We start from the raw sequence: 115343 nt of genomic DNA, 5'->3' as shown, positions 1-115343 counted from the left end.
CGACGAGCCGTTCGAGGATCGCGTGGCGCAGCCGGCGCGCGCCCGCATGCAGCAGCACGCCGGTGCCGAGCCGCGCGAGGCGTGGGCCGATCGCATACGCGTTCTTGCGGCCCGGCTCGCGGATCACGAGGCCGCCGGCTTCGAGCGACGCGAGCATCCGGTGCAGCGACGCCTTCGGGAGATCGACTTCACGCACGAGATCGGCGAGCGACACGGCATCGCCGGCCTGGACGAGATGTTCGAGCAGCGCGAAGGCGCGCAGCGTGGGCGTATCCGCGGGCAGCATGGCAGGCATTCCGGAAACTGGATGGCGGCCATTGTACCGAACGGCCCGGCAGGCCGGCCGCGTCGGACGGTGGGCGCGGCAACCCGGCACGCATTTTCAGCGATGGAACGATTCGTTCAGTAAACAAGACCGGCGCCGGCGCGAAGATCGACGCCCGCGCGGACAGCAACGACAGCAACGACAGGAGCGCAACGCAATGGATGGGGTGGCGAACAAGCCGGACTGCATGGTGTCGGTCCGCGAACGGTTCGGGTTCGATTCGGACCTGATGGTGCCCGCGTTCAGCGCGCGCGACGATCACGTACCCGATATCGACGACGCATACCGCTTCAACTCGGACGTCACGCTCGCGATCCTCGCGGGCTTCGCGCGCAACCGCCGCGTGCTCGTGCAGGGGATGCACGGCACCGGCAAGTCGACGCATATCGAGCAGGTCGCGGCGCGGCTGAACTGGCCGTGCGTGCGCGTGAACCTCGACGGCCACATCAGCCGGCTCGATCTGGTGGGCAAGGATGCGATCGTCGTGCGCGACGACGTGCAGGTGACCGAATTCCAGGAAGGGATCGTGCCGTGGGCATTGCAGCGGCCGGTCGCGCTGATTTTCGATGAATACGACGCGGGGCGGCCCGACGTGATGTTCGTGATCCAGCGGATTCTGGAGCGCGACGGCAAGTTCACGCTGCTCGACCAGAACCGCGTGATTCATCCGCATCCGTCGTTCAGGCTGTTCGCGACCGCGAACACGGTCGGGCTCGGCAACCTGAACGGGCTCTACCACGGCACGCAGATGCTCAACCACGCGCAGATGGACCGCTGGAACGTGGTCGCGACGCTCGACTACCTGCCGCGCGACGAGGAGATCGGCATCGTGCGGGCGCGCGTGCCGGAACTCGCGGACGAAGCCGGCCGCCCGCTGCTCGAATCGATGGTGAGCCTCGCGGAGCTGACGCGCAACGGCTTCGCGACCGGCGACCTGTCGACGCTGATGTCGCCGCGCACGGTGATCAACTGGGCCGAGAACTGCCAGATCTTCCGCGATCCGGCGCTCGCGTTCCGGCTCACGTTCCTGAACAAGTGCGACGACGCGGAGCGGCCGGTCGTCGCCGAGTATTACCAGCGCTGTTTCGGCGAGGAACTGGCGGTTGCGTCGCGTGCCGGCGGCGGCGAGCCGGGAGCCGGGCGGTGAGCGCCGATCGCGATGCCGCGCGCCGCGCGTCGGCGCGCGAAGCGCTGGGTGCGTCGACGGTACGCGCGCTGACGCGTGACGCGGCGCTGCATTACCGGGCGGGCCGCGTGTGCCGCGACCTGCGGCCGTTGCCGATCCATGCGCCGCACCTGCGCGCGCAGGCCGCCGACGACGATCTCGCGTCATGGCGCGGCGCGGCCGACGGCGCCGCATTGCGCATCCTGCATTCCGATGCGGACCTGCATCGCGCGCTGTCCGGCGACGATCCGGTCGAACGCGTGCTGTTCGACATGCTCGAGCAACTGCGCTGCGAGTCGCTCGCGCCGCCTGCCATGCGGGGTGTCGTGCAGAACCTGCGTCATCGCTTCGAGACCTGGTCGCGTGCGTTTCACCGGTCGGGGCAGGCCGATACGCATGTCGGGATTCTCGTGTACACCGTCGCGCAGATCGCATGGTCGCGGCTGACGGGCTGGCCCGTGCTCGAAGAGACGGAAGACCTGATCGAAGCGTCGCGCGCGGCGATCGTGCCCGAGATCGGCGTGCAGCTTGCCGGGCTCAAGCGGTGCCGGCACGATCAGCGCGCCTTCGCGGAACACGCGCTGGCGCTCGCGAAATGCATTGCGGCGATGATCCGCGATGCGCGTGCAGCCGTCGTGGAAACGGAGACGGAAGACGCACGCGAGCAGGACGACGCACTGACGAATTTCTCGCTGTGGGTCGATTTCGACGAGACGGGCATCGATATGCCGGCGCTCGTGGAGACGGGCGACAGCGTCGTGCTGCAGGGCGGCGACGCCGTCTATCGTGCGTACACGACACGCTACGACCGCGAGCTTCGACCGGCCGCGCAGATCCGCACGGCACTGCTGCGCGAGTATCGCGACCGGCTCGACGGCCAGGTCGCCGCGCAGCGGATCAACGTCACGCGGCTCGCCCGCGTGCTGCGCGCGGCGCTCGTCGTGCCGCAGGCCGACGGCTGGTCGTTCGGCGAGGAGCACGGCCGGCTCGACGGCCGCCGGCTCGCGCAACTCGTCAGCTCGCCGGCCGAACGTCGGTTGTTCCGGCTCGAACGCGTGCGGCCGCATGCCGACTGCGCGCTCGCGTTCCTGATCGACTGCTCGGGGTCGATGAAGACGTGGATCGACGGCGTCGCGCTGATGGTCGACACGCTGGCCCGCGCGGGCGATGCCGCCGGTCTGGCAACCGAAGTGCTGGGCTTCACGACGCTCGCCTGGAACGGCGGGCGCGCGCGGCAGGACTGGCTCGCGCGCGGCAAGCCGCGTCATCCGGGCCGGCTCAACGAAACCGGCCACCTGGTGTTCAAGGACGCGGATACCCGCTGGCGGCATGCGCGCACGGGCATTGCCGCGTTGTTCAAGGCCGATCTGTTCCGCGAAGGTGTGGACGGCGAAGCGGTCGAATGGGCATGCGCGCGGCTCGCGGCGCGGCCGGAAGCACGCAAGATCCTCGTCGTGATCTCCGACGGCAGCCCGATGGACGGCGCAACGGCGCTCGCGAACGATCCGTTCTACCTCGACAACCATCTGAAGCAGGTCGTTGCGCGCCAGGAGTCGGCGGGCCGCGTCGAAGTGCTCGGATTGGGCGTCGGGCTCGATCTTGGCCCGTACTACCGGCACCGGCTGGCGATCGATCTTGCGTCGGCGCCCGACATGAAGCGGCTCGTCGAAATCGCCGGATGGATCGGCGCGCGGCGGTGACGCGGGTGACTGTATTCGATGCGGACGCGGCAACTGAGTACGCGTCGTGTCCGAATCGATCGCCGGGAACCGGGCGGTTCGACGTGGCACACGCCGCGCGACATCAAGCGCGATGCAGCAGCGGCGGCAGCGACGTCGCGATCAGCCCGATACCGATCGCCATCAGCACGCCGAACGCAAGGCGGCGCAGCGCGACCGGCGACAGCGGCGGCGGGTACTGGCGGGCGGCCACCGTCGTCAGCATCACGACCGGCGTCGCGATCGCGGCCAGCAGCCAGATGTCGCGATCGAGCTGGCCTTCGCATGCGCTGTACAGCACGCGCGTGGCCGAAGTCGTCGTGAACAGCACGATCAGCGCGCAGCGGATCTGCACGAGCGTCAGCGGCTGCCGGTAGAACTGGAAGATCAGCGGCGGCCCCGACACGCCGAACATCCCGCTCAGCAGCCCGCCGAACAGGCCGCTGACGAAGAAGCTGCGGTTGTCCGAGCGCTCGGTGAGCGGCGTCGGCCGCAGCGCGGCGCTCAGGCCGCCATACAGCACGACCGCGCCGAGGATCAGTTGCAGCAGGTCGGCCGCCGATCGGCTCAGGCATTCGAGCAGCAGCACGCCCGCGACGACCGACGGCAGGATGCCGAGCGTCGCCGCGCCGACCGCGCGCCAGTCGATGTGATGCAGCCGGCCGGGCAGCGCGGTCGCGCCGTTCGCGAGCGATACGACGCTCATCAGCGTCGCCACGGTTGCAAGCGGTGCGAGCCCGAAGCCGCTCGTCGCGCCCATCACGATCATCCCGAGCCCGAAGCCGGTGACGGTCTGGAAATAGCTGCCGGCGCCGATCACCGCGATCAGGATCGCCAGTTTGTCGGCGGTCATGCGTGCGCAGCCTCGCCGGTTGCGGCGCGCTGCGCGGCCGCCTGCGCCTGCACGGTGGTCGCCGCGATCACGTGGTACACGTCGTCGGCGCTGCAGCCGCGCGACAGGTCGTTCGCGGGCCGGCGCAGCCCCTGCAGCAGCGGGCCGACGGCCTTCGCGCGGCCGATCCGCTCGGCGAGCTTGTAGCCGATGTTGCCGGCTTCGAGGCTCGGGAACACGAGCACGTTCGCGTGGCCGCCCACCTGCGAATGCGCGATCTTGCGCTCGGCGATTTCCGCGACGATCGCCGCGTCGAGCTGCACGTCGCCGTCGATCGCGAGAGTGGGGCGCAGTGCGCGTACGTGCGCGGTCGCGGCCGTCACCTTGTCGACCGCCGCGTGATGCGCGCTGCCGCTCGTCGAGAACGACAGCATCGCCACGCGCGGCTCTTCGCCGAGCAGTGCGTGCGCGCTGTCGGCGGCGGCCATCGCGATCTCGGCGAGCTGACTGGCGTCCGGATCGACGACCAGCGCGCAGTCGGAGAAGATCAGCCCGCCCTTGATCGTGTGGAATGGTTCGCACAGCATCATCAGGAAGAAGCTCGACACGATCCGGAACGCCGGATCGACGCCGATCAGTTGGATTGCCGCGCGCACGACGTCGGCCGTCGCATGCACGGCGCCCGCGACCGAGCCGTCCGCGTCGCCGAGCCGCACCATCAGATTCGCGTGGCAGAGCGGGTCGAGCACCGCGTCGCGTGCGGCATCGGCCGTCATGCCCTTGCTCTTGCGCAGCGCGTGCAGCGTGTCGGCATAGGCATCGCGCTGCGTGACGGTGGCCGGATCGACGAGCGTCATGCCGTCGAGATCGATCGCGTCGCGTGCAGCCGCCGCGTGGATCGCCGCGCGGTTGCCGACGAGCACGATGCGGGCGATACCGTCGCGCGTCGCGCGCGCGGCGGCCTGCAGCACGCGCGGATCGTCGGCTTCGCACAGTGCGATGCGCATCGGCTGGCGGCGCGCGGCGTCGAGAATGCGGTCGAGAGCTTTCATCGTTCGCTCGGAGAAAAAGAAAAAACGGCCGGATGCGGCGGCCCGCACGGGGCACGGCGTCCGGCCGGAGGGCCGGCCGCGCGAGAGGGGCGCGCGGCCGGCAACGGGTTGCGTCGGCGACGCGGCGTTACACGTAGTCCTTGTACTTGTCGAGCATGCGCACCGGCTTCGACAGCGCGTCGCGACGGAACGGATCGCCGAGTTCGCGCGTGCACATGATCTCGATGATCGTCGTCTTGCCTTGGTTCATCTGCATGTCGATCGCGCGCTTGAGCGCCGGGCCGACATCCTCGAGGCGGTCGACCGTGATCCCTTCGGCGCCCATCGCCCGCGCGATCGCCGCGAAGCTCTGGTTGTCGAGTTCACCGGCGACGAAGCGGCGGTTGTAGAAGTCGACCTGGTTCTTCTTTTCCGCGCCCCACTGGCGGTTGTGGAACACGACGGCCGTCACCGGGATGTTGTGGCGCACGCAGGTCATCGTCTCCATCAGGCTCATGCCCCATGCGCCGTCGCCCGCATACGACACGGCCGGGCGGTGCGGCGCGGCGACCTTCGCGCCGATGATCGTCGGGAACGCATAGCCGCAGTTGCCCCAGCTCATCGCCGCGAAGAAGCTGCGCGGCTTGTTGAAGCGCAGGTAGCTGTTCGCGACCGAGTTGATGTTGCCGATGTCGGTCGACACCATCACGTCCTCGGGCATCGCCTTCTCGAGCTCGCGCAGCACCTGGCGCGGATGCAGGTACTGGCCGCCGCTGAACGGCTTCTCGTGCTTCTGCTCCTCGATCATGTCGAGGCTGTACGCGTCGCGCTCGTGCGTCCAGTCGTCGAGTTCCTTTTCCCACGCGGCCTTCTCGGTCGCGATCTGGTCGGCGCGATCGCCGCGCGAGCCGTCGCACGCGAGCGTGCGGCCTTCGAGGCGTTGCGTGAGCGCGACCGCCGCGGCTTTCGCGTCGCCGCAGATGCCGACCGAGATCTTCTTCACGAGGCCGAGCATCTTGTGATCGGCGTCGATCTGGATGATCTTCGCGTCCTTCGGCCAGTAGTCCATCCCGTGCTGCGGCAGCGTGCCGAACGGCCCGAGGCGCGAGCCGAGCGCGATCACGACGTCCGCGCGCGACAGCAGCTTCATCGCCGCCTTCGAGCCCTGGTAGCCGAGCGGGCCGCACCACAGCGGGTGGTTCGCCGGGAACGAGTCGTTGTGCAGGTAGCTGTTGACGACCGGTGCGCCGAGCCGTTCGGCGAGCGCCTTGCATTCCTCGATCGCATCGGCCATCACGACGCCGCCGCCCGAGATGATCACCGGGAACTTCGCCTGCGCGATCAGTGCCGCTGCGTCGTCCAGGCTCTGTTCGCCGCCGGCGCCGCGATCGAGCCGGCGCGGTTGCGGAATCTCGACCTTGACCTTGCCGTAGAAGTAGTCGCGCGGGATGTTCAGCTGGGTCGGGCCCATCTCGGCCTGCGCGCGGTCGAAGCAGCGCGCGGTGAATTCGGCCATCCGCGCCGGGTGCGTGACGTGGCCCTGGTATTTCGTGAACTCCTGGAACATCGGCAACTGGTTCGCTTCCTGGAAGCCGCCGAGGCCGATCCCCATCGTGCCGGCTTCCGGCGTGACGATCACGACCGGGCTATGCGCCCAGTACGCGGCCGCGATCGCCGTCACGCAGTTGCTGATGCCGGGGCCGTTCTGGCCGATCACGACGCCGTGGCGGCCCGATACGCGCGCATAGCCGTCGGCCATGTGGCCCGCGCCCTGTTCGTGCACGACCGGGATCAGGCGGATGCCGGCCGGCGCGAAGATGTCCATCGCATCCATGAACGCGGAGCCCATGATGCCGAACATGTCGGTCACGCCGTTGGCCGCGAGGGTCTCGACGAAGGCTTCGGACGGCGTCATGTCCTGCGGACCGTTCGCCGATGCACGCAGGGAAGTGGATTGTTCGCTCATGGGTTGTCTCCGATTGTTCAATTAACGGAACGTCTTGTTCCAGATGCTATTTGCCGGGGAAGGCCGGTCAAGTCATTCCGCCCGCTGCCGGGGAATGTGGAATGAAATGAATCGATTCGTTTCAAAATGCACGTGGGGCACGGTGGTCCGGCCGCTGCGCTCAGGCCGGCTGCTTCGGCCGTTCCTTGCGGAAGGCGCGCTTGACGGCGATCAGTCCGTCGCGGAATTCGAACAGGTCGCAGCCTTCGGCCTCGATACGCCAGCCTTCGGCGTGCGTGCCCGTGAACACCCATTCGGAGACGCCGCGCTCGCCGGCGACGGTGTGGCGGCCGTGACCCCAGTGCGCGTCGGGGAAGGTCTTGAACACGGCTTCGAACGCGGCGCGTACCGCGTCACGGCCGACGAAGCGCGTGCCGTGGATGTCGGGGCCGCCGGCCGCGTCGAACACGCAGTCCTCGGTCATGAAGCCCATCAACGCATTGGCGTCGTGCCGGTTGAAGGCGTCGGAAAATGCCGCGAGCGTGGCGGCCGTGACGGGGGCGGTGAGCGTATCTGCCATAACGTGTCTCCTGTCGAATGGTGAGCGGTGCGCAAGGCGCTGGCGCGCATGCGGCACGCGGTATCGACACGTTAGTGAGCGCTTGTTATTGGCGGTAGCGCCAGTGGGGGTGATTCGCTTGGGCCAGCGGGAGAAGCCGGGCCGGTGCGCCCGGCTACCGGCGCCCGGTGGCTGCCCGACGGCGGGTTCGTTGACGCGCATCGACAGAAATCACCGGTGCGGATCAATGGGCAAAAAGATCGGCCGCAGGGGAGTGTCACGAATCCGTCGCTGTTGCGCGATGAGTCACGGCGGGCGGGAACCGCACGGCAACAGCGCCGGCCGGCGAGGGATACATCGGAGGTCCGATGTATCCCCGTTGGTCAAGCGGGCATCAGGAAGCCGCCATCCCGATCCCGAACACATGCATCTTGCCGGCGCTCACCTGCCGCGGCAGCACGATGCTCGTCACCACCTTGCCAGGCGGTACCGGAATCTTCTGCGCGAAGATATAGGTCTTGACGTTGTCCTGCTGGCCGCTGCCCGAATTGCGGTAAGCCATCGTGACGGCGATCGCCGCGCTGGCGTGCGCGCTGCCGCCATTCAGCGTCCAGTCGTCGAACGCCAGCGTCACAGCCTGACTCGATCCATCCGCAAAATTCAGCTGCGCCGTGCCGCTGCTCGGGCCATTGTTGGCCGAGCCGAGCACCACCACGCCGGTGCCGGCCGATCCCGGGGGCAGCATCACGGTCTGGCCGACGGTCACAGTGTTGTCGAGCGAGAGCGGTCCGCCCGCCACCGCGACGCTCGCGCCGGCCACTGCGAACGGCTTGCCGGGCTGCACGCCCGCCGCTGCCAGCGCATTCAGCGAGTAGCTGAACAGGCTGCCGTCGAAGTCCGCGCCCTGGCCGTCGGCATTGGTCGCGCCGTCCGCGCTGAAGCCGCGATTGTTGTAGCTGTCGACCGCGTTGATCGCCACCGGCACGCCGAACGACGGCGGCTGCTTCCGGCTGCCCCATTGCGACGGCGCGCTGCCCATCGCGAAGTGCAGCGTCGCGCCGTTCGCGATGTCGTCGTAGGCGACCCACGGCACATCGTGCGCGCGACCGTTGATCGACAGCGACTGCACATAGCTGGACGCGGGCGCGCCCTCGGCGCGAATCCGCCACGTGCGGCCGTTGCCGAGCCGCACATCGATCTGCGGGAACTGCGGACTGCCGATCGCTAGGCCCGCGACGCCGGGGATCTGCGGATACAGGCCCAGCGCGCCCCACACATACCAGCCCGACACGGCGCCGAGGTCGTCGTTGCCCGGCAAGCCGTCGGGGCCGGTGCCGAACGCGCTGGCGAGGATCTGCTGCACCACGCGCTGCGTGCCCGACGGCTGTCCGGCCCAGTTGTAGAGCCACGGCACCTCGAAGGTCGGCTCGTTGCCCATGTAGAAGTTGGGCAGGCTCAGGCCCGCATTGAGCACCGTGAAGAACTGGTCGAGCCGCGACGTCACTGCCGCATTGCCGCCCAGCTGCGCGAACAGGCCGGCGCCGTTGTACGGCACCATCCACGTGTACTGCTCGGCATTGCCTTCCACATAGTTGTCGCCGCTGCTCGGCGTCTCGGGAATCCACGTGCCGTTCGACTGGCGCGCCGCGATCAGCGGCGGCGTCAGCGTGGTGTCGAGCAGGTTCTGCCAGTAAGCGGAGCGGCTCAGCAGCATGCGCTGCGTGGCGGTATCGCCGAGCGCGCCGGCGAAGCGCGAGATCGCGAAATCGCTGCTCGTGTATTCGAGCGTGGACGAAGCCTGTCCCCACTCGCCGCTGGTGATGTAGCCGGTCTGCAGGTAGCTCGCGCGACCGCCGTTGGTGGTCACGTTGTTGCAGGCCGTGCCGGGGATGTTCGCCATCTTCACCATGTGCTGCAGCGCGGACCGCGTATCGAAGCGCCGCGCGCCGAACGCATAGGCGTTCGAGACGATCAGCGAACCGGCGTCGCCCGGCATCACGCCGTCCTCGACGTTGTCGTTGACCCAGTGCGGAATCGCGCCGCATTGATCCGCGTCGTTGATCAGCGACTGGATCATGTCGCTGGTCTCGGACGGGTTGAGGATCGACTTCAGCTGGATCAGCGAGCGGTAGATGTCCCAACCCGAGAACGACGAATACTGGGCCTGCTGGCCCTTGGCGACCTGATGCACGGTGTTGTCGAAGCCGATGTACTGGCCGTTCACGTCACTGAAGATGCTCGGTGCCCAGAGCGCGTGATAGAGCGCCGTGTAGAACTTCTTCTTCGCGTCGAGCGTGCCGCCCGCCACGCGGATGCTATTGAGGCGGTCGTTCCAGATACGGTCGGCCTGTGTGCGGACACCCGCGAAGTCCCAGCCGCGATTTTCCGCGTCGAGGTTGGCTTTCGCGTTGGCGACGCTGACGTAGGACAGGCCGATCTTCATCCTGACCGTCTGGCCCGGGCGGAAACCCAGTTGGGCCACGCCGTGCGTAATCGACGCCGACGTAAAAGCCTGGTCGAAGGCGGCGTAGAAGTAGACGGGAACCGGCACCGAGTTGCCGCAGAAGCCACCGCCGATCGTGCTGCCGGAGATGGCGCTGTCGGAAACCTGCGTAACGGAGCCGGTGGTCGAGGTCTTGGTGTTGGTGCGGGTCGCGTCGAGTACCAGCAGCGCGGGTTTGCCGGCCGGGTACGCGAATTGGCCGAAGCCGGTGCGCAGCGTAGCGGTCAACTCCACCTTGATCTGCGAGTCGAGCAGCACGGAATAGTAGCCGGGCCTGGCCGTTTCGTTCGCATGACTGAAGGTTGGCGCGAGCTGCGTCGGGTCGGTGGTCGGCATGACCGGAAATTCGCCGTTGTTGCCGCTGCAGCCGGCGCCCGGCATGTGCGTCAGGCTGAAACCCTGGATCGAATGGATGTCGTAGTAGTAGCCGGCGGGCGAGTTCGGCTCCTGGCTGTTGCTCGGCGCCGGCGTGGTGTTGGTGTCGGGCGCCCACTGCACCATGCCCGACGGCAGGCCGGCGGCCGGTTCGACGCTGCCGGCCTGTCCCGCCGGCACCGGGTTCGGCGAATTGCTCGCGAGCGTGCCGATCAGCGGATCGACGTACTGCGTCAACGACAGGTTGCGGTTGTCATCGAGATTGGTCGTATCGGCCGCGGCATCCGACGGGCGTGCCGCCAATACCGACGCCGCGGTTCCGTCGCTGCCGTCACCGCCACCGCACCCGCTCAACGTGCACGCCGCGGCCAGGATTGCCGCGAGCGTCGTGAATCGAATCATGATCGCCCCTCCGGTTGTCCACGCACTTTTTTCTTTGGCAATCCAATCGATCGAACCGTTGCTGCGTCGTCGCTTGTTGCCGTCTTTCAGCGTCGTAACACTAGGATTTGGACGAATCCGTTGTCAATCGGATTTGGAGAGTTGTAATGTTTTTATTGGATTTACTAAACGAATCGAAACGCAATGAATTCAGGCGACGTCGTGTTGAAGTCGCACTGTATCGGCGTGTGGGAGCGAGTGGCGTAGGCGGAGTTCGATGAGGCAGCGGAACATCACCTGTTGGTCGACGCGATGCGTCTTGTGTTCACGTCTGCGGTTCATCGATACCCGACGAGGCGGTCAGCACGCATGTGGCCGTGAGTCACGCTGCAGGATGACTCACGGCCGACCGTTGAAGCGGTTTTTCGAGCTGCAGCGCGCGAAACATGCGGGCTTCGAGGTGACTCCGCCGCACCGGCGCACGACGCCTTTTCGCCGCCGGTCAGGCCCCCGGTCGTTGCGAACGCACGCATTGCGCGAGCGCCCGCACACCCGGCTCGATCCGCTCGAGCGGGATCGCGGAGAACCCCATCCGGAAGCAGCGCCGCGCGTCGCCTTCATCGTTCATGAAGAACACGCTGCCCGGCTCGATCAGGATGCGGGCTTCCTGTGCATCGGCGGCGAGGCGCGTCGCATCGAGCCACGGCGGCCCCTCGACCCAGCACGACGCGCCGCCCGTCACCGGCACGTAGCGCGCTTCCGGCAAGTGCGCATCGAGCGCGGCCATCAGCGCCTGCGAGCGCTCGCTGTACGCATGCGCGAGCCGGCGCAGCAGCGCGTCGTGATGGCCGAGCGCGAGAAAGGTCGCGAACGCGCGCTGGATATACGCAACCGGGTGGCGCACCATCAGCCGCCGCAGCGCGCGCAGTTCGCGGATCAGCTCGCGCGGCCCGACCACGTAGCCGAGCCGCAGCCCCGGCGCGAACGTCTTCGACAGGCTGCCGACGTAGATCACGCGGTCGGCCGTATCGAGGCTCTTCAGCGCCGGATGCGGCGTGCCGGAGAACGTGTTCTCGCTCTCGTAGTCGTCCTCGATGATCACGAAGTCATGCTGCTGCGCGCAATCGAGCAGTGCGCGGCGGCGTTCGACCGGCATCGTTGCAGTGGTCGGGCACTGGTGGCTCGGCGTCACGTACACGTAGTCGCAGCGCGAGAGCGTCGCGCCGAGCGCGTCGGGTGCGATCCCGTGGCCGTCGACGGGCAGCGGCAAGAGCCGTGCGTTGCGGTTCTCGAAGATGTTGCGCGCATCCGGATAGCCGGGGTTCTCGAAACCGACCGTCGTGTGCTTGCCGCACAGCAGGTCCGCGATCAGGTACAGCGCCTGCTGGCAGCCGTTCGTGACGACGATCTCGTCGGGCATCGCGAACACGCCGCGCCGCGGCAGCACGCGCGTGCGGATCTGCTGGATCAGCGATTCGTCGTCGCGTTCGATCAGGTCGGGCGCCCAGTTGCGGATCTCCATCACCGACAGCGCCTTCAGGCAGCATTCGCGCCAGTCGTTGGTCGGAAACAGCGACTGGTCGAACTGCCCGTAGATGAACGGATATTCGTAATGCTGCCAGTTCGCGGGTTTCACGATGTTGCGCTGCCTCGACGGCGGATACGCGATGCGCTTGTCCCATGCGGGGCGGCCGGTTGTTGCTTCGCTGCCGCCCGGCTGCTCAGTGGGCTTGGCGGCCGAGAAGCCGGGCACGCCCTCGAGCATCTTCGGGTTCACGAAGTGCCCGCTGCGTTCGCGCGAGATCAGGTAGCCCTCTTCGACGAGCATCTGGTACGCGAGCACGACGGTGTTGCGCGCGACGCCGAGCTGGTCGGCGAGCTCGCGGCTCGACGGCAGCGCGGCATCGGGCGCGAGCTGGCCGTCGAGGATCGCGGCCACGAGCATCCGCCGGATCTGGTCCTGCAGGCTCGACGCCGACGACCGCCGGAACTGCTGGGCCCATAAGGCGGTCGGGGTACGACTCGGCATGCTTCCTCCTGTGATCGGTACGGGAAACGCGAGGCGGTGCGCGTGGCGTGCGTGCGGCCCGCGAGGGGCGCGATGTCGCGAGAATACGCGCGCCGCGCCGCGGATGTGGACTCAATGAAAGGTGCCGTCTGGCACTACTGCGCGCCGACGTGGCAAGACGATACTCAAACCGTCGCCGCTGGACGATCCGGATTAGTCCCCGGTTCGCGGGCGCAGGGAGGCGTGCGCGCATCGCGTTCGCCTGCAACGTGATGCCAAGGAGAGGCGCGCCATGCACGTCGTCGTGTTCAGGGATCGCTGCGAGCGCGTGATCCGCATCGTGTTCGACGACGCACGCGCGACGGCGGTCGCGTATCGCGACGACGAGGCGATCGGCGAACTCGGCATCGACGACGACAGTGGCGGTGCGGTGCGATCGCCGTCGCTCACGCGGCTGTATGTCGAACCCGCGTATCGGCGCAGCGGCATCGCGCACACGCTGCTGGCGTGCGCGTCGCGCGAATTCGGGCGGCCGATCCGCATCGATGCCCACGCTCGGGAATGGCCCGGTACGCCGGCCTGGGCGACGCTGTGCCGCTGCCTCGAATACGAAGGGCTGGTGGTGGTGCGCTAACCGGAAGCGTGACCAAGATCACGCTTCACGAAGACGGAGACGACATGAGCACGGTCCTGAAGCCGATTCCCGCATCCGACGTGCGGCACGAAGCGCTGCGCATCGACGGGCAGCGCGTGTGGCGCGACGCGGTCATCGACGTGCGCAACCCGTACGACGGCGCGCTGGTCGGCACCGTGCCGAAGGCGACACTGGACGATGTGCGGCGCGCCTTCGCGGTCGCACACGCTTACCGGCCGACGCTCACACGTTACGATCGCGCGGCGATCCTGCGCCGCGCGGCCGACATCGTGCGTTCGCGCACCGCCGAGATTGCAGCGCTAATTACGGCCGAGTCCGGCTTGTGCATCAAGGATTCCACATACGAAGCCGGCCGCGTGGCCGACGTGCTGACGTTCGGCGCCGGTGAAGTGCTGAAGGACGACGGGCAGATCTTCTCGTGCGACCTGACTCCGCACGGCAAGAAGCGCCGCGTGTACACGCAGCGCGATCCGCTGCTCGGCGTGATCTCGGCGATCACGCCGTTCAATCATCCGATGAACCAGGTCGCGCACAAGATCGTGCCGTCGGTCGCGACCAACAACCGGATCGTGGTGAAGCCGTCGGAGAAGGTGCCGCTGTCGTGCTACCTGTTCGCGGACATCCTGTACGAAGCCGGTTTGCCGCCACAGATGCTGCAAGTGCTCACCGGCGACCCGGAGGAGATTGCCGACGAGCTGATCACGAACCCGGCGATCGATCTCATTACGTTCACGGGCGGTGTGTCGATCGGCAAGTCGATTGCGTCGCGCATGGGCTACCGACGTGCGGTGCTCGAACTCGGCGGCAACGATCCGATCATCGTGATGGAAGACGCCGATCTCGATGAAGCGAGCACGCTCGCGGTGTCGGGTTCGTATAAAAACTCGGGGCAGCGCTGTACCGCGATCAAGCGGATGCTCGTGCACGAGGCGGTGGCCGATCGCTTCACGGAACTGGTGGTCGAGAAAACGCGTGCGTGGTCGTACGGCAATCCGTCCGATCCGTCGGTCGACATGGGCACGGTGATCGACGAAGCGGCCGCGAAGTTCTGCGAGCAGCAGGTGAATGACGCAATCGCACGCGGGGCGCGGCTGCTGGTCGGCAACGTGCGGAGCGGCGCGCTGTATTCGCCGACGGTGATCGATCGCGTGACGCCCGACATGCCGCTCGTGAAGTACGAAACCTTCGGCCCCGTGTCGCCGATCATGCGCTTCCGCGACATCGACGACGCGATCCGGATGTCGAACAGCACCGACTATGCGCTGTCGTCGTCGGTCTGCACGAACCGCTTCGACTACATCACGCGCTTCATCACCGAGCTGGAAGTCGGCAGCGTGAACGTGCGCGAAGTGCCGGGCTATCGGCTCGAAGTGACGCCGTTCGGCGGCGTGAAGGATTCGGGGCTCGGTTACAAGGAAGGCGTGCAGGAAGCGATGAAGAGCTTCACGAACGTGAAGACGTATTCGCTGCCGTGGTGAGCGCGGCGGGGAAGGGTGCATCGCGCCCGCCCGCCGCCAACGGCGTTACTGATAGAAGTTGAGCGTGACCATCGCCGAACGGCCCGGCGCCCACGTCGCGTAGATCGGATACGCGCTCGAGTAATACTTTTTGTCGAACAGGTTCTGCACGTTGAGCTGCACGTCCATCGTCTTGTTCACGCGCCACGTCGCGGCCGCGTCGAAGCGTGCGTAGCCGGGCGTCCATTTCTTCGTCGTCGCCGATACCGACGCATAGGTCTGGCTCATCACCGTCGCACCCGCGCCGAGCGTGAGCTTCGGCATCACGTCGTAGCTCGTCCACAGCGTGAAGTTGTGCTTCGGCACCATCACCATCGGCAGGCCCGATGCGCCCGGGCTGCCGGGGCCGGCATCGGTCGTGATCGCGTTCAGGTACGAGTAGCCGCCGAACACGTGCCACTTCGGCGTCAAGTTGCCCGCGAAGCCGAATTCGACGCCGCGCACGCGCTGCTTGCCCGCGTTGACAGTGTGACCGAGGCCGTCGCTCACGCGCGCGTTGGTCTTCTCGGTCTGGAACAGCGCCGACGTCAGCGACAGCTGATCCTGCAGCACGTCCCACTTCGCGCCGATCTCGATGTTGCGCGAGCGTTCCGGCGCGAGATCCTGGTTCGTCGCGGTGATCTGGTCGGTGCCGCCGCCGAGGCCGCCGTTCGAACCCGGCGGGTTCGACGACGTGCCGTACGACGCATACAGGCTCACGTTGCTCACCGGCTTGAACACGAGGCCGAACTGGTAGCTGAACAGGTTCGACGTGTTCGACAGGTCGGCCACGCCGGCCTGCTTGCCGGTCGTGTCGTAGCGGTCGAAGCGAAGCCCCGTGTTGAACTGCCAGCGCTCGGACAGCTTCACGGTATCGAAGAGGTACGCGGAAACCGTGTCGGTGCGCGTGTTCGTCGTCGCGCCGGGGAAGCCCTTGTCGCCGTTCAGCACGATGCTGCCGGTCCACGGCATGTTCGGGTTCCAGCCGCCCGCGAGCGGCGTGCAGTTGCCGGCCACCGAGCAGGGGCCGCCCGAGCGGATGTTGTTGCCGGCCGCATCCGACACGAGGTAGCCCTCGTAGCGTGCCTGCTCATGGCTGAACTCGACGCCGGCCGTCATCGTGTGCTTCATGCCGAACAGGCTTGCGCTGCCGGTCACTTCGGTCTGGTTCGAGAAGCCGTTGAGCGCGTACTTGCCGCTCTTCGCCTGCAGGCTCAGCATGGTCGGATTCGACGCGAGGATCTGCGGGTTCGTCGCCACGTAATCGAGCGTCGAGCGGCCGAACATCGTCGTGTTCTTCAGTTTCCAGTCGTCGTTGAGCTTGTGCTCGACGCGCACCTGGGCGGTGTCGGTCTGCCCGTAGCGGTAGTCGCGCGTGTTCAGCCCGAAGAACTGGCCGCGATCGGTCGGCACCGGCGCACCGCCCGACGCGCGGAACGGCACGCTGAAGTCCGGCATGTCGTACGAGTTCATGTGGTAGTAGCTGACCGTGACCGTGGTCGGCGTATTCAGCCCGAACACGATCGACGGCGCGACGCCCCAGCGCTTGTTGTACACGTCGTTGCGGCCGGCCTGGTTCGCGTCGTGACCCATCACGTTCAGGCGCACGGCCGTCGTGTCGTTGATCTTGTGGTTCGCGTCGACCGTCGCGCGCTTGTAGCCGTCGGTGCCGAAGCCGATGCTGCTGTTGATGAAGTTGTCGTTCTTCGGCGTCTTCGTGACGATGTCGATGCTGCCGCCCACCGAGCCGCGGCCCGCGTAGACCGAATCGGGGCCCTTGATCACGCTGATCTGCTCGACCGCGAACGTTTCGCGGTTCTGCAGCCCCGAGTCGCGCATCCCGTCGACGAAGATCGAGTTGCGCGATTCGAAGCCGCGGATCACCGGGCGATCGGCCGACGGGTTCGCGGCCGCGTCGCCGCCGAGGAACGTGATGCCCGGCACCGAGCGCAGCGCGTCCGCGAACGACGTGACGTTCTTTTCCTTGATGAGTTGCTCGGGGATCACCGTGACCGAGCGCGGCGTGTCGAGCAGCGGTGCGGTGAACTTGTACGACGGCGAACGTTTCACCTGCATGTCCGACGGCGCGGTCGACTGGACGTGGATCGTCGGCAGCGTCGCCTGCACGTCGGCGGCCGGGGCGGGCTGGCCGGCGGCGGGTGCGGGAGCAGGGGCGGTTTCGGCGGAAGCGAGCAGCGGGGTCAGGAACACGGAGCAGGTCAGCGCCGACACGAGGGCGCGAGGCCTCGTCTTGAACTGGGCGGGCATATCGAGAGGCAGCAGAAGGTTCGGTGAGCAGGTGCGTCTTCTCGATGCCGGGCGGGCCGCACGGAACATCGGAAAACGTCAATGTAAATGCGTATGATTCGCGTTTGCGGTCGCAATTGTACGGATTGGTACTAATTCTGTAAACGATCGAATGGTTTTTGTACTAATTCGGTCAGGCTTTCGTGGGGGGCGGATTGCCTTTGCGTGGCGTGCAACACCACTTTCCATCACCCGGCCGTGCGCGGCGGCGACGACTCGATACACTGCCGTACCGGTTGGACGGGCCCCGGCGAGCAGGCCCCGAGCATGGAGACAACACAAGATGGACACCCAACGCGCAGCAGTCGTCACGTACCGAGGCGATGCGATCGAGAACACGCACGTCGCCCATGTGGCGGTGGTCGATGCACGCGGCCGGCTGCTGGCCCGGTTCGGCGATCCGTTCCGGATGACGCTCGCGCGCTCGGCGGCCAAGCCGGCGCAGGCGCTGTCGGTGCTCGAGACGGGCGCGCCCGAGCGTTTCGGCTTCGACGATGCGGATATCGCGCTGATGTGCGCGTCGCACAGCAGCGAGGACCGGCACATCGAACGCACGCGCGCGATGCTCGCCAAGGTCGCCGCGCACGAATCGGACTTGCGTTGCGGCGGCCATCCGCCGTTGTCGGACGCGGTGTACCGCGCGTGGATCAAGCGCGACTACACGCCAACCGGCGTGTGCAGCAACTGTTCGGGCAAGCACGTCGGGATGCTGGCCGGCGCGCAGGCGATCGGCGCCGCAATCGCCGATTACCATCTGCCCGAACATCCGATGCAGGTGCGCGTGAAGCACGTGGTGGCCGACGCGTGCGGGCTGCGCGACGACGAGGTCGAGTGGGGCATCGACGGGTGCAACCTGCCGACGCCGGCGTTTTCGCTGGACCGGCTCGCGCGGCTTTACGCATCGCTGGCCGACGGGGCGGATACGGTGGAAGCGGGCGGTGACGCAATCACCGATCGCGTCCGCGCGCTGGCGCGCATTCATCATGCGATGACCGCGTATCCGGAGCTGGTTGCCGGCGAAGGGCGCTACTGCACGGTGCTGATGAACGCGTTTGGCGGGCAGGTGGTCGGCAAGCTCGGCGCCGATGCGTGCTACGGGATCGGCGTGCGGGCGTCCGAGCGCACGCGGGCGCTGGGCGCCGATGGCGCGCTCGGCATCTCGGTGAAGATCGAGGACGGCAATCTCGACGTGCTCTACATGGTCGTCAGCGAGCTGCTCGAGCGGCTGCAGATCGGCACGGCCGAGCAGCGCGCGCCGCTGGCCGGCTTCCATCGGCCGCGGATGCTCAACACGCAGGGTGTCGAGATCGGGCACGCCACGTTCCCGTTCGAATTGCAGGCGGCTTGATCGGCCTGAACGGCGCGGATGCGCTGCTGCCGGTGGTCCGCGACGCGGGCCGTGCGCAGCGGCGCGAACCCGACCCAGGGCGCGTGCGCTACACGCTCGCGCCGCGAATCTTCGTCAGCTCCAGCGCCGACAACTCGCCGATATGCGCGAGGTGTTCCGCGAGAAAGTCCTTCAGCACGCGCAGCTTCGCCGAGCTGCGCCGGTTCGCCAGGTACGCGATGTAGATGTATTCGCCCGTCAGCCGGTTCTGCAGCCGGTAGCGCGGCAGCACGGCTTCGAGCCGGCCGCTCGCGAGCAGGTCGCGCACCAGCCAGATCTCGAACTCCGCGATGCCGAGCCCGGCGCAGGTCGCTTCGAGCAGCAGCTCCGAATGGTCGGTGACGAGGTTGCCGGCCGGCAGCACGCTGTGATGCGCGTCGCCGTTCACGAGATCCCAGCGCGGATCGCCTTCCGGATGCACGTAGCGCAGGCAGTTGTGTTGCTTGAGGTCGTCCGGCGTGACCGGGCGCCCGCAGCGGTCGAGATAGCCGGGCGTCGCGCACAGGATGCTGTCGTTGCGCGACAGACGGTGGACGACGAGATTGTCCAGGTAGTTCTCGCCTTCGTGAATGTCGAGATCGAAGCCGCCGGCCACGAGGTCGTTGTGGTTATCGGTGAGCCGCACGTCGAGCTGGATCGTCGGGTAGCGCGCGAGGAACGGCGCGACCAGCGGCGCGAGATGGCGGCGGCCGAACGCCACCGGCGCGGTGAGCTTCAGCGGGCCGCTCGGCTGCGCATTCAGCTCGGCGACCACGCGCAAGGTGTCGTCGAGATCGGCGATCAGCGTGACGGCGCGTTCCAGGTAGATATGGCCGGCTTCGGTGAGCGTCACGCTATGCGTGGAGCGGTGCAGCAGCGCGACGCCGAGCGCCTCCTCGATCGCGGTGACCTTGCGTGCGACGGTGGACGTCGACACGTGCATCTCCTTGGCGACCGCCGAAAAACTCCCCGTTTCGACCACCCTGACGAACGCGCGCATCGCGCCCATGTGATCGATACCGGTTTCCCTCGCGCCTTTTTTCATCCGATTCTCATTGTTGCGTGCCACGCAAAACCGCTTTCGATAATACAGAAGTGAGCTTGTTTTTGCAAAGGCATAGAATGCGAACCCGTCGCGTCGGGAAGCGGCGCACGACGAGCGGCACGAGACATCCAGGAGGGGCACGATGACAGAAAACGGCTTCCGCGTCGAAGCGGATCTTTTAGGTAAGCGAAGCATCCCGAATGAGGCCTACTACGGCGTCCATACGCTGCGCGCGAAGGAGAATTTCGACATTTCGGGCCGCACCATCGCGTCGCTGCCGTACTTCGTGATGGCGCTCGCTGCAGTGAAGGAGGCCGCGGCCGACGCGAACTGCGAACTCGGGCTGCTGCCGCGGCCGTACCGCGATGCGATCGCCGCCGCGTGCGTCGAGATCCGCGAAGGGCGCCTGCACGACCAGTTCGTCGTCGACATCATCCAGGGCGGGGCCGGCACGTCGACCAACATGAACGCGAACGAGGTGATCTGCAACCGCGCGCTCGAACTCATGGGGCACGCGCGCGGGCAGTACGAATACCTGCATCCGAACGAGCACGTGAACCTCGCGCAGAGCACCAACGACGTTTATCCGACCGCGATCCGCGTGGCGACCTGCTTCGCGGTCGAGCACCTGCTCGAGGCGATGGCGCGCCTGCGCGATGCGTTCGCGGAGCGCGCCGACGCGTTCGCCGGCTTGCTGAAGCTCGGCCGCACGCAGCTGCAGGACGCGGTGCCGATGACGCTCGGCCAGGAATTCTCGACCTACGCGGTGATGCTGACGGAAGACATCGCGCGCCTGCAGGAAGCCGGCTGGCTGATTCGCGAGATCAATCTCGGCGCGACCGCGATCGGCACGGGGATCACCGCGCATCCGCAGTACGCGGAGAAGGCGCTCGCGGCGCTGCGGCGCATTACCGGGCTCGACCTGAGCACCGCCCCGAACCTGATCGAAGCGACCCAGGATTGCGGCGCGTTCGTGCAGGTGTCGGGCGTGCTTAAGCGGATCGCGGTGAAGCTGTCGAAGATCTGCAACGACCTGCGGCTGCTGTCGAGCGGCCCGCGCGCGGGGTTCGGCGAGATCAACCTGCCGCCCGTGCAGGCCGGCTCGTCGATCATGCCCGGCAAGGTCAATCCGGTGATCCCGGAAGTCGTCAACCAGGTCGCCTTCGAGGTGTTCGGCAACGACCTGACCGTGACCTTCGCGGCCGAGGCCGGGCAGCTTCAGTTGAACGCGTTCGAGCCGGTGATCGCCAGCGCGCTGTTCCGCAGCTTCAGCCACCTGACGGCCGCCTGCACGACGCTCGCGCAGCGATGCGTGAGCGGGATCACCGCGAATCCCGAGCGGCTGCGCGAAACGATGGAGCGCTCGGTCGCGCTCGCGACCGCGCTGAACCCGTACATCGGCTACAAGCGCGCGACCGCCGTGGCAGCCGAAGCGCACGCGACCGGCAAGTCGATCCGCGAGGTCGTGCTGGAGCGCGAGTGGATGACCGCCGCGCAGGTCGAGGAAGCGCTGCAACCCGAAGCACTGATCCGGCCGCGCGTGCTTTGACGCCGGCTGCGCGGGCCGTCGGTGCGTGACGCCGGCGGCTTGCATGCGACTGCATCCGACGCGCCCCCGCGCGGGGCGCGACACATCAAGAAACAACGGAGACACACGATGACCCACAGCAGCGAGCGCCTGGCCGATTCGGCCGGTGGCGCGGATTCCCGACATGCCGACCCGGATGCGATGTTCGCGTCGCACGAAGCCGGCTATGCGAAGCAGTTGAAGCCCCGGCACGTGCAGATGATCGCGATGGGCGGCGCGATCGGCACGGGCCTCTTTCTCGGTGCGGGCGGGCGCCTGCAGCACGCTGGGCCGGCGCTCGCGCTCGTGTACCTCGTCTGCGGCGTGTTCGCGTTCCTGATCATGCGCGCGCTCGGCGAGCTCGTGATGCACCGGCCGACCAGCGGCAGCTTCGTGTCGTATGCACGGGAGTTCATGGGCGAACGCGCCTCGTTCGTCGCGGGCTGGATGTACTACCTGAACTGGGCGACCACCGGCATCGTCGACATCACCGCGGTCGCGATCTACATGAAGTACTGGGCCGTGTTCACGGACGTGCCGCAGTGGGTGTTCGCGCTCGGCGCGCTCGGGATCGTGTCGGTGATGAACATGATCGGCGTGAAGGTGTTCGGCGAGATGGAGTTCTGGTTCTCGCTCGTCAAGGTGGGGACGCTCGCGGTGTTCCTCGCGGTCGGCGCCGTGTTTCTCGCGAGCGGCCATCCGGTCGCCGGGCAGATGCCGGGGCTTCACCTGGTCGCGGATCACGGCGGGATCTTCCCGCACGGCATCCTGCCGGCCGTGCTGATCGTGCAGGGCGTCGTTTTTGCGTACGCGAGCATCGAGCTCGTCGGCGTCGCGGCGGGCGAGACGGCCGATGCGCGCAAGGTCTTGCCTAAAGCCATCAACAGCGTGATGTGGCGGATTGCGCTGTTCTACGTCGGCTCGGTCGTGCTGTTGACGATGCTGCTGCCGTGGACGGCGTATAGCGCGCACGAAAGCCCGTTCGTGACGTTCTTCAGCAAGCTCGGCGTGCCGTACGTCGGCACCGTGATGAACGTCGTGGTGCTGACCGCCGCGCTGTCGAGCCTGAACTCCGGCCTCTATTCGACCGGGCGCGTGCTGCGCTCGCTCGCGATGGGCGGATCGGCGCCGCGCTTCGTGTCGCGGATGAACGCACGCGGCGTGCCGTACGGCGGGATCCTGATCACGGTCGCGATCAATGCGATCGGCGTGCCGCTGAACTACATCGTGCCGGCGCAGGCGTTCGAGATCGTGCTGAACATGGCGTCGCTCGGGATCATCACGACGTGGGGCTTCATCGTCATGTGCCAGATCCTGTTCCGTCGTGCGGTCGATCGCGGCGAGCTGAAGGCCGTGTCGTTCCGGATGCCCGGCGCGCCGTTCACGTCGTGGCTCACGCTGGCCTTCCTCGTCGGCGTGCTGGTGCTGATGGCATTCGACTATCCGGGCGGCACGTGGACCATCGCGACGATTCCGGTTGTCGTGCTCGCGCTGGTGGTCGGCTGGAAGCTGGCGAAGCGTGGTGCGGCGCGCGAGCAGGCGGCGGATGCGCTTGCATCTTCGGCCACGCGCGCCGTTGCCGATCCGGTGCGGGGCGCCTGAAGACGGTATGCGCCGGGCGCGCCGGGTCGTTCGCGGCCGGCGCCCCGGCGTGCCGCCAAGGTCAGTTCAAACCGGCTCGTTCGCCGACCCATCGGGCGAACGAGCCGGCCATTTCCGCGGTCAGCTCGTGGCCGGCCGCATACAGCCGCGTTTCGTGCGCGACGCCGAGCGCGGTGAGCTTCGCGTCGGCAGTGTCGGCCCACGCGACGGGCAGCTTGTCGTCGGCGCGGCCGTGCACGATCAGCGCATGGAGCGGGCGAAGGGCATCGCGCGGCGCGATCAGCGGATCGATTTCGGGCAGGATGCGCCCGCACAGCACTGCGAATGCGGTGACGTCCTGCGGCGACGTGAGGCCGACGCTCGCGCTCATGATGCCGCCCTGGCTGAAGCCGGCAATCACCGTCGGCAACGCGGCGCCCGCGTCATCGTTGCCACGGAAGCTGCGGAGCAGCGTGATCAGCTTGAGTCGGCTCGCGTCCGCGCGGGCCGCGTCGATTTCGGGGCCGTTCGGGCCGAAGCGCACCGGAAACCACGCATGCTGGTCGGGCCCGAACGCGAGCGGCGCGCGCAGGAAGGCGATCTCGATGCGCGGATCGATGACGTCGGCCAGGTTCAGCAGGTTGGTTTCGTTGCCGCCGACGCCATGCAGCAGCAACAGGCGGGCTGCGGGGCGGCCAGTGGCCGGGCGCAGCCGGTACTGGAGGCCCGACTCGGGATCGGTGGTCAGCGGCAGGACGTCGGTCATTGCGTGGGGTCCGGGAAGGGGAGCGATGCGACAGTCTAGGGCGGGCGGCGACGTGAATCGCCGCCGTGCGATTGATTGTTTCCTTGCGGGAATGAATCGGGTGTCCCGCGATGCCCCGTTGCTCGTTGTTCATATACCGATCGGGTGACTCGTCATCAGCGCGCGGAATGGTTAAAATAGATACATTTCGTAGATACACGAGGGGCGAGGATGGAGACTGCCAAGATTTTCAAGCATGGCGGATCGCAGGCTGTCCGTCTGCCGAAGGATTTCCGCTTCGACACGACCGAGGTCCGGATTCGTCGCCACGGTTCATCCGTGATTCTCGAGCCGGTGCCGCAAGACTGGGCCTGGCTCACGCCGCTGATCGGCCCGGTGGACGCCGATTTCAAAGCCGCCGCCACGACCGAGCCTGGTGCTCAGGAGCGACCGGATCTGGACGTATTCGAATGAAATTTCTGCTGGATACCAACGCGGTAATCGCCATCCTGAAAGGCGAGCCGGCCATGCTGGCACGGCTGCGCACGTATCAGCCAGCCGATTTCGGCATGCCGGCGATCGTCGCGCATGAACTCTATTACGGTGCCTACAAGAGCCAGAGAGCGGCTGCGAACGTGGCACGTGTCGAGGCACTTCAGTTCGAGGGGGTGGCGTTCGATGTCGAAGATGCTCAGCACGCCGGCGAGATTCGTGCGCATCTGACCGCGGCGGGCACCCCGATCGGTCCGTACGATGCGTTGATCGCCGGGCAGGCACGCGCGCGGCGTCTGGTGCTCGTCACCCATAACGTGCGCGAGTTTGCGCGAGTTCCGGGGCTACAGGTCGAGGATTGGCTCGCCGACGCGCGTGAAAACTGATCGCATGGCGGTCAGGTTGCAACGGGAGTGGAATCGTCCGGCGCGCGGGTGCCCGTTTCGCGTCACCGCAACCGAATCACCGTCGACTTCAACTCCGTATTTTTCTCCAGCGCGTGCAGCGGGGGATGCGCTGGCGGCGCAGCGAATCCGCCATCTCGTGGAAACCCCTCGCAAGCAATTCGATTCGCGGACGACGAATAAGAGCATGAAGATCCGCGATTCGATCTTGTCGACCACTACGCAAGCGCGGCCGGCGGGGGCGGGATGTCAACGGGCCGACGGCAAAAAAAGGCTTCAGATTCTTCACGCCGCACGGACGGCATGCTCCGTCGACACTCCTGTCCCCACCGTCGCTCGATCGATGTGAGTGACGCCTGCCGCGCGCGAATATCCATTGATTGACGACTGTCGAGAAATTGCGTCTCGACCAACCCGCATCGCGACGCCGAAATGGCATCGCCATTGAGGCGTGCCCGATGTACGGTGGAGAACACGTGATAAGCAGCTCGCGTGCGACAGCGCCACAGCGCCCGTACCGCTAGGGAAAACCATAGTCCTCGCGGTGCCACTCGCGAAAGACCGAGTAAGCCCGCAGTCAGCTTCGCTCTTCAGAATCGCCACACTCATTCAAAAGGCAAACCAGGAGACAGGCGATGCATGATGGGTTGGTGAAAAAAATCGAAGCGCATCCGAAGTATGCGCAGCTCAAGCGGCGGCGCAACACGCTCGGCATCTGCCTGACCGTGCTGATGCTGATCGTGTACTACGGCTACATCGCACTGATCGCATTCGACAAGTCGTTCCTCGCGAAGCCGGTGAGCACCGGCGTGACGAGCGTCGGCGTACCGGTGGGCATGGCGGTGATCGTGTTCACCGTCGTCATCACCGGCATCTACGTGCGCCGCGCGAACAACGAATACGATCAACTGACGCAGGACATCCTGCAGGACGTCGCCCAATGAAGAAGACACTTTCGATGACGCTGGTCGCGCTGCTGGCTGCGGGCGTATGCGGCGCGGCTGTCGCCGGCGGCGGCGATGTCGGGCAGACCGCCAAGCAGGCCACCAACACCACGGCCATCGTCCTGTTCGCGCTGTTCGTGGCCGGGACGTTGTGGATCACCAAGTGGGCGGCGTCGCGCACGCGTTCCGCGGCGGATTTCTACACGGCCGGCGGCGGCATTACCGGGTTCCAGAACGGCCTGGCGATCTCGGGCGACTACATGTCGGCGGCATCCTTCCTCGGCATTTCCGCGGCGGTGATGACGTCGGGCTACGACGGCCTGATCTACTCGATCGGCTTCCTGGTCGGCTGGCCGATCATCACGTTCCTGATGGCCGAGCGGCTGCGCAACCTCGGCAAGTTCACCTTCGCCGACGTCGCGGGCTATCGCTTCGAGCAGGGGCCGATCCGCAGCTTCGCCGCGATCGGCACGCTGGTGGTGGTGGCGTTCTACCTGATCGCGCAGATGGTGGGCGCGGGGCAGCTCATCAAGCTGCTGTTCGGTCTCGACTACTGGGTGGCGGTCGTCATCGTCGGCGCGCTGATGATGGTCTACGTGCTGTTCGGCGGCATGACGGCCACCACCTGGGTGCAGATCATCAAGGCGTGCATGCTGCTCGCGGGCGTGACCTTCATGGCGATCATGGTGCTCGCGCAGTACGGCTTCAGCCCGGAGGCGCTGTTCGCCCATGCCGTCGAAGTCAAGACCGCGATCGCCGCGAATGCCGGCAAGTCGCCGGACGACGCGACCCGCATCGGGCTGTCGGTGATGTCGCCGGGCGGGTTCATCAAGGATCCGATCTCGGCCATCTCGTTCGGCATGGCGCTGATGTTCGGCACCGCCGGCCTGCCGCACATCCTGATGCGCTTCTTCACGGTGCCGGATGCGAAGGAAGCGCGTAAATCCGTGTTCTGGGCCACCACGTGGATCGGCTACTTCTACGTGCTGATCTTCATCATCGGTTTCGGTGCGATCACGCTGGTGCTGACCAATCCGGAACTGGCCGACGTGGCCAAGGGCGCGATCAAGGGCGGCGCGGGCACGGCCAACATGGCCGCGGTGCTGGTGGCCAAGACGGTGGGCGGCGACGTGTTCTACGGCTTCATCTCGGCCGTGGCGTTCGCGACGATCCTGGCGGTGGTGGCCGGGCTCACGCTGTCGGGTGCGTCCGCGGTGTCGCACGATCTCTACGCCACCGTCTTCAAGAACGGCAAGGCCAACAGTGCCGACGAGCTGAAGGTGTCGCGCATCACGACGCTGGTGCTCGGCGTGATCGCCGTGCTGCTGGGCATCGCGTTCGAGAAGCAGAACGTCGCGTTCATGGTGTCGCTGGCGTTCGCCGTGGCGGCATCGGCCAATTTCCCGGTGCTGTTCCTGTCGATGATGTGGAAGGGCTGCACCACGCGTGGCGCGGTCATCGGCGGCTTCCTCGGGCTGGTCTCGTCGGTGGGGCTGACGATCGTGTCGCCGTCGGTGTGGGAGGCGACGCTCGGTTATCCGAAGGGTTCGGCATGGTTCCCGTACACGTCGCCCGCGTTGTTCTCGATGACGATCGGCTTCGTCGGCGTGTGGCTGTTCTCGGTGCTCGACACGAGCCTGCGCGCGAAGGCGGAGAAGGGCGCGTTCGCCGCGCAGCAGGTGCGTTCGGAAACGGGGCTGGGGGCGACGCGCGCCAGCAGCCACTGACCGGTCGTTAGCCGCTCAAGCCCGCACCGGGGCCGACGATGCAGTCCATGTATCGTCGCTCCGGGGCGGGCGGAATCGTTTTCATCCGTCCGTAGAATCACGCCCGGCAATAAAAAATCGCGAACTCGACTGAATTCGCCGATAATGCGCAAACGTTTTACGAAAGCCCGATTGCGGCTAATTCGCGGATTAAATAAATAAAAATAAAATATCCGAACCTGGAATTCAAAGGCCGCGCAGGATCGCCGATCGAAGCCTTGTGGCATGAGGTTAACGGCAGATCCCGGCAAACCTTTAGGGCGCTTTCGTCGCAATTATTCATTTCATTTTTATCAATGAATGAATGATTTTCGGTCATCGGAGCGTCATACACCATCCCCGATAATTCGGCGCTCACATTCTTTCAATAGACCAAACGGCGGTCGAAGCCGGATCGCTGCGGGGAGCTGTACTCATGACCATCCGTCATCGCATTACGCTGCTAGTCGTCCTGACGTTCTTCGCGCTGTCCGCGATCGGCATCTATGCCGTGTACCAGACCCGCAAGAGCGCGTCCGAGGTACGCCAGGTCACCCAGGGAATCGTGCCGAGCGCGCTCGCGTCGGCGGATCTCGTCGCCGATGTGAAGAACATCCAGATCGCGACGATGACGCTCGTCTATGCGCCCGACGCGAACACCGCCGCGCAGGCGCGCGACGAGCTGAAGGCGAAGCAGGGCGCGCTGCGCGCCGCGCTCGACGTGCAGGCGAAGTCGGCGGTCGGCCAGGCGCAGGTCGGGCTCGTCTCGCAGGCGAAGGAGAGCGCGACGAACTACTTCGCGGCGATCGACGACACCGTGAAGATGAAGGCCGACGGCAAGCCCGAGATGGCGCAGGCGTACCTGTTCGCGAACGTCGCGCAGTATCGCGACGAACTCGAAAGCATCGTCGACACGCTGCGCGTCGAGAAGAACCGCCAGAAGGACGACGCGATCAGCGCGCTGAACGGGATGCTGTCGACCACGGCGACGGCGATCGCGGGCGTCGCCGGCACGGTGATCGTGCTGCTGACCGCACTCGGCCTGCTGCTGTATCGCCAGATCACGCGCCCGCTGATCGGGATGCAGACGGCGATGAGCGAGATCGCGACGAGCCAGGATTTCACGCGCCGCGTGCCGGTGGGCCGGATGGACGAAATCGGCCATTCGATCGTCGCGTTCAACGGGATGATCGAGAAGATCCAGGAGAACTCGGCGCAGCTCAAGCAGAAGACGGCCGACATCCAGGCGATGCTGCAGAACATGCAGCAGGGGATCCTGACCGTCGTCGAAGGCGGCGTCGTGCATGCGGAGTATTCGGCGTACCTCGAAACCATCTTCGAGACGAACGATATCGCCGGCCGCGATCTGATGGCGCTCGTGTTCGACGATTCGAACATCGGTTCCGACGCGCGCTCGCAGGTCGATGCGGCCGTGCACGCATGCCTCGGCGAGGACAGCATGAACTTCGCGTTCAACGAGCACCTGCTCGTGAACGAAGTCGCGAAGCGGATGCCGGACGGCCGCGACAAGTGGCTCGACCTGAGCTGGTCGGCGATCACCGACGAGACCGACACGGTCGTGCGCCTGATGCTGTGCGTGCGCGACGTGACCGAGATTCGCGAGCTGACCGCGCAGGCCGGCGAGCAGCAGCGCCGCCTCGAAATGATCGGCGAGATTTTGTCGATCAGCCAGGACAAGTTCCACGACTTCGTGCACAGCGCGAAGGGCTTCCTCAGCGAGAACGAGCGGATGATCCGCCAGCACGAGCGCGCCGATCACTCGATCGTCGCGGCGCTGTTCCGCAACATGCACACGATCAAGGGCAATGCGCGCACGTACAGCCTCCAGCACCTGACCAACATCGTCCATGAAGCGGAGCAGGCGTACGACTCGCTGCGCCGCGCGGACGGCGGCCCGGAGTGGAACCGCGACGCGCTGATGGACGACCTGGCCCGCGTGCGCGACGCGGTCGAGCACTACGCGACGATCAACGCGGTCACGCTCGGCCGCAGCGGCGAAGCGGTCCAGGGCGCCGACTTCCTGATGGTCGAACGCGCGCACATCAGCGAGAGCCTGCGCGTGCTCGACGGCGCCGATCCGGCGAACGCGTCCGACTGGCACGCGGCGCGCGACGCCGTGCGCCGCATGCTGAGCCAGCTCGGCACGCAGGGCATCGGTGATGCGCTCGGCGGCGTGATCGAGTCGCTGCCGTCGCTCGCGGCCGAACTCGGCAAGCCGGCACCGGTCGTGCATATCGACAGCCACGGCCACCGCGTGCGCAGCGAAATCGCCGCGACGCTGAAGAACGTGTTCATGCACCTGCTGCGCAATTCGATGGACCACGGGATCGAATCGTCCGACGAGCGGCGCGCGGCCGGCAAGGCGGCGTCCGGCACGATCGACATCGCGGTCGGCGTGGGCGGCGGCGAGCTGTGGTTCGTGCTGAGCGACGACGGCCGCGGCCTCGCGCTCGACCGGATTCGTAGCATCGCGCGCGAGCGCGGCTGGATCGATGCCGACCACGACGCGGGGCTGTCCGACGAGGATGTGGCCGAGCTGATCTTCCGGCCGGGTTTCTCGACCGCGAGCACGGTGACCGAAGTGTCGGGGCGCGGCGTCGGCATGGACGCGGTGCGCAACTTCCTGAAGCGCGACGGCGGCGATATCGCGCTGCGCTTCACCGACGATCGCGTCGGCGCGCCGTATCGCGCGTTCGAGACGATCGTGACGCTGCCGGCCCGCTTCGCGGCCGACGGCGCCGCCCAGGGCGTCGCGCACGAGCGTGCACGCAGCGCGGACATCGACGCGGCGGAGTGACGACGTGATCGGGCAGGCGTGGATGATCCAGATGGCCGCCGCACTGGCGGGCGGTGCCGTCGTCGCCATCGTGGCGGCGGTGGTGTTTCGCGTGACGCGCATGCGGCTCGTCGCGGCGCTCGAGCGCGATGCGGCGCAGTTGCGCGGCGCGCTCGACGCAGCCGACGCGCGCGTCGCCGACGCCGCGTCGGCGCATGCGGAGGCGGCCGACGCATGGGCGCAGCGCGAGGCGCAGCTCGAGGATGCGCTGGCGCGCGAGACGTCCGCCGCCGGCTCGCAGCGCGACGCGATGCAGGCGCTGTCGGCCGATCGCGCGGCGCTCGCGCAGCACGCGATGAAGATCGCCGACGAAGCGGCGCGCCTGCGCGGGCTCGCCGGCACCTTCGAGCGCTGGCACGAGCAGATGATCTCGCTGACCACGCAGAACCAGGACATGCGCACGAAGAACCAGGAGCTGTCGGCCATCGTCGCGCACGTGTCGATCGTGTCGCTGAACGCGTCGATCGAGGCCGCGCGCGCCGGCACGGCCGGGCGCGGCTTCTCGATCGTCGCGAGCGAGGTGCGCGGGCTGGCCGCGCGCTCGCAGCAGCTGTCGAACAGCTATCGCGACAGCCTGAACCGCAACGATCTCGTGACGGCCGCGACGTTCCAGGACATCCAGGCCGGCGGCAAGATGATCACGGCCGCGCTCGCGACCGTCGAGACGCTGGCCGGGCAGTTGCACGCGCGGATCGAGGGAGAAGCCGCGTGATCAGTGCGCAGGCGAGGGCCGGGTTCGAACGGATCTTTTTCGATGCCGCGCGCACGCGGCTCGCGGCAGGCGGCGCGTGCGACATCCGGCCGCGAGCCGGGCACGAACACGACGCGCCGGATCGCGCGCACGTGAAGTCGCGATCGAAGCAGCAGGCGCCCGAACATGTGGTCGTACTGACGATCTCCGCACTGCATTTCCGCCTGCTGCTCGCGCTGCGCTTCAGCGACGACGACGCGACGCGCCGCCATTTCGCCGGCGCGACAGCGGGCACGAACAGCCAGCGACCATTGACCGACGCGTTCATGGAAGTCGCGAACCTGTGTTGCGGCGCGATCAACCAGGCGCTGACCGCGTCGTTTCCCGACCTCGGGATGTCGACGCCTTACCTGCTGAGCGGCGCGAGCATCGACTTCATGCACGCGCTCTCGCCCGATTACGTGGCCGCCTACGACCTGACGCTCGATGGCGACGTGCGGGTCGGCGCGACGTTGTGCGTGTGCGCGAACGCGCCGGTCGATTTCCATGTGCCGGCAACGGCCACGGTGGATACCGGCGGCGAGCTCGAACTGTTCTGACCGACCCTGACCGACCATGAGGAAACCTTGAGATGACCCTGGACAAACCCGTCAGCAAGGTGCTCGTACTCGACGACAGTCGCGCGCACGCCGACGCGATCAAGCGCTTCTGCGACGAGCACAACCTGGTCGGCCTGACCGTGCGGCGCAGCCGGTTGCTGAAGGTGCTGCGCTCGAACATCGACCTGGGCGCGATCCTGCTGGCCGAGGATTACGGCGGTTCGCCGGCCGAGAGCGCGATTATCGCGACGCAGATCGATGCGCTGCGCCCCGAGCTGCCGATCATCCTGCGCCGCGAATCGCTCGCGTCGCGCGACGGGTTGCCGGAGGCGCTCGCGCGCGTCGCGTGCGCGGCCTACGTCGCGGACGACATGACGCCGCTCAAGCGCGCGATCGACGAATACCTGTTCGGCCGCGACTACCCGAACGCGCTCGTGCGCGGCATCTCGGAGATCACCGAGGCGCGCATCGACAGCCTGTTCCCGGGCATGACGATCGAGCACGAAACGCCGTGCATCGTGCGCGACCAGATCATCTTCGGCGAAGTGTTCAGCCTGATCGCGCTCGAAAGCGCGTGGTGCCGCGGCTACATGCTGCTGCAGACGAGCGAGCAGCCGCTGCTCGACATGATTGGCGGCACGCGCGAAGACGGCCGCGCGCCGGATTTCCGCGACGTGAACAGCGTGCTCGGCGAGCTGACCAACCTCGTATGGGGCGCGTTCAAGAACCGCTATCTCGGCGACGCCGAGGCGCTGGCGCGCCATCCGGTGCAGGTGCCGCTCGTCGTCAATCACAAGCAGAAGTTCATCTCGTTCGGCGGCGATTGCCCGCAGCTCTGCTTCAAGTACCGGATGACCGATCCGGCCTCGGGGCGCTCCGTGTGCCTCGACCAGCGCTTCGTGTTCAGCCTGAGCTGGTCGCCGGAGGATTTCCGCGAATCGGTGCAGGACGTGGGGCCGATGGTCGAATCGGGCGAACTCGAACTGTTTTGAAGACTGAAGTCAGCAACAAGGAAAGGGGAAGACGACATGGCAAAGATTCTGGTGGTCGACGATTCGGGCACGGTGCGCGACGAAGTCGCGGGCTTCCTGCGCAATCACGGGCTCGACGTCGCGACGGCCGTCGACGGCAAGGACGGGCTCGCGAAGCTCAAGGCGACGCCCGGCGTGCGCCTCGTGATCAGCGACGTGAACATGCCGAACATGGACGGCCTGACGATGGTCGAGAAGATCCGTGGCGAACTGGCGAACGCGACGGTCAACGTCGTGATGCTGACGACCGAAAGCAGCCCGGCGATGAAGGAGCGCGGCAAGGCCGCCGGCGTGAAGGGCTGGATCGTGAAGCCGTTCAAGGGCGATGCGGTGCTCGACGCGCTGAAGAAGCTCGCGGGCTGACGCACTCCGGGCTTTAGCGCGGCCGCTGCCGCCCGCGCATTCAGCGCTGCGGTTCCGGTTGCGCGGCCGCCGCGTCGCCGGTCGCGGCCGGCACGTGTGGCGCGGGCATCTGCCATTGCACGACGATCATCCCCGCGAAGATCAGCGCGACGCCCGCGATGCGGCCGGGGGGCGCGAGCCGCTGCGCGAGCCCCATCAGCCCGTAGTGGTCGATCAGCAGCGACGCGAGCGTTTGCCCGGCGACGACGCAGACGATCGCGCGCGCAATTTACAGCGCACCGCGATCTCCGTATCCTGCCGGATGCCGAGGGCGGCGTGTCTGCGCGACCTGCGCAGCACGCACGGCATCCACGACAATCAGGAACGGGACACCTTCCCATGACAATCAGGATCGATCGGGCGGCGCACGTGCGCGGCGCATGCAACGGCCCGTATGAACGCATGACCGACGAAACGGGGCGCGGCGTGATGTGCCGCCGCAACACGCAGTCGAAGATCGACGTGTCGTTCCATCAGTCGCGATCTTGAGGTGAGCGCAATGGTGTCCGGATCCGGCCGCACCGACGCGCAGCAGACGGAAACGCTGATCGCGAAGGGCATCGTCTTTACCATCGTCGGTACGTGCCTGCTGATCGGCACTGCCCTGTACGCGCAGTCGACGCGCGAATTCCTGCGGACATCGGTCGTCGTGCCGGGGCGCGTCATCAAGCTGAACGCGGGCCCGCATCATCCGGAGATCGCGTTCACGACGCTCGCGGGCGAGCACGTCGAATACCCGCAGGGCGGCGACGTCAGCGTGGAGGAGGGCGCGACGGTCGAGGTGCGCTACGCACCCGACGCGCCCCATATGACGGCGCGGATGAATACGTTCGGTGCGATCTGGGGTGGCGTACTGACCTTCGGCGGGATGGGCGCGGTCTTTTTCCTCGCTGGCGTCAGTCAACTACGCTCGGGCGTGCGCGCATGGCGCCGCGGACGCAAGCGGTCGTAACCATGTGAGCCTGCTGCGCCACGACTGGACGTCGCACGGAATGTGGAGGAGCATTTCATCATCACGGCGCCGTGAACGTGCACGCATCATCGCCACGTATTCGCGCCGCATCGAATCCTGCCGAACCCCATCGAGCGGAACATCATGAAACCCGATCAAGACACGGCCGAGCCGATCCTGTTGCGCGACGCGCACGACGGCGTCGTCACGCTGCGGCTGAACCGTCCGCAGCAATTCAATGCACTGTCCGAGGCGATGCTCGCGAGCCTGCACGACGCGTTCGAGTCGCTGGCGGCCGATCCGCACGTGCGCTGCGTCGTGCTGGCCGCGGAAGGCAAGGCGTTCTGCGCGGGCCACGACCTGCGGCAGATGCGCGGCCAGCCCGAACTCGATTACTACCGCACGCTGTTCGCGCAGTGCAGCCGCGTGATGCTCGCGATGCGCGCGTTACCAGTGCCGGTGATCGCGCGCGTGCAGGGCATCGCGACGGCCGCCGGCTGCCAGCTCGTCGCCGCGTGCGACCTGGCGATCGCGGCCGACACGGCGCGCTTCGCGGTATCGGGCATCAACGTCGGGCTGTTCTGTTCGACGCCGGCCGTTGCGTTGAGCCGCAACGTCACGGCGAAGCGCGCGTTCGACATGCTCGTGACCGGGCGCTTCGTCGATGCGGCAACGGCCGCCGCATGGGGCCTCGTCAACGAGGCCGTGCCCGAGGATGCGCTCGACGCGGCCCTCGCGCGCAAGGTCGCGGAGATCGTCGCGAAGAGCCCGGCCGCGGTGCGGTATGGCAAGCAGATGTTCTATCGCCAGCGCGAGTTGCCGCTCGACGAAGCCTATGCGTATGCGGGCGACGTGATGGCGCGCAACATGATGGAGGAGGATGCCGGCGAAGGGATCGACGCGTTCCTCGAGAAGCGCAAACCGACGTGGCGTTCGTAGTGCGTTACTAGCGGAGCGCGGCGAGCGAAGCGGAAGGGCCGTCACCCACGCCTTGCGCTCGCACGGAAAAGCAAACGGGCCGCCCGAGGCGACCCGCAACCGAAGCGCACGTCAGGCGACGCAACGGCGCGTGCGCCGCATCCAAGCCGGTCAGCGCCCGTAGCTTCCGGTCCGCAGCGTCGGCTGTCCGCTCGACGCGCCCGGCGGCACGATCACGACCGGCACGCGGCGCGCGAGCGCGCACATCAGCTCGTAGCCGATCGTGCCGCTGGCTTCCGCCACGTCATCCACCTTCACCTGGTCGCCCCACAGCTCGACGCTCGACCCGATGCCCGCGTTCGGGCACGGCGTCAGGTCGACGGTCAGCATGTCCATCGATACGCGCCCGACGACGCGCGTCATCACGCCGTCCACCGCGATCGGCGTGCCGGTCGGTGCGTGGCGCGGATAGCCGTCCGCATAGCCGCACGCGACGACGCCGATCCGCATCGGCCGGTCGGCCGTGAAGCGGCGGCCGTAGCCGACGGTCTCTTCCGGCGACAGCGTCTGCACACCGATGAGCTTGCTCGTCAGCGTCATCGCGGGCATCAGCGGCGTGTCGGCGATACCCCGCGCCGCACCCGTCGGCGAGGCACCGTACAGGATCGTGCCGGGCCGCACCCAGTCGCGGTGCGCGCGCGGATGCCACAGCACGGCGGCCGAATTCGACGTCGAGCGCTCGCCCGGAATCCCCGCGGTGGTCGCATCGAACTGGTCGAGCTGCCAGTCGACTTCGCCTTCGTCGGCGTTCGCGAAATGCATCATCAGCGTGATCTTGCCGATCGACGGCGCGCTCGCCGCGCGCTCCCACGCGGCGCGGAACACGGCGGGGCGGTAGCCGAGCCGGTTCATCCCGGAGTTCATCTTGAGCTGGATGTCGATCGGCTGCTGCGGCTTCGCCGCGATCAGCAGGTCGAGCTGCTCGTCGCAGTGCACGGCCACCGTCAGGCGGTGGCGATCGGCCAGCTCGACGTCGGCCGGCTCGAAGATCCCTTCGAGCAGCAGCACCGGCTTGTCCCAGCCGAGTTCGCGCACGCGCACGGCTTCGTCGAGATCGAGCAGTGCGATGCCGTCGGCGGCGGCGAGGCCCGGGTAGATCCGCTCGATGCCGTGACCGTACGCATTGGCCTTGATCACGGCCCACACGCGCGATTGCGCGGCGGTGCGGCGGATGAAGTCGAGGTTGTGGCGGACGGCGTCAGGGCGGATATGGGCGACGATGGGACGGGGCATGGCGATGTCTCGGATCGGATGTCGTTCGGCGCGCGCGGCGGCGCGGGTTCGGCGGCCTGGCGCGACAATGCGTCGGGCCAGTGTTGAACGCTATCTTATTGGTGTTCGACCAGTTTTAATTAACGTTTTTGGCGACGATTTGGTGGAAATTTTGGTGTCGAACCAGGCGCGTCGCGGCTGCTGGCGGGCCGCGCAGCCGAGTCTCCCGTCTAGAAAACCGGTGCGCGAACAGCACGACGCAATGCTAAGCTCTCGGCGATCTTGTCATTGATCAATGTAATCATAAAGGAGGAGACTTTTGATGACGCCGTCCCAGCTGTGCCTGTTCATCGTGGCGCTGTTGCCGTTCTCGATGACGTTTCTCGCGAAGGCCCGCAAGGGCTACGACAACCGCACGCCGCGCGACTACCTGGCGAAACTCGAAGGCTGGCGCGCCCGCGCGCAGGCCGCGCACCAGAACGGGTGGGAAGCGCTTGCGCTGTTCACCGCCGCGCTGGTGGTGGCATGGCACAACGGCGCGAACGTGCATCGCGTCGACCAGCTTGCGATGGCGTTCGTCGCGATCCGCGTCGTCTACATGCTGATGTACCTGCTGAACTGGGCGTCGCTGCGTTCGCTCGTGTGGTTCGGCGGGATGGCGTGCGTGGTCGCGTTGTTCTTCGCTGCGCCGTAAGCGGCGCATGCGGGCGAGGCCGGCGCGTTATTTGCCGGTCGCGCCGCCGGTGCCGCGCACGCGGCTGTCGTTGGATGCGGGCGCAACGATCGGGCCCGCGATCGGCGGGGCTTCCGCTTCCGCGTCGGCTTCCGCTTCGCGGCGCAGGAACGCGATCAGGGGATCGAGCAGCCGGTGCCGCGTCGACGGGTTGCGGCGCAGCACGAAGCGCCACGACGCGGCGCGTTCGAGGCCCGGCCGCAGTGGCACGAGGCGCCCGCTGCGCAGCTCGGGCTCGATCAGCGGCGCGCGGCCGAGCGCGATGCCCGCGCCGCCGACCGCCGCGCCAATGACCTGGCTGAAACTGCTGTAGCGGACGATCTTCGTCTCGAAGTCGCCCGGCAGGCCGAACTCCGTGGACCAGTTGCGCCAGTCGATCTCGGGGCTGTGCTCGTGCATCTCCTGCAGCAGCCGCGAGCGGCACACGTTCACGGAGGCAAACGGATGCAGTTCGGGGCTGCATACCGGGAACACCGTTTCCTGCAGCAGGATGTCGTCGTCGGCCTGCAGCCGGTGCGCGGGCACGTGCACGATCGCCAGATCGACGCCGCTGCGCGCGAAATCCGGTTCGTCGTCGAGCACGACGGCATGCAGCGGCGTGTCGGGATGAAGCGACGAGAATTCCGCGAGGCGGCGGGCGAGCCACATCGCCGAAAACGGCGCATTGGCGGATACGGTGAGCCGTTGCGCGGTGCCGCGAATGTCGGCACAGGCGTCGGTGAGTCGCGACAGCGCATCGCTGACGGCCGGCAGCAGGCGTGCGCCGGCCGGCGTGAGGCTGATGCCGCCGAGCCCCGTGCTGCGTTCGAGCAGCCGCGCGCCGAGCGATTCCTCGAGCGCGCGAATCTGGTGACTGACCGCACTCGTCGACACGTTCAGCTCCGCCGCCGCGCGCGCGAATCCGCCGAGGCGGACGGCCGCCTCGAAAGCTCGCAATGCACTGAGGGGAGGGAGGTGCGACATGCGGGGTATTGTAGTTGACTCAACACCCGTTGAAAAATCATCTTTTGCCGCGCGCGGGCCGCGCGGGTAGCCTCGATCCGGTCAAGAAAAAACATCATCGGATACCACCGGAGGGCTTCATGTATTTCGACCGACGACTATGGGCAATGATGGCGGGGCTGCGCTGGCGGGTGGCCGCGGCCGTCGCGCTCGGCCTGCTCGCGATGGGTGTCGGGATCCTGCGTTTCGTCTTTCTCGGCCGCGTGCTGGCGCTAGTCTTTGCCGGTGCGCCGGCACGCAGCATCGGCGAAGCCGTCGTTGCAACGGCGGGCTGCGTGCTGCTGCGCGCGTGGCTCGACCATCGCCGCACGGTGCTCGCGCAGCACACGGCCGGGCGCGTGCAGGCCACGCTGCGCGCGCGGCTGTTCGACCGGATCGCCGCACTCGGCCCCGCGTGGTTCAGCGGCGAACGCACGGGCGGCGTGATGCTGGCCGTCGTCGACGGCGTCGAGCAACTGCAGACCTTTTTCGGCACCTATTTGCCGCAGCTCGTGATCGCCGCGTGCGCGCCGGTGATGATCTTCGCGGTGCTCGCGTGGTGGGACGTGCCGACGGCCGCGATCCTGCTGGTCGCGGCACTCGTCACGCTCGCGCTGCCGCAACTCGTGCATCGCGCCGACAAGCGTGCGGCGCTCGCGCGCTCGGCCGCCTTCAAGGCGTTCGGCGAGGAGTTCCTCGACGCGGTGCAAGGCCTGCCGACGCTGAAGGCGTTCGGGCAAAGCACGGCATTCGGCGCGAAGCTGGCCGCGAAGGCGCGCGCACTGTCCGACAGCACGTTCTGGGTGCTCGCGCTCGGCCTGCTGACGCGGCTCTTCACCGATCTCGGCACGGGCCTCGGCGCGGCCGCCGCGATCGCGGTCGGCGCGTGGCGCGTGCGGCACGGCGACATGAGCCTCGAGGCGCTGCTGATCGTGCTGATGGCCGGCAGCGAGATCTTCCGGCCGCTACGCGACCTGCGTTCCGTGCTGCACCAGGGGATGATCGGCCAGTCGGCGGCGAATGCGATCCACGCGCTGCTCGACGCGCAGCGTCATGCACCGGCCACCGACGCGCCGCGCGTCGCGGGCCTGCGGCCCGAGATCGCGTTCGACGCCGTCAGCTTCGCGTATCCGGGGCGCCGCGCGGACGCGCATGCGGCGCTGAGCTTCTCGGTGCGCGAAGGCGAGACGGTGGCGATCGTCGGGCCGAGCGGCGCGGGCAAGTCGACCATCGTGCGCCTGCTGTTGCGCCAGCACGATGCGCAGGGCGGCGCGATCCGCATCGGCGGCCACGACGTGCGCACGCTCGATGCCGGCCAGGTGCGCGAGATGATCGCGGTCGTCGCGCAGGATGCGATGCTGTTCGACGGCAGCGTGGCCGACAACCTGCGGCTCGGCCGCCCCGACGCGAGCGACGCGGACATGATCGCCGCCGCGCGCGCGGCCAACGCGCACGATTTCATCTCGGCGCTGCCCGACGGCTATGCGACGCGCATCGGTGAACGCGGGCTGATGTTGTCGGGCGGCCAGCGCCAGCGTCTAGCGATTGCCCGCGCGCTGCTGCGCGATGCGCCGATCCTGCTGCTCGACGAGGCGCTGTCGTCGGTCGATGCGGAGAACGAAGCGCTGATCCAGCAGGCGCTCGACCGGCTCACGCGCGGGCGGACCACGCTCGTGCTCGCGCACCGGCTGTCGAGCGTGATCGGCGCCGACCGCATCCTGGTGCTCGACCAGGGGCAGGTGGTCGACGAAGGGACGCACGCGGCGCTGATCGCGCGTGACGGACCGTATCGCCGGCTGATGGGGCCGCAACTGGAAGCGGTGGCCGAATCGGTCGGCGTGGCAGCAACGGCCGGCGCGACCGCGCGCGCGTCATCGGGCCCGCAGGTGCGGCCGTTGAACGACGATGCGGCCGAGATCGGCTGGCCGGAAACCCTGCGGACGCTGCTGCGCTTCGTGCGCCCGTGGACGGGCAAGGTCGTGCTGACGGTGCTGTTCGGGATCGGCCGCGTGCTCGCCTTTATCGGCGTCGGCGTGATCGGCGCGCTGGTGGTCGGTGCGGTACCGAGTGGCCACGTGAGCCCGGCGCTCGTCACCGCGCTGCTCGTGATCGCGCCCGTGGCGGCCGTGCTGCACTGGCTCGAATCGTGGCTCGCGCACGACATGGCGTACCGGCTGCTCGCGGAAATGCGCATCGCGCTGTTCGCGACGCTCGAACGTCTCGCGCCGGCCGGGCTGCTGCGTCGCCGTTCGGGCGATCTCGTGTCGCTCGCGACGCAGGACGTCGAGACCGTCGAGTATTTCTATGCGCACACGCTGGCGCCCGCGTTCGTCGCGGTGCTCGTGCCGGCCGCCGTGCTGGTGCTGCTCGCGTCGGTCGCGTGGCCGCTCGCGCTCGTGCTGCTGCCGTTCCTGTTGTGGGCCGGGCTCGCGCCGGTGCTGGCGCGGCGCGACGTCGACCGGCTCGGCACCGGCGCGCGCGAAGCGCTCGGCCAGCTCGGCGCGCACCTGACCGAAACGATCCAGGGGCTCGCGGAACTCACCGCGTTCCAGGCCGTCGCGCGCCGGCGCGCGGCGTTCGTGGCCGAAGTCGATGCGTACCGCAAGCAGCGCGCGAAGCTGCTCGACGATCTGTCGGCGCAAAGTGCCGCGCTGGAAATCGCGAGCGGGCTCGGCGGGCTGGTCGTCGCGGCGCTCGGCGCGCTGCTGTGCGCACGCGGCTGGTTTCCGCGCGAGTCGTTGCCGCTGCTGGTGCTGGTGGCCGTGGCCGCTTTCATGCCGGTGGCCGAAATCGGCCAGGTCGCGCGCCAGCTCGCCGACACGATCGCGTCGACGCGACGCTTGCGCGCACTGGAGAAGGAGCCGGTGCCGGTGACGGACGGCACGCATGCGATGCCGGCCGATCCGGCGGTGCGGTTCGAGGCCGCGTCCTTCACGTACCCAGGCCGCAGCGTGCCCGCGATCGACCGCGTGAGCTTCGACGTGCCGCCCGGCAGCACGGTCGCGCTGGTCGGGGCGTCGGGCGCCGGCAAGTCGACGGTCGCGAGCCTGCTGCTGCGCTTCTGGGATCCGCAGCAGGGCCGCGTGACGCTCGGCGGCGTCGACCTGCGCGACTTGCGGCTCGACGACCTGCGGCAGCACATCGCGCTGGTTGCGCAGGATACCTATCTGTTCAACGACACGCTCGAGGCGAACATCCGGCTCGCCGCGAGCGATGCGTCCGACGCGGACGTGCAGCGCGCGATCGACCATGCGGCGCTCGGCGACTTCGTCGCGCGGCTGCCGGACGGGCTCGCGACGCGCGTCGGCGAGCGCGGCGTGCAGCTGTCGGGCGGCCAGCGCCAGCGTGTCGCGATTGCGCGCGCGTTCCTCAAGGATGCGCCGGTGCTGATCCTCGACGAAGCGACGTCCCATCTGGACACGATCAGCGAGCAGCAGATCCGCGCGGCGCTGGAAGACCTGATGACGCAGCGCACGTCGATCATCATCGCGCACCGGCTGTCGACCGTGCGCAACGCCGACCTGATCCTCGTGATGGAGCACGGCAGCGTGATCGAGGCCGGACGGCATGCGGACCTGATGGCGCGGCAGGGCGCGTATGCGCGGCTCGTGTCGCATCAGGCGAGCGGGGTGGCGGCGTAAGCGACGCGGCATCGGCGCGCGGCCGGCCGGCGGGCCGCGCGCTTTCCGCAACATGCGTTGAACCGCGCCGGCGATTGCCGGCGTCGCGGGGGCGGCCCCGGCGGCGCGCCGCGCGTCGAAGCGCCGATGATCCGCACTGACAAACGGGCTGGCCAATGGGCTGACAAGCGCACGGGCGGCAGCGGTCGGCGCCGATCGGCTGCACCACCATCTTCCTCTCGCGCGTGATGCCCGGGACGGCAAACCCTCCCGGCCAGTCCACCGCCACCGCCCACTGCGCGTCAGACGCCGCCTTCGGCCGGCGCACCACGATCCGGCCCGACCGCTTCCCCCGCCGGGCCACACCCCTTTTCCTCCGAATTTATCCGCCCCGCGCGCCGCGGGTTTGTCTCGATGCATTTCCCCGTTGCGGTTTTTTTTGTTGTCGTAGTATCGCCATTGACAACACTTGTTGCACTAAGGTCTAATTCGACATCGCATGTTGCGGTGCGGCTTGATGTCGTCGTTCCGCCGGCCCGCTGGCCGGTCACATCGCTCAATCATGCGGAGAGAAACCATGAGTCGCCGTTCCTTCCTGAAAGCCGTCGCGGTCGTTGCCGCGCTCGGCGCCAGCCTCGCGCACGCGGATACCAAGACGCTCGTCGTCGGCACCGATACGTCGTTCATGCCGTTCGAGTTCAAGCAGGGCGACAAGTACGTCGGCTTCGATCTCGACCTGTGGGCGGAGATCGCGAAGGACCAGGGCTGGAAATACACGATCCAGCCGATGGATTTCGCGGGCCTGATCCCGGCGCTGCAGACGCAGAACATCGACGTCGCGCTGTCGGGGATGACGATCAAGGAGGAGCGCAAGAAGGCGATCGACTTCTCCGCGCCGTACTACGACAGCGGCCTCGCGGCGATGGTGCAGACGGGCAACACGACGATCAAGTCGATCGACGACCTGAACGGCAAGGTGATCGCCGCGAAAACGGGTACCGCCACGATCGACTGGATCAAGGCGCACCTGAAGCCGAAGGAGATCCGCCAGTTCCCGAACATCGACCAGGCGTACCTCGCGCTCGAAGCCGGCCGCGTCGACGCGGCGATGCACGACACGCCGAACGTGCTGTTCTTCGTGAACAACGAAGGCAAGGGCAAGGTGAAGGTCGCGGGCCAGCCGGTCAGCGGCGACAAGTACGGCATGGGTTTCCCGAAGGGCAGCCCGCTCGTGCCGAAGGTCAACGCATCGCTCGTGAAGATCCGGGCCGATGGCCGCTACGCGCAGATCTACAAGAAGTGGTTCGGGGCCGAACCGCCGAAGATGTGAGCGTGACGCCGCAACGGTGCGCGGCCGGATGGCCGCGCCGGTCTTGAATCGAACGGGGAGCGACAAGTGAATTTCGATTGGTCGGCGATCTGGGCGGCGTTGCCGGACCTGATGGACGGGGTCCGGTTGACGGTGTTCATCGCATTTTTCGGGCTGGTGGGCGGCTTCGTCGTCGGGATGGTCGCGGGCATGTTCCGCGCATACGGGCCGAAGGCGATGAACGTGCTCGCCCAGGTTTATATTGAATTGATCCGCGGCACGCCGATCGTCGTGCAGGTGATGTTCCTGTATTTCGCGCTGCCGCTGCTCGCGCATATCCGCATCGACGGCCTGACGGCCGCGATCATCGCGATCACGGTGAATTCCGGCGCGTATCTCGCGGAAGTGGTGCGCGGCGCGCTGCTGTCGATCCCGAAGGGGCTGACGGAAGCGGGGCTCGCGATGGGCCTGTCGATGCCGCGCGTGCTGTTGAAGGTGGTCGGGCCGCTCGCGTTCCGGCGGCTGATTCCGCCGCTCGGCAACCAGTGCATCGTGAGCCTGAAGGACACGTCGCTGTTCATCGTGATCGGCGTCGGCGAGCTGACGCGCAAGGGGCAGGAAATCATCGCGGGCAATTTCCAGGCGGTCGAGATCTGGAGTGCGGTGGCCGTCATCTACCTGTTGCTGACCGGCGCCATGACGTTGACGCTGCGGCTCGTCGAAAAGCGCATGAGGATTCTATGAGCATGATCGAATTCCAGAACGTGTCGAAGAGCTTCGGCCACGTGCCGGTGCTGAAGAACATCGACCTGAAGATCGACGCGGGCGAGGTGGTCGTCGTGGTCGGCCCGTCCGGCTCGGGCAAGTCGACGATGTTGCGCTGTATCAACGCGCTCGAGAAAATCACCGGCGGCGAGCTACTGGTCGACGGCCAGAGCGTGCGCGGCAACGCGACGACGATCCGCAACATCCGGCTCGAAGCCGGCATGGTGTTCCAGCAGTTCAACCTGTTCCCGCAAATGACCGCGCTCGAGAACGTGATGTTCGGGCCGATGCAGGTGCGCGGCGCGTCACGCGCCGACGCGCGCGACCAGGCGATGGCGCTGCTCGACAAGGTCGGCCTCGAATCGCGCGCGAATCATTACCCGTCGGAGCTGTCGGGCGGCCAGCAGCAGCGCGTCGCGATTGCGCGTGCGCTCGCGATCCGGCCGCGGCTGATGCTGTTCGACGAGCCGACGTCGGCGCTCGATCCGGAATTGCGCCACGAAGTGCTGAAAGTGATGCAGGATCTCGCGACCGAAGGAATGACGATGATCGTCGTCACGCACGAGATCGGCTTCGCGAAACGGGTCGGCACGCGGCTGTTGTTCATGGATCAGGGCGGGATCGCGGAAGACGGCCATCCGGTCGAGCTGATCGACCGGCCGCCGACCCCGCGCCTGAAGGAATTCCTGAAACACGTGTCCTGAACGAAACCGAACCCTCCGACATGCCGCTTTCCCTTTCCCCCGTCATCGCCGGCGCGCCGTTCGACATCGGCGTGCGCCTCGGCGAGCTTGCCCGCCCCGTATTCGATGAATACATGCAGCAGAGCAGCGCGTGGCAGGCCGTGCGCCGCTGGCGCGGCCATCCGTACGTTGCCGCGCTGCGGCAGGCTGCGCTGGCCGCGTATCCGGAGCTCGTCGCGGAGCTGGACGGGATCGCGGCGGGTGTCGGCTGGCCGGCCGAGGACATCTTCTTGTGGAACTGCCGCGGCGAGCTGATCCACAACGCGCCGGACGGCTGCACGACGCTTGCCGCGCGCGACGCGGCCGGCACGCGCTGGATCGCGCACAACGAGGACGGCGACCCGTACCTGCGCGAGCGCTGCCTGCTCGTCGACGTGCAGCCGGCGGGCAAGCCCGGCTTCATCAGCTTCTATTACCCGGGTTCGCTGCCCGGCCATACCTTTGCGGCGAACCGCGCGGGCATCGCGCAGGCGATCAACAACCTGCGGATCCGCGCGCCGGCAGCGGGCGTGCCGCGCATGATCCTCGCGCGTGCCGTGCTCGATGCGACATCGCTCGACGCGGCGGCCGACGTGCTGCGTAGCCATGCGCGTGCAAGCGGCTTTCATCACACGCTGGGCGCGACCGGCGATGCGCGGCTGCTGAGCATCGAGGCAAGCGTCGCGCGCTGTTCGGTGATCGACGTCACGCGGCTCGCGGGGCATGCGAACCATCTCGTGCATCCCGGCTGCGACGCGGAAGCGCAGATCGTCACGCAATCGTCGGCCGACCGCCAGCGCCGTGTCGACGCGTTGACGCCCGCCATCGACGCGATCGACGAAGTCGCGCTGCGGCGCGTGCTCGGCGATCGCGCGCCGCAAGGGCTGCCGATCTACCGCGACGATCCGGCCGACCCCGACGACGAGAACACGCTGGCCACCGCCGTGTTCGCGATCGGCGCGGCATCGATCGATTTCACTCTTCACCAACACGGCACGCAGCGTTTCGCGACGCGCATCGTGCCGTCCGGGCGCGCGCACGACGCGCCCTGATCCATGAGGCAACGCATGACGACCGTTTTCCATCGCGCTCCGCGCGCCACCTTGCCCGTTGCCGTCGCAGGCGACGGCATCGAGATCATCGATTCGACCGGCAAACGCTATATCGACGCGTGCGGCGGCGCGGCCGTTTCGTGTCTCGGCCACAGCAACCCGCGCGTGATCGACGCGATCAAGCGGCAGGCGCAGCAACTGGCGTACGCGCATACGTCGTTCTTCACGACCGACGTGGCCGAGGAACTGGCCGACCGGCTCGTCGACGCCGCGCCGGCCGGCCTCGAACACGTGTATTTCGTGTCGGGCGGTTCCGAGGCGGTCGAGGCCGCGCTGAAGCTTGCGCGCCAGTATTTCGTCGAGAAGGGCGAGCCGCAGCGCCGCCATTTCATCGCGCGACGCCAGAGCTATCACGGCAATACGCTCGGCGCGCTCGCGATCGGCGGCAATGCGTGGCGGCGCGAGCCGTTCCTGCCGCTGCTGATCGAGGCGCACCACGTGAGCCCGTGTTATGCGTATCGCGACCAGCAGGCGGGTGAAACCGACGACGCGTATGCGCAACGCCTCGCGGACGAACTCGAACGGAAGATCGTCGAACTCGGCGCGGACAACGTCGCGGCGTTCGTCGCGGAAACGGTGGTGGGCGCAACGGCCGGCGCGGTGCCGCCGGTACGCACGTACCTGAAGAAGATTCGCGCGGTGTGCGACAAGTACGGCGTGCTGCTGATCCTCGACGAGATCATGTCGGGGATGGGCCGCACCGGCTACCTGTACGCGTGCGACGAAGACGGCGTCGCGCCCGATCTGCTGACGATCGCGAAAGGGCTCGGCGCGGGCTACCAGCCGATCGGCGCGACGCTCGTCAGTGATCGCATCTACCGGACGATCGTCGACGGCTCGGGTTTCTTCCAGCACGGCCACACGTACCTCGGCCACGCAACCGCATGCGCGGCCGCGCTCGAAGTGCAGCGCGTGATCGCCGAGGAGAAGCTGCTCGACAACGTGAAGGCACGCGGCGAGCAACTGCGCGCATCGTTGCGCGAGCATTACGGCCCGCATCCGCATATCGGCGACGTGCGCGGCCGCGGGCTGTTCGTCGGCGTCGAGCTCGTGCGCGATCGCGACAGCAAGGCGACGTTCGATCCGGCGCTGAAGCTGCATGCGGCGGTCAAGCGCGAGGCGATGCAGCGCGGCCTGATGGTGTATCCGATGGGCGGGACGATCGACGGCGTGCGCGGCGATCACATCCTGGTCGCGCCGCCGTTCATTTGCACCGCGCAGCAGATCGATACGATCGTCGAGCGGCTGTCGGGCGCGATCGGCGCGGCGCTCGCGTCGGCCGGCGCGTGACCGTATTCGTCGAACCTTGTCAGGACTTCGCCATGACCAACAGATTGCCTCCGTTCGATCCCGCATCGGCCACCGATGAACAGAAGGCCGTGCTGGCCGACATTCTCAGCGGCCCGCGCGGCAACCTGAACGGGCCGTTTCTCGGCTGGATCGCGAGCCCCGAGCTGGCGCAGCACGCACAGAAACTCGGCGCGTTCTGCCGCTATCGCACGGGCCTGCCGCTGCGCCTGTCGGAACTCGCGATTCTCGTGACGGCCGCGCGCTGGCGCTCGCAGGCCGAGTGGCACATCCACCATCCGATCGCACTGGAGGCGGGCGTGCCGGCCGCGACGGCCGACGCGATCCGGCGCGGCGTCGCGCCCGCATTCGAGTCGGACGACGATGCGCTGATTCATGCATTCGCGAGCGAGCTGTACGACACGCGGCGCGTGAGCGACGCGACGTTCGCACGGGCGCAAGCGCGCTTCGGCCACGAAACCGTCGTCAATCTCGTTGCATTGCTCGGCTACTACGCGCTCGTCGCGATGACGCTGAACACGTTCGGCATGCGCGCGCAAGGGCAGACCGAATTGCCGTTTCCGGAGTGATGCCCGTGCGTTGATCGTGCCGGAACAACGGAAGCGATACGTCTGACGAACGTGTTGCCGACCTGTTCCGGCACAATGCAACCAAATGTATTCGTGCGGGATCGACGGCCCATCGCCGCGTATGATGGCTTGTTCACGTCGATATGAGCGGTGAGCAAGCATGACGAGTACCCGCAAGACCTTGATGATCGCCGGTGGGCTCCTGGTAGCCGCCGCCGGCACTGCCTACGTGATGCTCCTGCGTGCGGATCACCGCGCGATCGAGGATGCCGGCATCGGCGATTCGGCCGCGCCCGTTGCCGCGGCGCCGGCGGGCAACGATCACGCGGTGCAGGGCACCATCGCGCCGCCGGCCCCGGCCGCCGCGATGGCATCGAAACAGGCGGCTGTCGCGCCGCCGCCCCCCGCACCGGCGCCTGCTGCGCCGGCCGAAACCGCGCGCGTCAGCGCAGCGCCGGCCGTGCCGGTTGTCAGCGACAAACCGCAGCCGGTGACGAAGCCGAACGCGCCGCCGCCGAAGGTCAACGTCGTGACCGTCGATGCGCAGGATTCGACCCCATCGGCACCGCCGCCATCCGCCAAACCTATGCAGCAGGCCGCACCGGCACCGGCGCCCGCGCAGGTCACGCAGCGCGCGCCGCGCAAGCGCGACGGCCTCGAACGCCACGCGGGCGCAGCACCCTCCGCAACGAAATCCGAAACGCCGGAGACGGCCGCGCTCGTCAGGGAATCGGCGAAGCTCGACCCGTCGTTGCCGCCGCCGTCGATGTCATCGGTGTCGTCGATGCCGGCGAACACCGGTTCGACCCGGCAGGGCGGTTCGTCGTCCGGCGCGAATCCGGTGGCGGCCGCGATGACCGAGCAACTGGTCAGGCAGTCGAGCAGCTTCAAGTCGACGGCGCCTGCGCCCGCGGACGGTGGCCCGACCGCGACCAAGTGACCGCGAACGGCTTCGGCATAAAAAGGACCCCGCATGCCGACCAAAGCATGCGGGGCCAAGAGAGACAAACTGTTGTGCCGACGGGCTGACGCGCGTTACGCGGCGACCGCTTCCTCGGCTTGCGGCTGCGCGGCGGCCACCGGTGCCACGTCCTGGCGGATCAGGTGGTCGAACGCGCCGAGCGATGCCTTCGCGCCTTCACCCACGGCGATCACGATCTGCTTGAACGGCACCGTCGTCACGTCGCCGGCCGCGAACACGCCCGGAACCGACGTCGCGCCGCGCGCATCGACGACGATCTCGCCGTGCTTCGACAGTTCGACCGTACCCTTCAGCCATTCGGTGTTCGGCACGAGGCCGATCTGCACGAACACGCCTTCCAGGTCGATGCGCTGCGTATCACCCGAACGCAGATCCTTGTAGACGAGCCCGTTCAGCTTGCTGCCGTCGCCGGTCAGCTCGGTCGTTTGCGCCTGCGTGACGATCGTCACGTTCGGCAGGCTGCGCAGCTTGCGCTGCAGCACTTCGTCCGCGCGCAGTTGCGCGCCGTATTCGATCAGCGTGACTTCCTTCACGATGCCGGCGAGGTCGATCGCGGCCTCGACACCCGAGTTGCCGCCGCCGACCACCGCGACACGCTTGCCCTTGAACAGCGGGCCGTCGCAGTGCGGGCAGTACGCGACACCGCGGTTGCGGTATTCGCGCTCGCCCGGCACGTTGATTTCGCGCCAGCGCGCGCCGGTCGCGAGGACGATCGTCTTCGCCTTCAGCACCACGCCGTTCGCGAGGCGAATCTGGTGCACGTCGCCCGGAATCAGCGCATCGGCGCGCTGCACGTCCATGATGTCGACGTCGTACTGCTTCACGTGCTGTTCGAGCGCGGTGGCGAACTTCGGCCCTTCGGTTTCCTGCACCGACACGAAATTCTCGATCGCCATCGTGTCGAGCACCTGGCCGCCGAAACGCTCGGCCACGACGCCCGTCGCGATGCCCTTGCGCGCCGAGTAGATCGCAGCCGCCGCGCCTGCCGGGCCGCCGCCGACGATCAGCGTATCGAACACCGGCTTGGTCTCGAGCGACTTCGCGGCACGTGCGCTGGCGCCCGTATCGAGCTTCGCGAGGATTTCCTTCACGCTGCTGCGGCCCTGGCCGAACGAGGCGCCGTTCAGGAACATCGTCGGCACGGCCATGATCTGGCGCGACTCGACTTCGCCCTGGAACAGCGCGCCGTCGATCGCGACGTGACGGATGCGCGGGTTGATCAGCGACATCACGTTCAGCGCCTGCACGACTTCCGGGCAGTTCTGGCACGACAGCGAGAAATACGTCTCGAACGCGTAGTCGCCGTCGAGCGCGCGGATCTGTTCGATCACGTCGTCGTCGAGCTTGATCGGATGGCCGCCCGTCTGCAGCAGCGCGAGCACGAGCGACGTGAATTCATGGCCCATCGGGATGCCGGCGAAGCGGATGCCGGACGGCTTGCCGGGCTCGCCGATCGAGAACGACGGCTTGCGCTCGGCGTCGTCGCGGCGTTCGGTTACGGTCACGCGATCCGTCAGCGACGCAATCTCGCTCAGCAGCGCCAGCAGTTCCTGCGATTTCGCGCTGTCGTCGAGCGAGGCGACGAGTTCGATCGGGCGCGTGATCTTTTCGAGGTACGCTTTGAGATGGTTCTTGAGATTGGCGTCGAGCATGGCGTTTCGGATTCCGTATTAATGATTCTGGTCGGGCACGTCGTGCCGGAGGAGGGCGCGGGCCGCATGCCGCGGCGGCCCGTCATCGGGAGGCTCGCGCGCCTCGTGCGAGGCGCGCGGCGCGATCGTCAGATCTTGCCGATCAGGTCGAGCGACGGGGTCAGCGTTTCCGCACCCGGCGTCCACTTGGCCGGGCACACTTCACCCGGGTGCGCCGCGATGTATTGCGCCGCCTGCACCTTGCGCAGCAGTTCGCCTGCGTCGCGGCCGATGCCGTTGTCGTGGATTTCGCACAGCTTGATCTCGCCTTCCGGGTTGATCACGAACGTGCCGCGCAGGGCCATCCCTTCTTCCTCGATCAGCACGTCGAAGTTGCGCGACAGCGTGAGCGTCGGGTCGCCGATCATCGGGTACTTGATCTTGCCGATCGTGTCCGACGTGTCGTGCCAGGCCTTGTGCGTGAAGTGCGTGTCGGTCGACACGCCGTAGATTTCGACACCCAGCTTCTGGAATTCCGCGTAACGGTCGGCGAGGTCGCCCAGCTCGGTCGGGCAGACGAACGTGAAGTCGGCCGGGTAGAACACGACGACGGACCACTTGCCCTTGAAGTTCTCTTCCGAGACGGGCACGAAATCGCCATTGTGGTAAGCGGTTGCCTTGAACGGCTTGATTTGGGTGTTGATGATCGGCATCTTGCGAGTTCCTTTGCGGTGGTGTTGATGAAGTGTTCCCAGTATCCGGGTTCACCCTGAGCTTGTGAAATTGCTTGTTTCAATCCGGGGCATCGGGAATTTCTATCTGCTTCCGGCCCTTGATTGGGTGGGGTGGGCGGGGAGGTCATCGACGCGCGGGTGCGTGGACGAGCGGCAGCCGGGCGGAAATGCGGCGAGCGGGAATGCGCAGAAAGTCAAAAGCCGCGGTGGATCGACTCCAGGCGGCAGCGATGGGCGTTCGGGGGCGCGTTCACCACTCCGAGCGCAAGTCTTCCTGGGCGACGGCATTGCACCCCTTCCAGAGGCCGAACACATTGTCAGCAAGTGTCCGGTTCCGTAGCGCGATGTAGGCGTCGATCGCGTCCCGGACGACCTCGGCCGAGGATCTGTTCTGGTGCGTGGCGATGCGGGTCAACGCGGCATGCTGGTCATCCGATAGATCGACTGGAATTCTGCTCATCTCAACCTCCGTGACGGGACACGACCATCGTGGCGATCCGGTCGGCCAAGTGCAAGTGCGCGGCACGTCCCATGCGAATGCGGCTTCCCGATTCGCCGGTTGTCGGAGCGGCGTCTTCGCGCTCCGCTCAAATCCCCGCCATCTTCCTCAACCACGCCGCCAGCCGCCTGGCGCCGTCCGGCATGTCCGCGTCCTCGCGGGTGCACAGGTAGTAATCGCGGCCGTCGTCGAGCACGTGATCGAACAGCTTCACGAGCTCGCCATTCGCCAGTTCACGCTCGACCAGCGGCGCGCGCAGCAACGCCGCGCCGAGATCCGCGCGCGCGGCGCTCAGCGTGAGCTGGCCGTCCTCGAACATCGGCCCGACCGCATGCGACACATGCTTGACGCCCGCGCCCTGCAGCCAGTTGACCCACGTGCTGCGATCCTCGTCGTGCACGAGCGGGGCGCGCGCGAGATCGGCCGGCGTGCGGAACGGCCCGTGGCGCTTCAGGAAAGACGGGCTGCACATCGGCACCATCGCGCCCGGCAGCAGCCGTTCGCAGCGGTAGCCGGGCCAGTCGCCGGTGCCGAAGCGGATCGACAGGTCCGATGCATCGCTGCGGTAGTTGCGGTGATGCGCGTACAGCACGGTCACGTCGACGTCCGTGTTGTCGGCCAGGAACGCGTGCAGCCGCGGAATGAACCAGCCGATGCCGAGCAGCGGAATCAGGCTGACGGTGATCTGCCGCAGCGACGAGCGGTCGCGCACGAAGCGCGTCGCGCTGCGCAGCACCGAGAACGCGGCGCTGATCGAGCGGTAGTAGTCGCGACCTTCGTCCGTGAGCGCGAGCAGCCGGCCCTCGCGCACCGTCAGCGGCGTCTGGATGAACGCTTCGAGCAGTTGCAGCTGATGGCTGACCGCCGACGGCGTGATGTCGAGCTCGCCCGCCGCCGCGGTGACCGACCCGAGACGCGCGAAAGCTTCGAACGCACGCACCGCGCGCAGCGGCGGATCGTGCGGCAATTGTTCGATATTTTTCATGTATCGAATTTTATCGAAAAGTCAGGGTAAGCGACAACACAAAAATATCCCGTGTTTACAGTGGTGTGCGTTAATGTGGCGGGAACGGCATAAGCATCCAACAATTGGATATTTGGGGTTTGGGTGCTGAATATTTAATATTTTTCATGTTTTGATTCAATTCACCGATCCCCCCGCACATGAAAATCGCCTTTCTCCCCGCCAGCCTCGCATTCTCGGCGGCCGCCCTGGTCGCCTCCGTTCCCGCGTTCGCGCAATCCGCGCCGCAGACCGTCCTGATTGGTCTCGCCGCGCCGCTCACCGGCCCGTCCGCGCGGATCGGCAAGGATCTGCAGAACGGCGCGCAACTCGCGATCGACGACGCGAACGCGAAGCATCCGACCATCGGCGGCAAGCCGGTCGTCTACAAGCTCGTCGCGGCTGATGATCAATCCGATCCGCGCACGGCCGTCGCGGTTGCGCAGCAGCTCGTCGACCAGCACGTGATCGGCGTCGTCGGCCACTGGAACACGGGCTGCAGCGTGCCGGCGTCGCGCGTCTACCGCGATGCGGGCATCCCGGAGATCGCGCCGGCGTCCACCGGCCATCAATACACGCAGCAGGGCTACGCGACGGCCTTCCGCATCATGGGGCACGACGATGCGGGCGGCAATTTCACCGGCGCGTATGCGGTGAAGACACTGAAGGCGAAGCGCATCGCGGTGATCGACGATCGCACGTCGTTCGGCTCGGGCCTGGCCGACCAGTTCATCAAGGGCGTGCAGGCGAACGGCGGCACGATCGTCGATCGCCAGTACGTGAACGACAAGACGACCGACTTCAGCGGCGTGCTGACCGCGATCAAGGGCAAGCGCGCGGATCTCGTGTTCTTCGGCGGCCTCGATGCGCAGGCCGCGCCGATCTCGCGCCGGATGCGTCAGCTCGGCGTGAACGCGCCGCTGCTCGGCGCGGGCGGCTTCGTGAGCCAGACCTTCCTGTCGCTGGCCGGCAAGGACGGCGACGGCGTGACGGCGCTCGAACCGGGCCTGCCGCTCGACCGGATGCCGGGCGGCAAGGCGTTCGACACACAATACCAGGCGCGCTTCCGCGCCCCGATCGAGCTGCATGCGCCGTTCGCGTACGACGCGGCCGCCACGCTGATCGCGGCCGCGCAGAAGGCCGGCACGACGCAGCCGGCGAAACTGGTCGCGGCGGTGCGTGCGATCGACCGGCCCGGCGTGACGGGGCGGATCGCGTTCGACAACGCAGGCAACCTGAAGGATCCGGCCTTCACGATCTACCAGGTGCGCGGCGGCAAGTGGACCGTCGTCGACGTGCTCGGCGGCTCGCGCACCGCGACCAAGTAAACGACCCAGCACGACTCAGTGATAAAACAACCAAGACGATCCCCATGACCGAAGCCACCCAGACATCCGCCGCCGCACCCGAGGACACGCGCCTCGGGATCCTCGCGCGGCGCCGCATCGAAGCGGAAATCATCAAGCCGATCTACGAGATCATGAAGCGCGAGTTCGGCGCCGAGCGCGCGCAGGCCGTGATCGCGGAAGCCGTGCGCGGCGCGGCAGTGGACGCCGGCCGCACGTTCGCCGCGCAGGAACCGGGTGGCACGAGCGTGAAGTCGTTCATCGCGCTGCAGGTGCTGTGGGAGAAGGACGACGCGCTCGACGTCGAGGTGCGGCGCGCGGACGACGCGCATTACGACTACGACGTGCACCGCTGCAGCTACGCGGAGATGTATCACGCGATGGGGCTCGGCGAGATCGGCCACCTGCTGAGCTGCGCGCGCGACAGCTATTTCATCCAGGGCTATGCGCCGGACATCGCGCTCACGCGGACGAGCACGATCATGCAGGGCGGCAAGCGCTGCGATTTCCGTTACGCGCTGCGGGCCGCGCCGGAGAACGGCGATGCGTGACGACAACACGATTGCCGAAAGCGTGAGCGCGCCGCGCGTCGACGGCGACCGCCTGTGGGCGTCGCTCGACCGGATGGCGCAGATCGGTGCAACGCCGAAGGGCGGCGTCTGCCGCCTCGCGCTGACCGATCTCGATCGCGAGTCGCGCGACCTGTTCGTGCAATGGGCGCAAGACGCCGGCTGCACGGTGCGCGTGGACCGGATGGGCAACGTGTTCGCGCGCCGCGCGGGGCGCAACCCCGACGCCGCGCCCGTCATGACCGGCTCGCACGCCGATTCGCAGCCGACGGGCGGCCGCTACGACGGCATCTACGGCGTGCTCGGCGGGCTCGAGGTCGTGCGCGCGCTGAACGATGCGGGCATCGAGACCGAGCGCCCGATCGACGTCGTGATCTGGACCAACGAGGAAGGCTCGCGCTTCGCGCCGGCGATGGTGTCGGCCGGCGTGTTCTCGGGCGTCTATACGCTCGAATACGGGCTGTCGCGCACCGATGGCGCAGGCAGGACGATCGGCGAGGAACTGGCGCGGATCGGCTACGCGGGCGCCGAGCCCGTCGGCGGCTATCCGGTGCATGCGGCGTACGAGCTGCATATCGAACAGGGCGCGATTCTCGAACGGGCCGGCAAGACGATCGGCGTCGTGACGGCCGGGCAGGGGCAGCGCTGGTACGAGGTGACGCTCACCGGTGTCGACGCGCATGCGGGCACGACGCCGATGGAATTCCGCCGCGATGCGCTGGTAGGCGCCGCACGGATGATCTCGTTCGTCGAAGTGCTCGGCCGCCGTTACGCGCCGTACGCGCGGGCGACCGTCGGGATGATCGAGGCGCGGCCGAACTCGCGGAATACCGTGCCGGGCGGCTGCTTCTTCACGATCGAATTCCGTCATCCCGATGACGCGGTGCTCGACGAGCTCGACGCGACGCTGCGCGCGGAACTCGCACGGGTGGCCGACGAAACGGGCCTCGGTGCGCAGATCGAGCAGATCTTCACGTATGCGCCGATTCCGTTCGCGCCGCGTTGCATCGATACGGTGCGTGAGGCGGCGCAGGCGCTCGGGTTGTCGCACATGGATATCGTGTCCGGCGCGGGGCATGACGCGTGCTATGTGGCGCGCGTCGCGCCGACGGGGATGATCTTCGTCCCGTGCGTCGATGGGCTGAGCCACAACGAAGCCGAAGCGATTACGCCCGAGTGGGCGGCGGCGGGTGCCGACGTGCTGTTGCGGGCGGTGCTGCGGAGCGCGCAGGAAAGCTGAACCGGAGTGTGACGGTAGTGGTCCGGCGGGAGAATCTGCGCCAGGCTACGCGGGTCAATGCCTGACGATGCGAACGCGTGGGTTGCGTCGTCAGGCGCCCGGCGAATGCCGATCGATGTACCGCCGCATCACATGGAACGCGAGATCGGTGCGCTCCGGAATCGTGATCGTCGCGTCATCGGCTGCGAAGCCGAGTTTTTCATAGAACCGGTACGCGGATTCGCGTGCCGTACACCACACGAGTGCGGCCCCGTGTGCTTCCGCGTGCCGTACGCAGACCTGCACCAGCACACGCCCGAAGCCCATGCCACGGACGGCAGGGTGGACGGCCATCCCGCGAAGCCGCCACGCCGGTCGCGCGGGATCGTCTTCGCGCACCTCCTCGCAGATTGACGCAACCGCGACGATGCCCGACGAATCACGTACGCCGACGTGCAGCGTCGTCGGCGCAAGGTCGCCGGCCAGCGCGCTCGCATCCAGATCGCCATTCAGCAGGATCATCGCGCGGAGCGGGCGCGTCTGCGCGGCATCGATCGGCGCGATGGTGAACAGCGTGTCGCCTGACGTCATCAACGTTCCTCGAGTCATTCGATTCAGCCGCGCGTTACTGAGCGGCCTTGCGCCGCGCCATATAAGCGAGATACGCGACGATCTGGTCGAGTTCGCGGTCGCTCAGCTGGTCGGGCGGAAACGCCGGCATGCTGCGGCCCGGCCAGTCGCGCACCGACGCCGGGTTGCGGATATAGCGGCGCAGCGCGGCGGGCTGGAAGTAGTCGACCGGGTTCATCGGCGTGTTCAGGTCGGGGCCGGCATGGCTGCTGCCCGCGCCGTCGAGGCGGTGGCACGCGAGGCATTGCGTGACGAACAGGTGCTGGCCCGCGCGAGCCGGGTCGTTTGCAGGCAGCGCGGCATCGACGGCGAGCGACGGCCAGCGCGCGAGCGGCGACGATTCGATCGTGACGCGCACGATCTGGTACGGCCACTGCTCGCCGCGCACCGACGACGCGTCAGGCCCGAGCCAGACCAGGTAGAACGGCCCGGCGCTGACCTGTTTGCCGGGCAGCGTCGGCCACGGATGCGCCGGATCCTCGATCGCGAGCCACGGGATGGCGCCCGCCTGCGGGCGGCGGCGCACGAGGTCCAGCGGCAGTTGCGCGGCGAAGCCGTCGGCGGCACGGGTTTCGAGCACACCGTCGGCCGGCAGCCTGTCGCCGAGCAGCGCGGCGAACGGCACCGCGCGGAACGTCATCGGCCGGCCGTACGCGATGTCGCGCGGCACGTGGATGTCGGCGGCATCGGGGCGCGCGAGCAGCGTCTGCCGGGTGAGGGCGCGGGCCGTGCCGTCGGTCTCGAGTTCGAGCGCGGACTGGGCCCACGCGCGTTGTCCGATCAGGCAAACCGTCAGCAGCAAAAGCGAAAACCACCGGCGCTTCAGCATTCGTTCTCCGGGAAAGGGCATTCCGGCGGCGACCGGAGTGGCTGGCCGCGGCCGATGGAAGGAATCGGGCGACAGTCTATCCGGTACGCGCGGCGCTGGCGACTGCGGCGCGGGGATGGGGCGGCCAGTCATGATCGGGCCGGCCGGCGGCAGCGCGGCTGGCGGCCGGCCCGCGAGAGGGAGGCGGCATTGCGGGGCGAGGTTTGAGCACGAAGAAGCGGAAGAAGCGGAAGGAGCGGAAGGAGCGGAAGGAGCGGAAGAGGCGGAAGAGGCGGAAGAGGCGGAAGAGGCGGAAGAGGCGGGGCGACGGCCCGGCCCGGGGTGAGAGCAGCCGGCCCGCCGCCTCGACGGCGATCGCGCTACAGAGCCACTGTCAATGACTCGAACAAGGCACTGCGCTCTTCGGCATCGGCGTTTCCCGGGCCGGTTCGAAATCGGCTTCGCGCGTGCCCGACGGCGTCAGCGACACGAAATGCATCGCGGTGCCGCTCCCCGGGAAGCCGGCGATACCGGTCAAACCCCACGGAATCGGCGACCGCTGCACGCCGCTCGCTGAAATGTCCGACGGCCCGAGCGCGAGCGTCAGCAGCCGCCCGTCGCGGATCGGTACGTACGCATGCGAGCCGGACACCCCGATACCGGATTCGCGCACCGACGCCGGCAGGCAGTCGAGCGTCGCCGTGCGGCGGCCGTCCGGCGCGATCAGCATCGCGACGCCGCGATCGTCCGCCGTCGTCGTGACGACGATGAAGCGGTCGATCTCCGGCACGTAAGCCGACGAATACACGTAGTACTGGATCGCGTCGTTCAGCGTCCCCAGCTTGTCCAGCTTCGCCGTGACCGGGTCGAACATCGCGTATTCGAGCGTCGCGTCCGTGCTGCCCTCGATGTATTTCTGCCACACGAGCAGCGCCGTATGCGGCGAGCCCGCGACGACGGGCCACCACTCGCGGCGGTGCGGCACGACCGCGACATGGTTCAGCACGCGCCCGGCCGCGTCGTAGGTTTTCACGTACACGCCGTTGCCGGTGCCGAGGTTGTCGACGCCGCCGCCGTCGATCCAGTCGGCCGAATAGAACACGACGAAGCGGTCGGCCGCCGTGGCGACATGCCCCGAGTGGCCGCCCGATTCGACGTCGTTCGGGTAGGGCTTGATCGGCTTCAGGTCGCGGCGGTAGACGCCGTAGCGCTGGCTGACTTCCTGCGGCGCGTTCCAGCCGTCCTCGAACGTGACGAAGATGTCGCCGCGCGCGTTCTGCGCGATCGACACGGGCTCCTGCGCCTCGGGGCGGCTGATGAACGGGCGGACGTGCAGCAGGTTCGGCTTGCCGGGCAGCCATTCGCCGACGTACACGTCATGCGGCCAGCTGCCGCCGCGCATCGCGCCGCGCGGCACGACACCCGAGCTGCTGAAGAACACCCAGCGCTTGCCGTTGCCGGCGTCGGCCACGCCGATGCCGTGCATGAAGCTACGCGGATCGACGGCCGGGCGAGATGAAGGGCCGCCCTGCACGGTGACCGTATGCACGACCGGTGTGGCGGCGAAGGCGGGCGGCATCGCCGTGACGATGCCGCATGCGCCGCACAGCGCGGCCGCGACGCGCTGCGCGACCGCCTGTGCCGGGCGCGTTCGCCCCTTCATTCGACGGTCACCGATTTCGCGAGGTTGCGCGGCTTGTCGACGTCGGCGCCGCGCGCGCAGCCGACGTGATAGGCGAGCAGTTGCAGCGGAATCACGTTGACGATCGGCGACAGCACGTCGCCCGATTCGCGCACGCGGATCAGATGCGTGTCGCGGTCGGCGTCGATCCCGAGCTGGTCGCCGGCCAGCACGTAGAGCCGTCCGCCGCGCGCGCGTACCTCGGCCATGTTGGATTTCAGCTTCTGGAACAGGCGGTCGTCCGGCGCGATCGTGACGACCGGCATCGCGCTCGTGACGAGCGCGAGCGGGCCGTGCTTCAGTTCGCCGGCCGCATAGCCTTCCGCGTGGATGTACGACACCTCCTTGAGCTTCAGCGCGCCTTCCATCGCGATCGGGAAATGAATGCCGCGCCCGAGGAACAGCGCGTTCTCGGTGCGTGCGAACTTCGTGGCCCAGCCCATGATCTGCGTTTCGAGCGCGAGTGCGTGGCCGATGCGCTCGGGCAGCGCATGCAGCTGCTTCAGGTGCAGCGCGACCTGCTTCGCGTCGAGCCGGCCGCGCAGCTGCGCGAGCGTCAGCGTCAGCACGAACAGCGCGACGAGCTGCGTCGTGAACGCCTTGGTCGACGCGACGCCGAGCTCGATGCCGGCCCGCGTCAGGAACCGCAGCGGCGCGTTGCGCGCGATCGTGCTGGTCGCCACGTTGCAGATCGCCATCGACAGTGCCTGGCCCATGTCGCGCGCCTGCTCGATCGCGCCGATCGTGTCGGCCGTCTCGCCCGATTGCGAAATGCCGACGACGAGCGTGCGCGGATCGGGCACCGTCTCGCGGTAGCGGAATTCGCTGGCGATCTCGACCTGGGCGGGCACGCCCGCGATGGCCTCCAGCCAGTACTTCGCGGTCAGCCCCGCGTAGTAGCTGGTGCCGCAGCCGAGCAGCAGCACGTTCTTCACTCGCGACAGCAGCGCGCGCGTGTCGTCGGTCGCGTCGAACAACGCCGGCGAAATCGTGTCGATGCCGTCGAGCGTGCTGGCGATCGCCTTCGGCTGCTCGAAGATCTCCTTCTGCATGAAATGCTGGTACGGGCCGAGCGCGGCGTCGCCTTCGCGCGCCTTCACATGGCACAGCGGGCGCTGGGCCTCGTGCCCGCCCGAGTCGACCACGGCGATCCGGTCCGGCGTGATCAGCGCGACGTCGCCGTCTTCCAGGTAGACGAAGCGGTCGGTCAGGTCGCCGAGCGCCGCGCAGTCCGACGCGAGGTAGTTCTGTTCGGCGCCGATGCCGATCACGAGCGGCGAGCCGGCGCGCGCGGCGACGAGGCGCTGCGGCTCCTTCGCGCTCAGCACCGCGATCGCGTACGCGCCGTGCAGCCGCTTGACGGCGCGCACGACGGCGTCGAACAGGTCGTCGCGATAGAGGCTGTGGATCAGGTGCGCGATCACCTCGGTGTCGGTCTGGCCGCGAAACGTATAGCCGCGCTCCCGCAGCTCCACGCGCAGCGTGTCGTGGTTCTCGATGATGCCGTTGTGCACGACCGCGATCGTGTCGCCGGACATGATCGGATGCGCGTTCATTTCGGACGGTGCGCCGTGGGTCGCCCAGCGCGTATGCGCGATGCAGGTCTGCGCTTCGAGACCCAGCGTCAGCACGCGGGCCTGCAGGTCGGTCACGCGCCGCAACGTGCGTTCGCTGCGCAGGCGGCCGTCGTCCTGTACGGCAATGCCGCACGAATCGTAGCCGCGATACTCGAGCCTGCTCAGCGCATTGACCAGTTGCGGGACCTGGTTGTTCAGTCCGCTTGCTCCGACGATTCCGCACATGATTCACCTCGTCCACAAAAGGTTGCCGGGCTGCCGGCGAAGTGCGGCAGCGCGGTATCTGGAGTAGCGCCGCGTCGTACGAATGACGTCCCGTGCGCAACGGCGCGTCTCCGCTGACCTACTCGCGGGGCTGCGGCCCCGCGTGGGCTACCCATTCGATGTCGGAAATCGAGCCGTTCGCGTCGTGCGACGCGACGAGAATGCGCGTCGTGCGCCGCGCGCCGCGCCGGCGGGCGCTTGCCAGCACGGTCGGCGGCACCGAGCGCACCTTCGCGCTGGCCGAGCGCCGCAGCATCTTCGACACGCGCAGCCGGTAGGCCAGCGGATGCACGACGCGCCCGGCGATCAGCCACATGACGATGGTGCCCGCGATGAGCGCGATGCTGGTCGCGTAGAACACCATCTGTTCGATCGGCATCTCGGCCGGATTGAACGGCAGCAGGTAGCGGTACGTGTAGATGCAGATCGATGCCCACACGGCGCCCACCAGCGCCGGCCGCAGGAGCCGGAACCAGATGGTCAGCACGGACCCGATGATGCGGCCGCGCTCGGCGATCAGTTCGCGCGGTGTGCGCAGGGAAAGGTCAATAATCGGTGCGTTCTTCATGTTGAATGCCTCGGTCGGGGCTGACCCATACGGCCCGCTTGCCGCGGCCCCGCAGCACGATGGCTGGCAGGGCGACGACGGTGGTGATCATGCTGATCAGCCAGAAGGCGACGGGATACCAGATGGTGTCCAGGAAATACATCAGGAGTTTTTCGTCGTAACGACGATCGATCATGCTGCCGATGATCAGTTGCAGGATGCAGGTGGCGACCAGCAGCATGCCGTGCCAGTGCGGCACGACCGATACGTGCCAGTCTTGCGGCAGCGGGTACACGACATTGATGAGCGCGAGCAGCAGGATGAACGTCATCGAGTACGCCCATGCGATGCCGATCAGGTACTCGGCGAACAGCGGCCACATCATCATCTGCGTCGGCCGCGCGAGCGTGCCCGCGTACTTCATCAGCACCTGGATGCCGCCCTTCGACCAGCGCAAGCGCTGCCGGTACAGGCCCTTCACCGTCTCGGGCATCAGGATCCAGCTCAGCGCGTGCGGCTCGTACACGACGCGCCAGTCGCGGCACTGCAGCTTCCAGCTGATGTCGATGTCCTCGGTCAGCATGTCCGAGCTCCAGTAGCCGACGTCGGCGAGCGCGGTCTTGCGGAACATCGTGATCACGCCGGATACCGTGAAGATGCGGCCGTACACCTGCTGCGTGCGCTTGATCAGCCCGACGATCGACGAGAATTCGCCGACCTGCATGCGGCCGAGCAGCGACGTGCGCGTGCGGATGCGCGGGTTGCCGGTCACGGCGCCGACGCCCGGATCGGTCAGGAAATGCTCGAGCATCCAGCCGATCGCGTCGTGCGCGAGCAGCGCATCGCCGTCGATGCAGAGCAGGTATTCCGCGTTCGACACGGCCGCCGCGGTCGTGAGCCCGACCGCCTTGCCTTCGTTGCGCGCGTGATGGATCACGAGCAACCGCGGGATCTCGACGGCCAGCTCGTTGAGGATCTCGCCGGTGCGATCCTGGCTGCCGTCGTTGACCGCGATGATGTCGTAGTTCGGATACTGCATCCGGTCCAGGTGGCTGATCACGCTGCGCGCGTTCGCGGCTTCGTTGAAGCAGGGCACGACGATCGAGATCTTCGGAATGCCGCTCGACGCGATCGTCCGCGTGGACAGCTCGCGGCCTTCCTCGAGCAGGAAGTAGTGCACGACGCCGCCGATCATCCACAGGTACGACATGAAGAACGGGTAGTAGAAGACGAAATCCTGCAGGCGCTGGATGATGCTGTGGGTGGTCATGGCGTCTTCGTCCCCTGCGTATGTTGTTGCATCAGCGCGTTGATCGAGGTCGGGTCGAGGCGGGACTTCAGCGACATCACGTCGCGCATCGCGTCGAGTTCCGGCTGTCCGTTCAGGAAGTTGTCCGGGTAGTAGCCGAAATTCACCGCGCCTTCGCTGCGCAGCCGCCGCATCTGCGCGAGCAGCGTGCTGGCCGGCACCGGCTTCTGGGCGTGCCAGTCGTACGACTGCAGTTCGAACACGGTGCGCTGCAGGCCGCGCTGCTTCGCGTGCACGGCTTTCACGAGCTGGTCCAGCCAGCCGTCGGGATCCTTCGCCTGCTCCATGTACGGCATCGCCATCAGCGCGACGTAGTCGTAGGTCGCGAGGAAATCGTCGTAGTTCTGCGCGTACCACGCTTCCGATTCGGGCTTGAGCACCGGCATCGCGAAGATGTTGCGCGCGGTCAGCACGTCGCCCACGTTCTGGTGGGCCAGCACGACCTGTTCCAGCTGCCTGGTCAGGTCGATCAGGTAGCGCGACTTCTGGCGGGTCCAGCGCTTCAGCAGGTCGGGGTTCTCGCGGATCTTGCCGACGTCGGCCGGCAGCCCCCACTGCGAATAGATGCGCAGCGCGTGCCGGCCCGCATCCTCGTAGTCGTCGAGCACCGCGTCGTCGCTGAACAGGATGCCGCTGAACGAGGCGTGCTTGCTGAGATCCTCGTAGACCTGCTGGATCATCAGCCGCGCATCCGGGTCGAACGGGCTCAGCCGGAACGTGCGCGTGCCGTTCTCGCGGGCCGGCGCGCCGCCGTAGGCGCTCACGGCCTCGAGCCCGCGCAGCTTGTCGGCCGGCGGCCGGAACGCGAGCACCGGCATCCAGGCATACACCTGCACGTTGGCGCGCGTGTTGAGCTGCCACGCGGCGCGCGAGAACAGGTCGGCGCGCATCGGCAGGTGCCGGTTCGGGAAATACACGGATTCGGCCACGCCCGTGCCTTTCGGGTCCGCATACGCCTGCAGGTACACCGATTTCGGCTGCATCCGGTAGATGCGTTCGATCAGCTTGCCGAGATTCGCTTCCTGCCGCGCGGGGTCCGGATCGTAGACCTGGTCGAGATCGACCTGCACGGTGCGCTCGGGCACGTCGACGTCGCCGCGGTTCGATGCCGGCTCGCGCATCGAGCGCTCGAACCCGCCGATGTCGACGTCGTACATCATCAGGATCCGCCGCAACCGATCCAGCGGCACGTCCGGCGTATTCGGGCCGGCATCGAGACTGAACTGGATGTCCATCCCGAGCGATGTCGAGATCTGGCGCACCGGCTGGTTTTCCGCGCCGTATGGCCACACCATCGACCGTGCGACGATGCCCGTGCGTTCGCGGATCTGCCGCACACAAGTCTGCAGGTCGTCGTGCACGCGTGCGTGGAATTCGGCGTCGGTTTCGTAGCGCTTCTGGTCTTGCAGGTAGAGATGCGACGTGGTCGCCGGCAATTCGTTGCCCTGCGGATTCGCGACCGCGCCGTGATGGAGATTGTGGGTGTGGCAACCGAGCTCGACGAACGGCGACTGGCCGAGCTTCTTCACCTCGTCCCACGACAGGAAATAGTCGCGCGGCACCTGAACCTTGTCGCTGATGCGGATCGGCGTATCCGGCGGGGTGTCGATCCACGCGGTGACGAGGCCCATCACCGCCGGATACTTGAAGCGCTCGAGCAGCGGCAGCACTTTCGTGTAGTGGCTGCGAAAGCCGTCGTCGAACGTGAGCAGCACCGAGCGCGGCGGCAGCGGCTTGCCGCCGTGCCGCGACTCCTCGATCTGCTTGACCGTGATGGTGTGGTAGTTGTTAGTCTGCAGCCACGAGAAGATGGCGGTCAGCGTGCCGGTATCGACCGCGAACGCGTCGACCATCGCCGTACCGGAGTTGAACGTCGCCATCAGGTTGTCACGCACGTCATGCATGCAGATCACGCGAAACGTCTTGCCGTCGGCCGGATCGGACGGCGGAAGCAGGTCGATCATCCTGGCATTGGTCACGCCCGGAAACAGCGAACAGGCGGCAAATGCGCCCATGCATCCGCACATGAAGGTCCGTCTGGATTGCAGCATGGCTCGATCTCCTTGCTAGAACGGCAGGTTGACCGACATGAAGCCGGTTTCGGAGCGTTCGCGCTGGCCGTCGTACGCGTGGCTGCTGACCTCCACGCCATAGCTCAGCGTGATGTCGTGCTTGAAGGTCCATGCGTGCTCGAGGCGCGCGCTCCACAGGGCGCTGGTGCCGAAGCCGCGCTCGTTGTACATGCCGCCGGACACCGAGACGCGCTGCTGCAGCCCCATGTCGCCCTTCTTCCACAGCGTCAGCTGGTGCATGACGGTGGCCGCGGCTGCGTAGTCGCGGCCCGGGCTGAAGTAGGGCGCGTTCGTGCGCGTGTTGCTGTCGGTGCCGAGATCCAGCGAGACGTTGACCTGCTGGGTGGCGGTCGTGTACACGCGCTGCGTGGCGGTCGCCGAGATCTCCTGGTGGAAGTTCGAATCGCTGTAGCGGCTCACGCCGTAGCTCAGCTTGACCTCGCGACGGTCGTTCTGGCGATACACCACCGACACGTTCGCCGAGCGGCCCCAGATGTGCGCGGCGTACGCCTTCCACGGCAGCGAGTTGTCGTTGGAATCGAGTCCGCCGCTGACGGTCCAGTAGTCGTTCAGCGCGTACGCGATCGATCCGCGGCCGCCCGTGCGTCCGTCCCCGCCGAGCGAGCGCGTGACTTCGCCCTGCACGGTAAGCGGCCCGTGCCGGTAGTCGCCGCCGATGCCCGTGCGCGTGCGGCTGACGCTGCCGCTGTCGGTTTGCGCATGGCCGTAGAACGTGTGCGCGAAGACCCGCCAGTTGTCGCCGAACGGTTGCGAATAGAGGTAGCTGTCCGACGTGAAGCTGTTGTCGGCGAGGGCGCTGTTGCCGTGCTCGAAGCTCAGGTCGGTCGTGAAGACCGGGCTGCGGTACGCGTTGTAGTCGCGCTTGAAGCCCCGCACGGCGCCGCTGTCGGGGAACGTGTTGTCCAGCGTCTGGTCGACGTACTTCGCGGTCGCGTAGTCGTCTGCCGTGAGCGATGCGCGACCGAGGCCCGCGAGCATCTCGACGCTGTCGGGGTGGTCGGTCAGCGACGCGCGATACATCGCGATCGCCTGGCGCGGATGCGCCTGGCCTGACACAGCGTCGGCGTGCGCGGCGCGAACCTCCGCGTTGAACGGCACCTCTTTCTCGAGCTCTTCGAGTGCGGCGATCCCTTCATCGGGGTGACCCGTGAAGATCAGGTATTGCGCACGCAGCCGGTAGTAGCGCAGATAGTCGCTTTCTCCCGGACCGACGTTGGTCACCTGCTTGGCCGGCGGCAGCGACGCGCCCATGTCGTCGAGCGCCTGCTTTGCGTCCGCCGCGCGTCCCTGGTCGATGTACGACCAGAACAGCCCTTCGCGCAGTTCGATCGGACGCGTGCGTTCGCCGTACTGGAAGCCGCGGGTCGCGCGATCCGTCGGCGACGCGGTCGCCTGCTTCAGCGCGCGCTGGTACACGGCATTCGCCTTGCCCGGTTCGCTCAGGTACAGGTAGGCGTCGCCCACGGCCGCCAGCGCGTCGATCGAGATTTCCGCGTTGGACGGAATCGTCTCGAACGTCGCGACGGCCTGCTTCATGTCGCCGCGCGCCGCAAGGGCGACCGTCCGGTCGCCCGCGAGCGCAGTCCTGACCGGCGTGTACTCGGGCGTGGCCGGCATCCGCTTGTCGAGATCGTCTGCCGCGCGCAGCGCGGTGTCGATCCCGTCGAAGCGGTCGGCGCTCGTCATCGAGCGCGACTTGTCGCGGCCGCCGCGCACCTGCTGGCGAATCGACAGTTCTTCCAGTTGCGCGATGTCGACGGCGGAGAACGCATCGGGGCGGGCCTTCGCTTCATCGAGCGCCTTGACCGCGCCGCCGCTCGCCGCGAGGCCGAACACGTCGTTGCGCACGGTCTCGACGTCGGCGGTACGCAGATTCGGTGCCTGGGCATTCGGCGTTTCGACGTCGGGCCCCTGCGATCGCTGGGTCGGCTCGCCGGGCAACTGGGCGCCGGGCGTCTGCGCGTTCGGCGCCGGGGACGACGGCGGCGGCGCGCCAGGCATCTGGGGAACGGGCGCGGGCGAGTTCGGCATCGGCGTGCCGGATACCTGCGCGGTTTGCGTCGGCGCAAGCGGCGGCGTGGCGGGTGCCGCTTGTTCGATCTTCGGCGGGGTGTCCGAAGGCGGCGCGAGCGGCGCCGGCGAAGGGGAGGCGGACGTGTCGGACCCCGTCGCGGCGGCGGGCGTCGGCGCTTCGGGCTGGCGGGCGTTCTCGGCCTGCGCAAGCAGCATCGGCGCTGTCGATGTCTGCGCGACCGGTGCCGGCGTATTCGCCGTATCCGGCGAACGCGCACCCGGCACCGCGGCGCTCGATGGCGGCGCCTCCGGTTCCACCACGACCGTGGTCGGCAGGGGCTGCTGCTGCGGGTTCGACGCCTGCGCGATCTGCATCGACGCATCCGAAGCCTGCGCGATCGGCGTCGGCGCATGTGGGGGCGGGGGGACCTCGGCCTGGGCAATCTGGATCGATACGACCGTCGGCTGCGCACCGCGCGGCACCGCATCCGGGGCACCGCGGGTCCCGGCGAATTCGTTGACGCGGCCGGCTTCCGGATCGCCGTCGGCGGAGAAGCAGGGGCCAGACGCGACGAGCAGCAACACCAGCGGCGCATGCAGGAGGAGCCGTCGGCTGGACGGAGCGACGGTGGTGCATTGTTGTTTCCGATTGTTGTCCACGAGGTGTCCTCCTTTTGACACGATCACATCGGTTGCCCGCCTGACGACGCACGTCGTCGCACGTCGCGCGGCCGGGCTGCGAGTGCCCGGCGATGCGGACCCGACTTACAGCCGGTTGCGGATCGCCTGACCGAGCAAGGCGCGCGATTCGCTGTTCTTGGGGTCGATCGCGAGCGCCCGGCTCGCGTTGTGTTCCACACAGTCCCATTCGTCGATCACCGCGCACGAGCGCGCCTTCGCCAGCGCACGCGCGCTTTCCAGCTCCGCGTGCGTGATGCTGGCCGTCTGCATGCGCAGGGTGTCGGTGCCATCCGGCCGGGGCTTGGGGGCGAAGTCCAGGCGCCTGCTCGCGCCGGCCAGCGCTTCGGCACGTTGCGCACGGTGCGCGGCGCCGTGCCGCGTGGCGGCGCGACCGTAGGCCGATGCCGCATGCGTACCGGCCGCGAGCGTCACGGGCGGCGCATGCGCCGACTGCCGCTGTTTCGCGACGGCTTGGGGGGCGGGCTGCCGCGCGGCTTTCGGTTCGACCGCGAGCGAGACGGGCGGCGCGGTGGATACCTCGGGCGCGGCCGAAGCCGACGCGACCTGCGACGGCGGCGCGGGCGGCGAGGCCGGCGTGCGTGTCGAGGCTGCCCCGGGCTCGGCCGAGGTTCCGGACGGTCCCGTTGCGGTTGCGTGCGAGGCAAGGGTCATGATCGCGTTGCGGGTTTTCCCGACGGCGGTGCCGATCGCGCCGGAGAGGTCGTGCGTCACGCTCGCATGGCCGACCGTCGTGTCCCGTTCGGCGTACGCGAAGATGCCGAAGATCGCGGCGAATGCGGCGACGCTGAGCGCCGCGTTCTTTCCGGGACCCCAGGAGGGTTTCGGCGGGTGGGCGGGCGAGCCGTCCTGTCGTTCTGCACGAGTCATTCATGTCTCCTCGATTCGATACGTTCTGGTGTAAGACGTGATTGGGGTGCGCTCAGGTGGCGGTCACCATTTCAACTGCGTGGTCAGCGCACCGGTTTCGACGATCGCGAACTGGGTCGCGCCCTGATAGGTTCCTTCGACCCGGTAGCTCGCATCGGGCACGCTGAACAGGCAACGCGACCCTGCCGCATTGAATTCGACGAGGACGCGGCCATGTCGCCGCAGGCGCACCTGGACGTTGGCGAGCGGCTGCCCTGTCTTGGCCGAAGCAAACGACACGCCCAGGTTGTACGGCCGGCCGTCGGGCGGCAGCGGGGCGGTACCGTCGATCCGCGCATCGCCGCAGATATACGAGATGACGTAGCGATCCGCACCCGGGGCGGATGCAGGGGCGGGTGCGGACGCGGGTGGCTGGGACGCGAGCGTCTGGGCCATCGCATTCATGCTGAGCGTGCAGAGGAAGACGCTCAGGAAAGGGCGAGCATGCTGTCGAAACGAGGAAGACATTGCAACCTCCCGTCCGGAATCAATGGCGAGCATTTATTCCGAGTCAGATTTGCCAGCGTTCTTTTTGCGACACGCTATTGATACACGATGGACTTTGAACCAACAACCGCGTGTGGCCTGAATGGAACGGCTTTAAATATCCTATTTAAATAGGATTGCGACGTATTCGTATGAATCTCTTAGCTATGAAGAAAGTCGATATTGCCGAATATGAATATTGCTATTCGGTAGCGATGATCGAGCACGCATTGAATCACGTCGGACGTATGGCCATTCGTGCCGAAAAATAACGACTGATAAAAGGAATTTTTGCGACTGTGTTCCAGGGGAATTGAAATCGATCCAGATACAAGTCGCGCGATATGAAATGCGGAGGAGGCGTTGTGGGTAGTTTAGATTGTTACAGGTAAATCGAAACTTTTAATTTGTTCTGTAACAGGGTATTGCTGTCCTGATAATCAGACGGAAAATACCGGCGTGCTATGTCGGACGTAAAAAGTTCATCGCCGGAATGCAAACGATTGCGATTCGTCTGATATCGATTACGCGTCCGGCGCGGTCATTTTTCAGGCTAAAGCGGGATCGTTGATTGCTACCGGCGAGCGGGGTGCGAATTCGGGCAGCGGCGCGACGCGAATGGATGCGCGCACCGGATTGCCGCCAACCGGACTGGTGTTCGCGTCGTCCGCGGGAGCGACGCGAACGCGACGATCAGCGGCTGCCGCCCGCGCTGCGCCGGGCGATCCGCATCGCCGGTGCGGCCGCGGGTTCGGCCGCGCCGGCTGCATCTTCGACCGCCGTGCGCGGCCGGTTCATGATGTAGGTCCACAGTTGCTCGGCCGCGAGCCCGCGCTTGCGGGCCGACCGGTACAGGCGGATTTCGAGCTCGGTGATCCAGTCGCCGGAACCCGCGCATACGAGCGTGCCTTCCGCGAGTTCCTTCGCGACGCAGCTTTCCGGCAGCCAGCCGATCCCGTGCCCGGCCACGACCATGCCCTTCAACGCCTCGGACATATGCGTCTCGAAGCAGCGGTGCAGCACGTACGGCTCGGTGGCATTCAGCAGCAGCATCTCGACGATGTTGCCGAGAAACGCACCCGACGAATACGCGAGCAGCGGCAGCGGTGCATCGGGGGTGCCCGGCAGCTGGAACACGGGCTTGCCGCGCGCATCGGGTGTCGACACGGGCAGGATCCGTTCGACGCCGAGGCTGACGAACGGGAAGTGGTTCGGGTCGAGCACGATCGGCAACTGCGGATGGTGGTAGCCGAGCAGCAGGTCGCATTCGCCTTCGACGAGCTGCTGCACGCCTTCCGGCACGTTCACCGCGTTGACGCGCGCGGTGACGTGGCCGACCTCGCCGTTGAGCTGCTTGAGCCATTCGGGAAACAGCGTGAAGACGAGCGTATGGGCCACCGCGAAACGCACGACCTGGTCGCTGGCCGCGAACTGGTCGTAGCCGTTCACGAGATTGCGCGCCGCATACATGCTGCGCAGGATGTCCGCGGCGAGCCCGCGGAACATCTGGCCGGCTGGCGTGAGCGTGATCGGGTTGATGCTCCGGTCCACCAGCTTCGCGTCCATCCAGGTTTCGAGTGCCGCTATTCGTCTGCTGAATGCCGATTGCGTGAGGTGCCGGTTACGCGCGGCCCGGGAAAAGCTCTTGGTATCCGCAAGGCTCAGGAAATCTTCCAGCCACTTTGCTTCCATTTCGATCTTCGCTTTTTATAGTCGGGCGCCTGAAAGGCGGCGGCACCGTGTGCTGCACGAACGTTCTAGCGTACCGCGCCTCGCGCCGCTCGACCCGATGTTTTTTTTCGATGGGTGTCAGTCGAAATATGCATGGGCGTTGTCGGCGGGATTACGGCTGCATAGCGTTGAGGTGCCGGACCCGGCTTAACCGGACAGTTCATCGCGTCGAACTGCCGGTGCGGCCGCAGACGGTACTTCCCCAGGGCCGGTTGCGCCGTGCGCGTGCCGGCCCGCCTTCCCATTCTTTCGTTCCGGTGGCCCGATGCCGGGGCGAGCCGTTTTTTGTGCAGTGCAGATTGCACATTCGTGACACGCGGGGGAACTATGTTCGAAAGACGCGGCGCAGCATGAACCGTGCGCGCCGGCGACGCACCGTCGTCGCCCGTCGCGTCGGACGCTGCACCGTGATGGTGCGCAATGCCGCGCGGGCGTGCCCGGCGCGGCGCAAAAACGGGGGGATATCGAGGGGATCGCGCAAGGCACGTTCCTTGCAAAGCATTCATTACGCCGGTCCGGCATGCGCAATGCCGGGGAAAACGATCGATGGAGAAAAGATCGATGAAGCCATTCGATGAAATGCTGCAATCCGGCGACATGGTAAGGGCGCCCTACGCGCGCCTGAAGCAGTGGCTCGACACGCAGAATCCCGCGAGCCTCGCCCAGAAGGCCTACGACGCGGAAGGCGTGTTCCGCAAGACGGGCATCACGTTCGCCGTCTACGGCGACGCGGAGGCCGCCGAGCGGCTGATTCCGTTCGACATCGTCCCGCGCATCATCTCGGGCGCCGAATGGAGCCGGCTGTCGCTCGGCATCGAGCAGCGCGTGATGGCGCTCAACGCGTTCCTCGACGACATCTACCACCGCCAGGAAATCGTGCGCGCGGGCATCGTGCCGAAGCACCTGATCGCGCACAACGAAGCGTTCATCCCGGAGATGATCGATTTCCGGCCGCCCGGAAACGTTTACACGCACATCATCGGCGTGGACATCGTGCGCACCGGCGAGAACGAATTCTACGTGCTGGAAGACAACGCGCGCACGCCGTCCGGCGTGTCGTACATGCTGGAAAACCGCGAGACGATGATGCAGCTCTTCCCGGAGCTGTTCCAGCAGGTGAAGGTGCGCCCGGTCGAGACCTATCCGCAGATGCTGCGCCAGTCGCTCGCGGCCGTGTGCCCGCCGGGCGGCAATGCCGACAACCCGACCGTCGCCGTGCTCACGCCCGGCATCCACAATTCCGCGTACTACGAACATTCGTTCCTCGCCGACCAGATGGGCGTGCATCTCGTCGAGGGCAGCGACCTGCAGGTGATCGACGGCCGCGTCGCGATGCGCACGACCGAAGGCTTCCAGCCGATCGACGTGCTGTACCGCCGCGTCGACGACGCGTTCCTCGATCCGCTCACGTTCCGCCCCGATTCGGTGCTCGGCGTCGCCGGGATCATGGACGTGTACCGCGCGGGCAACATCACGATCGCGAACGCGCCCGGCACCGGCATCGCCGACGACAAGGCGATCTACTCGTACATGCCGGAGATCGTCGAGTTCTACACGGGGCGCAAGGCGCTGCTGGAGAACGTGCCGACTTGGCGCTGCGGCGAAGCCGACAGCCTGAAATACGTGCTCGACCATCTCGACGAACTGGTCGTGAAGGAAGTGCACGGCTCGGGCGGCTACGGGATGCTGGTCGGGCCGTGCGCGTCGAAAGCCGAGCTCGAAGCGTTTGCCGCGAAGCTGCGCGCGCGCCCCGCGAACTACATCGCGCAGCCGACGCTCGCGCTGTCCACGACGCCGATCCTGACCGAAGCCGGCCTCGCGCCGCGCCACGTCGACCTGCGGCCGTTCGTGCTGGTGTCTGACCGGATCCGCATCACGCCGGGCGGGCTGACGCGCGTCGCGCTGAAGGAGGGATCGCTCGTCGTCAACTCGAGCCAGGGCGGCGGCACCAAGGACACCTGGGTGCTGGCCGACTGAGCCGGACGCGACCGCGCGCCCCGCGACCGGGGCGCCAACCGAACGAAGACGGAGTGGACACGAGATGCTTCTGGGACGTACTGCAAGCGGCCTCTACTGGATGTACCGCTATATCGAGCGCGCGGAGAACATCGCGCGCATCGTCGATGCCGGGCTGCGGATGGCGCTCACGCGCACGTCCGACGCGCCGGCCGAATGGTCGTCGGTGCTCGTCAGCTCGGGCACGGACGACGGCTACCGGCAGAAATACGACGCGTATGCGGCCGATACCGTGACCGACTACCTGCTGCGCGACCGCGACAACCCTTCCAGCGTGCTGTCGTGCATCGACGCCGCGCGCTCGAACGCGCGGATGGTGCGTACGGCGCTCACGCGCGAGGCCTGGGAGAGTGTGAACGGCGCGTGGCTCGCGTTGCGCCGCGCGCTCGCGCAGCCGGTGCCGGAGAGCGAACTGCCGGCCGTGCTCGACCAGGTGAAGCGCGAAACCGCGCTGATCCTCGGCAGCTTCTACAGCACGATGCTGCGCAACGAGATCTTCGATTTCGCGCAGATCGGCGCGTTCGTCGAGCGCGCCGACAACACCGCGCGGATCATCGACGTGAAATACCACCTGCTGCTGCCGTCGGTGTCGCACGTCGGCACGATCCTCGACAACTACCAGTGGGAGACGATCCTGCGCTGCGTCGCCGCGCACCGTTCGTACCGCTGGGTGTACGACGTGCAGTACAAGCCGATGAACATCGCCGACTACCTGATCCTGAACGGCCGCATGCCGCGTTCGCTGCGTTATTGCTACGGGCGCGTCGTGTCGAGCCTGAACCTGCTCGCAAAGGATTACGGTGTGACACACCCGTGTCACGACACGGCCACGAAGATCCTGCAAATGCTGTCCGACACCTCGGTCGAGCGGATCTTCAAGAGCGGCCTGCACGAGTTCCTGACCGACTTCATCGGCCGCAACAACAGCCTCGGGCTCGAAATCGCCCAGGCTTACAACTTCGACTGAGACTTGCCATGCGACTCGCCATCCGACACATCTCGCGTTATCAGTTCGACGATCAAGCCACCCATGCACTGCAACGGCTGCGGCTGCGCCCGCAGTCGGGCCCCGGGCAGACGGTGCGCGCGTGGCAGGTCACGATCGACGGCGTCGAGCCGTCGCTGTCCTATGCCGACGGGCTCGGCAACCGGATCGACCTCGTGCGGCACGACCGCGGCGCGAAGGCCGAGATCGTCGTCGTCGCGGCCGGCGTCGTCGAGACGCAGGACCGCGCGGGCATACTCGGTCATCCTGAAGGCTATGCGCCGCCGTGGATCTTCGAGCGCGAAACCGCACTGACGAAGGCGGGCGACACCGTGCGTGCGCTCGCGCAAGCGCTGCCGATCGCGCCGCACAGCCTCGACGCGCTGCACTGGCTGATGACGGAAGTGCACGACCGCATCGCGTATGCGCCGAACCTGGCCGCCGACGCCCCGGTCGACGCGGAAACCGCGCTGCAAAGCGGCGAGGGCACGAGCCGCGACCATGCGCATGCGTTCATCGCGGCCGCGCGCGTGCTGAAGATTCCCGCGCGCTATATCTCGGGTTACGTGCTGGCGGACAGCGCGATGCAGCGCATCGCCGACGCGAAGCAGAACGCGGGCGACGTCGAGGAGGAAGAAGCGCTCGCGCTGCAGAGCGGCGAGGGCATGCAGCAGGTGCTCGGTGCATCGCATGCCGCGCAGTCGCAGTCCCAGTCCCAGTCCCAGTCCCAGTCCCAGTCCCAGTCCCAGTCCCAGGGGATGCCGCAGCCGGCGCACGGCGCGCAGTCGCAGGCGGCCGGGCTGACGCAGCAGCCGTCCGGCCATGCGTGGGCCGAGGCGTATGTGGAAGGGCTCGGCTGGGTCGGGTTCGATCCGTTCATGAATCGCTGCCCGGACGAGCGCTACGTGCGCATCGCGGTCGGCCTCGACTATCGCGACGCGCAGCCGGTGACGGGGCTCGGCGCGACGGCCGTCGGTGTCGAGATCAGCGTCGTGCAGACGCCCGAGCTCGTCTGACCTCGCGCACGTTTTCGCCGAATCCGCCAGGCCGGGGTGCCGCGTCGCATCGAGCGCGACGCGGCGCGCGGCCGGCCCAACCCGAACCGAGCTCCCATGTCCATCCACGTCGCGCTGCATCACACCACCCGCTATCGCTACGACCGGCTCGTCAACCTCGGCCCGCAGGTCGTGCGCCTGCGGCCCGCGCCGCACTGCCGGACGCCGATCCTCGCGTATTCGATGACGGTCGAGCCCGCGCAGCACTTCATCAACTGGCAGCAGGACCCGTTCTCGAACTATCTCGCGCGGCTCGTGTTTCCGGAGCGTACCGAGCACTTCGAGATCACGATCGATCTCGTCGCCGAGATGTCGGTGTACAACCCGTTCGACTTCTTTCTCGAAGCCAGCGCGGAGCAATACCCGTTCAGCTATGACGACGCGCTGAAGACCGAACTCGCGCCGTATCTCGTGTGCGATCCGCGGACGAGCGCGTCGCCACTGTTCCGCGCGTATCTCGACGGCGTCGACCGCACGCCGGCCGGCACCGTGAACTTCCTCGTCGCGCTGAACCAGCAACTGCAGCACGACATCGGCTATCTCGTGCGGATGGAGCCGGGCGTGCAGACGCCCGAGCAGACGCTCGAACTGGCCTCGGGCTCGTGCCGCGACAGCGCATGGCTGCTCGTGCAGCTGTGCCGCCATCTCGGCATCGCCGCGCGGTTCGTGTCGGGCTACCTGATCCAGCTCACGCCCGACGTGAAGTCGCTCGACGGCCCGAGCGGCACGTCGGTCGACTTCACCGACCTGCACGCATGGTGCGAGGTGTACCTGCCGGGTGCCGGCTGGATCGGCTTCGACCCGACCTCCGGCCTGCTCGCCGGCGAAGGCCACATTCCGCTGGCCTGCACGCCGCAGCCGACCAGCGCCGCGCCGGTCGAGGGGCTGATCGACGAGTGCGAGGTGTCGTTCGAGCACGAGATGACCGTGACGCGCGTGTACGAATCGCCGCGCGTGACGAAGCCGTACACGGAATCGCAGTGGGACAGCGTGCTGGCGCTCGGCACGCAGGTCGACGGCGCGCTGGCGGCCGGCGACGTGCGGCTCACGCAGGGCGGCGAGCCGACCTTCGTGTCGATCGACGATCGCGACGGCGCCGAGTGGAACACCGACGCGCTCGGCCCGACCAAGCGCGGCTACGCGACCGAACTCGTGCAGCGGCTGCGCGCGGAATACGGCGACGGCGGCTTCCTGCATTTCGGGCAGGGCAAGTGGTATCCGGGCGAGCAACTACCGCGCTGGGCGCTGTCGATCTTCTGGCGCGCGGACGGCCAGCCCGTATGGCACGATCCGTCGCTGTTCGCCGACGAACGCGAGCCGTCCGCGTATACGACCGACGACGCGAAGCGCTTCATCGATGCGCTCGCCGCGCGGCTGAACCTGACCGGCGAATTCATCCGGCCCGGCTACGAGGACGTCTGGTACTACCTGTGGCGCGAGCGCCGGCTGCCGGTCAACGTCGACCCGTTCGACTCGCGTCTCGACGACGAGCTCGAACGCGCGCGGCTGCGCAAGGTGTTCGAGCAGCAGCTCGACAGCGTGGTCGGCTACGTGCTGCCGGTCAAGCGTGCGGAAAACGCGCCGGGTCTCGACGGCCCGCGCTGGCAGACGGGCCCGTGGTTCTTCCGCGACGAGCGGATGTACCTCATGCCCGGCGATTCGCCGATGGGCTATCGGCTGCCGCTCGATTCGCTGCCGTGGGCGAGCCGCGCCGACTATCCGTATCTCGTCGAGCGCGACCCGTTCGCGCCGCGTGACGCGCTGCCGGATGCCGCCGCGATCCGCGCGCGCTATGCGGGGCCGGCCGATGCGCCGCGCTACCTGTCCGGCGTGCATCGCGAGGCATCCGCGCAGACCGTGATGCAGTGGCGCGACGACGGCACGGCCGGCAACGGCCGGCCGGCCGCGCGCGACCCGGGTCGCCAGCCCGAGCGCTTCGAATCGGCCGCGTGGATCACGCGCACCGCGCTGTGCGTCGAAGTGCGCAACGGCATCCTGTACCTGTTCATGCCGCCGCTTGCCGCGCTCGAGGATTATCTCGAGCTGCTCGGCGCGATCGAGCTGACCGCGCACGCGCTGGGCGTGAAGCTCGTGCTGGAAGGCTATCCGCCGCCGCGCGACGCGCGGCTGAAGCTGCTGCAGGTGACGCCCGATCCCGGCGTGATCGAGGTGAACATCCATCCGGCCAGCAACTTCGACGAGCTCGTCGATCACACCGAATTCCTGTACGACGCCGCCTGGCAGTCGCGGCTGTGCAGCGAGAAGTTCATGGTCGACGGCCGCCACGTCGGCACGGGCGGCGGCAACCACTTCGTGCTCGGCGGCGCGACGCCGGCCGACAGCCCGTTCCTGCGCCGCCCGGACCTGCTCGCGAGCCTGATCGCGTACTGGCACAACCATCCGTCGCTGTCGTACCTGTTCTCCGGCCTCTTCATCGGGCCGACGAGCCAGGCGCCGCGCGTCGACGAGGCGCGCAACGACCAGCTCTACGAACTCGACATCGCGTTCGCGGAGATCCAGCGCAACAAGCTGCTGTTCGGGCAGGACATGCCGCCGTGGCTCGTCGACCGCGTGCTGCGCAACCTGCTGATCGACGTGACCGGCAACACGCACCGCAGCGAGTTCTGCATCGACAAGCTGTATTCGCCGGATTCGTCGACCGGCCGGCTCGGCCTGCTCGAACTGCGCGCGTTCGAGATGCCGCCGCATGCGCGGATGAGCATCGTGCAGCAATTGCTGCTGCGTGCGCTGGTCGCGCGTTTCTGGGCTGCGCCGTACACGACGCCGCTCACGCGCTGGGGCACCGCGCTGCATGACCGCTTCATGTTGCCCGCGTTTCTTCAGATGGATTTCGACGACGTGCTGACCGAACTGCGCGACGCCGGCTTCGCGTTCGATCCGGCATGGTTTGCGCCGCACTTCGAATTCCGCTTCCCGCTGTTCGGCCAGATCGCGGTGAACGGCATGGAGCTGTCGCTGCGCGGCGCGCTGGAGCCGTGGCACGTGATGGGCGAGGAGGGCGCACCCGGCGGCACGGTGCGCTACGTCGATTCGTCGGTCGAACGGCTCGAAGTGCGCGTGACGGGGCTGAACGACAACCGGCACGTCGTGACGGTCAACGGCCGCGCGCTGCCGCTGCAGCCGACCGGCACCGTCGGCGAATACGTCGCCGGCGTGCGCTACAAGGCGTGGTCGCCGCCGTCCGCGCTGCATCCGACCCTCGGCGTGCACGCGCCGCTCACGTTCGACATCGTCGATACGTGGCTGCAGCGCTCGCTCGGCGGTTGCCGCTACCACGTCGCGCATCCGGGCGGGCGCAACTACGCGACGTTCCCGGTCAATGCGTACGAGGCCGAGAGCCGCCGGCTCGCGCGCTTCGTCGAGATGGGGCATACGCCGGGGCGGATGGATGTCGCGGCTGCTGCGCCGAGCCGCGAATTCCCGTTCACGCTCGACCTGCGGCGGCCGTGACCGGACGATGACGACGCGGATGACGATGCGCGGTTCGCGATACCCGGCGGTTTCGGTCGCTGGCGGCCCCGCCGGAATGCTAGGATGCGGGCAGATTGCGGCCGCGCGCCGCAGCCCGCTGCCCGGGTGGCGGCGCGCGTGCGCGGCCGCGCCCTGACGACGGAACGACATCGTGCCGCCCATTGACACCGATCATCTCGCCGCCCTCGACGCGATGCCCACGCTTTTCGATACCGGCGCGCAGCCGGATGCCGCGGAACTGGCCGCCGCGCTCGCGGCGCCGGCTGCTGCCGGCCGCTACGACGAACTGCGCGGTAGCGCGGCCGGCCTGAACGCGCCCGCGCTTGCGCCCGCGTGGCGCAGTTTCTTCACGTCGATCGGCAGCGACGGCGTGGCCGACCTCGATCGCCGCGCCGACGCACTGCACCGGCGCATGCGCGAGAACGGCCTGTTCTATCAACTGCACGAGCAGCGCGCGGGCGACGGCGCGGCCGGCCCGTGGTCGCTCGACCTGCTGCCGCTGATCGTCACGCCCGAGGACTGGGTCGCGATCGAGCGCGGCGTGCTGCAGCGCGTGCGGCTGCTGAATGCGACGCTGGCCGACCTCTACGGGCCGCAGACGATCCTCGAGCGCGGGATGTTGCCGCCCGCGCTCGTCACCGGGCATCCCGGCTACCTGCGCGCGATGCGCGGCGCGCGCGTGCCGGGCGATACCTGGCTGCACGTCGTCGCGTTCGACCTTGCGCGCGGCCCGGACGGGCAATGGCGGATCGTCGCGCAGCACACGCAGGGCGCGGCCGGCCTCGGCTACCTGCTCGAAAACCGGCTGATCGTGTCGCGGCTCTTTCCGCGCGGGTTTCGCGGGCTGCGCGTGCAGCGGCTCGCGTCCGCGTATCGCGCGCTGCTGCAGAGCATGCAGGCGCTCAGCCCGACCCGAAAGAATTCGCGGATCGTGCTGCTCACACCGGGCCCGCACAGCGCGACCTATTTCGAGCACGCGTATCTCGCGCGCTACCTCGGCCTCACGCTCGTCGAAGGCGGCGACCTGACCGCGCGCGACAACCGCGTGTTCCTGAAGACGCTGAGCGGGCTCGAGCCGGTGCACGGCATCCTGCGGCGCGTCGACGATGCATGGCTCGATCCGCTCGAACTGCGAACCGATTCGATGCTCGGCGTGCCGGGGTTGCTGCAGGCGGTGCGCGCGGGCAACGTGCTGCTCGCGAACGCGCCGGGTTCGGGCTTCCTCGAATCGCCGGCGATGCTCGGCTTCATGCCGCGCCTGGCGGAAGGGCTGCTCGGCGAAACGCTGACGCTGCCGGCCGTGCATTCATGGTGGTGCGGCGAGGCCGCCGCGTGCGACGACGCGCTGCCGCAGCTCGCGCGCGGCATCGTCAAGGCATCCTATCCACCCGACGTGCAGGAAGGCGGCGCATTCGAGCCGGTGATCGGCGCGCGGCTCACGCAGGCGCAACTGGCCGAGTGGCGCGCGCGGATTCTCGCGCGGCCCGAGCACTACACGGTGCAGGCCGACCTGCCGCTGTCGCAGGCGCCGACCTGGCCGGGCCACGACGCACCCGACAGCAACGGCGGTGCACGCATCGTGCCGAAGCCGGTGCTGCTGCGCGTGTTTGCACTCGCCGACGGCGCGCAGCGCTGGCGGCTCCTGCCCGGCGGGCTGTCGCGGGTCGGCACGCGCGACACGCTGTTCAACGCGCCGATGCCGCGCGGCGGCAGCACCGTCGATACGTGGGTGATGACCGAAGGCATCGTCGATTCGACGACGCTGCTCCAGACGCACCTCGGCCCCGACGATCTCGTCGAACGCCCGCGCGCGATCGCGAGCCGTGCGGCCGAGAACCTGTTCTGGCTCGGCCGTTACACCGAGCGTGCGACCAACCTGATGCGCCTCGCGCGTGCCGCGCTCGAACGGCTGCGCGGCGAAGACGACGTCGACAGCCCCGCGCACCTGGAACTGCTCGACACGCTGTGCCGCGACACGGGCCTGATCGCGGCCGACGCGCCGAACGCCGTCGATGCGCCGCGTGCGTTCCAGCACACGCTCGCGACGTCGCTGACGCGCGGCGCGGATCGCACGTCGGGCATTGCGTCGTGCCTGTTCGGGATGCGGGGCGCGGCCGCCGCGATCCGCGAGCGACTGTCGAGCGATCAGTGGCGGCTGATCGACGACGCGACCCAGCTGTTCGCGGACAGCGCCGGCCAGCCGGAAGCCGAGGAGCAGATCGGCAACGAGGCGCTGCAGTTGCTGGAGCGCCTCGGCCTGCTGCTCGGCGCGATCACGGGCGCGCAGACCGACAACATGACGCGCGACGACGGCTGGCGATTGCTGTCGATCGGCCGGCAGATCGACCGGCTGGACTTCCTGTGCAGCGTGCTGAAGGCGGCCTTCGACGAAGGCGCGGTGCACCGGCAGGACGGCTTCGAACTCGTGCTGGAGCTGTTCGACAGCACGATCACGTTCCGTTCGCGGTTCCAGCGCGGCTTCGACGTCGCGCCGCTGCTGTCGCTCGTCGTGCTCGATACCGACAATCCGCGCTCGCTCGGCTGGGTCGTGCAGGCGCTGCGCGGCCGGCTGACGAAGGTCGAGCGCAGCGAAGGTTATGCGCTGTCCGAGCTGGCCGAGACGATTCCCGACGTCCCCGCGTGGTCGCTGCACGAGCTGTGCGAGACCGCCGACGGCGGCCGGCACGACAAGCTGCTCGAGGCGCTCGACACGACGGTGAAGGCAGTATGGGAACTGTCGAACCGGATCGGCGAGCGCTATTTCAGCCACGTGCGCGAGGCGGGCAGGACGTTATGGTGACGACGAAGGGCGCGGCGAAAGCGCCGCACGGTTCCGGCACGGCGCGGAACGCATCGGCACCGCCATCGGCGCCGGCCGCAAAGGCCGACGTTGCGCCCGGCCGGTTGCTGCGCGTCACGCACGACACCGAATACCGTTACGCGGCGCGCGTCGAATCGGCGCAGCACCAGGCACGCCTGCAGCCGCTCGTCACGCCGCGCCAGCAGGTGCTGTCGTTCGCGCTCGACATCGACCCCGCGCCGGAATCGGTCGGGACCGAGATCGACGCATTCGGCAACGCGCGCGCGTCATTTGCGTTGAACCAGCCGCACGATGCGCTGCTCGTGCGCAGCCGCAGCACGGTACGCGTGACGCCGCCGGTGTGGTCGCGCGGGGCGCGCGGCGAGCCGCCGCCCGCCATCGCGAAACCCGATGCGAAACAGGCGATGGCGTGGGAAGCGGTGCGCGACCGCTTGCGGTTCCGCGCGGGGCAGCCCTACGACGCGGCGAGCGAATTCGTGTTCACGTCGCCGCATGTCATGTGCGATCCCGAACTCGCCGCGTATGCGGCCGCGAGCTTCACGCCGCAACGGCCGCTCGTGCAGGCCGCGTGGGAGCTGATGCGGCGCGTGCATGCCGATTTTGCGTATACGCCGAACAGCACCGACATCACGACGTCGGCGCTCGACGCGCTGCGCTTGCGCAAGGGCGTGTGCCAGGATTTCGCGCACGTGATGATCGGCGCGCTGCGCTCGCTCGGCCTGGCCGCGCGTTACGTGAGCGGCTACCTGCTCACGCAGCCGCCGCCCGGGCAGCCGAGGCTGATCGGCGCCGACGCGTCGCATGCATGGGTCGAGGTGTACGACCCGGCATGGCCCGAGGACAACGGCTGGCTGCAGCTCGATCCGACCAACGATCGTGCGCCGGGCGACGACTACGTGATGCTGTCGATCGGCCGAGACTATGCGGACGTGACGCCGCTGCGCGGCGTGATCCGCGGCGGCGGCGCGGATCAGGAGCTGAAGGTCGGCGTGACGGTGGAGCCGCTCGACGCGCCCTGACGTGTGCCGCATGCCGTGTGCCCGCGCGAATGCCGTTTAAGTCTTCGTTAATACTGCGCGCCTAGCATGGTCATGCCGGCGAGCGGATCGGACTCGATCCGGGGCACCGGCGGCACGCGCGGGTGCGTCGACGTCACGGCGCCGCACCGTCGCGCATCGCCATTCCCTTGCAACGGCGGCGGATCATGATCAAGAACTTCGACTACACGCTCGGCAGCGACACGATTGCGCTCTGCGCGAGCTTCGGCGCGGGGCCGGCGTGGCGCCGCGTGCTCGTGAGCCGGGCGGATTCGATGGAGACGCTGGTGGTGCTCGACGCGCGCGGCCTGTCGGGCTTGCTGAAGGTGGCGACCGAAGCGCCGGAAGGATTGCTCGACGATGCGATCCGTAAGGTCGGCGACGAACAGCTCGTCGAGCGGGCGATCAGCGGCAGGGCGATCGTCGAAGCGGCGCTTTGACAGGGCGGTGCGTGAGCGTGCCGGCAGGCACGGCCGCACGCACCGCGTTGCATCACGTTGATTGCGCTTACGCGGCGAACCGGTCCGTCGCCGCGACCAGCGCTTCCAGAATCCCCGGCTCGTTGTACGCATGCCCCGCGCCGGGCACGATCTCGAACGTCGCATCGGGCCACGCTTTCGACAACTCCCATGCGGTGCGCGCGGGTGTCGCGACGTCATAGCGACCCTGCACGATCACGCCCGGGATGCCCGCGAGGCGATGCGCGTCACGCAGCAACTGGCCTTCCTCGACGAAGCCCTGGTTCACGAAGTAGTGGTTCTCGATCCGAGCGAACGCGAGCGCGTAGTGACCGTCCGCGAAGTGCGCGGCGAGTTTGGGGTCGGGCAGCAGCGCGATCGTGCGGCCTTCCCAGATGCTCCATGCACGCGCGGCTTCGAGCTTCGCGACTTCGTCGGTGCCGGTCAGCCGGCGATGGTAGGCGGCCATCAGGTCGCCGCGCTCGGCTTCCGGAATCGGCGCAACGAAGTCTTCCCACAGGTCGGGGAACAGCCACGACGCGCCTTCCTGGTAGTACCACAGCAATTCCGCGCGACGCATCGTGAAGATGCCGCGCACGACCAGTGCGCTCACGCGCTCGGGATGCGTTTCCGCGTACGCGATCGACAACGCGCTGCCCCACGAGCCGCCGAACACGAGCCACTTGTCCGCGCCGACCATCTCGCGCAGGCGCTCGATATCGGCGACCAGATCCCACGTCGTGTTGTTCTCGAGGCTGGCATGCGGTGTCGAGCGCCCGCAGCCGCGCTGGTCGAACAGCAGGATGTTGTAGCGCTCCGGATCGAACAGGCGGCGATGGTCGGGGCTGCAGCCGGCGCCGGGGCCGCCGTGCAGGAACACGGCGGGCTTGCCGGCCGGGTTGCCGCAGCGTTCCCAGTAGATGCGATGGCCGTCTCCGGTGTCGAGGTGGCCGTGGGCGTAGGGTTCGATCGGTGGGTACACAGGCAGGCTCCGGGTAAGGGGCGGCAGGAAGTGGACGACGCGCGGGCCGGTGTGCGGGCGGGGGCTACCGATATTGCGCCGCCGCAAAAATCGTTGTGTCGGCATCGACCCGGCCGCCGCCGGACAAGGCTTGTCATTATGCCCATTCGCCGCCCCGGGCGTCGGCTCGTGGTGGTGTGCTTGCCTGCCGGTGCCGGCCTGGGGATTTTTGAAGCAATTTCATTCCGATATTTTTCATACAAAATCCCGGCGGCATATCGGCGTGCCGAAGCGGGGGCGCCGGCGTGCTGCCCATCCACCGTGCCAACGGAAACCAGCCGATGAACCATCGCGTCACGCAGTTGACCGGGTTGCGCGCCGTCGCGGTCGCGATGGTGGTGGTCGGACACGCCGAGCACGTGCTGCCCGGCGGCTACACGGGCTGGTACGCGCCGTTGCGGCTGATCGCCGACGGCCGGCTTGGCGTGCTGATCTTCTTCGTCCTCAGCGGTTTCCTGATCACCAACGTGCTGCGCGCCGAGTTCGCGCGCACGGGTGGCATCGCGTTGACGTCGTTCTACGTGCGCCGCGCGCTGCGGATCTGGCCGGCGTGCTATGTCTATCTCGCGGCGGTGGCGATCGTGGCCTTCACCGGCTGGTTCGACGTCGATCGACGGCAGTGGCTGTATGCGGCGCTGCACCTGTGGAATTACTCGGCGTGGTTCGGGCTGACCGGCGACAACGCGCTGCATCCGGACGGCGCGTGGTATCTCGGCCATTTCTGGTCGCTCGCGCTCGAGGAACAGTTCTACTGGTTCTGGCCGCTGCTGTTCGTGTATGGGATGCGGCGTGGCGGCACGCGCTGGCTGGCTGCGTTGATCCTGGTCGTGCCGCTGGTGCGCGCCGTGACATATTTCATTGCGCCTGCGCTGCGCGGGCAGCTCGGGATGATGCTGCACACCGGCGTCGATCCGATCCTGATCGGCTGTTATGTGTCGCTCAATCGCGAGCGGCTTGAGGCCTGGATTCGTACGTGGCGCAACGAGACGCGCATCGTGACCGCGATCATCGTCATCGTACTGATCGGCATGCCGCTCGCCGAACATCGGCTCGGCGGGTTCTGGAATGCGACCTATGGCGTGACGGTCGAAGCCGCGCTGATCGCGATCGTGATCGTCGTGTTGAATTTCCGGAGCGAGTTCTGGTGTGCGCGGTGGTTGCGTGCGCGGCCGGTCGTGTTCGTCGGCACGATCTCGTTCAGTCTTTATCTGTGGCAGCAGCCGTTCGCGAATCCGGATCTGCAGGTTCCGCATGCGTTTCCGCTTGGGATCGTGTGGGCGCTGATGGCCGCGACTGCCAGCTATTTCCTCGTCGAGAAACCGTTCCTGCGGTTGAAGGATCGCTATTCGGCGCGCGAGGCGCGACGCGTTCGGGACGACGCGCTGCGGATGCCGACGTCGGGCGAGGCGATCGGAGCGAAGGTGGCGGAGTAGGCGGGCGGGGCGGCGTTACTGCGGCCCCGCTTACCGTCATTTGAATCGCTTCTTCGAGGCAGGCGAATACCAGAAGTCCCGGTACATATCGCTCCCGTATGATTTGCCGTCGTATTTGACGATCGTGCGCACGGTGCGTTTTCCCGCGTCCGGTTGTTTGTCGTCGTTGCTTTCCGCGTTCATGACGTGTGCCGTAATCGACAGGTCCGCAAAGCCGTTGTGCGACGTCTTCTCGACCGCAATCGTCATGCGGGCGGACTCGCTGCGCAGGTCGCTGGTATCGGGGCCGCACGCGGTGCCTGTGGTGGCGACCCAGCCATTGAGATTGGTACCAAACACGGGGCGGATGCGAGCGCCTTCGCGAATCCACAGTGTCAGTTCGTTCTCCATGTAGGCATCCGGGCAGCTCGGTCCGTGCGCGGTGCTGCTGAACACGACGCCGAATGCCCGTACATCCGGCGACAGTCGGTACGGCGCCGTATCGATGCGATAACTGTTCTCGCCGATCTGTATCGCCGCGTCCTCCTGGATCACCGAACGCTCGGCCGCCACGACCTTGCCACCTTCGACGAGGGCGACGACCTGCAGCTTGCTGCTTTCGTCCGGGTTCTTGCTTTTGGGAAGCGAATCGAACGCAACGGCCGCGATCGTCGTTTCGGGTGCATTCGGCATGACCTTGCACGCCGACACGACGACGAGCCGGTTCGTGTCGCGCGTTGCGATGCGTGCGCTTGCGATGCCGGCCCAGCGGGCGATGGCCGTGATGGTTTCGTCGTTGCAGGACTGGCTATCGCCAGCATGAGCGAACGGTGCCGCGGCGAGCGCCAGCAGCGGAACAAAACGAGCGATTCTCGGGGTCATGAGGGAGGTTTTTTACGGATTGACGTGGAAATCGCTCAACGGGCGGAAACGAACGTCTTCCGAACTACCCCGCGTCGTCATGGGCGTGGCCACGGTGCCTATAATCGATTCTCGACAAACACCAAGGAAAGTGGCACGGATGAGCATTCGAGGGAAAGACCGGCAGATTGACAACATCGAATTCAATGTTAACAGCATTGCACGAAGCAAGGCCTTCTATGGCAGCGTGTTCGGCTGGACCTTCACGGATTATGGTCCCACCTATACCGAGTTTCGCGACGGCCGGCTCACGGGCGGGTTGACGACCGGCGAGCCCGTCCGGCCCGGCGGCCCGTTAGTCATCCTCTACGCTGACGATCTGGTTGAAACCCGTCGAAGGATCGAGGCGGCGGGAGCCACCATCACCCGTCAGATTTTCTCGTTCCCTGGCGGTCGGCGCTTCCAGTTCCTTGATCCCGATGGCTATGAACTGGCCGTATGGTCAGCAGACGAATCGGGCCAGTAATCAAGACAAGAACCACGAACCGGCCGTTGCTTCCGACCATGTTCAGGATTTTAATCTAGACGAATTGTTTTGAATTTGACAAATCGTCTTGGTGTGACCAAACTGCCCGGCATGCCAAGGAAAATCACTGGACCCGACATGCCGAAGAAGACTCCCGAACAGCAGCTACTGCTGGGGCAGCTCAAACAGGTCGCCGAAGGGCTGGCCAAGACCTTCGCCCCGTTTACCGAGGTCGTGGTCCATGATCTCCTCGACGCGGAGCACGCGGTGCTCGCGATCCACAACAACCTGTCAGGTCGAGAAGTCGGTCAGCCTGCCACTGAATTGGGGCTTGCACGGATCATGGACGCCGCCTACGAGCAGATCATCGCCAACTATCCGAATCAGTTCTCGGACGGACGTCAGGTGAAGAGCACTTCCATCGGTATCAAGGACTCCAAAGGCGACTACATCGCCGCGTTGTGCCTGAATATCGACCTCACGTTGTTCCGGGGATTTCAGAACATGCTGAGCAGCTTCATGGCGGTCGAGGGCACCACGCCTGCCAGGGAATCGCTGGACCCCGCTGGCGCGGATCTCATTCGCGCCCGTATCGACGAGTTCGCCGCACGCATGGCGTCGACACCGCGCTCGCTCAAGCCGGAGGACCGCCGCTCGCTCCTGAAGGAGCTCAAGGCGGCCGGCCTGCTCGAGGTCCGTCGGGCGATGGACACCATTGCCGTCTACCTGGGCGTCTCGCGCGCAACGGTGTACAGCGATGTCAAATGACGCCACGCGACTTCTCGTCGACCAGCATGTCGTCGCTCAATTGCTCGTGCCGGACGCCGTGATCGCGGCGGTGCGCGTGGCCTTCGAACTGCATGGGCAGCGCGCGGGCCGCGTGTTTCACCCCCAACGTCCCAGCCGTCAACGTCTTGCTCTTGCAGCGATCCGGTATGTGCCAAAGCGGAGTCGGAAAACTTGAAACCGCACTATGTCGAGCCGCTCAGCGGCACTACTTATCCTCTCGACACGCCTCGGTGGTGTTCGGACGACCGCAGGCCGCTCCTGATCTCGCCGCAGGCTGGCATTTCCCGGGACGACATCGATCGACACATTCGCTCACAATGGCGCTATCGCGCGTCGCTTCCAGTCGAGATCGTCTCCCCCATCTCCATGGGGGAAGGGTGCACCCCGTTGATCCAGAAGACGTGGGGCGACCACCGGCCGCATTTCAAGCTGGAGTGGTTCAGCCCCACAAGCAGCTTCAAGGATCGCGGTACGACGGTGATGCTCTCGATGTTGCGGCAGCAAGGCATCGCGTCCGTTCTGGAGGACAGTTCGGGAAACGGCGGCGCGTCGGTGGCGGCGTATGGCGCTGCAGGCGCCGTGCGCGTGAAGATTCTGGCGCCCGCATACGCGTCGCCCGCGAAGATTGCCCAGATGCGAGCCTACGGGGCGGAGGTACAACTGGTCGACGGGCCTCGACAGGCGTGTGAGGACGAGGCCGTCCTGCAGTCCGCGAGCATCTTCTACGCCAGCCACAATTGGCAGCCATTTTTCCTCGAAGGGACCAAGTCGGTCGGCTACGAGATCTGGGAGGACCTCAACTTCCAGGCGCCGGACAACATCGTCATGCCTGCAGGCGCGGGCAGCAATGTGCTCGGCTGTTATTTGGCGTTCTCGGAACTGATGCGCGCGGGCCAGATTCACAAAATGCCCAAGCTCTTCGTATGCCAGCCATTGAACTGTTCTCCTATCGATGCCAGCTTTCAGGCGGGCGTCACGACGCCCATTCCACGCGAGGTCCGAAAGACGGTTTCCGAGGGGACGGCCATCGCCCATCCTCTACGGCTGGCGCAAGTGATCAACGCTGTCAGAGAGACGGGCGGTACGACGGTGGCCGTGGAGGAAGAGGCAATCGTCGACGCGCTCAGGCGGATTGCACGACTGGGCCTTCTGCCGGAGCTGACTTCGGCGACCGCGGTTGCAGGATTTGATCGGCTCACGCAACTGGGGGCGATTGAGGCGCGAGAGGAAACGGTGGTCCTGCTGACGGGCACGGGTATCAAGAATGCCGAAGCCATCGCGGATATGTACGCGGAAATTCCAGATACGCTTGCCTAAAGGCTCCCTCCATGAAAATCGGACTCCTGAATTGCGGCGGCACCATCACGGAAAGCTATCAGAGTGATGGGACGATCAAGCGTCTACTGGCGCGCGATCTGATCGTATCGAGCGGTCAAGCAGACTGGATTGGACGTGATATCGATCCTGTCGATAGCTGCGATCTGACTTTTGCCTCACTTTGCCGGGCTCGTGACGTCATGCGGCAGGATCGCGAGAGCGAAGCTTTCGTCATGTGCTGCGGCACCGACGCAATGGAAGATGTCGCCTATGCGGCCGCTCTGCTTTTTGATCGCGATCGGCCCGTCGTTTTGACCGGTGCGGCGATCCCCGGCGGCAATGCCAATGCCGACGGTCCGCGCAATCTGGCGGATTCCGGGCTTCTGGCACAGGCCATGCAGAAGGGTGCGAGCGCTCTCGTGGCCTTCGCGGGACGGATTTTCGATCCGGTTTCGATCGTCAAGGTATGGCCGCAGGCCATTCAGCCCTTCGGACCGGAAACAGCGATCCGCGGCTCCATCGAGGCCGGCATTGTGACGCTCACCGGTTCGGGAACCGTTGACGAGAGTTACGCGGATCTCGATGTATCCGACCTCGGCGCCCGCGTTGCGATCGTCATGGAGACCTTCGGGCCACTCGTGGGCTTGCCGGCGATCTCCGAACTCGACGGTATCGTCGTGGCAGGCAAGGGGGCAGGGGGTTTCTCGGCGCAGTCGGAGAGATTCCTGAGCGAAGCCGCGCGGCATATCCCCGTCGTGCTATCGACACGCTGTGCCCAGGGTTTCCGGGTCAATTCAGCCGTACCCAAATATGCCTATGCGCGCGCCCACAACCTCGGCCTGACCACGGCAGGTTATGACGGCCTGGACGCATCAAAGGCACGAATCCGGCTCATCGCGGAGCTTGGTCGTGCAACTCGCAGCGGAAAGGCCGGGCGCTGATCCGCGGACGGCGGCTACTCAACGATCTCGGCAAAGATGCGCCCGTTGCGGGGCCGGCGTGGGGGCTTGGAGGCCCCCGCGTCGGCCCCGCCTCGTTCACATCTTCTCGACTTCCAGCAGGGTTCGCTTGCCTTTCACGTACTTGTAAAGGGAGATGGTGCTGTCCTTCAGGTCGCCGTGCTCGTCGAACCGGATATTGCCAATCAGCGTGTTCAGATTGGTCGCGGGCATGGCGGACAGGATGCCGGCGCGCGTGATCGAGTTGGCGCGTTTCATCGCATCGGCGATCACGTAAACGGCGCTGTACGCAACCGGCGAGTAGACCACTGGATCGTGGCCGTACACGGCCTTCAGTTCCTTGCTGAACGCAGCGCTGCCCGCCATCGCGGACAGATCGCCGCCCGCGACGGAACAGACCAGATTGTCGGCGGCGTCGCCGGCCAATCGGGCCAAATCGGTCGTGCAGACACCGTCGCCCGCCAGGATCCTGGCGCGCAGGGCCAGTTGCATGGCCTGTTTGGCGAAGGGGCCGCCGGTGGCGTCCTCTCCGCCATACATGATGGCGTCGGGGCGTTCGGCCTTGATCTTGGTCAGGATGGCCTTGAAGTCAGTGGCCTTGTCGTTGGTCGCATCGCGCGATAGCACCTGGATGCCTTCGGCCTTGGCGGTCTTCTCGAACTGGTCCGCAAGACCCTGGCCGTAGGCCGTGGCGTCGTCGACGATCGCGACCGTCTTGACTTTCTGGTTTTTGGCGTATTTCGCGAGGGCGGGGCCCTGCTGGGCATCGGTGCCGATCACGCGGAAGGCGGTCTTGTAGCCTTGCAGTGTGTACTGCGGGTTGGTGGAGCCCGGCGTGATCTGCGTGACGCCGTTGTCGCGGTAGATTTTGGACGCGGGGATGGACACGCCGGAGTTCAGGTGGCCGATCACGGCCACGACGCCATCGTCGACCAGCTTCTGCGCGACGTTCGTACCGATCCTGGGATCGGCCTGGTCATCCAGCGACTCGACCTCCAGGATGACCTTTTGACCGCCGATGACCAGATTGCCGGCCTTGTTGATCTGCTGGACGGCGAGCTTGGCGCCATCGGCCGCATCCTGGCCCATGTGAGCAATGTTGCCGGTCAGCGGTTCGGCGCTGCCGATCTTCACGATCACGTCCGCGAGAGCCGCTTGACCGTAGACCATGGCAACGCAGGCGAGTGTCAGCGCGGCGTTGCCGGGTTTGAGTTGAGATTTCATTTGCTTAGCCTCTTGTTGAACTGGGTTGCTGTTGAAAATGCATGCGGCGTCTCCTGTCGAAGTCGCGACGTTGGCGACGTTTCCGAATGTGAGTATTCGTCAGAGCAGCCCATCACCCGAGGAAAGACTGATTAGCATTCCGTAGCGTTATGGTCGGGAGCCTGGCCGCTGGTTAGCGGCCCGTCTGCTCCTTGGGGCTCCTGTTTCTAGAAAGATTATCTAGAATTAAATAAAATGTATCGTAGGGGTAAACGCTTGGTGTTGTCCGGCATCGACCAGAGGCCGAACGACTGACTGATGGACGGGAGGTAGGTCCAGATTGGAAGAAGCGCCGCGTCTCGGTCCACGCAGTTGACTTGAACGCAACGTTGATCGCTGGATCGACCGGTGATATTGGGCATTGCCGCGCCAGCAGGTACGTGCTGCTGGCGGCACCTCAGGCCTGAATGCGATCGGGATGACGCGAAGTCTCGAAGACCTCCAAAGCAGCCGCCATTCCGTTAAATACACGCGGCCGATGTGGGCCACAACAGGCCAGCCACCGCTGCCAGCCAAACGTTGTCAATAAGTTCAGCCTTTGCCGGAGCATCGCGAACAATGAAAAAGGCCCGGGAGCATTGCCCGGGCCTTTCGTAGATGAGGTGCGGACAACGCTTACCGCGTCAGCGCCGTAAACCCTTCCAGCAACCGCTCGACATCAGCCGCCTGAATCGCGCCCATCGTCGAAATCCGGAACAGTTCCTTCGACAGCCCGCCTTGCCCCGCGTAAATCACGAAGCCACGTGCCTTCAACCCGTCGTGCAGCGTTTCGTACGTCACACCTTGCGGCAACCGATAAGCACGCAGCACAACCGACGATTCACCTTCCGGCAGCACCAACGGCATCCCGCGCGCCGCAAGCCCGGCTTGCGCCTGATCGGCGAGCGCCTTGTAATGCGCATGCCGCGCACGCCAGCCGCCAGCCTCGTCAAACTCGCGCAGCGCCTCGACGAGCGCGTAATAGGCATGCACGGAAGGCGTGAACGGCGTATTGCGCTGATCCTGCAGCTTCGCGAGACGACCGAGATCGAGGTAATAAGTGCGGCTTGCGGCCTTGGCGAGCGCACTACGGCGCACGATTACGAACGCTGCGCCCGGCACACCATGCAGGCATTTGTTCGCGGTGGCAGCCACAGCATCGATATCGCCGCCGGCAAAATCGATCGCTTCCGCCCCAAAGCTGCTGACGCCGTCGACGAGCATCTTCACGCCACGCGAACGGCAGACTTCCGCGATCGCGCCGAGATCGTTCAGGCGACCCGTCGTCGTTTCGTGATGGATCACAGCGACGTGCGAGTAACCACCCGCGTCGAGTCGCGCACCAATCTGCGCAAGATCAGGCGCCTGCATCCACTCGTGCTTGAGCACATCATGCGCGATCCCATACTGCGTCGCGATCTGCGTGATCCGCTCACCATAGACACCGTTCTCGATCACGAGCAGCTTGCCGTCCTTCGGCACGAGCGCGGCGATCATGCTTTCAACGGCAGCGGTACCCGAGCCCGTCATCAGCACGGCCGTCCACTCAGCCGGATCAAGCTCATACGCAGCAACAAGCCGCGCACGCGCCTCATCCTGCAGATCGAAGAATTCGCTTTCGCGATGGCACAGGTCGGGTTGCAGCAGGCTGCGGCGCACGCGTTCGGTGAGCGTGACCGGGCCGGGGTTCAGCAGCAGCATCAATGGGCTCCTTCAACGTGGGCTTCGGTCTGCGCGGCGCCGATGTGCCGCATCAGACGGGTCTTGACCTCGACCGGCGTGACGGTCGGGCGGGGCAGGCCGTCGGGCACGCCGGTGCGGATTGCCAGTCGCACGAACTGCGCACCGTCGGCCGACGAAGCAAGCGCCGTATCGAGCACGTCCAGCGTGTCGCCTTCGACCGCCGACGCATACCCGCACGCGGCAGCCACACCCGCGAACGAAACATGTTGCGACACGGTGGCCTGGCCACCCGTCGATTCGTGCGCGCCGTTGTCGAGCAGCACGTGCGTGAGGTTGGCCGGGCCGTAGGTGCCGAGCGTCGCGAACACGCCCATGCGCATCAGCGCGGCGCCGTCGCCGTCGACCGCGACGACACGCAGGTCGGGGCGCGCAAGCGCGAGACCGAGCGCCATCGGCGTCACGCAACCCATCGAGCCGACCATGTACAGCTGGTTCGGGCGATCGTCGATGGCGTAGAGTTCGCGGCCGCAGAAGCCGGTCGACGCGAGCACGACGGTCGATTCGACCGGCGTGTGCGCGATCACGCGCTGCAGCGCGTCCTGGCGGGTCGGCCACGCATCGGTCGACGCGGCGCGCGACGACGACTGCGCAGCGACATGCACGCGCGGCTTCGCCGCCGGGTTGGCCTTCAGTTCATACGGCGCGACGCTGCCTTTCTGCATCACGAGCGCGTACGGGCGGCCCGTCGCGTCCATGTGCGCGATCGCGCGGTCGAGTGCCGGGCCGACCTGATCGGGGTCGGTCGGGAACGTCTCCCACGGGATCTCCATCGTGTCGAGCATCGCGGGCGTGATCGGGCCCATCAGCGCGTGCTGCGGCTCGTCGGCCACGCCCGGCTGGCCGCGCCACGTGACGATCAGCAGCTGCGGCAGCCGGAACGTCCACGTGAGCGACGTGAGCGGGCTCACCGCGTTGCCGAGCCCCGAGTTCTGCATCATCGCGATCCCGCGCTTGCCGCCGAGCGTCGCGCCCGCGATCAGCGCGACCGCGTCGCCTTCGTTCGCGGCCGACACGTAATTCAGCGTCGGGTCCTGCAGCACGTAATTGATGAACGGCGTCAGGTACGAGCAGGGCACGCCCGCGTACCAGTCGAAACCGCGCGCGCGCGCGGCCTCGACGAACTGGGCCGCTTCGATCATTGCGCGCCCCCGTTGCCGGCACCCGGTTCGGACAGCGGCGTCTGGCCGTGCGCGAAGTCGCCCGCGCGGCGGAAGTCCTCGAGATCGTTGACGCCGCGCCAGTGGCCGTGCACGTACTGCACCTCGATCTTCTCGCCGGCGGCGATCAGTTCGTTGAGCAGCGACGGGATATCGAGCGTGTCGAAATCAGGGCGCGCCTGCAGCGTCGCGAGCATGGCCTTCAGGCGGTCGACACCGGCGCCGCGCACGTTCAGCAGGCCGATCCAGCGGCCGTGCGGCGTGCCTGCGGCGACGTCGCTCGATACGCGTTGCAGGTACGTCTTCTGGCCGAACAGGCCGCGATCGTCTGCGGCGGAGCAGAGCGCGAAATCGCGCACGCTCTGGTTGGTCTCGGTGAGCGACGAATCGACCACCACGCTGAACTCGGCCTCGCTCTCCGCGAGGTCGCGCACGATGTAGCTGCGGAACAGCAGGTCGCCGTACGAGATCACGGTGTCGCCGGTCAGGCGGTCGGCCGCGCAAGCGAGCGATGCGAGTTCGCCCGTCTGTGCATGGCGTTCGTTGACGACGAGCTTGATGCCCGACGTGTCGATCGCGTCGGCGCGATAGCCGCCGACCACGGTGATGTCGTTCACGCCGTGCGTCTTGAAGCCGTCGACGAGCCAGCGCAGCAGCGGCTTGCCGGCGACCGGCAGCATGACCTTCGGCTTGTCTTCGGTCACGGCTTCGAGGCCCTTGCCGCGGCTCGCGGCGAGCACGATCGCCGCGTTCGACGCGCGCGACGACGACGACAGGTAGATACGCTCGGCCGCCGAGTATTCGTCGGCGTCCTGCAGGCGGAAGATCTCGTTGACCGAGGCAACGCGGTCTTCGACGTTGATCAGCGTTTCGCTCTCGTGGATCTCGCGCGCGGTCGCCTGCATCGCGGAGGCCGACGCGCGGATCAGGTGGTTCGCCCAGATCACGGTGCTGATGCCGGCCTGGCGGAACACGTCGGTCGGCGTGCTGTAGTACTTGGTCGGCACGATCACGAGCGGCGCCTTGCCGCTCCATTCGCGCGCGAACTGCAGGATCTCGTCCGGGCGCGACAGCTTGCTGTGGATCAGGATCGCGTCGGCGCCGGCTTCCGCGTACGCGTTCGCGCGGCGCAGCGCCTCGTCCATGCCCCAGCCCGCGATCAGCGCTTCGACACGCGCGACGATCGAGAAGTCGGGATCGGTCTGCGAATCCTTGCCGGCCTTGATCTTGCCGCAGAACTCGTCGATTTCCGCGAGCGGCTGGCGCTCGCCGCCGATGAAGCTGTTGGTCTTCGGGAACTGCTTGTCCTCGATACAGACGCCCGCGATGCCGCGCTGCTCGAGCTTCTTCACGAGGCGGCGCACGTTGTTGAAGTTGCCGTAGCCGGTGTCGCCGTCGAGCAGGATCGGCAGGTCGCTCGCGTCGGCCATGAATTCGAGCACGTCGACGACCTGGGTCCAGCTCGCCTCGTTGTTGTCACGCACGCCGAACTGCGCGGAGATCGCGAGGCCCGATGCCCAGATGCCCTTGAAGCCGGCTTCGCGGACGATCCTTGCGGACAGGCCGTTGTGCGCTTCCATCAGGAATTCGAGGTCGCTGCTGACGAGCATGCGGCGCAGGCGTGCGCTGCGCGATTCGGTGAAGTTGGGTTCGCGTGCGTTCATCGTGCGACTCCTGCGGTGGTGCGTTGAATCAGGGGGAGGATTTCTTGCGTGGCGCGAGCGACGTCGTTCGGGAAGTCGATCTCGATCCACGGCGAGCCGGTGACGTCGGCGACGTCGAACGAGTGACCGCCTTCGAGCAGCAGGTCGCGCACGGCTTCTTCGTGCGGCATGTTCGCGCGGCCGCTGTCGACGTAGCCCGCGACGATCGTCGCGAGGCGGCGTGCGGTGCCTTCGGTGAAGCGGAAGAAGCCGACCGATTCGCCGATCGTGTCGTAGTCGAGGTCGACTGCAAGCTGCTTGCGCAGCTCGACCGGCACGCCGTTCTTCAGGCACAGCTTGACGGGCTCGTCGCCGGCTTCGAAGTCGCGATCGATCAGCAGGCGGTCGACCGCCTTGTCGGAGTCGGCCACCAGCGCGTGCAGGATGTTCTCGTCATACAGTACGTCGGCGTCCATCAGCAGCACGTCGCCGCCGCGCGTCATCGCATCGGCGATGGTATGCACGGTCAGCACGCTGCCGAGGTCGTAGCGGTCGTTGATCACGATCTCGGCCTGGCGGCCGAGACGCTTCAATTCCTGCTCGACCTTCTCGTGCTGGAAGCCCAGCCCAAGCACGATCTCGTCGACGCCCGCGGCATCGAGTACGCGCAGATGGCGCTCGAGCAGCGACACGTCGTCGAAGCGCAGCAGGCACTTCGGGAACTGCGCCTCGGGCGGTTGTTGCAGGCGCAAGCCGAGGCCTGCCGCAAGAATGATGGCTCGCATGGGTTCTCCAACCAAAAAGCCGGCGGATCTGAACGATCAGTCGGCGAGCGGCTGCGGCGCACGGCGTCGCTGCCAGTTTCTTTCACTGAAATGCAGATAGAGCAGGCCGGGCAGGCCGAGCGCGAGTTCGCGCGCGCGTTTCGCAAGCGACAGCGCGAGCGCCGCGTCGGGCGGCAGTCCGACCAGCGGCGCGAGCAGCAGGTAACCGCCTTCCTGCGCGCCGAGCGAGCCCGGGATCGCGAAGGCCGCGCCACGAATGGCCTGGCCGACACTCTCGAGCAGCAGCGCGTCGAGCCAGCTCACCGGGTGCCCGAGGAAGTGCAGCGCGAGCCACACTTCGGCGGTGCCGACGATCCAGCCGACGAGACTCAGTGCGAACGTCTTCGCGACTTTCGCACGATCGCGGTACAGCGCGCCCACTGCGTCGTCGATCGCATCCGCGCGGGTGGCCAGCGACGACCAGTCGCGCGGGCCGAGCAGCTTCGACGCGAGGCGCAGGCCGCGGCCGAACAGCCCGCGCCGCTGCGCCGCATAAAACGCGATGGCGAGGGCGCCGAGCACGCCGGTGGCGATCAGCGCGGGCGTGCGCAGATGCGCGACCGATTCGTGCGTCGCATACAGGCTGAACGCGGCGATGCCGATCAGCGCGAACGCCATCTGCGCGAGCGCCTGCATCGTCGTGCTGACCGTGACGGCTGCCGCCGCGTCGGCCATCCGCGTGCCGCGCTGCGCGAGGTGGCGCACCATCAGCACGGGGCCGCCGATCTGCCCGGCGGGCAGCAGGCTGTTCACCGATTCGCCGACCCAGCGCGCGCGCAGCGCGTTGCCGAGTTCGGCGCCCGGCTGCCCGGGGCGGAACATCACGGAGATTGCGACCGCGTCGATCGCGAGCGGCACGACGTGGAACGCCGCGACGAGCGCGAGCCCCCAGCCGGCCGCGAGGAACGTGGACGCCACGGCGCCGACGCCCTGCCAGGCCAGCAGTGCGACGAAGAGTGCGGTCCCGAGGGACAGCAGGATCAGGCCGGCGCGTGTCATGACCCGGTCGTGCGTCGCGTTGCCAGTTGCTTGAACACCTGGCGGAAACCGAAATACGCGATCGCGTCCTTCATGTTCGAGATGAAGCGCTTCCACGGCCGCATGCCGGGGTTCGTCACGTATTCGAACGTGAGCGACACGCGCATCTCGTTCTGGCCGAGCGGCGTGATGCGGTGGCGCAGCTTGTCGCCGTCGAACAGCACGATGCCGCCGTCGGCGATCTGCACGGAGCCTGGTTCGTCGGCGACGTCCGGATTGCGCGTGTGCAACTCGTAGTCGAGCCGGCACGACGATTCGTCGATCACGCCGATCAGCAGCGTGTAGCGGCGGCCGTCGTAGTACGAGGTGTCGTAGTGCCAGCCGATGTGGTCGCCGGGCTTCGTGTAGTAATACAGCGCGTACGCGTGCGGATCGTCGTCCGGCGACAGCATCAGCTTGTCGCCCGTGACTTTCTCGAGGAACGAGATCAGGGCCTTCGAGCGATACAGTTCGGCGATGTACGGCGCCTGCTCGTCGATCGTATGACGGCTCACGCTGCCGCCTTGTTTGTGACCGGGCAGGTAATTGCGGTTCAGGCCGGCCTGCATCGCGCGGGCGGCGTCGGCCAGCTTCGCGTGCGCGTCGGCCGGCAGGAAGGTGTCGAGATAAAGGAACGAGCCCTGGCGCGTGTAGTCGCCGCGCAGGCGGTCGAGGTCGAGCTGGCCGACACGGTCGGCCACGGTGCGTGCCGGGCTCAGCACGGAGTCGTCGCGCGTGCTAGGAGTCATTTGGAAGCCTGGATTTCGGTTGGGTTCTGCGTGGCGGCCGGGTTCTTCGGGAGGTTGCCGCGCCGCACGATGCGCCACCAATCGAACACGACCCACGCGGCGAACAGCGGGGCGCCGATCGACGCCGCGAGCAGGAACGGCTCGACGCCGTCGAACAGCGTCACGAGCGGCAGCAGGTACAGCACGTCTTCGGTCTCGAAGCCGCCGGCGAATGCCTGCTTGGTGCCGGCCTTGCCGGCGAACGATTCGATCCGCATGCGCAGGAAGAAGATCAGTGCGACGGCCGCGCCGGCCACCGCGCCGAGCAGCACCGGCGACGCGGCCATCTGGCCGCCCTGGGCGACGATCCCGACGCCCATGCTGACGAACAGCGCGACCGTGACGAGCGCGTCTGCCGCGAGGTCGTAAAAATGACCGATCTTGCTGGATTTCCCGCTGATGCGCGCGAGCTCGCCATCGGTGTGGTCGACGAAGTTCGACAGCACGATCAGGAACGCGCCTGCATTGCTCCAGCCGAAGCCGCCGTGCGCGAGGCACCAGGCGCCGGCGAGGCCGATCAGCAGGCGAACGGTAGTGAGGTGATTCGGGGTGACGGGCGTGTCGACGAGCGGTCGGACAAGCGAGCGCGCCAGCCGCGCATCCCAGGTGCGTGGCAGGGGCGGTTCGGAACGTGTGGCGGTTTTTCTTTGGTCCATCGGCGAAATATATACGGAATTGTAATTTGGTGCTTTTTATTCGATCAATGTCCTGACATGAAGGAGTGTTACCGCGTCTTGTCGCGATCGGCCGGCCGAAAAACGCGTGCGCGAAAGGGCGGCCAAACGGGGCGGCGGCATCCGTATTCCAGTGTGGTTCGCCTCGCGCGACTGTCAAGGGCGGACGGGCCTCACAGGCCGGTGCGGCGGTGCGTTTCGCGCTTCCCGCAGCGCGTCGCGCGGCGCGTGCGAACTTGACGTGCGTCAGGTCGGAACGCGCCGCATCGGGTGACAATTGGCCGCGCCGGACGGGCGTCGGTCATTCCCGATCCGCAGGCGATAAAGCGCAGTGGAAATTCATCGATTGATGCGCGTGAGTTGTCGATCGATAACCGTCTTTCTGTCCGATGCTTTCGCGCACCTTTCGTGTGCATTCGATTTAAACGGGCCGCCTGTCACAGAACGGTCGTTCGATACCCGGCAAATCCGGCAAGGATCTTTTTCATTTGGCGGACATTTCGCGGCGATGGCCTCTGCGATACTCCGACCGTGCCTGTGGTGCCGGCCGCCCCTCGCGGCCCCAAGGGCTTCATGTCGCTCAGGAGACACCCCCCGCGACGTCAACGACAGACCCCAAGCGTCAGAATCCAGCCATGTCTTCATCACGCATCCTCGCTCCCGCCCTGCGTTCGCTCGTCCGCACCGCCGACGAAGCCGCCGCGCTGATCCGTCCCGGCATGACCGTCGCCATGAGCGGCTTCACGGGCTCCGGCTATCCGAAGGCCGTCCCGGCCGCGCTTGCCGCCCACATCGACGCGGCACACACGCGCGGCGAGGACTTCCGGATCAACGTGCTGACGGGCGCGTCGACCGCGCCGGAACTCGACGGCGCGCTCGCCCGCACCAACGGCATCTCGATGCGCCTGCCGTACCAGTCCGACCCGACGTTGCGCGACAAGATCAACGGCGGCGAAGTCGACTACCAGGACGTCCACCTGAGCCACGTCGCGCAGTACGCCTGGTTCGGGCTGTACGGCGATCTCGATGTCGCGATCGTCGAAGTCGCGGGCATCCGCGAGGACGGGCTGCTGATTCCGTCCGCGTCGATCGGCAACAACAAGACCTGGCTCGAACGCGCGAAGCACGTGATCCTCGAGGTCAACTCGCGCCAGCCGCTCGGCCTCGACGGGATGCACGACGTCTATTACGGCACCGCGCTGCCGCCGCACCGCAAGCCGATTCCGCTGACGAAGAGCGACGACCGGATCGGCGAGCCGTACCTGCGCTGCCCGGCCGACAAGATCGTCGCGATCGTCGAGACCGACGCGCCGGATCGCAGCAACGCGTTCTCCGCGCCGGACGCGACGTCGAAGCAGATCGCGCTGCAACTGATCGACTTCCTGCGTCACGAAGTGAAGCGCGGCCGCCTGCCGGAAAACCTGCTGCCGCTGCAGTCGGGTGTCGGCAACATCACGAACGCGGTGCTCGCGGAGCTCAGCTCGGCCGGCTTCTCGAACCTGACCGCGTACACCGAAGTGATCCAGGACGGCATGCTCGACCTGCTGCAGGACGGCACGTTGAGCTTCGCGTCGGCCACCGCGCTGTCGCTGAGCCCGGCCGCCGTGCAGCGCTTCGCCGACGAAATCGCGACGTTCCGCGAGAAGATCGTGCTGCGCCCGCAGGAGATCAGCAACCATCCGGAGCTCGTGCGCCGGCTCGGCTGCATCGCGATGAACGGGATGATCGAGGCCGACATCTACGGCAACGTGAACTCGACGCACGTGATGGGCACGAAGATCCAGAACGGCATCGGCGGCTCGGGCGACTTCGCGCGCAACGGCTACCTGTCGTGCTTCATGTCGGCGAGTACCGCGAAGGGCGGTGCGATCTCGCGGATCGTGCCGATGGCGAGCCACGTCGACCACACCGAGCACGACGTCGCGGTGGTCGTCACCGAGCAGGGCCTCGCGGATTTGCGCGGCCTGTCGCCGAAGCAGCGCGCACGCAAGGTCATCGCGACCTGCGCGCATCCCGACTACCGGCCGATGCTCGAGGATTACTTCGAGCGTGCGTCGCGCGACAGCTTCGGCAAGCACACGCCGCACCTGCTCGCCGAGGCGCTGTCGTGGCACGAGCGCTACGTGCGCACGGGCACGATGAAGGCCTGACGCGAAGCGAGGCGGGCGCGCGCCGCGCGTGCGCCCGTCAATCCATCGCCGCGTGCGCGATCTCTACGCTTGCCGCTTTCTGCGGCGGGCGGATCAGCAGCAACAGCGGAATCATCAGCAGCGTCGCGACGAACATCAGCTTGAAGTCGTTCAGGTACGCGATCATCGACGCCTGCTGGTTGATCGTGCGGTCGAGCAGCGCGATGTCGACGCGGCTGCCGGCCATCGCCTGCACGGCCGGGTTGAACGGCGTGATGTGGGTCGCGAGGTCGGCATGCGCGACCTGCGTGTTGCGCGTCATCAGCGTCTGCACGATCGAGATGCCGATACTGCTGCCGATGTTGCGCATCAGGCTGTAGGTGGCCGTGCCGTCCGCACGCAGCTCGGGCGGCAGCGTCGAGAACGACAGCGCGCTCAGCGGCACGAACACGAGCCCCAGCCCGAAGCCCTGCACCACGCCGGGCCACACGATGTCCGCTTCGGACAGCACGACCGTGTACTGCATCATCTGCCAGAGCGCGAGCGCGGAAATCGATAGCCCCGCGAGCAGCAGCATCCGCGCATCCACGTATTTCAGCAGCCTGCCGACGAACAGCATCGCGATCATCGTGCCGGCGCCGCTTGGCGCGGTGACGAGGCCCGTGGTCGCGACCGGGTAGCCCATCAGGTTCTGCAGCATCGGCGGCAGCAGCGCGCGGGTCGCGTACAGCACCGCGCCGACCACGAAGATGAACAGCGTGCCGGTGGCGAAGTTCGGGTCGCGCAGCAGTTCCGACTTGAAGAACGACGCCTTGCCGACGGTCGCCGTATGCACGAGGAAGAACGCGAAGCTGAGCGCCGCGACGATCGCCTCGATGCGGATCTCATACGAGCCGAACCAGTCGAGCTGTTCGCCGCGGTCGAGCATCGCCTGGAACGCGCCGATCGCGAGCGCCAGCGTCGCGAAGCCGAACGCGTCGAACTTCACGTGCGGGCGCGGCGCGCGCGCGGGCAGGAAGGTCATCACGCCGGCGAGCGCGAACGCGCCGATCGGCACGTTGATGAAGAACACCCAGCGCCAGTTGTAGCTGTCGGTGAGCCAGCCGCCGAGCGTCGGGCCGAGGATCGGGCCGACCATCACGCCCATCCCCCAGATCGCCATCGCCTGGCCTTGTTTCTCGCGCGGGTTGATGTCGAGCAGGATCGACTGCGACAACGGCACCAGCGCGGCGCCGAACACGCCCTGCAGCAGGCGCGCGCCGACGATCTGCACGAGCGTCTCGGACAGCCCGCACAGCGCCGACGCAACCGTGAAGCCCGCGATCGACACGATCAGCAGCCGTTTCACGCTGAGCCGGTCGGACAGCCAGCCGGTGAGCGGCGTCGCGATCGCCGCGGCGACGATATACGAGGTCAGCACCCACGTGATCTCGTCCTGCGACGCGGACAGCGTGCCCTGCATGTGCGGCAGCGCGACGTTCGCGATCGTGCTGTCGAGGGTCTGGATCAGCGTGGCGAGCATGATCGACAAGGTCAGCATCGGCCGGTTCAGGGCGGGCGAGGCGGGGGCGTCGGCGGCGGGGTTCAAGCGGGTGTCTCCACGGGGCGGTCGCCGTGGGCGGCGATCCGGTATGGCTGGAATTATAAGCACGCTTATTATATACCCGCTTATCGCCGAGGCATGGCCGGCTTGACCCCTATAATCGCCGCATGGACAAGACTTACGAGAACCGGATCGGCTATCTGATCGCCGACGTCGCGCGCCTGAACGGACGCCTGTTCGACCGGCGCGCGAAGCGCATCGGGCTGACACGGGCGCAAAGCCGCGTGCTCGCGTACCTGACGTGGAAGGGCGAGATGAATCAGGCGCGCCTCGCCGAATGGCTCGAGATCGCGCCGATCTCGCTCACGCGGTTGCTCGACCGGATGGAAAGCTATGGCTGGATCGAGCGCATCGCGAACGACGACGACCGCCGCGCATTCGTGATCCGGCTGACCGACAAGTCGCGCGAGATCTTTCCGCAGATGCTCGAGGTGGGTGACACCGTCGCCGACGACGGGCTGCGCGGCTTCACGCCCGACGAGCGCGATACGCTGGTGCGGCTGCTCGGGCGCGTGCGCCACAACCTGATCGACTGCGGCGGGGAATGACGTGGCCCGCCGGTCGGGCGGGCCGGATGAATGACTTGAAAACACCGGGTGGCAGCGCGCGAGCACGCCGCGTATGCCCCCATGCCGACATGCGGCGTTGTCATCGCCGTTGCGCGGGCGCCGATGCCTGGCGTGGCCTTCGTCGGGCTGGCACGGGACGATGCGCCCGCCGTGCTCGACGAAGCGCTTGCGTGGGTCTCGATGTCGGCTCGGTTGAGCCGACGCTGGCTGTTACGGCCTTGGGGCGTCCATGTGCTCAACGGGCCAGCGCCGCGAGCGTGAGCGCCGCCAGATAAAGCCCCACCCCGTACGACAGATGCGTGATGAGACTGCGCCGCCGCGCGACGCCCGGGTTCGGCGTGCGCGACGCCGCGATGCCGAAACCGAACGCCGGCTGCATCACGAAGAACGGGGCGACGACGCTAGCGAGGCCGGCGACGAGTGCGGGGAGCGGCGTCGGCGCGTCGATCCACGCCGGGCCGGCGATCAGGAGAGGCAGCGCCGCAAACACGATGCCGATCGCGTAATGCGCGATCCAGCCGAGCGCGCGTTCGCCCGGCACGGGCGCCGCGGCGCCAATCGACGCATGCCGGAACCGGCCGTGCATCATGTGACCGATCCAGCGACCGACCAGCGCATAGTCGAGCGACGGCACGCCGAATGCACGCCGCCGGAACAGTGTCCACAGATCCATCACGAGCGTGGCGCCCGTGCCGATCAGCAGCAGGTCGGGCAGGACGTGGGGCAGGACGTCGGTCAGGCTCATCGCGTCCCTCCGCAAAGCAGGGAACAGGCTGCGCGGTGCAGCGGAATACGGCATCGTTTCAGCGGTTTCATGGCAGTCCGGGCTTGTCTTCATCGAGTCGAGCGACTATCTTGCAACTTCAAGTTCACTTGAGGTCAAGCATGAGCCGGCTCGACATTGCAGAGGTGGCGCGACGCTCGGGATTGCCCGCGTCGACGCTGCGCTACTACGAGGAAAAGGGGCTGATCGTGCCGATCGGCCGCCACGGGCTGCGGCGGCAATACGACGAGTCGGTGCTGGAGCGCCTGGCGCTGGTCGCACTGGGCCGCGAGGCCGGCTTTTCGCTCGACGACATCCTCGCGATGGTCGGCACGGACGGCCTGCCTGCGATCGATCGCGCGAAGCTCGACGGCAAGGCCGACGAACTCGACCGCACGATCCGCCGTCTCGGCGCCGTGCGCGATGCGTTGCGGCATGCGGCCGTGTGCCCGGCATCGAACCATCTCGAATGCCCGTCGTTCCAGAAGCTGCTGCGCATCGCCGCGCATCGTCATCCGGCCCGCCGCACGAAGATGGAAGGCGCGTAGGCGGCGAGCATGCATCGGCGGGTTGGCGCGTTGGCTGATGGCAGGGTGATGCGCAGAGTCATGTGGTGCCCGACATCGCAAACTGGAACAACGGGGTTGCAGCGTGTGGATTTTGCTTGTGTTTCCTGCCGCGTATGCGGCATCGCGGGTCGCGCCGCATTACGGGGTGCTCGCCGGGCTCGCGACGGTGGCCGTCGTGATGGTGACGCCGCAAGTGCTGCTGGCGTTGGGAATCGATTGGGTGACACGGCGGCGCGGAGGCATTGAACCGCCTGTCACGACCGCTCCGCCTGTACAGACCGATAGTCTGGAGGACGAACTGGCTGACGAGCCCGGCGACGCACCCGATGTGCCGTTTCGATACGGCGAGCGTGCACGATTCAAGCAACTGGTGCTGATCGCCGACGCCGTGCGGTCCGACGTCACGCGGAGTTTCTACGATAAGGCGAAGCGGACGATCGAAGCGTACGTGGATGTCGAGACGGGGCGCGACGGTTCGGGGGCGGCGATGGTGTCGGCGGCCGAGCTGGCCCAGGAAGACGCCCCGACCGTCGTGCTGCCGGACGAAATGCTGACCGTGTTCGTGTCGAACGACGGCGCGTGGTCGGGGTTCCGCGTCGGCGACGACAGCTTCCGGTTCCGCCACGGTGCAATCACGAGAATGCAGCTCACGCAGGTGATTCCGGTTCGCTGGAAGGGCGGCTACATGGTGAAGTTCTGGTTCGACGTACCGAAACGGAACAGTCAAGACGATTGCGGGCCGCATTCGACCTGGTTCTATCTCGCGGCAGACTATTCCGGCCGCCGATCGCGCGCGCTCACCCATGCATGTCGCGAGACCGCGTCGGTGCTCGACGTCCCGTTCGACATCGACGAAACCGGCGACGACTGATTCAGCCCGCGTAGTACACGCGGCATTCCTGCTCGCGCCCGCGCACGATCCGCTTGCCGACGAGCGAGCCGTACGTTTCGGTGAAGACGGTGCGCTGGTTTTCGCGCTGCAAGGCGTCGTAGAAATACAGCGAGACCCAGTCCGTCGGGCGGGACGCCTCCGGCGTGCGCATCGCGGCATGCAGGCACAGCGCGGTGAAATGCCAGCCGCCCTTGGTCATGTGCATCACGGGCCGCGGCACGGAGTCGTCCGCATTCGGGCGCCGATGCGCGGTGACGCGTTGCACGAAGCCAGGCGTCGGCAACACGCCGGCGGCGGCCTTGTTGCGGTACAGGCGGTCGATGTAGAGCAGCAGTTCGACGGGCGGCTCCGTGCCGGGGCCGGCGTCCTGCACGTGGCCCTGCCAGCGCCGCCGGCGGCTCAGTACGTCGTCGAGCGCGGCGCGGATGCCGGCCGCGCGCCGCGGGCCGACGCCCGAGATCGTTTCGAGCTGGCCGTTGCGGGCCGCGCGTTCGAGTTCCTCGAGCGTATCGATGTGCAGCAGGTCGTGAATGCGCAACGCGAGCGCGTGGCCGATGCCCGGCACCGCTTCGAACGCGGAGGTGCGTTCGGCGTCGCCGCACAGCCGGTCGAGCTGGCGCCAGCGCCCCGTCACCAGCAGCTCGGCCATCGCCTGGGCGACGCCCGTGCCGACCTCGGGCAGCATCCCGAGCGCATCGACGCCACCGGATTCGAACAGGGTGCGGATGTCGAGGTCGAGTGCGTCGACCGTCTCGGCCGACGCGCGGTACGCGGCGACCCGGTACGGATTCGCGCCCTGGTCAGCCAGCCGCTGCGCCGCCTCGCGCAGGCAGGCCGCGATATGCCGGTTTTCCTCGAACGTTTGGCTGACGGTCGTCTGCATGGCGAGGGACCCGGGGAAGCACAAACGGAACGGACACGGTGAACGATGCGCCGGTCGCCTTTTCATCATTGTCGCGATACGCGACGAAGAAAACTTGACGCACGTCAATGGCAAACGTAGCACAGGTTCGACGCGCACGGTCGTGCCGGAAAGCGGCACGACCGTGCGTCGCGTGATGCGGTCACGCGTCGAGGAACGACTGCGCGTTTTCGGCCTCGGCTGCCGTGCGCAACGCGGCGAGCGCCCGCTTCTCGATCTGCCGCACGCGTTCGCGCGACATGCCCGCGTCCTGCGCGATCGCGTCGTAGGTGTCGGGCTCGGCGCCCCCGAGCCCGAACCGCCGGCGCAGCACGTCGGCCTCGGCCGGCGTGACCGACCGGAGCAGCGACCTCACGCATTCGCGCATCCGCGTGTCGGCCAGTTGCTCGAACGGGCTGGCCGACGCCTGGTCCTCGATCAGCTCGACGAGACCGGTGTCCGCGTCGGGCAGCGGCGCGTCGAGCGACACGGGTTCGGCGGGCAGCGCGAGCACCGCGCGCAGCTTGTCCTCGTCGAGGCCGGTTTCGGCCGCGAGGTCGGCCGGCGTCGCCCGGCGGCCCGTGCGCTGCCGAAAACGCAGCGCATGCCGCTGCACCCGCTGGTACTGGTCGCCGACGTGCACGGGCACGCGGATCGTGCGGGCTCGATCCGCAACCGCGCGCGCGATCGCCTGGCGGATCCACCAGGTCGCATAGGTCGAGAACTTGAACCCGCGCCGGTATTCGAATTTCTCGATCGCACGCATCAGGCCGAGACTGCCGTCCTGCACGAGATCGGGCAGGTCGACGCCGCGGTTCATGTACTTGCGCGCGATCGACAGCACGAGCCGCAGGTTCGCCTCGAGCATCGCGCGCGTGGCGTCGCGCACTTTCTGCTGGCCGTCTGCCAGCGCCGCGGCAAGTGCCCGCCGCGCGACCGTGTCGAAGCAGGCGGCTTCGCCCGCCGCGTCGCGATGCGGCGCGGACACGAGCGTGCGCACGACGCCGCTCGCGTCGTCGACGGCCGGTGCGACCCACGCGATCGAGCCAAGCAGGGCGGCGACGTGGTTGCGGGCGTCACGGTATTCGTCTGAACGGTAGCCATGCGCGTGCAATGCGCCGCGCACGGCCGCGACGGCCGCCTGCAGCGCGTCGTAGCTGGCGGGCGCAGGCGTGTCGCCGGCGTCGTCGTCGGACGACCCGGCTGCGCGGGTCGAAGCCGTGGCGCGATGACGCGCGAGCAGCGCGTCCACCGCCGCCGGATAGCCGGCGAGCGCGTGGAGGATCTGGTGGCGGCCCGTCTCGATCTCGCGCGCCAGCACGATTTCGCCTTCGCGCGTGAGCAGCGGCACCGCCTGCATGCGGCGCATGTAGAGGGCGAGCGGATCGGTCGATGCGCTCGTGCCGCGCGCGAGGTCGCCAAGCATCGCGCGGCCTTCGTCGAGCGCATCGCGATCGACGTCGACAGGCGCCGAACCGGCGAACGGCGCAGGCGCTGGCGGCTCGTCGAGCACGGCGATGCCGATGTCGGCGAGCGCGGCGCGCACGACGTCGAGCGCCTCGGGGCTGTCGCTTTCGGGCGGCAGCGCGTCGACGAGGTCGGCGTGCGTCAGATAACCCTGTTCGCCGGCGAGCGCCAGCAACTGGATGATCGGATCGAGCGGCGTGTCCGCCCGGGGAGTGGGGCGTGGCGTAGTCATGTCGATGGCGGCGCGAGCCGCGTTCCTGTCTGGGCGGGCCGAAGTCCGCGGGTTTCGGGCAGCCGGTTGCTCGCGAACCCCGTCCGCGCCGGCCAGCCTGACATCGTTCAAGTTGAGGGCATTTGCGCGAACTTCAACGCGAGCGTGGCAGACGGGCCAGCACGCGGCGTGCCCGCGCGGCCGTCCGGTGCAGGAAACAAAAAGTAACCGATCATACCGAGCGGAAATCTGCAGGGGACGTAAGCTAGAGTCAGGCGCGCGCCTGGCGGCGACGCGCGGATTCTGCCGGAGCAACACATGACCCCGATTCCTGCCGCGAGGTGTGCGGTATTCGCATTGACGACGCTGACCCTCGGCGGTTGTTATTACACGAGTCCGTATGGCTATGCTCCGTATTACGCGCCGGCGCCGGCCACGCTGACGCAGCGCGAGATTCCCGTCACGCCGGCTGCGCCGGCCACCACTGCGCCGGGCCCGGCTGCGACGGCGGTCGCGCCGCCGGTGGTCGATCCGGCGCCCGTCTACGTCGCGCCGGCCTATCCGCCACCGTATCCCTATCCGTATCCGTACTATGCCCCCGCGTATTACCCGGGCTGGTACGGCTGGGGCGCACCGGCGATCTCGGTCGGCTTCTGGGGCGGATGGGGCGGCGGCTGGCGTGGACGCGGCGGGTACGGGCATCGTCCGTGGGGCGGCGGCCACTGGGGCGGCGGCTGGGGCGGGCATCGGCACTGACCGGCGCGCGGCGGCACCGCGCGGGAGAGCATCATGAGGAACACGATTGTCCGAAGCCTGTGCGTCGTTCTGCTCGGCCTGGCGGCCGTGCCGGGTATGACACAGGCACAAAGCACCGGCTACACGAATTCCCCGGCCGAACTGTTCGCCGGGCCCGCGCCCGACTACCCGGTCGTCGCGCAGATTCCGCCGGGCACCGCTCTGGACGTGTTCGGCTGCCTGAGCGACTACACGTGGTGCGACGTCGCGCTGCCGGGCGCGCGCGGCTGGATCGACGCGCAACTGATCGACTATCCGTACCAGGGCGGTTACGCGCCGCTGGTCGAATACGGTGCGATCATCGGCGTGCCGATCACGGGGTTCGCCATCGGTGCGTACTGGGATCGCTACTACCGTCACCGGCCGTGGTTCCATGACCGCGATCGGTGGGAACACCGCGCGGAACCGCGGCTCGGCCCGGGCGGCATGCCGCCGGGACAGGGGCGCGTGCCGCCGGGACAGGGGCGCCCGCAACCGGGCGGGCTGCCGCAGGCCGCACCGGGCGGACCGCCGCCCGTGCATGACACGCGGCCGTCCGCTGCTCGCGGCGGCTGGAACGGCGCGATTCGCACGCCGCCGCCGGCTGCGCCTGCACCCGCGCCTGCGCCGATGCCGGGTGCAGCCGGCAATCCGCGTCCGGCAGCGCCGCCGCCGGCCGTCATGCGTCCGCCACCGGCCGCCGTCATGCGTCCGCCTCCCGCGCCGGGCGGTGACGGCCGCGCGATGCCGGTACCGGTGCACCCGGGCGGTGGTGGCGGTGGTGGCGGCGGTTACGGCGGTTACGGCGGCGGGCGACCGCAGGGTGGCGGGAACGGCGGCGGAAGCCACGGTGGTGGCGGAGGCGGCGGCCCGGAAGAATTCCGTCACTGACGATGCCGATGCATTCGGTCGGCGCAGGACGAAAAAAAGCCGCTCCGGAGAGCGGCTTCTGGATCGGGCGAGCGGGCTTCGGCCCGCAGCCTGACCGGCTACGTGTTACAAGCAGCCGGCCTTGCTGTTGCTACCCCAATCAGTCGTCGAGCAGCGACAGGTCGCGCACCGCGCCCTTGTCGGCGGACATGACCAGCTTCGCGTAGGCCTTCAGCGCAGCGGACACCTTGCGCGGACGCGGCTGCGCCGGCTTCCAGCCCTTGGCGTTCTGCGCTTCGCGGCGGCGCGCCAGTTCCTCGTCCGACACCAGCACGTCGATCGTGCGGTTCGGGATGTCGATGCGGATCTTGTCGCCGTCGCGCACGAGGCCGATCGCACCGCCCGCTGCCGCTTCCGGCGAGCAATGGCCGATCGACAGGCCCGACGTACCGCCCGAGAAGCGGCCGTCCGTCAGCAGCGCGCATGCCTTGCCGAGGCCCTTCGACTTGATGTAGCTGGTCGGGTAGAGCATTTCCTGCATGCCGGGGCCGCCTTTCGGGCCTTCGTAGCGCACGATCACCACGTCGCCGGCCTTGACCTTGTCGTTCAGGATGTTGTCGACTGCCTCATCCTGCGATTCGGTCACGTGAGCCGTGCCTTCGAACACGAGGATGCTCTCGTCGACGCCGGCCGTCTTCACCACGCAGCCGTCGAGCGCGATGTTGCCCGTCAGCACGGCGAGGCCGCCTTCCTTCGAGAACGCATGCTCGTACGAGCGGATGCAGCCTTCGGCGCGATCGAGGTCGAGGCTCGGCCAGCGCGTGTTCTGGCTGAACGCGACCTGCGTCGGGATGCCGGCCGGGCCGGCCTGGTAGAACGTGCGGACCGCGTCGTCCTGCGTGCGGACGATGTCCCATTGGTCGAGGGCGTCCTTCAGCGACGGCGCGTGCACGGTCGGCACGTCGGTGTGCAGCTTGCCGGCGCGGTCGAGCTCGCCGAGGATCGCCATGATGCCGCCTGCGCGGTGCACGTCCTCGATGTGGTACTTGTTCGTGTTCGGCGCGACCTTGCACAGCTGCGGCACGACGCGCGACAGGCGGTCGATGTCCTTCATCGTGAAGTCGATGCCGGCTTCCTGCGCGATCGCCAGCAGGTGCAGGATCGTGTTGGTCGAACCGCCCATCGCGATGTCGAGCGTCATCGCGTTCTCGAACGCCTTGAAGCCCACCGAGCGCGGCAGCACGCGTTCGTCGTCCTGCTCGTAGTGCTGGCGGGTGAGTTCGACGATGCGACGGCCGGCGCGCTTGAACAGTTGCTCGCGATCGGCGTGCGTGGCCACGACCGTGCCGTTGCCGGGCAGCGACAGGCCGAGCGCTTCGGTCAGGCAGTTCATCGAGTTCGCGGTGAACATGCCCGAGCACGAACCGCAGGTCGGGCAGGCCGAGCGTTCGACTTCGGCGACTTCGGCGTCGGAATACGACGGGTCGACCGCGATCACCATCGCGTCGACGAGGTCGAGCTTCTTCACCTCGATGGCCTTGGTGACCGGGTTCGCGAGGCGCGTCTTGCCCGCTTCCATCGGGCCGCCCGACACGAAGATCACCGGGATGTTGAGGCGCATCGCGGCCATCAGCATCCCCGGCGTGATCTTGTCGCAGTTCGAGATGCAGACCATCGCGTCCGCGCAGTGCGCGTTCACCATGTATTCGACCGAGTCGGCGATGATGTCGCGGCTCGGCAGCGAATACAGCATGCCGTCGTGGCCCATCGCGATGCCGTCGTCGACCGCGATCGTGTTGAATTCCTTCGCGACGCCGCCGGCCGCCTCGATCTCGCGCGCGACGAGCTGGCCGAGATCCTTCAGGTGCACGTGCCCCGGCACGAACTGCGTGAACGAGTTGACGACCGCGATGATCGGCTTCGAGAAATCGTCGTCTTTCATGCCGGTGGCGCGCCAGAGCGAGCGCGCCCCTGCCATGTTGCGGCCAGCGGTGGAGGTTTTGGAACGGTAGGTGGGCATGGTCGTTGCTGAAGAAATATCGCGGGAAAAGGGTGGAGGCACGGGGAATAAAGGCCTCTCTCGCGCCCGTGCGAACAACCTCTTGAGCTGCGCCCTGGGCAAACTCCGTGATTATCCCACAGCCGCCGGGCGCGCGGCGCCGGCGGGCAAGGCCGACCGGCGCGGGTGGGGCGCGGCGGGCAGCGCGCGGGCGCACAAGCCGAAAGAACCGAACAAAGCGCGGCGCGAAGACGGAATGGCGGGAACACGCGAAGCCGGAAGCCGGTCATCGCCAGCGGAGCCCGGCAGCGGCTTCATCGCCCGTCTTGCCGACGACGAAGCCGCGCCGCTCGATCGCGCGTCAGTCGAGCAGCGTCAGGATCTCGTCGTACAGCGCCTTCGGAATCCGCACGCCGTTCGCGATGCTGCGCGCGCGGGCGTCGAAGCGGCGTTGCGACGGCAGCCGCGCACCCTGCGCGACGATCGATTCGAACATCTGTTCGCCGCGCGCGAGCCCCGTGTCGAGATCGTCGCCGAGGAACACCTTCGGGTCGAACGCGATCACGAGTTCGCCGTGGCACGGCGTCGCGCCGACGCCTTCGTCGAAGTCCATCGACTCGCGGCTCGTCATGTCGCCGATCAGCGCGCCGCCGAGCAGTTCGACCATCGCCGCGAGCGCCGAACCCTTGTGGCCGCCGAACGTGCGCATCGCGCCCTGCAGCGCGGCTTTCGGATCGGTGGTCGGCCGGCCGTCGGCGTCGATCGCCCATTCCGGCGGGATCGCCTTGCCTTGCTTCGCATGCAGCTCGATGTCGCCGCGCGCGATCGCGCTCGTGGCGAAATCGAACACGAACGGCACGCCGCCCGGGCGCGGCCATGCGAACGCGATCGGGTTCGTGCCGAACACCGGCTCCTTGCCGCCTTCCGGTGCAACCCAGCTATGGCTCGGGTTCATCGCGATGCCGACCAGCCCCTCGGCCGCGACGGCCTCGACCTCGGGCCACAGCGCGGAGAAGTGGTAGCAGTGGTTGATCGTCATCGCGGCGATGCCGTGCTGCTTCGCCATCTCGACGAGCACCGGCAGGCCGGTCTCGAAGCTCAGCAGCGAAAAGCCGCGATGTGCGTCGACCGAGACGATCGACGACGACAGCCGGCGCAGCGTCGGCACGGCTTGCGGATCGACCTTGCCCTTCTTCAGCGACCGCACGCAGACGAGCAGCCGGTACACGCCATGCGAATGGCATTCGTCGCGCTGGCCCTGCGTGATCACGTTGGCGATGGCACGCGCATGCGCGTCGGACATGCCGTTGTGCGTCAGCACGCGCAGCGCGAGCGCGTGGACTTCATCGAGCGACAGGACGATTTCGTCGGTGGATGCGGTCATCTCACGCCTCCCGCGGCGCGGGCACGCCGTCGATACGTTGCGGCACGTTCAGCGGATTGCCGTTGCGGATCGCGTCCGGCAGCAGCGCATCAGGCAGGTCCTGATACGACACCGGGCGCAGGAAGCGCTCGATCGCGCGCGCGCCGACGGACGTCGTGCGCGTGTCGGACGTGGCCGGGAACGGGCCGCCGTGCACCATCGCATGGCCGACCTCGACACCCGTGCCGAAGCCGTTGACGAGAATGCGGCCGGCCTTGCGCTCGAGCAGCGGGCGCAGCGCGGCGAACAGCGGCGCGTCGCCATCGGCGAGATGCGCGGCGATCGTCAACTGGCCTTCGAGCGACTTCAGCACGCGATGCAGCGTGTCGGCGTCCGGGCAACGCACGATCAGCGAAGCGGGGCCGAACACCTCGTCGCGCAATTCGGGATGCGCGATGAAAGCGTCGGCCGAGGTCGCGAGCAGCGCCGCGCTGGCCTGCAGGCGGTTGCCTTCGATGCCTTGTGCGAGCAGCTCGACGGCCGCGTGATCGCGCAGCGCCGCGACGCCCTGTTCGTAGCTGGCGTGGATGGGCGGCGTCAGCATCGTTTGCGCGGGCGCGGCACGCACCGCGGCGGCGGCCGTTTCCTCGAACGCGCGCAGTGCGGGCCCGTCGACGGCGAGCACGAGGCCCGGGTTCGTGCAGAACTGTCCTGCGCCGAGCGTGAGCGACGCGACGAACTGCGGCGCGATCGCATCGTGGCGCGCGTCGAGCGCGGCGGGAAACAGCAGCACGGGATTGATCGAGCTCATTTCCGCATAGACGGGAATCGGCTCGGGGCGCGCGGCCGCGATGTGCATCAGCGCGACGCCGCCGCGGCGCGAGCCGGTGAAGCCGACGGCCTTGATGCGCGGATCGGCGACGAGCGCCTGGCCGATTTCTCGCGACGCGTCGAACAGCAGCGAGAACACACCGGCCGGCATCCCGCATTCACGCGCGGCTTGCTGGATCGCGCGGCCGACGAGTTCCGAGGTGCCCGGATGCGCCGAATGCGCCTTGACGATCACCGGGCAGCCGGCCGCGAGCGCCGACGCGGTATCGCCGCCGGCGACCGAGAACGCGAGCGGGAAGTTCGACGCACCGAACACGGCGACGGGCCCGACCGCGACGTTGCGCAGGCGCAGGTCGACGCGCGGCAGCGGCTTGCGCTCGGGGCGCGCCGGATCGATCCGCGCGTCGAGAAAGCCGCCGTCGCGCACGAGCGACGCGAACAGCGCGAGCTGGCCGACCGTGCGGCCGCGCTCGCCTTCGATGCGCGCGCGCGGCAGGCCCGTTTCGATGACGCAGCGCTCGATCAGGTCGTCGCCGAGCGCCATGATGTGGCGGCCGATCGCGTCGAGAAACGCGGCGCGGGCTTCGAGCGACGTTTCGCGATAGGTGTCGAAGGCGTCGTCGGCGAGCGCGCAGGCCGTCTCCAGGTCGTGCAGGCTCGCGCCGCCGAAGGCGGGTTCGAGCCGTTCGCCGGTGGCGGCGGCGATCGCGTGGAGGGTGCCGTTCTGTCCGGCGACGGCGGACGGGCCGATCAGGAGCTGACCTGTGAGTTGCATGGTTTTCCTCGGGAAAAAACAGGAGCCGGGCGTGGAGCGCCCGGCCGAAGGGATCATGGGAAAAGGAGCGAATGCGTCAGTCCTCGTCGTCGTCGAGTTGCAGCTTCTCCGAGCGCACGCCGGTGTTCGCCCCCCAGTAATAGATGACGAGCGCGACGGCCGCGACGACGACCGTGTCGTACGGATGGGCAAGCTGGCCCGTGCCGCCGAAGCCGCCGAGATACGACAGGACGATCATCGCGGCATAGAACGCGATCAGCCACGCGGACGAGCGCACCTGCTCGGCGAGGCTCAGGTGCGCGGTCGGCACCCAGCGGCGGCACGCGAGATAGATCACGAACATCACGATCTGCAGGCCGAGCAGCCAGGACACCGTGCTCCAGCCCGACCAGTAGACGATCAGCGCGGCGATCACGAACGACGCGGGGCCGGTGATGCCGAACGCGCTGGCGCGGAACGGCCGGGGCAGGTCGGGCGCGGTGCGGCGGAGGGCGGCGACCGACACCGGTGCGACCGCATAGCTCAGCACCAGCGCGGCCGACACGATGTTGATCAGCGCTTCCCACGACGGGAACGGCAGCGTCCAGAAGATCGCGAGGCCGAACGTGAGCCACAGGCCCGCGCGCGGAATGCCCGACGCTTCGTCGACGCGCGTGAACACCTTGAAGAACGTGCCCGTCTTCGCCCAGCCGTAGACCACGCGCGGCGTCGCGTTCATGTAGATGTTGCCGCAGCCGCTCGGCGAGATCATCGCGTCGGCGACGACCATCACCGCGAGCCAGCCGACGCCCAGCGCCAGCGCGATGTCGCGGTACGGCAGCGAGAACGCCTTGCTCACGTCGTGCCAGCCGGCGGCGAGCATGTCGGTGGGGAGGCTGCCGATGAACGCGAGCTGCAGCAGCACGTAGATCAGCGTCGACAGCAGGATCGACAGGATCAGCGCGATCGGGATCGTGCGCTGCGGATTGCGCACCTCGCTCGCGACCGACACGATCGGCGTGAGCCCGAGGTACGCGAAGATGATGCCGCCCGCGGACACGGCCATCTCGATGCCCGGCATGCCGAACGGCGCGAAGCCCTGGATCGTCAGGTTCGCGGGCTTGAAGAACGTGAACAGCACCGCGATCACCGCCAGCGGCACGATGAACTTGAAGAGGCTGATGATGTTGTTCGCCTTCGCGAACGTCTTCACGCTCGAATAGTTCAGGTAAAAGAAGAAGCCCAGCAGCGCGGCCTGCACGAGCCAGCCGAGCGTGGTCGGGTCGCTCGATCCTGCGACGGTCAGGCCCGGAAACCACGCGGCCGCATACTGGCGCGCGGCGACGACTTCGATCGCGATCAGGCTCGAAAAGGCGATCAGCGTGATGAAGCCCATCAGGTAGCCGAGCAGCGGGCCGTGCGAGAACACCGGGTAGCGCACGACGCCGCCCGCGCGCGGCAGCGCGGCGCCGAGTTCGCAGTAGACGATGCCGAGCAGCAGCACCGCGAAGCCGCCGAGCAGCCACGAGAAGATGCCGGCCGGGCCCGCGATCGTCGACACGTGACTCGCGGCGAACAGCCACCCCGAACCGAAAATGGCGCCGAGACCGATGAACGTGAGATCGGTCAGCGACAGCTGTTTCTTGAACTTGCCGTGACCCGCGTCGGGGTGCGCGGAACGGGAAAGCGGGACAGACGGGTGAGCGTTGCCTTGGCCTGGCATGGGCGTGTCTCCTGGAGGAATATCGGCACAGGCTCGAGGTGCGCCGCGCTCCGACGGAGCAGCGGCGCCAGCCTGCCGGCCGGCGTCGCCCGGTTCGAACGACCGGGGCGGGCTGCGGGGCGTTCACGCGCGGCGCGCTCGGGCGCCGGTATGAACGGGCCCGCGGGCCATGCCGGACCGAAGACGGCGGCGCGCAGGGGGAAAGCCCGCACGCCGCCGCAGAGGGAGTCGATCAGAGACCGACGTCGGGCAGCGCCGGGCGCGTTTCGAGCGCCTTCGCGACGATGGCCTTCACTTCCGCGAGCGTGTCGCCCTGCAGCGCGAGGCG

The 115343-nt window shown here is 67.4% G+C and carries 98 protein-coding genes (2 of these 98 running past the window's edge); 50 read left to right on the top strand and 48 right to left on the bottom strand.

Annotation, left to right across the window (positions count from 1 at the left end):
- On the bottom strand, positions 1-286 hold the 5' portion of the coding sequence (locus LGM56_RS07320; RefSeq protein ID WP_226203823.1) for an IclR family transcriptional regulator. 467 nt of this gene lie to the left of the window's left edge; 286 of the gene's 753 nt are visible here — the first part of the coding sequence; the start codon lies at positions 284-286; its stop codon lies off the left edge, out of view.
- A gap of 196 nt (positions 287-482) precedes the next feature.
- On the opposite strand from LGM56_RS07320, the gene LGM56_RS07315 reads away from it, so the two are divergent.
- The gene (locus LGM56_RS07315; protein ID WP_226203821.1) at positions 483-1472 is read left to right on the top strand and encodes an AAA family ATPase; all 990 of its coding nucleotides are present in this window, start codon (positions 483-485) and stop codon (positions 1470-1472) included.
- A complete protein-coding gene (locus LGM56_RS07310) occupies positions 1469-3190 on the top strand; it encodes a cobaltochelatase CobT-related protein (RefSeq protein WP_226203819.1) in 1722 nt (573 codons plus the stop codon). Before LGM56_RS07315 ends, LGM56_RS07310 begins: the two co-directional genes overlap by 4 nt.
- A gap of 103 nt (positions 3191-3293) precedes the next feature.
- Here LGM56_RS07310 and LGM56_RS07305 read toward each other — a convergent pair whose 3' ends face one another.
- From LGM56_RS07305 to LGM56_RS07280, 6 genes are all read right to left on the bottom strand, one after another.
- Complete coding sequence (locus tag LGM56_RS07305; protein WP_089427825.1) at positions 3294-4061, bottom strand: sulfite exporter TauE/SafE family protein; 768 nt, start codon at positions 4059-4061, stop codon at positions 3294-3296.
- A complete protein-coding gene (pta, locus tag LGM56_RS07300) occupies positions 4058-5092 on the bottom strand; it encodes a phosphate acetyltransferase (RefSeq protein WP_226203817.1) in 1035 nt (344 codons plus the stop codon). The genes LGM56_RS07305 and pta overlap by 4 nt, the downstream gene beginning before the upstream one ends.
- Positions 5093-5219: 127 nt before the next feature.
- On the bottom strand, positions 5220-7037 hold the full coding sequence (gene xsc, locus LGM56_RS07295; protein ID WP_226203815.1) for a sulfoacetaldehyde acetyltransferase: 1818 nt from the start codon (positions 7035-7037) through the stop codon (positions 5220-5222).
- Between the two features lie 160 nt (positions 7038-7197).
- A complete protein-coding gene (locus LGM56_RS07290) occupies positions 7198-7596 on the bottom strand; it encodes a nuclear transport factor 2 family protein (RefSeq protein WP_089497258.1) in 399 nt (132 codons plus the stop codon).
- A 373-nt stretch (positions 7597-7969) separates the two neighbouring features.
- Complete coding sequence (locus tag LGM56_RS07285; RefSeq protein WP_226203813.1) at positions 7970-10855, bottom strand: GH92 family glycosyl hydrolase; 2886 nt, start codon at positions 10853-10855, stop codon at positions 7970-7972.
- Positions 10856-11336: 481 nt separating this feature from the next.
- On the bottom strand, positions 11337-12863 hold the full coding sequence (locus LGM56_RS07280) for a PLP-dependent aminotransferase family protein (protein WP_226203811.1): 1527 nt from the start codon (positions 12861-12863) through the stop codon (positions 11337-11339).
- A gap of 271 nt (positions 12864-13134) precedes the next feature.
- Between LGM56_RS07280 and LGM56_RS07275 the strand changes: the two genes are divergently transcribed.
- Positions 13135-13476 (top strand): GNAT family N-acetyltransferase, encoded by a 342-nt coding sequence (locus LGM56_RS07275; RefSeq protein ID WP_226203809.1) that lies wholly within the window; start codon positions 13135-13137, stop codon positions 13474-13476.
- A 44-nt stretch (positions 13477-13520) separates the two neighbouring features.
- On the top strand, positions 13521-14975 hold the full coding sequence (gene phnY, locus LGM56_RS07270) for a phosphonoacetaldehyde dehydrogenase (RefSeq protein ID WP_226203807.1): 1455 nt from the start codon (positions 13521-13523) through the stop codon (positions 14973-14975).
- Between the two features lie 45 nt (positions 14976-15020).
- Here phnY and LGM56_RS07265 read toward each other — a convergent pair whose 3' ends face one another.
- Positions 15021-17261 carry a TonB-dependent receptor gene (locus tag LGM56_RS07265; RefSeq protein ID WP_226203806.1) on the bottom strand — a complete coding sequence of 747 codons (2241 nt, stop codon included), beginning with the start codon at positions 17259-17261 and terminating at the stop codon, positions 15021-15023.
- Between the two features lie 322 nt (positions 17262-17583).
- Here LGM56_RS07265 and LGM56_RS07260 point away from each other — a divergent pair, with 322 nt between their 5' ends.
- Positions 17584-18648 (top strand): asparaginase, encoded by a 1065-nt coding sequence (locus LGM56_RS07260; RefSeq protein WP_089432480.1) that lies wholly within the window; start codon positions 17584-17586, stop codon positions 18646-18648.
- Positions 18649-18736: 88 nt separating this feature from the next.
- Here LGM56_RS07260 and LGM56_RS07255 read toward each other — a convergent pair whose 3' ends face one another.
- Positions 18737-19711: a LysR family transcriptional regulator gene (locus LGM56_RS07255; protein WP_089474592.1), complete on the bottom strand. Its 975-nt coding sequence runs from the start codon at positions 19709-19711 to the stop codon at positions 18737-18739.
- Between the two features lie 142 nt (positions 19712-19853).
- Here LGM56_RS07255 and LGM56_RS07250 point away from each other — a divergent pair, with 142 nt between their 5' ends.
- Entirely contained in the window at positions 19854-21260 is a 1407-nt protein-coding gene (locus LGM56_RS07250; RefSeq protein ID WP_089427816.1) for an aspartate ammonia-lyase, read from the top strand.
- A 108-nt stretch (positions 21261-21368) separates the two neighbouring features.
- Positions 21369-22880 (top strand): amino acid permease, encoded by a 1512-nt coding sequence (locus LGM56_RS07245; protein ID WP_226203804.1) that lies wholly within the window; start codon positions 21369-21371, stop codon positions 22878-22880.
- Positions 22881-22941: 61 nt separating this feature from the next.
- On the opposite strand, the gene LGM56_RS07240 is transcribed toward LGM56_RS07245, so the two are convergent.
- Positions 22942-23625, bottom strand: coding sequence for an alpha/beta hydrolase (locus LGM56_RS07240; RefSeq protein WP_226203802.1), 684 nt, complete (start codon positions 23623-23625; stop codon positions 22942-22944).
- A gap of 210 nt (positions 23626-23835) precedes the next feature.
- On the opposite strand from LGM56_RS07240, the gene LGM56_RS07235 reads away from it, so the two are divergent.
- The 9 genes from LGM56_RS07235 (at position 23836) to LGM56_RS07195 (ending at position 32730) form a co-directional block, all read left to right on the top strand.
- Positions 23836-24078: an antitoxin gene (locus tag LGM56_RS07235; protein WP_226203800.1), complete on the top strand. Its 243-nt coding sequence runs from the start codon at positions 23836-23838 to the stop codon at positions 24076-24078.
- Positions 24075-24482 (top strand): type II toxin-antitoxin system VapC family toxin, encoded by a 408-nt coding sequence (locus tag LGM56_RS07230; RefSeq protein ID WP_089497249.1) that lies wholly within the window; start codon positions 24075-24077, stop codon positions 24480-24482. The genes LGM56_RS07235 and LGM56_RS07230 overlap by 4 nt, the downstream gene beginning before the upstream one ends.
- 653 nt (positions 24483-25135) lie before the next feature.
- Entirely contained in the window at positions 25136-25444 is a 309-nt protein-coding gene (locus tag LGM56_RS07225; RefSeq protein ID WP_043179330.1) for a DUF485 domain-containing protein, read from the top strand.
- Positions 25441-27171, top strand: a complete 1731-nt coding sequence (locus tag LGM56_RS07220) for a cation acetate symporter (RefSeq protein ID WP_226203798.1) — start codon at positions 25441-25443, stop codon at positions 27169-27171. The genes LGM56_RS07225 and LGM56_RS07220 overlap by 4 nt, the downstream gene beginning before the upstream one ends.
- Before the next feature lie 454 nt (positions 27172-27625).
- Complete coding sequence (locus LGM56_RS07215) at positions 27626-30007, top strand: ATP-binding protein (protein ID WP_226203796.1); 2382 nt, start codon at positions 27626-27628, stop codon at positions 30005-30007.
- A gap of 22 nt (positions 30008-30029) precedes the next feature.
- Complete coding sequence (locus tag LGM56_RS36740) at positions 30030-30758, top strand: methyl-accepting chemotaxis protein (RefSeq protein WP_089498154.1); 729 nt, start codon at positions 30030-30032, stop codon at positions 30756-30758.
- Positions 30755-31336, top strand: coding sequence for a hypothetical protein (locus tag LGM56_RS07205; protein WP_226203794.1), 582 nt, complete (start codon positions 30755-30757; stop codon positions 31334-31336). Before LGM56_RS36740 ends, LGM56_RS07205 begins: the two co-directional genes overlap by 4 nt.
- A gap of 32 nt (positions 31337-31368) precedes the next feature.
- A complete protein-coding gene (locus LGM56_RS07200; RefSeq protein ID WP_089497244.1) occupies positions 31369-32328 on the top strand; it encodes a chemotaxis protein CheX in 960 nt (319 codons plus the stop codon).
- Positions 32329-32364: 36 nt separating this feature from the next.
- Positions 32365-32730, top strand: coding sequence for a response regulator (locus tag LGM56_RS07195; protein ID WP_031401467.1), 366 nt, complete (start codon positions 32365-32367; stop codon positions 32728-32730).
- A 40-nt stretch (positions 32731-32770) separates the two neighbouring features.
- Here the strand turns inward: LGM56_RS07195 and LGM56_RS07190 are convergent, their stop codons facing one another.
- A complete protein-coding gene (locus tag LGM56_RS07190; protein WP_413226767.1) occupies positions 32771-32986 on the bottom strand; it encodes a DMT family transporter in 216 nt (71 codons plus the stop codon).
- Between LGM56_RS07190 and LGM56_RS37005 the strand changes: the two genes are divergently transcribed.
- The 4 genes from LGM56_RS37005 to LGM56_RS07170 all read left to right on the top strand — a co-directional run bounded on the left by LGM56_RS37005 (position 32943) and on the right by LGM56_RS07170 (position 34660).
- Positions 32943-33167, top strand: coding sequence for a 2Fe-2S iron-sulfur cluster-binding protein (locus tag LGM56_RS37005; RefSeq protein ID WP_144023144.1), 225 nt, complete (start codon positions 32943-32945; stop codon positions 33165-33167). The genes LGM56_RS07190 and LGM56_RS37005 overlap by 44 nt on opposite strands.
- On the top strand, positions 33109-33258 hold the full coding sequence (locus tag LGM56_RS07180; protein ID WP_226203792.1) for a hypothetical protein: 150 nt from the start codon (positions 33109-33111) through the stop codon (positions 33256-33258). Before LGM56_RS37005 ends, LGM56_RS07180 begins: the two co-directional genes overlap by 59 nt.
- Before the next feature lie 10 nt (positions 33259-33268).
- Entirely contained in the window at positions 33269-33721 is a 453-nt protein-coding gene (locus LGM56_RS07175; RefSeq protein ID WP_226203790.1) for a DUF3592 domain-containing protein, read from the top strand.
- A gap of 144 nt (positions 33722-33865) precedes the next feature.
- The gene (locus LGM56_RS07170; protein WP_226203788.1) at positions 33866-34660 is read left to right on the top strand and encodes an enoyl-CoA hydratase; all 795 of its coding nucleotides are present in this window, start codon (positions 33866-33868) and stop codon (positions 34658-34660) included.
- A 150-nt stretch (positions 34661-34810) separates the two neighbouring features.
- On the opposite strand, the gene alr is transcribed toward LGM56_RS07170, so the two are convergent.
- On the bottom strand, positions 34811-35932 hold the full coding sequence (alr, locus tag LGM56_RS07165; RefSeq protein ID WP_226203786.1) for an alanine racemase: 1122 nt from the start codon (positions 35930-35932) through the stop codon (positions 34811-34813).
- Between the two features lie 301 nt (positions 35933-36233).
- Between alr and LGM56_RS07160 the strand changes: the two genes are divergently transcribed.
- Complete coding sequence (locus tag LGM56_RS07160) at positions 36234-36605, top strand: MAPEG family protein (protein ID WP_226203784.1); 372 nt, start codon at positions 36234-36236, stop codon at positions 36603-36605.
- A 27-nt stretch (positions 36606-36632) separates the two neighbouring features.
- Here LGM56_RS07160 and LGM56_RS07155 read toward each other — a convergent pair whose 3' ends face one another.
- A complete protein-coding gene (locus LGM56_RS07155; protein ID WP_226203782.1) occupies positions 36633-37607 on the bottom strand; it encodes a LysR family transcriptional regulator in 975 nt (324 codons plus the stop codon).
- A 119-nt stretch (positions 37608-37726) separates the two neighbouring features.
- On the opposite strand from LGM56_RS07155, the gene LGM56_RS07150 reads away from it, so the two are divergent.
- The 8 genes from LGM56_RS07150 (at position 37727) to LGM56_RS07115 (ending at position 47970) form a co-directional block, all read left to right on the top strand.
- A complete protein-coding gene (locus tag LGM56_RS07150; RefSeq protein ID WP_226203780.1) occupies positions 37727-41266 on the top strand; it encodes an ATP-binding cassette domain-containing protein in 3540 nt (1179 codons plus the stop codon).
- A gap of 556 nt (positions 41267-41822) precedes the next feature.
- On the top strand, positions 41823-42575 hold the full coding sequence (glnH, locus tag LGM56_RS07145; protein WP_089427779.1) for a glutamine ABC transporter substrate-binding protein GlnH: 753 nt from the start codon (positions 41823-41825) through the stop codon (positions 42573-42575).
- 66 nt (positions 42576-42641) lie between these two features.
- Positions 42642-43298 (top strand): glutamine ABC transporter permease GlnP, encoded by a 657-nt coding sequence (glnP, locus tag LGM56_RS07140; protein ID WP_089474611.1) that lies wholly within the window; start codon positions 42642-42644, stop codon positions 43296-43298.
- A complete protein-coding gene (glnQ, locus tag LGM56_RS07135; RefSeq protein ID WP_174388472.1) occupies positions 43295-44023 on the top strand; it encodes a glutamine ABC transporter ATP-binding protein GlnQ in 729 nt (242 codons plus the stop codon). Before glnP ends, glnQ begins: the two co-directional genes overlap by 4 nt.
- A gap of 20 nt (positions 44024-44043) precedes the next feature.
- On the top strand, positions 44044-45093 hold the full coding sequence (locus tag LGM56_RS07130) for a C45 family autoproteolytic acyltransferase/hydolase (RefSeq protein ID WP_226203778.1): 1050 nt from the start codon (positions 44044-44046) through the stop codon (positions 45091-45093).
- 15 nt (positions 45094-45108) lie between these two features.
- Positions 45109-46443: an aspartate aminotransferase family protein gene (locus LGM56_RS07125; RefSeq protein ID WP_226203777.1), complete on the top strand. Its 1335-nt coding sequence runs from the start codon at positions 45109-45111 to the stop codon at positions 46441-46443.
- A 32-nt stretch (positions 46444-46475) separates the two neighbouring features.
- Positions 46476-47030, top strand: coding sequence for a carboxymuconolactone decarboxylase family protein (locus tag LGM56_RS07120; protein ID WP_089497233.1), 555 nt, complete (start codon positions 46476-46478; stop codon positions 47028-47030).
- A gap of 160 nt (positions 47031-47190) precedes the next feature.
- Positions 47191-47970 carry an extensin gene (locus LGM56_RS07115; protein ID WP_089497232.1) on the top strand — a complete coding sequence of 260 codons (780 nt, stop codon included), beginning with the start codon at positions 47191-47193 and terminating at the stop codon, positions 47968-47970.
- Positions 47971-48065: 95 nt separating this feature from the next.
- Here the strand turns inward: LGM56_RS07115 and ahpF are convergent, their stop codons facing one another.
- The 4 genes from ahpF to LGM56_RS07095 form a co-directional block, all read right to left on the bottom strand.
- On the bottom strand, positions 48066-49664 hold the full coding sequence (ahpF, locus tag LGM56_RS07110) for an alkyl hydroperoxide reductase subunit F (RefSeq protein ID WP_226203776.1): 1599 nt from the start codon (positions 49662-49664) through the stop codon (positions 48066-48068).
- 128 nt (positions 49665-49792) lie between these two features.
- Positions 49793-50356: an alkyl hydroperoxide reductase subunit C gene (ahpC, locus tag LGM56_RS07105; protein WP_006488685.1), complete on the bottom strand. Its 564-nt coding sequence runs from the start codon at positions 50354-50356 to the stop codon at positions 49793-49795.
- 271 nt (positions 50357-50627) lie between these two features.
- Positions 50628-50837 carry a ribbon-helix-helix protein, CopG family gene (locus LGM56_RS07100; RefSeq protein WP_089497230.1) on the bottom strand — a complete coding sequence of 70 codons (210 nt, stop codon included), beginning with the start codon at positions 50835-50837 and terminating at the stop codon, positions 50628-50630.
- Between the two features lie 127 nt (positions 50838-50964).
- Complete coding sequence (locus tag LGM56_RS07095) at positions 50965-51861, bottom strand: LysR substrate-binding domain-containing protein (RefSeq protein WP_069251291.1); 897 nt, start codon at positions 51859-51861, stop codon at positions 50965-50967.
- Between the two features lie 179 nt (positions 51862-52040).
- Between LGM56_RS07095 and LGM56_RS07090 the strand changes: the two genes are divergently transcribed.
- Genes LGM56_RS07090 through LGM56_RS07080 form a run of 3 tightly spaced genes read left to right on the top strand, consistent with a single transcriptional unit; the run spans position 52041 to position 55034 of the window.
- Positions 52041-53207 carry a branched-chain amino acid ABC transporter substrate-binding protein gene (locus tag LGM56_RS07090; RefSeq protein WP_226203775.1) on the top strand — a complete coding sequence of 389 codons (1167 nt, stop codon included), beginning with the start codon at positions 52041-52043 and terminating at the stop codon, positions 53205-53207.
- Between the two features lie 44 nt (positions 53208-53251).
- Positions 53252-53776, top strand: a complete 525-nt coding sequence (locus tag LGM56_RS07085) for an L-2-amino-thiazoline-4-carboxylic acid hydrolase (protein ID WP_089497227.1) — start codon at positions 53252-53254, stop codon at positions 53774-53776.
- The gene (locus LGM56_RS07080) at positions 53769-55034 is read left to right on the top strand and encodes a Zn-dependent hydrolase (RefSeq protein WP_226203774.1); all 1266 of its coding nucleotides are present in this window, start codon (positions 53769-53771) and stop codon (positions 55032-55034) included. The genes LGM56_RS07085 and LGM56_RS07080 overlap by 8 nt, the downstream gene beginning before the upstream one ends.
- A 90-nt stretch (positions 55035-55124) precedes the next feature.
- Here LGM56_RS07080 and LGM56_RS07075 read toward each other — a convergent pair whose 3' ends face one another.
- The 11 genes from LGM56_RS07075 to LGM56_RS07025 form a co-directional block, all read right to left on the bottom strand.
- Positions 55125-55604, bottom strand: coding sequence for a GNAT family N-acetyltransferase (locus LGM56_RS07075; RefSeq protein ID WP_226203773.1), 480 nt, complete (start codon positions 55602-55604; stop codon positions 55125-55127).
- Between the two features lie 34 nt (positions 55605-55638).
- The gene (locus LGM56_RS07070; protein WP_226203772.1) at positions 55639-56472 is read right to left on the bottom strand and encodes a c-type cytochrome; all 834 of its coding nucleotides are present in this window, start codon (positions 56470-56472) and stop codon (positions 55639-55641) included.
- A gap of 373 nt (positions 56473-56845) precedes the next feature.
- Positions 56846-58114 carry a hypothetical protein gene (locus LGM56_RS07065; RefSeq protein ID WP_226203770.1) on the bottom strand — a complete coding sequence of 423 codons (1269 nt, stop codon included), beginning with the start codon at positions 58112-58114 and terminating at the stop codon, positions 56846-56848.
- The gene (gene glmS, locus LGM56_RS07060) at positions 58111-59934 is read right to left on the bottom strand and encodes a glutamine--fructose-6-phosphate transaminase (isomerizing) (protein ID WP_226203768.1); all 1824 of its coding nucleotides are present in this window, start codon (positions 59932-59934) and stop codon (positions 58111-58113) included. The genes LGM56_RS07065 and glmS overlap by 4 nt, the downstream gene beginning before the upstream one ends.
- 118 nt (positions 59935-60052) lie before the next feature.
- On the bottom strand, positions 60053-60541 hold the full coding sequence (locus tag LGM56_RS07055; protein WP_089497221.1) for a Biofilm PGA synthesis auxiliary protein PgaD: 489 nt from the start codon (positions 60539-60541) through the stop codon (positions 60053-60055).
- A complete protein-coding gene (pgaC, locus tag LGM56_RS07050) occupies positions 60519-61790 on the bottom strand; it encodes a poly-beta-1,6-N-acetyl-D-glucosamine synthase (RefSeq protein WP_226203766.1) in 1272 nt (423 codons plus the stop codon). The genes LGM56_RS07055 and pgaC overlap by 23 nt, the downstream gene beginning before the upstream one ends.
- The gene (pgaB, locus tag LGM56_RS07045; RefSeq protein ID WP_226204220.1) at positions 61787-63877 is read right to left on the bottom strand and encodes a poly-beta-1,6-N-acetyl-D-glucosamine N-deacetylase PgaB; all 2091 of its coding nucleotides are present in this window, start codon (positions 63875-63877) and stop codon (positions 61787-61789) included. The genes pgaC and pgaB overlap by 4 nt, the downstream gene beginning before the upstream one ends.
- Positions 63878-63895: 18 nt before the next feature.
- Positions 63896-66595, bottom strand: coding sequence for a poly-beta-1,6 N-acetyl-D-glucosamine export porin PgaA (pgaA, locus tag LGM56_RS07040; protein WP_226203764.1), 2700 nt, complete (start codon positions 66593-66595; stop codon positions 63896-63898).
- Positions 66596-66700: 105 nt separating this feature from the next.
- Positions 66701-67504, bottom strand: coding sequence for a hypothetical protein (locus LGM56_RS07035; protein WP_226203762.1), 804 nt, complete (start codon positions 67502-67504; stop codon positions 66701-66703).
- Positions 67505-67567: 63 nt separating this feature from the next.
- The gene (locus tag LGM56_RS07030) at positions 67568-68011 is read right to left on the bottom strand and encodes a hypothetical protein (protein ID WP_089497217.1); all 444 of its coding nucleotides are present in this window, start codon (positions 68009-68011) and stop codon (positions 67568-67570) included.
- Between the two features lie 711 nt (positions 68012-68722).
- On the bottom strand, positions 68723-69721 hold the full coding sequence (locus LGM56_RS07025; RefSeq protein ID WP_089497216.1) for a LysR substrate-binding domain-containing protein: 999 nt from the start codon (positions 69719-69721) through the stop codon (positions 68723-68725).
- A gap of 600 nt (positions 69722-70321) precedes the next feature.
- On the opposite strand from LGM56_RS07025, the gene LGM56_RS07020 reads away from it, so the two are divergent.
- The 7 genes from LGM56_RS07020 (at position 70322) to LGM56_RS06990 (ending at position 81606) form a co-directional block, all read left to right on the top strand.
- Positions 70322-71737: a circularly permuted type 2 ATP-grasp protein gene (locus LGM56_RS07020; protein WP_046547558.1), complete on the top strand. Its 1416-nt coding sequence runs from the start codon at positions 70322-70324 to the stop codon at positions 71735-71737.
- Positions 71738-71801: 64 nt separating this feature from the next.
- On the top strand, positions 71802-72743 hold the full coding sequence (locus LGM56_RS07015; RefSeq protein WP_089427755.1) for an alpha-E domain-containing protein: 942 nt from the start codon (positions 71802-71804) through the stop codon (positions 72741-72743).
- An 8-nt stretch (positions 72744-72751) separates the two neighbouring features.
- A complete protein-coding gene (locus LGM56_RS07010) occupies positions 72752-73777 on the top strand; it encodes a transglutaminase family protein (RefSeq protein ID WP_226203760.1) in 1026 nt (341 codons plus the stop codon).
- Positions 73778-73873: 96 nt separating this feature from the next.
- Positions 73874-77287 carry a DUF2126 domain-containing protein gene (locus LGM56_RS07005; protein ID WP_226203758.1) on the top strand — a complete coding sequence of 1138 codons (3414 nt, stop codon included), beginning with the start codon at positions 73874-73876 and terminating at the stop codon, positions 77285-77287.
- A gap of 214 nt (positions 77288-77501) precedes the next feature.
- Positions 77502-80108 carry a circularly permuted type 2 ATP-grasp protein gene (locus tag LGM56_RS07000; protein WP_226204218.1) on the top strand — a complete coding sequence of 869 codons (2607 nt, stop codon included), beginning with the start codon at positions 77502-77504 and terminating at the stop codon, positions 80106-80108.
- Complete coding sequence (locus tag LGM56_RS06995) at positions 80102-81148, top strand: transglutaminase family protein (protein ID WP_226203756.1); 1047 nt, start codon at positions 80102-80104, stop codon at positions 81146-81148. The genes LGM56_RS07000 and LGM56_RS06995 overlap by 7 nt, the downstream gene beginning before the upstream one ends.
- 185 nt (positions 81149-81333) lie before the next feature.
- A complete protein-coding gene (locus LGM56_RS06990) occupies positions 81334-81606 on the top strand; it encodes a hypothetical protein (protein WP_226203754.1) in 273 nt (90 codons plus the stop codon).
- Positions 81607-81673: 67 nt separating this feature from the next.
- On the opposite strand, the gene pip is transcribed toward LGM56_RS06990, so the two are convergent.
- Positions 81674-82606, bottom strand: a complete 933-nt coding sequence (gene pip, locus LGM56_RS06985; RefSeq protein WP_226203752.1) for a prolyl aminopeptidase — start codon at positions 82604-82606, stop codon at positions 81674-81676.
- 320 nt (positions 82607-82926) lie between these two features.
- On the opposite strand from pip, the gene LGM56_RS06980 reads away from it, so the two are divergent.
- Entirely contained in the window at positions 82927-84078 is a 1152-nt protein-coding gene (locus LGM56_RS06980) for an acyltransferase family protein (RefSeq protein WP_226203750.1), read from the top strand.
- Between the two features lie 36 nt (positions 84079-84114).
- On the opposite strand, the gene LGM56_RS06975 is transcribed toward LGM56_RS06980, so the two are convergent.
- Positions 84115-84939, bottom strand: a complete 825-nt coding sequence (locus tag LGM56_RS06975; protein WP_226203748.1) for a multidrug ABC transporter ATPase — start codon at positions 84937-84939, stop codon at positions 84115-84117.
- Between the two features lie 139 nt (positions 84940-85078).
- On the opposite strand from LGM56_RS06975, the gene LGM56_RS06970 reads away from it, so the two are divergent.
- On the top strand, positions 85079-85444 hold the full coding sequence (locus LGM56_RS06970; protein WP_226203746.1) for a VOC family protein: 366 nt from the start codon (positions 85079-85081) through the stop codon (positions 85442-85444).
- Between the two features lie 138 nt (positions 85445-85582).
- Complete coding sequence (locus LGM56_RS06965) at positions 85583-86212, top strand: transcriptional regulator (protein ID WP_226203744.1); 630 nt, start codon at positions 85583-85585, stop codon at positions 86210-86212.
- On the opposite strand, the gene LGM56_RS36735 is transcribed toward LGM56_RS06965, so the two are convergent.
- Complete coding sequence (locus tag LGM56_RS36735) at positions 86205-86333, bottom strand: hypothetical protein (RefSeq protein WP_264170811.1); 129 nt, start codon at positions 86331-86333, stop codon at positions 86205-86207. The two genes, LGM56_RS06965 and LGM56_RS36735, sit on opposite strands and share 8 nt — an antisense overlap.
- 71 nt (positions 86334-86404) lie before the next feature.
- Between LGM56_RS36735 and LGM56_RS06960 the strand changes: the two genes are divergently transcribed.
- Entirely contained in the window at positions 86405-87550 is a 1146-nt protein-coding gene (locus tag LGM56_RS06960) for a threonine synthase (RefSeq protein WP_226203742.1), read from the top strand.
- 11 nt (positions 87551-87561) lie between these two features.
- The gene (locus LGM56_RS06955) at positions 87562-88491 is read left to right on the top strand and encodes an asparaginase domain-containing protein (RefSeq protein ID WP_226203740.1); all 930 of its coding nucleotides are present in this window, start codon (positions 87562-87564) and stop codon (positions 88489-88491) included.
- 96 nt (positions 88492-88587) lie between these two features.
- Here LGM56_RS06955 and LGM56_RS06950 read toward each other — a convergent pair whose 3' ends face one another.
- From LGM56_RS06950 to LGM56_RS06915, 8 genes are all read right to left on the bottom strand, one after another.
- Positions 88588-89733, bottom strand: coding sequence for a branched-chain amino acid ABC transporter substrate-binding protein (locus LGM56_RS06950; protein ID WP_413226760.1), 1146 nt, complete (start codon positions 89731-89733; stop codon positions 88588-88590).
- Between the two features lie 654 nt (positions 89734-90387).
- Positions 90388-91452, bottom strand: a complete 1065-nt coding sequence (locus LGM56_RS06945) for a 2-aminoethylphosphonate aminotransferase (protein WP_226203738.1) — start codon at positions 91450-91452, stop codon at positions 90388-90390.
- A complete protein-coding gene (gene aepY, locus LGM56_RS06940) occupies positions 91452-92633 on the bottom strand; it encodes a phosphonopyruvate decarboxylase (protein ID WP_089497204.1) in 1182 nt (393 codons plus the stop codon). The genes LGM56_RS06945 and aepY overlap by 1 nt, the downstream gene beginning before the upstream one ends.
- Positions 92630-94315: a phosphoenolpyruvate mutase gene (aepX, locus tag LGM56_RS06935; protein ID WP_039357130.1), complete on the bottom strand. Its 1686-nt coding sequence runs from the start codon at positions 94313-94315 to the stop codon at positions 92630-92632. Before aepX ends, aepY begins: the two co-directional genes overlap by 4 nt.
- Complete coding sequence (locus LGM56_RS06930) at positions 94312-95079, bottom strand: NTP transferase domain-containing protein (protein ID WP_226203736.1); 768 nt, start codon at positions 95077-95079, stop codon at positions 94312-94314. Before LGM56_RS06930 ends, aepX begins: the two co-directional genes overlap by 4 nt.
- A 36-nt stretch (positions 95080-95115) precedes the next feature.
- On the bottom strand, positions 95116-96117 hold the full coding sequence (locus LGM56_RS06925) for an HpnL family protein (protein ID WP_089497202.1): 1002 nt from the start codon (positions 96115-96117) through the stop codon (positions 95116-95118).
- Positions 96114-96884, bottom strand: coding sequence for a 2OG-Fe(II) oxygenase (locus LGM56_RS06920; RefSeq protein ID WP_226203734.1), 771 nt, complete (start codon positions 96882-96884; stop codon positions 96114-96116). Before LGM56_RS06920 ends, LGM56_RS06925 begins: the two co-directional genes overlap by 4 nt.
- Positions 96881-97579, bottom strand: a complete 699-nt coding sequence (locus LGM56_RS06915) for a CDP-alcohol phosphatidyltransferase family protein (protein WP_226203733.1) — start codon at positions 97577-97579, stop codon at positions 96881-96883. Before LGM56_RS06915 ends, LGM56_RS06920 begins: the two co-directional genes overlap by 4 nt.
- Before the next feature lie 653 nt (positions 97580-98232).
- On the opposite strand from LGM56_RS06915, the gene LGM56_RS06910 reads away from it, so the two are divergent.
- On the top strand, positions 98233-99747 hold the full coding sequence (locus tag LGM56_RS06910) for an acetyl-CoA hydrolase/transferase family protein (RefSeq protein WP_089474649.1): 1515 nt from the start codon (positions 98233-98235) through the stop codon (positions 99745-99747).
- Positions 99748-99784: 37 nt separating this feature from the next.
- On the opposite strand, the gene LGM56_RS06905 is transcribed toward LGM56_RS06910, so the two are convergent.
- Positions 99785-101314: a DHA2 family efflux MFS transporter permease subunit gene (locus LGM56_RS06905; RefSeq protein ID WP_089474650.1), complete on the bottom strand. Its 1530-nt coding sequence runs from the start codon at positions 101312-101314 to the stop codon at positions 99785-99787.
- Positions 101315-101436: 122 nt separating this feature from the next.
- Between LGM56_RS06905 and LGM56_RS06900 the strand changes: the two genes are divergently transcribed.
- Positions 101437-101877, top strand: coding sequence for a MarR family winged helix-turn-helix transcriptional regulator (locus tag LGM56_RS06900; protein WP_047850156.1), 441 nt, complete (start codon positions 101437-101439; stop codon positions 101875-101877).
- Between the two features lie 256 nt (positions 101878-102133).
- On the opposite strand, the gene LGM56_RS06895 is transcribed toward LGM56_RS06900, so the two are convergent.
- Positions 102134-102643, bottom strand: a complete 510-nt coding sequence (locus LGM56_RS06895) for a DUF2938 domain-containing protein (protein ID WP_226203731.1) — start codon at positions 102641-102643, stop codon at positions 102134-102136.
- Positions 102644-102783: 140 nt separating this feature from the next.
- Here LGM56_RS06895 and LGM56_RS06890 point away from each other — a divergent pair, with 140 nt between their 5' ends.
- Positions 102784-103209 (top strand): helix-turn-helix domain-containing protein, encoded by a 426-nt coding sequence (locus tag LGM56_RS06890; RefSeq protein ID WP_226203729.1) that lies wholly within the window; start codon positions 102784-102786, stop codon positions 103207-103209.
- Positions 103210-103405: 196 nt separating this feature from the next.
- Positions 103406-104101, top strand: coding sequence for a hypothetical protein (locus LGM56_RS06885; RefSeq protein ID WP_413226759.1), 696 nt, complete (start codon positions 103406-103408; stop codon positions 104099-104101).
- A 1-nt stretch (position 104102) separates the two neighbouring features.
- Here LGM56_RS06885 and LGM56_RS06880 read toward each other — a convergent pair whose 3' ends face one another.
- Both LGM56_RS06880 and LGM56_RS06875 read right to left on the bottom strand, forming a co-directional pair.
- A complete protein-coding gene (locus LGM56_RS06880; RefSeq protein WP_089497197.1) occupies positions 104103-105005 on the bottom strand; it encodes a helix-hairpin-helix domain-containing protein in 903 nt (300 codons plus the stop codon).
- 181 nt (positions 105006-105186) lie between these two features.
- On the bottom strand, positions 105187-106722 hold the full coding sequence (locus LGM56_RS06875) for a sigma-70 family RNA polymerase sigma factor (RefSeq protein ID WP_226203727.1): 1536 nt from the start codon (positions 106720-106722) through the stop codon (positions 105187-105189).
- A gap of 297 nt (positions 106723-107019) precedes the next feature.
- On the opposite strand from LGM56_RS06875, the gene LGM56_RS06870 reads away from it, so the two are divergent.
- Complete coding sequence (locus LGM56_RS06870) at positions 107020-107457, top strand: hypothetical protein (RefSeq protein WP_089497195.1); 438 nt, start codon at positions 107020-107022, stop codon at positions 107455-107457.
- Between the two features lie 33 nt (positions 107458-107490).
- On the top strand, positions 107491-108366 hold the full coding sequence (locus LGM56_RS06865; protein WP_226203725.1) for an SH3 domain-containing protein: 876 nt from the start codon (positions 107491-107493) through the stop codon (positions 108364-108366).
- 139 nt (positions 108367-108505) lie between these two features.
- Here the strand turns inward: LGM56_RS06865 and ilvD are convergent, their stop codons facing one another.
- The 5 genes from ilvD to LGM56_RS06840 all read right to left on the bottom strand — a co-directional run.
- On the bottom strand, positions 108506-110365 hold the full coding sequence (gene ilvD, locus LGM56_RS06860) for a dihydroxy-acid dehydratase (RefSeq protein WP_226203723.1): 1860 nt from the start codon (positions 110363-110365) through the stop codon (positions 108506-108508).
- 340 nt (positions 110366-110705) lie between these two features.
- Positions 110706-111728 carry an Ldh family oxidoreductase gene (locus LGM56_RS06855; RefSeq protein ID WP_226203721.1) on the bottom strand — a complete coding sequence of 341 codons (1023 nt, stop codon included), beginning with the start codon at positions 111726-111728 and terminating at the stop codon, positions 110706-110708.
- Position 111729: 1 nt separating this feature from the next.
- Positions 111730-113313: an aldehyde dehydrogenase (NADP(+)) gene (locus LGM56_RS06850; protein ID WP_226203719.1), complete on the bottom strand. Its 1584-nt coding sequence runs from the start codon at positions 113311-113313 to the stop codon at positions 111730-111732.
- A 76-nt stretch (positions 113314-113389) separates the two neighbouring features.
- Positions 113390-115015: an APC family permease gene (locus tag LGM56_RS06845; RefSeq protein WP_226203717.1), complete on the bottom strand. Its 1626-nt coding sequence runs from the start codon at positions 115013-115015 to the stop codon at positions 113390-113392.
- Between the two features lie 232 nt (positions 115016-115247).
- Positions 115248-115343, bottom strand: the 3' end of a protein-coding gene (locus LGM56_RS06840; protein WP_006484863.1) for a dihydrodipicolinate synthase family protein. Its footprint extends 825 nt past the window's final position; 96 of the gene's 921 nt are visible here — the last part of the coding sequence; its start codon lies beyond the right edge, outside the window; it ends in the stop codon at positions 115248-115250.

The sequence above is a fragment of the Burkholderia sp. AU38729 genome (assembly GCF_020419725.1).
Taxonomy (GTDB): Bacteria; Pseudomonadota; Gammaproteobacteria; order Burkholderiales; family Burkholderiaceae; genus Burkholderia.
The sequence above is the reverse complement of the archived record's forward strand: the minus strand, read 5'-3'. Positions and strand labels throughout refer to the sequence as shown.

Coding starts and splice junctions, on each gene's coding strand:
- LGM56_RS06995 (WP_226203756.1), top strand. CDS start 80,102: ATGGTGACGACGAAGGGCGCGGCGAAAGCGCCGCACGGTTCCGGCACG.
- LGM56_RS07160 (WP_226203784.1), top strand. CDS start 36,234: ATGACGCCGTCCCAGCTGTGCCTGTTCATCGTGGCGCTGTTGCCGTTC.
- alr (WP_226203786.1), bottom strand. CDS start 35,932: ATGCCCCGTCCCATCGTCGCCCATATCCGCCCTGACGCCGTCCGCCAC.
- LGM56_RS06880 (WP_089497197.1), bottom strand. CDS start 105,005: ATGCAGACGACCGTCAGCCAAACGTTCGAGGAAAACCGGCATATCGCG.
- LGM56_RS07130 (WP_226203778.1), top strand. CDS start 44,044: ATGCCGCTTTCCCTTTCCCCCGTCATCGCCGGCGCGCCGTTCGACATC.
- LGM56_RS06965 (WP_226203744.1), top strand. CDS start 85,583: ATGCCGAAGAAGACTCCCGAACAGCAGCTACTGCTGGGGCAGCTCAAA.
- LGM56_RS07055 (WP_089497221.1), bottom strand. CDS start 60,541: ATGAAGAACGCACCGATTATTGACCTTTCCCTGCGCACACCGCGCGAA.
- LGM56_RS07035 (WP_226203762.1), bottom strand. CDS start 67,504: ATGACTCGTGCAGAACGACAGGACGGCTCGCCCGCCCACCCGCCGAAA.
- aepX (WP_039357130.1), bottom strand. CDS start 94,315: ATGAACGCACGCGAACCCAACTTCACCGAATCGCGCAGCGCACGCCTG.
- LGM56_RS07275 (WP_226203809.1), top strand. CDS start 13,135: ATGCACGTCGTCGTGTTCAGGGATCGCTGCGAGCGCGTGATCCGCATC.
- LGM56_RS07115 (WP_089497232.1), top strand. CDS start 47,191: ATGACGAGTACCCGCAAGACCTTGATGATCGCCGGTGGGCTCCTGGTA.
- LGM56_RS06930 (WP_226203736.1), bottom strand. CDS start 95,079: ATGCGAGCCATCATTCTTGCGGCAGGCCTCGGCTTGCGCCTGCAACAA.
- ahpF (WP_226203776.1), bottom strand. CDS start 49,664: ATGCTCGACGCCAATCTCAAGAACCATCTCAAAGCGTACCTCGAAAAG.
- LGM56_RS07005 (WP_226203758.1), top strand. CDS start 73,874: ATGTCCATCCACGTCGCGCTGCATCACACCACCCGCTATCGCTACGAC.
- LGM56_RS06970 (WP_226203746.1), top strand. CDS start 85,079: ATGAGCATTCGAGGGAAAGACCGGCAGATTGACAACATCGAATTCAAT.
- LGM56_RS07125 (WP_226203777.1), top strand. CDS start 45,109: ATGACGACCGTTTTCCATCGCGCTCCGCGCGCCACCTTGCCCGTTGCC.
- LGM56_RS07235 (WP_226203800.1), top strand. CDS start 23,836: ATGGAGACTGCCAAGATTTTCAAGCATGGCGGATCGCAGGCTGTCCGT.
- LGM56_RS07020 (WP_046547558.1), top strand. CDS start 70,322: ATGAAGCCATTCGATGAAATGCTGCAATCCGGCGACATGGTAAGGGCG.
- LGM56_RS07265 (WP_226203806.1), bottom strand. CDS start 17,261: ATGCCCGCCCAGTTCAAGACGAGGCCTCGCGCCCTCGTGTCGGCGCTG.
- LGM56_RS06910 (WP_089474649.1), top strand. CDS start 98,233: ATGTCTTCATCACGCATCCTCGCTCCCGCCCTGCGTTCGCTCGTCCGC.
- LGM56_RS06975 (WP_226203748.1), bottom strand. CDS start 84,939: ATGACCCCGAGAATCGCTCGTTTTGTTCCGCTGCTGGCGCTCGCCGCG.
- LGM56_RS07215 (WP_226203796.1), top strand. CDS start 27,626: ATGACCATCCGTCATCGCATTACGCTGCTAGTCGTCCTGACGTTCTTC.
- LGM56_RS06855 (WP_226203721.1), bottom strand. CDS start 111,728: ATGACCGCATCCACCGACGAAATCGTCCTGTCGCTCGATGAAGTCCAC.
- LGM56_RS07220 (WP_226203798.1), top strand. CDS start 25,441: ATGAAGAAGACACTTTCGATGACGCTGGTCGCGCTGCTGGCTGCGGGC.
- LGM56_RS07065 (WP_226203770.1), bottom strand. CDS start 58,114: ATGAAGGGGCGAACGCGCCCGGCACAGGCGGTCGCGCAGCGCGTCGCG.
- LGM56_RS06990 (WP_226203754.1), top strand. CDS start 81,334: ATGATCAAGAACTTCGACTACACGCTCGGCAGCGACACGATTGCGCTC.
- LGM56_RS06895 (WP_226203731.1), bottom strand. CDS start 102,643: ATGAGCCTGACCGACGTCCTGCCCCACGTCCTGCCCGACCTGCTGCTG.
- LGM56_RS07085 (WP_089497227.1), top strand. CDS start 53,252: ATGACCGAAGCCACCCAGACATCCGCCGCCGCACCCGAGGACACGCGC.
- LGM56_RS06845 (WP_226203717.1), bottom strand. CDS start 115,015: ATGCCAGGCCAAGGCAACGCTCACCCGTCTGTCCCGCTTTCCCGTTCC.
- LGM56_RS07120 (WP_089497233.1), top strand. CDS start 46,476: ATGACCAACAGATTGCCTCCGTTCGATCCCGCATCGGCCACCGATGAA.
- LGM56_RS07240 (WP_226203802.1), bottom strand. CDS start 23,625: ATGACCGACGTCCTGCCGCTGACCACCGATCCCGAGTCGGGCCTCCAG.
- LGM56_RS06915 (WP_226203733.1), bottom strand. CDS start 97,579: ATGGACCAAAGAAAAACCGCCACACGTTCCGAACCGCCCCTGCCACGC.
- LGM56_RS07200 (WP_089497244.1), top strand. CDS start 31,369: ATGACCCTGGACAAACCCGTCAGCAAGGTGCTCGTACTCGACGACAGT.
- LGM56_RS06920 (WP_226203734.1), bottom strand. CDS start 96,884: ATGACTCCTAGCACGCGCGACGACTCCGTGCTGAGCCCGGCACGCACC.
- LGM56_RS07100 (WP_089497230.1), bottom strand. CDS start 50,837: ATGAGCAGAATTCCAGTCGATCTATCGGATGACCAGCATGCCGCGTTG.
- LGM56_RS07070 (WP_226203772.1), bottom strand. CDS start 56,472: ATGCTGAAGCGCCGGTGGTTTTCGCTTTTGCTGCTGACGGTTTGCCTG.
- LGM56_RS07245 (WP_226203804.1), top strand. CDS start 21,369: ATGACCCACAGCAGCGAGCGCCTGGCCGATTCGGCCGGTGGCGCGGAT.
- LGM56_RS07285 (WP_226203813.1), bottom strand. CDS start 10,855: ATGATTCGATTCACGACGCTCGCGGCAATCCTGGCCGCGGCGTGCACG.
- LGM56_RS07170 (WP_226203788.1), top strand. CDS start 33,866: ATGAAACCCGATCAAGACACGGCCGAGCCGATCCTGTTGCGCGACGCG.
- LGM56_RS07260 (WP_089432480.1), top strand. CDS start 17,584: ATGGACACCCAACGCGCAGCAGTCGTCACGTACCGAGGCGATGCGATC.
- LGM56_RS07290 (WP_089497258.1), bottom strand. CDS start 7,596: ATGGCAGATACGCTCACCGCCCCCGTCACGGCCGCCACGCTCGCGGCA.
- phnY (WP_226203807.1), top strand. CDS start 13,521: ATGAGCACGGTCCTGAAGCCGATTCCCGCATCCGACGTGCGGCACGAA.
- LGM56_RS07080 (WP_226203774.1), top strand. CDS start 53,769: ATGCGTGACGACAACACGATTGCCGAAAGCGTGAGCGCGCCGCGCGTC.
- LGM56_RS07315 (WP_226203821.1), top strand. CDS start 483: ATGGATGGGGTGGCGAACAAGCCGGACTGCATGGTGTCGGTCCGCGAA.
- LGM56_RS07155 (WP_226203782.1), bottom strand. CDS start 37,607: ATGTCGCACCTCCCTCCCCTCAGTGCATTGCGAGCTTTCGAGGCGGCC.
- LGM56_RS07180 (WP_226203792.1), top strand. CDS start 33,109: ATGACAATCAGGATCGATCGGGCGGCGCACGTGCGCGGCGCATGCAAC.
- glnH (WP_089427779.1), top strand. CDS start 41,823: ATGAGTCGCCGTTCCTTCCTGAAAGCCGTCGCGGTCGTTGCCGCGCTC.
- LGM56_RS06955 (WP_226203740.1), top strand. CDS start 87,562: ATGAAAATCGGACTCCTGAATTGCGGCGGCACCATCACGGAAAGCTAT.
- LGM56_RS06865 (WP_226203725.1), top strand. CDS start 107,491: ATGAGGAACACGATTGTCCGAAGCCTGTGCGTCGTTCTGCTCGGCCTG.
- glmS (WP_226203768.1), bottom strand. CDS start 59,934: ATGTGCGGAATCGTCGGAGCAAGCGGACTGAACAACCAGGTCCCGCAA.
- xsc (WP_226203815.1), bottom strand. CDS start 7,037: ATGAGCGAACAATCCACTTCCCTGCGTGCATCGGCGAACGGTCCGCAG.
- LGM56_RS07280 (WP_226203811.1), bottom strand. CDS start 12,863: ATGCCGAGTCGTACCCCGACCGCCTTATGGGCCCAGCAGTTCCGGCGG.
- LGM56_RS07150 (WP_226203780.1), top strand. CDS start 37,727: ATGTATTTCGACCGACGACTATGGGCAATGATGGCGGGGCTGCGCTGG.
- LGM56_RS06925 (WP_089497202.1), bottom strand. CDS start 96,117: ATGACACGCGCCGGCCTGATCCTGCTGTCCCTCGGGACCGCACTCTTC.
- pgaC (WP_226203766.1), bottom strand. CDS start 61,790: ATGACCACCCACAGCATCATCCAGCGCCTGCAGGATTTCGTCTTCTAC.
- pta (WP_226203817.1), bottom strand. CDS start 5,092: ATGAAAGCTCTCGACCGCATTCTCGACGCCGCGCGCCGCCAGCCGATG.
- glnQ (WP_174388472.1), top strand. CDS start 43,295: ATGAGCATGATCGAATTCCAGAACGTGTCGAAGAGCTTCGGCCACGTG.
- LGM56_RS07255 (WP_089474592.1), bottom strand. CDS start 19,711: ATGAAAAAAGGCGCGAGGGAAACCGGTATCGATCACATGGGCGCGATG.
- LGM56_RS07010 (WP_226203760.1), top strand. CDS start 72,752: ATGCGACTCGCCATCCGACACATCTCGCGTTATCAGTTCGACGATCAA.
- LGM56_RS06870 (WP_089497195.1), top strand. CDS start 107,020: ATGACCCCGATTCCTGCCGCGAGGTGTGCGGTATTCGCATTGACGACG.
- LGM56_RS07305 (WP_089427825.1), bottom strand. CDS start 4,061: ATGACCGCCGACAAACTGGCGATCCTGATCGCGGTGATCGGCGCCGGC.
- LGM56_RS07025 (WP_089497216.1), bottom strand. CDS start 69,721: ATGGAAGCAAAGTGGCTGGAAGATTTCCTGAGCCTTGCGGATACCAAG.
- LGM56_RS06945 (WP_226203738.1), bottom strand. CDS start 91,452: ATGCTGCTGCTGAACCCCGGCCCGGTCACGCTCACCGAACGCGTGCGC.
- LGM56_RS06850 (WP_226203719.1), bottom strand. CDS start 113,313: ATGCAACTCACAGGTCAGCTCCTGATCGGCCCGTCCGCCGTCGCCGGA.
- ahpC (WP_006488685.1), bottom strand. CDS start 50,356: ATGCCGATCATCAACACCCAAATCAAGCCGTTCAAGGCAACCGCTTAC.
- LGM56_RS07015 (WP_089427755.1), top strand. CDS start 71,802: ATGCTTCTGGGACGTACTGCAAGCGGCCTCTACTGGATGTACCGCTAT.
- ilvD (WP_226203723.1), bottom strand. CDS start 110,365: ATGCCCACCTACCGTTCCAAAACCTCCACCGCTGGCCGCAACATGGCA.
- LGM56_RS06900 (WP_047850156.1), top strand. CDS start 101,437: ATGGACAAGACTTACGAGAACCGGATCGGCTATCTGATCGCCGACGTC.
- LGM56_RS07090 (WP_226203775.1), top strand. CDS start 52,041: ATGAAAATCGCCTTTCTCCCCGCCAGCCTCGCATTCTCGGCGGCCGCC.
- LGM56_RS07095 (WP_069251291.1), bottom strand. CDS start 51,861: ATGAAAAATATCGAACAATTGCCGCACGATCCGCCGCTGCGCGCGGTG.
- LGM56_RS07230 (WP_089497249.1), top strand. CDS start 24,075: ATGAAATTTCTGCTGGATACCAACGCGGTAATCGCCATCCTGAAAGGC.
- LGM56_RS06875 (WP_226203727.1), bottom strand. CDS start 106,722: ATGACTACGCCACGCCCCACTCCCCGGGCGGACACGCCGCTCGATCCG.
- LGM56_RS07225 (WP_043179330.1), top strand. CDS start 25,136: ATGCATGATGGGTTGGTGAAAAAAATCGAAGCGCATCCGAAGTATGCG.
- LGM56_RS07195 (WP_031401467.1), top strand. CDS start 32,365: ATGGCAAAGATTCTGGTGGTCGACGATTCGGGCACGGTGCGCGACGAA.
- LGM56_RS07250 (WP_089427816.1), top strand. CDS start 19,854: ATGACAGAAAACGGCTTCCGCGTCGAAGCGGATCTTTTAGGTAAGCGA.
- LGM56_RS07000 (WP_226204218.1), top strand. CDS start 77,502: ATGCCCACGCTTTTCGATACCGGCGCGCAGCCGGATGCCGCGGAACTG.
- aepY (WP_089497204.1), bottom strand. CDS start 92,633: ATGATCGAAGCGGCCCAGTTCGTCGAGGCCGCGCGCGCGCGCGGTTTC.
- LGM56_RS06980 (WP_226203750.1), top strand. CDS start 82,927: ATGAACCATCGCGTCACGCAGTTGACCGGGTTGCGCGCCGTCGCGGTC.
- LGM56_RS07175 (WP_226203790.1), top strand. CDS start 33,269: ATGGTGTCCGGATCCGGCCGCACCGACGCGCAGCAGACGGAAACGCTG.
- LGM56_RS07075 (WP_226203773.1), bottom strand. CDS start 55,604: ATGACGTCAGGCGACACGCTGTTCACCATCGCGCCGATCGATGCCGCG.
- LGM56_RS36740 (WP_089498154.1), top strand. CDS start 30,030: ATGATCCAGATGGCCGCCGCACTGGCGGGCGGTGCCGTCGTCGCCATC.
- LGM56_RS06950 (WP_413226760.1), bottom strand. CDS start 89,733: ATGAAATCTCAACTCAAACCCGGCAACGCCGCGCTGACACTCGCCTGC.
- LGM56_RS07030 (WP_089497217.1), bottom strand. CDS start 68,011: ATGTCTTCCTCGTTTCGACAGCATGCTCGCCCTTTCCTGAGCGTCTTC.
- LGM56_RS06890 (WP_226203729.1), top strand. CDS start 102,784: ATGAGCCGGCTCGACATTGCAGAGGTGGCGCGACGCTCGGGATTGCCC.